The sequence below is a fragment of the Kitasatospora sp. NPDC086009 genome, assembly GCF_044540385.1.
GTDB lineage: Bacteria > Actinomycetota > Actinomycetes > Streptomycetales > Streptomycetaceae > Kitasatospora.
Map to the genome: position 1 here is coordinate 405,893 of NZ_JBITSA010000006.1, position 109,224 is coordinate 515,116.

The following is a 109,224-nucleotide window of genomic DNA, read 5'->3' on the forward strand; positions in this document are numbered from 1 at the left end:
CCGGGGGCGGACGTGGACCATCCGCCAGTTCGCCGGCTTCGGCAACGCCGAGCAGACCAACGAGCGCTACCGGATGATCCTGGACTCGGGCGGCGGCCTCTCGGTCGCCTTCGACATGCCCACCCTGATGGGGTACGACTCCGACGACCCCAAGTCGCTCGGCGAGGTCGGCCACTGCGGCGTGGCGATCGACTCGGCCGCCGACATGGAGGTCCTCTTCAAGGGGATCCCGCTCGGCGACGTCACCACCTCGATGACCATCAGCGGCCCGGCCGTCCCGGTCTTCTGCATGTACCTGGTCGCCGCCGAGCGCCAGGGTGTCGACCCGGCGGTGCTCAACGGCACCCTGCAGACGGACATCTTCAAGGAGTACATCGCGCAGAAGGAGTGGCTCTTCGCGCCCGAGCCGCACCTGCGCCTGATCGGCGACCTGATGGCCTACTGCGCCGAGGGCATCCCGGCGTACAAGCCGCTCTCGGTCTCCGGCTACCACATCCGCGAGGCCGGCTCGACGGCCGCGCAGGAGCTGGCGTACACGCTGGCGGACGGCTTCGCCTACGTCGAACTCGGCCTCTCCCGGGGCCTGGACGTGGACGTCTTCGCGCCCGGCCTCTCCTTCTTCTTCGACGCGCACCTCGACTTCTTCGAGGAGATCGCCAAGTTCCGCGCCGCGCGCCGGATCTGGGCCCGCTGGATGCGCGACCGCTTCGGCGCCCGGACGGACAAGGCGCAGTGGCTGCGCTTCCACACCCAGACCGCCGGGGTCTCGCTGACCGCCCAGCAGCCGTACAACAACGTGGTCCGCACCGCGGTCGAGGCCCTCTCGGCGGTGCTCGGCGGCACCAACTCGCTGCACACCAACGCGCTGGACGAGACCCTGGCGCTGCCCTCGGAGCAGGCCGCCGAGATCGCCCTGCGCACCCAGCAGGTGCTGATGGAGGAGACCGGCATCACCAACGTGGCCGATCCGCTGGGCGGTTCCTGGTACGTCGAGGCGCTCACCGACCGGATCGAGGAGCAGGCCGAGGCGATCTTCCAGCGGATCCTGGACAAGGGCCGCGAGGACCACGAGATCGGCCCGATCACCTCCGGCATCCTGCGCGGGATCGAGGACGGCTTCTTCACCGGCGAGATCGCCGAGGCGGCCTTCCAGTACCAGCAGGGCGTCGAGAAGGGCGAGAAGCGGGTCGTCGGCGTCAACTGCCACCCGCGCAGCGTCACCCCCGAGCTGGAGATCCTCCGGGTCAGCCACGAGGTCGAGCGCGAGCAGGTGCGCGTGCTGGCCGCGCGCAAGGCCGGCCGGGACGAGGCGGCGGTGCGGGCCGGGCTGGACGCGATGCTGGCGGCGGCCCGCTCGGGCGCGTCGATGATCCCGCCGATGCTGGACGCCGTCCGGGCCGAGGCGACCCTGGGCGAGATCTGCAACGCGCTGCGCGACGAGTGGGGCATCTACCGGGAGACCGCCTCCTTCTGACGAACGGGGCAGCCCCCTGGACGCCGAGAACCGCCCCGCGCAGTCGCGCGGGGCGGTTCTCGGCGTCCGCTCAGCCGGCGAGGAGCCGCGGGAACGGTCCGAGCAGCAGCTCGGTGAAGCGGCGGATCCACTCGGCGGTGATCGGCTCGCCGCTGACCAGCACCCGGTGCTCGACCGTCCCGGCGATGATGTCGAAGATGATGTCGATCTCCTCGGCGGCCGCCGCCGGGTCGCCGTCCGGGGCGAGTTCGCCGCGCGCCTGGGCGGCGGCCCGGCCCTGGCGGACCAGGCGCTTCTGCGGGTCCACGATCGCCTCCCGGATCCGCCGCCGCAGCTGCCGGTCCCGGGTGCCCTCGGCGAACAGCGCGAGCAGCGCGGCCTGCGTCTCCGGGCGGACCAGCAGACCGGCGAACTGGGCCACCACTGCCTCGATGTCGGCCCGGAGGCTGCCGAGGTCGTGCATCACCAGCTCGTCGAAGAGGCTCGCGACGGCGTCCACCACCAGCTCGTTCTTGGAGGGCCAGCGGCGGTACAGGGTGGTCTTGGCGACCTTGGCGCGGGTGGCCACGTGGCCCATGGTCAGCCCGCCCCAGCCGAGTTCGGCCAGTGCCTCGCGGGTGGCGTCGAGGATGGCGGTGTCGGCGGCCGCGCTGCGCGGGCGGCCCTTGGCCCGGGCGGTGGTGCTCTCGGCGCCGTCCGGGGCCTGTGGGGGGTCTTCACGGCCCGCCGGGCACGCCGGGGTCGCGGGGGGCTGGGGGGCCGGCACCGGGCCTCCTTGCGATGTACTGGTAAGTAACATGGGTGGGGCAGGTAACGGTAGCGACTGTTCCCCGTCGGGGTCAGCGGATGCGGGCGGGAAAGTGGGGCAGCTCACGTCCCGGGACGCCGGGATGGGGTTGCGGCGGGGGGCCTCGGTCCAGTTACGCTACGACTCGTAGCGAAAGCAGTGACGACCAGGCGCCGTGACCCCGTGGGACGGGGACGGCGCGGGCGCGGATGGGGATCCGCGCCGAACGGTTCAGGTTACCGGGGGACGGGCCGTCCACCTGGGGAATCGCCACCGCGCAGCCCGCGCGGTGCGACTTTCCGGAGGTTGGTGCCCGTCAGCGGCGCGGACGGGGGAGGATAGTGCCATGCAGCCACGGAATTCGCGTCTCAACAGCTCCGCCCTGCGCGGTGCGGTCGACCTCGCCGCAGTGAAGGCAGCCGGCGAGGCCGCCCAGAAGGCCGAGCAGGCCAGGGCCGAGCGGGCCCGCCAGGCGGCGGCCGCCGAGGCGGCCGGGGTCGCCCCGGCCCAGCCCGCGTACCCGCTCGTCATCGATGTCACCGAGGACACCTTCGAGACCGAGGTCGTCCAGCGCTCCACCGAAGTGCCGGTGGTCATCGACTTCTGGGCCGAGTGGTGCGGTCCGTGCAAGCAGCTCAGCCCGATGCTGGAGCGGCTGGCCGAGGAGTACGCCGGCCGGATCGTGCTCGCCAAGATCGACGTCGAGGCCAACCAGCTGCTCACCCAGCAGTTCGGCATCCAGGGCGTCCCGGCCGTGATGGCCGTGGTGGCCGGCCAGCTGGTGCCGCTGTTCCAGGGCGCCGAGAGCGAGGCCAACGTCCGCAAGGTGCTGGACCAGCTGATCCTGGTGGCCGAGCAGCGCTTCGGCGTGGTCGGCGGGGCCGGGGCACCGGCCGAGGCGTCGGGCGAGGCCGAGACGTACCTGCCGGAGGACCCGGCCCTGGCGGCCGCGCACGAGGCGCTGGACCGGGGGGACCTGGGCGGCGCCGTCCAGGCGTACCGGAACGTGCTGGTCAACGAGCCGGGCAACACCGAGGCCCGGCTCGGCCTGGCCCAGGCGGAGCTGCTGCGCCGGGTGGAGGGTCTGGACCTGGCGGGCGTCCGCGCGGCGGCCGCGGCCGACCCGAAGGACGTCGCGGCCCAGCTGGACGCGGCCGACCTGGACCTGGTGGGCGGTCACGTCGAGGACGCCTTCGGGCGCCTGGTGGCCACCGTCGGGCGGACCTTCGGCGAGGACCGGGACACCGTCCGGCTCCGGCTGCTGGAGCTGTTCGAGGTGATCGGCACCGACGACCCGAGAGTGACGGCGGCGCGCGGCGCGCTGGCCCGCGTGCTGTTCTGAGGACCGTCCAACGGCCGGTTCTGGCACGGCGGATGACCTGCGGTGTCGCTGACGATTTGGCGACAATCCGGTCATCGGTCCAGAGGTTTACCAAATCTTGACAACACCCGTGGGCGGTCACTTCAGGTGACCGCCCACGGGTGTTTCGCTGGTGTTTCCGGCGGATTTCGTCCTCACCGTTCCTTCAATTCATCACTCTGGGTGTGCGGGCGGCCATTTCCATGATCGCCGCCGTCCGATGTTGGATTACCCGTCAGTAATGAACCCCTTGTGCTTCGCCCGGGATTCAAGCAGCATCGGCGACGCCCGGTCCCAGCGTTCAGCCCCCCGACAGCCGGTCGGTGGGCGGAGCCAGGGATCCCCACCGGGTGAGCCGCCGGCCGAGGCCGGCGGTGGGAGGGCAGGGGGGTATCCGCGGTCCCACGGCGGTTCCTGTCCTTCGAACCGGCCGCGCGGCCCGCGCGGTCGCTGGTTGTCGCTCGGGGGTGATCGCCGATGTCGTCGGTCCTGCCCGCCGCCCCGCAAGGGCGGTCGGTGAAGGGACGGGAGTGCCGCTGTGTGCCGGCCGCTCCCGCGTCCGACGACGCCAACGGCGCTCTCCGCTACCGAGGACGTAGCTCTCTCCCATCCCAGGCCCCCACCGGTGCGCGACGCACCGCCGGGGAGCCGGAGATGTACGTCCTAGAAGGAGGACTCGCATGTCCCAGACCTACGGCAAGACCCGCTGGAAGCGCTTCGCCCTGGTGATGGTGCCCAGCCTCGCGGCCACCGCCGCGGTGGGCGTCGCACTGGCGAACAACGCGCTTGCGGCTTCGTTCAGCGTCTCCGGCCAGAGCTTCAAGGTCACCACGGCCGAGCTGCACGGCTCCAACTTCGCGCAGTTCGGCTCGATCGACGCGGAGACCAACGGCACGCCGCACCCGGTGGCCATCTCGGCGTTCGACTCGGCCACCATCAAGAGCCTCTGCCAGTCCGTGGTGACCGACCCCAACGTCATCCCCGGCCTGCCGTGGAAGCTGCCGAAGATCACCCTGCGCCTGGAGGCCGGCCAGAGTGACGACCCGGCGAAGCAGGTCACTGCCAAGAACCTGCTGATCGACCTGGAGCAGCTGAACGCGGACGCCGAGTTCACCAACATCAACATCGGCCAGGACGCGTCCACCCTGAAGGGCACCGCCACCCAGGGCTGGAAGTCCAAGCTCGGTACCGGCCTGCCCTCCGGCGCCACGGGCTTCGCCCAGGCCGCCGACAAGGCCGACCTGTCCAACGTGCAGCAGACCGCCTGGGCCACCTCGGCCGGCACCTTCAAGCTCCAGGGCCTGAAGCTCAACCTGCACACCGACGGCGGGCACGAGTGCTACTAGGCCGTTGAGCGGCGGCGGGCCCCGGCCCGCCGCCGACCGCGGTACCCGGGGGGTCGGGGGCGGTGCGTGCGCCGTCCCGGGCCCTCCCCCTCCCGTTTTTCGCCTCGTTCACACCATCGAGGAGCTGCATCGTGTCCAGCGCCCTTGCCGAGTTCCGGCCCGCCGAGCACGAGAACCCCGCCCAGTGGGTGCGTCGGGTGTTCCGTAACTTCCGCCGGTCCCGGCCGTTCTACGGCGGCTTGCTGGCCATGATCGCCGGCGTCCCGATCATGTACTTCCCGTACGCCAAGCTGGCGTTGAACGGCATGACCGTCACCATGGCGACCACGGCCGGTGCCGGGTCATTGATCATCGGGGTCCTGCTGATCGTGCTGGGCCTGACCGCCTGGTTCCAGCCGGCCGTCCGGTTCTTCGCCGGCATCGCCACCACGCTGCTGACCCTGATCTCGATCCCGGTCTCCAACCTCTCCGGTTTCGGCATGGCGCTGCTGCCCGGTCTGATCGGCGGCGGGCTGATGCTCTCCTGGGCGCCGAACCCGGCCGCGCCGACGACCGAGGCGGTCGCCACCGGCGCCGGCGGCGCCAAGACCCTGCCGTCGACGGCGTCCGAGGAGCCCGGCACCGCGGAGTTCGCCGCCGAGGAGCCCGCCACCGCGCCGCTGCCGGCCGTCCCCGCGCAGGCCGCCCCGGCCGACGGCGGTACCGCCGGGGCCGGCGTCCCGTCGCAGCACACCGGTGACCAGAAGGAGGCACGGTGAGCGGGTCCCAGGAGCCGCGGGCGGAGCAGCGCTCCGGGCGGCACGCGGCGCCCCGCACGCCCGTCCGGGTCCGGCTCAGAGGCCGCGCGCTGGCGATGGCCGCGGTGCCGACCGCGCTGCTGATGGCCGCCGCCTACACGCCGAACGCCGCGATCGCCGAGACCTCGGCGGGCAAGCCCTGCGCCACCGCGCCGGACACCGCGCCGCCGGTGGTGGCGGAGACCCCGGTGCCCAAGAGCGAGCTGCCCCCGCCGCTGCCCGGTCCGTCGGTGCCGCTCCCGGAGAGCCCGGCGACCACCCCGGCGGGCACGCCGACCGGTGCGCCGACCAGTGCGCCGACCGGTGCTCCGACGAGCACGCCCACCACGGTGCCCGGCACCCCGGCCCCCTCGTCCTCGCCGGCCTCGGCCCCGGTCCGGTCCGCGACCACCGGCGGGTCCGGCGGCGGCGTCGTCCAGGCCGGGCTGATCGACGACATCGTCGGTGGGATCACCAACCTGATCCACCCGAGCGCGTCGGCGAGCCCGTCCGCCTCCGCCACCACGGCCGCTCCGGCGCCGACCCAGGCCCCGGTGACCGCGCCCGCCGCGGGAAACCGCGCGGTGGCCCCGGCCGCCGCCACCCAGGCGCCCGCCGCGCCCGCGCCGTCCGCCGCCACGACGCCCCCGGTCGCCGGGTCGGGGACGCCGAGCCCGGCGGCCACCACGCCGGGCGCCAAGGCGAGCACGCCGGGTGCCAAGGCGAGCGGCAAGCCGTCCGCGGGTGCGAAGGCCACCGGGTCGGCCACGCCGTCGGGCCCGGCCACGCCGTCCGCCTCGGGCACGCCGAGCAAGGACCCGAACTGCCTGGTCCCGATGAAGGGCCTGGCCGCCGGGGAGAAGACGGACAACGCGATCCTCGTCCCGGACCAGAACTGGACCCTGCAGACCAGCCGGCTGACCCTCAACCACGCCGTCCTGATGGGCGTGGTCAAGGTCCAGACGCCGACCGGCACCAAGCGGGTGCTGAAGTTCGTGGTCGACAGCGTGGACATCGAGAACCTCGACATGTCGACCCTTGAGGGCAACGGCAAGACCTTCCACGTCAAGGGCGCCCCCGGCTCGGTCTCCACGATGCGCAAGGGCCCGGTCACCATGTACGTGGAGAAGCTCTCCGGCCACCTGTCCAAGGTGCTCGGCCTGCCGATCCCGATCGACCTGGGCGAGCTCACGCTGACCCCGGACGGGCCGCTGCCGCAGTGGCTTTACGACCTGATCGGCAAGCTCGAACTGCCGCTCTGGCTGGAGATGACCGGTGTCACCGCGGTCCAGTCCGGCCAGTTCGGCGGCACGCTGAAGATCCCCGGCATGCAGCTCTACAACGACGACAAGCCGTACGTCGGCAACCAGTAGCGGCGGCGAGAACGCCCGTGGGGCGGCCCCTCCGACGAGGAGGGGCCGCCCCACGGGCGTGTTCGCGGGCGGGTGCTACGCGCTCCGGGTGCCCAGGTGGTGCACCTGGACCATGTTGGTGTTGCCGGGGACGCCGGGGGGCGAGCCGGCGGTGACGATGACGGTGTCGCCCTCGTCCAGCTGGCCGATCTTGAGCATCTCGCGGTCGACCTGGGCCACCATCTCGTCGGTGGAGCCGACCTGCTCGGTGACGTGCGCCTCGACGCCCCAGCTCAGCGAGAGCTGGTTGCGGGTGGCGTTGTCCGGGGTGAACGCGATCACCGGGATCGGCGAGCGGTAGCGGGAGAGCCGGCGCGCGGTGTCACCGGACTTGGTGAACGCGACCAGCGCCTTGCCGTTGAGGAAGTCGCCCAGCTCGCACGCGGCGCGGGCGATCGAACCGCCCTGGGTGCGCGGCTTGCGGCCCGGGTTCAGCGGCTGGAGGCCCTGCGAGAGCAGCTCCTCCTCGGCCTTCTCGGCGATCCGGCTCATGGTGCGGACCGTCTCGACCGGGTACTTGCCGACGCTGGACTCGGCGGAGAGCATGACCGCGTCGGTGCCGTCCAGGATCGCGTTGGCGACGTCGGAGACCTCGGCGCGGGTCGGCCGCGAGGCGTGGATCATCGACTCCATCATCTGGGTCGCGACGATCACCGGCTTGGCGTTGCGGCGGGCCAGCGTGATGAGCCGCTTCTGGACCAGCGGCACCCGCTCCAGCGGGTACTCGACGGCCAGGTCGCCACGGGCGACCATGATGGCGTCGAAGGCGAGGACGATCTCCTCCATGGCCTCGACGGCCTGCGGCTTCTCGATCTTGGCGATGACCGGCACCCGGATGCCGACCGCGTCCATGACCTCGTGGACGTCCTTGATGTCGTCCGCGTTGCGGACGAAGGAGAGGGCGACCATGTCGACGCCCAGCTCCAGGGCGAAGCGCAGGTCGTCCTTGTCCTTCTCGGACAGCGCGGGCACGTTCACGGCCGTGCCGGGCAGGTTGATGCCCTTGTTGTTCGAGAGCACACCGCCCTCGACGACGACGGTCTTCACCTGCGGGCCGTCGACGCTGACGACCTCCAGGGCGATGACGCCGTCGTTGATCAGGATCGGGTCGCCGGGCTTCACGTCGCCCGGCAGGCCCTTGTAGGTGGTCCCGCAGATGTGCTGGTCACCGGGGACGTCCTCGGTGGTGATGATGAACTCGTCACCGTTGTCGACGGTCACCGGACCGTTGGCGAAGGTGGCCAGACGGATCTTGGGGCCCTGGAGGTCGGCAAGGACGCCGATGGCCTTGCCGGTGTCCTCCGAGACCTGGCGGACCTTGTGGTACCGCTCCTCGTGGTCCGCGTGGGTGCCGTGGCTCATGTTCAGTCGGGCGACGTTCATGCCCGCCTCGACGATGGCCTTCAGCTGTTCGTAGGAGTCCGTCGCCGGACCCAGGGTGCAGACAATTTTCGCTCGGCGCATATGGATCAGTCTATCCGTTCGTGTTATAGGTGCATTCGGCACGAAACGTGAGGAATCGTCGACGAAGGATCCCGAGGGGCGAGACGACGACGGCTCAGCCCCCGGACCGCCGGTGCACCAGGGCGAAGGCCTGACGCGCGATCTCCAGTTCCTCGTCGGTGGGGACCACGGCGACCGCGACCCGGCCGTACGCGGGCGAGATGATCCGGGCCTCGCCGGAGCGGACCGAGTTCAGCTCGGGGTCCACCGCGATGCCCAGCTCCTCCAGGCCGGCGGTGGCCGCGGCCCGCACCGGAGCCGCATTCTCGCCGACCCCGGCCGTGAACGCGATCGCGTCCACCCGGCCGAGCACCGCGTAGTAGCCGCCGATGTACTTGCGCAGCCGGTGGACGTAGGCCCGGAACGCCAGCTCGGCGTCGGCGTCCCCGCCCTCGGCCCGCCGCATGATCTCGCGCATGTCGTTGTCGCCGCACAGACCCAGCAGGCCGCTGCGGCGGTTCAGCAGGTCGTCGATCTCGTCGATCGAGAGACCGCCGACCCGGTGCAGGTGGAACACCACGCCCGCGTCGATATCACCCGAACGAGTGCCCATCACCAGGCCCTCCAGGGGGGTCAGCCCCATCGAGGTGTCCACGCAGCGGCCCCCGGAGACGGCCGAGGCGGAAGCGCCGTTGCCCAGGTGCAGGACGATCACGTTCACCTCGGCCGGGTCCTTGCCGAGCAGCCGGGCGGTGGCCCGGGAGACGTACTGGTGCGAGGTGCCGTGGAAGCCGTAGCGGCGCACCCGGTGCTCGTCCGCGACGGCCTTGTCCACCGCGTACCGGGCCGCGTACTCGGGCATCGAGGCGTGGAAGGCGGTGTCGAAGACGGCGACCTGCGGCAGGTCCGGGCGCAGCGCCCGGGCCACCTCGATGCCGGTGATGTTGGCCGGGTTGTGCAGCGGCGCGACCGGGATCAGCCGGCGGATCTCGGTCAGCACCTCCTCGGTGATCACCGTCGGTTCGGTGAACCGCAGCCCGCCGTGGACCACCCGGTGGCCGATCGCGGCGAGCTCGGGGGAGTCCAGCCCGGTGCCGTCGGCGGCCAGCTCCTCGGCGACGGCCTTCAGGGCGGCGGAGTGGTCGGGGAAGACCTGGAGCGCCTCGCGCCGCTCGCCGGAGCGCGGGGCGTGCACCAGCCGGCCGTTCGCCTCGCCGATCCGCTCGACCAGGCCGGAGGCCAGCCGGGCGCCGTCCAGCATGTCGATCAGCTGGTACTTGACCGACGAGGAGCCGGCGTTCAGGACCAGGACGCGGGTGCCTTCACTCATGCCCGGACTCCTTCGGTGCGGTCCTGCGAGGGGGTGGCCGGGCCCTGCGGCCCGCCGTGTTCCTGCGACTGGATGGCGGTGATCGCGACGGTGTTGACGATGTCCTCGACCAGCGCGCCGCGCGAGAGGTCGTTGACGGGCTTGCGCAGCCCCTGGAGGACCGGGCCGACCGCCACCGCGCCGGCCGAGCGCTGGACCGCCTTGTAGGTGTTGTTGCCGGTGTTGAGGTCCGGGAAGATCAGCACGGTGGCCCGGCCTGCCACCGGCGAGCCGGGCAGCTTGGTGGCCGCGACATGGGCGTCCACCGCCGCGTCGTACTGGATCGGGCCCTCGACCAGGATGTCCGGGCGCAGCGCGCGGACCAGCTCGGTCGCCTTGCGGACCTTGTCGACGTCGGCGCCGGAGCCGGAGGTGCCGGTGGAGTAGGAGAGCATCGCGACCCGGGGCTCCACGCCGAACTGGGCGGCGGTGGCGGCGGACTGGATGGCGATGTCGGCCAGCTGCTGGGCGTCCGGGTCGGGATTGACCGCGCAGTCGCCGTAGACCAGCACCTTGTCGGCGAGGCACATGAAGAAGACCGAGGAGACGATCGCGGCGCCCGGCGCGGTCTTGATCACCTCGAAGGCGGGCCGGATGGTGGCGGCGGTGGAGTGCACCGCGCCGGAGACCATGCCGTCGGCGATGCCCTCCTGGACCATCAGGGTGCCGAAGTAGCTGACGTCCGTGACGACGTCCAGCGCCAGCTCCACGGTCATGCCCTTGTGGGCGCGCAGCCGGGCGTACAGCTCGGCGAACTGGCGGCGCAGCGGGCTGGTCGCCGGGTCGACGATCCGGACCTGGGCGCGGTCGGCCGCCGGGTCCTCCTGCGGGAGGTCGATGCCGAGGGCGGCGGCCTTGCGGCGGACGGTGTCGGGGTCGCCGAGGAGGGTGAGGTCGCAGATGTTGCGGCGGAGCAGCACCTCGGCGGCGCGCAGCACCCGTTCCTCGGCGCCCTCCGGGAGGACCACGTGCCGGCGGGCGCCCCGGGCCCGCTCCAGCAGCGCGTGCTCGAACATCATCGGGGTGACCCGCTCGGACCGGCCGACCTCGATCCGGTTGGTCAACTCGGCCGTGTCCACGTGGAGTTCGAAGAGGCCCAGGGCGATCTCGGCCTTCCGCGGGCTGGCCGAGGTGAGCTTGCCCTCCAGATGGGTCAGGGCGGCGGCGGTGATCCAGCTGCCCTCGGGGACGACGGCGACCGGAGTGCCGGGGGCCAGCCGGGCGGCCAGCGCCATCACGTTCGGGCCGGGGTGCTGGCCGAGCGTCAGCAGCACGCCGGCGATCGGCGGGGCGCCGGCGGCGTGCGCGGCCAGCGAGCCGATCAGCAGGTCGGCGCGGTCCCCGGGGGTGACCACCAGGGCGCCCTCGGTCAGCGCGTCCAGGAAGGTCGGCAGCATGGCGCCGCCGAAGACGAAGCCGCGGACGTCCCGGGCCAGCCCGGCCGCGTCCCCGGTCAGGACCTCGGCGCCGGTGGCCTCGACCAGCTGGGCGACGGTCGGCGCGGCCAGCGCCGGCTCCTCGGGGATGACGTACGCGGGGATCGGCAGCTTCTCGCCGAGGGTGCGCTGGATCCGCTGCTTGGCGCCGGGCGCGACCCGGTTGGCGACCATCGCGAGGGTCTCGCAGCCGAGGTCGGTGTAGGCGCGGTGGGCGTTGCGGACCTCGGCGATCACCGCCGCCGGGTCCTCGGAGTGGCCGCCGACCACCGGTAGCACGGCGGCGCCGAACTCGTTGGCGAGGCGGGCGTTGAAGGCCAGCTCGTCGGGGATGTTGGTGTCCGCGAAGTCGGTGCCCAGCACCAGCACCGCCTGGCAGCGCCGCTCCAGCGCCCGGAACCGGTCGACGAGGGTGGAGACCAGCTCGTCCTGGCCCTGGGCGGCCTGCAGGGCGGCCGCCTCCTCGTAGGTGAGCCCGTACAGCTCGGCGGTGGGCAGGTCGACCCGGTAGCGGGTGCGCAGCAGCTCGACGACGTGGTCGGAGCCCCGCTCGCCGGGCGCGTGCGCGTGCACCAGCGGCCGGAACACCCCGACCCGGTCCACCTGGCGGGTGAGCAGTTCCATGACCCCGAGTTCGACGGCCTGCCGGCCGTCCCCTCGGTCGATCCCGGTCACGTACACGCTGCGCGCCACGTGGGTCTCTCCGTCCCGTCGTCTCAGAGGATGGTCATATCGACCATACCTTCGCACCGGGAACGGACGTCCGCGAGCAGAGGGCCCCGGCCGGGGCAAGGGACGAAGGTCACGTCGGGACGGGCCGGGGTCGGCCCGCGACGGGTTGGAGCCGCGGTAGCCCTCGGCCTCCGGCGGGGAGCCTGGGGGCCGGTCGGTGCCGGGCACGACGGCCCGGCACCGACCGGGCGTGCTCAGGCCGGGCGGAGCCAGACGGTGGCGAGGGGCGGCAGGACGAGTTCGGCGCTGCGGGGCTGGTCGTTCCAGGGGACGGACTCGGTCTTCACCGGGTGGGAGTTGCCGACGCCGGCGCCGCCGTAGGTCTCGGCGTCGGTGTTCAGCACCTCCTCCCAGAGCTGCTCGCGGCCGTCGAGGGCGGGCAGTCCGACCCGGTGGCCGTGCCGCACGACGGGGGAGAAGTTGCAGACCGCGACGAGCGGGGAGCCGTCGGCGGCGTACCGGACGAAGGAGAGCAGGTTGTCCTCGGCCGCGCCGCCGTCCAGCCAGCGGAAGCCGTCCGGCGTGGTGTCCTGCTCCCAGAGCGCCGGGGCGTCGAGGTAGCGGCGGTTGAGGTCGCGGACCAGCCGGCGCATCCCGAGGTGCTCCCCGGCGGCCGGCCAGGACTGCTCGTCGAGCACCCACCACTGCGGGCCCTGTTCGTGGTCCCACTCCGACCCCTGGGCGAACTCCTGCCCCATGAAGAGGAGTTGCTTGCCCGGGTGGGCCCACATGAAGCCCAGGTAGGCGCGCTGGTTGGCGCGCTGCTGCCACCAGTCGCCGGGCATCTTGGAGACCAGCGCCTGCTTGCCGTGCACCACCTCGTCGTGCGAGATCGGCAGCACGTAGTTCTCGGAGTAGGCGTACACCATCGAGAAGGTGATCTCGTTGTGGTGGTACTTGCGGTGCACCGGTTCCTTGGACATGTAGACCAGCGAGTCGTGCATCCAGCCCATGTTCCACTTCAGGCCGAAGCCCAGGCCGCCGCTGTCGGTGGGCCGGGTGACCCCCTCCCAGGCGGTCGACTCCTCGGCGATGGTGAGCACACCGGGGCAGCGCCGGTAGACGGTGGCGTTCATCTCCTGGAGGAAGGCGGCCGCGTCCAGGTTCTCCCGGCCGCCGTACTGGTTGGGCGTCCAGGCGCCGCCCTCGCGGGAGTAGTCGAGGTAGAGCATCGAGGCGACGGCGTCGACCCGCAGGCCGTCGATGTGGAACTCCTCGCACCAGTACACCGCGTTGGCGACCAGGAAGTTGCGCACCTCGGTGCGGCCGTAGTCGAACTCCAGGGTGCCCCAGTCGGGGTGCTCCGCGCGCAGCGGGTCGGCCGGCTCGTACAGCGGCTCGCCGTCGAAGCGGGCGAGGGCGAAGTCGTCCTTGGGAAAGTGCGCGGGCACCCAGTCGACGATCACGCCGATGCCGTGCCGGTGCAGGGTGTCGACCAGGTGGCGGAAGTCGTCGGGGCTGCCGAGCCGGGCGGTGGGGGCGTAGTAGCCGGAGACCTGGTAGCCCCAGGAGCCGCCGAAGGGGTGTTCCATCACCGGCATGAACTCCACGTGGGTGAAGTTCAACTCCTTGAGGTAGCCGGGCAGTTCCTCGGCGATCGCCCGGTAGCTGGTGAGGTCGGGCCGCCAGGACGGCAGGTGCAGCTCGTAGACCGACATCGGCGCCCGGTGGTGCGCGGCGCGGGCCCGGCGCTCCATCCACTCGTCGTCCTGCCAGCGGTAGGAGGAGGAGGTGACGACCGAGGCGGTGCCCGGCGGGCACTGCGCGGCCCGGGCCAGCGGGTCGGCCTTGTCGAGCACCCAGCCCTGCCGGGTGTGGATCTCGTACTTGTACTGGGTGCCCTCGGCCAGGCCCGGGACGAACAGCTCCCAGACGCCGGAGGAGCCGAGCGAGCGCATCGGGTGCGCGGTGCCGTCCCAGTGGTTGAAGTCCCCGATCAGCCGGACGCCCGCCGCGTTCGGCGCCCAGACCGCGAAGGCGGTGCCGGGCACCCCGTCGACGGTGCGCACGTGCGAGCCGAGCGCCCGCCAGAGCTGCTCGTGCCGGCCCTCGGAGATCAGGTGCAGGTCCAGCTCGCCGAGGGTGGGCGCGATGCGGTAGCCGTCGTGCTGGCTGAGCGGCTCGCTGCCGGGGTAGCTGACCAGCAGCCGGTAGTCGGGCACCTCGGTGCCGGCCAGCAGGCCGGTGAAGAGGCCGCTCTGCTGGTGGGTGAGCTCGGCGGGGCCGTGCGCGGTCTCCACGACCACCCGCTCGGCGAACGGGCGCAGCACCCGGATCGCGGTGCCGCCGTGCACCGGGTGGGCGCCGAGCAGGCCGTGCGGGTCGTGGTGCATGCCGCCGACCAGCCGGTCCACCTCGCTCGGCGGCAGCGGTGCCTCGGGCAGCCGCAGCGCCCCGGGCGGGGCGGCCGGTCCGTCGGGGAGGCCCTCCGGGGTGGCGACGGGGGCGGCGGGGGCGGCAGCGGCGGCGGGGGTTCCGTCGGGGGCGCTCCCCGCGGCGTCTGCGGCAGCGTCGCCGGCGGTGTTGCCGGCCGGGTCCGTGGCCGCGTTCGTGGCCGCGCGGGCGGCGGCGCCGTCCGGGCCGCCGTCGGGCGCCGGGCGGCGCGGTTCGGCCCGCCGGGCCGCCGAGGGCTCGCGCTGGGCGGAGTCCGGGCCCGCCAGGAAGGTGGCAGGCACGGTACGGGGGGTGCGGCCGGGCGGGTCGAGCGGCGTCACGGCGTGGTCCTCCTGCGGGATCGGGGTGGCCGGGGGCGTCGGTGGCGGGCGGGCGTTCTCGGGGGCGGGGGCGGGTGCGGGGGCGGGTGCGGAGCCGGTCTGGCGGGGCCCTCAGACGGTCAGGGCCAGCCGGTTGATCGCGGCCAGCGGGATCGGCAGCCAGCCGGGCCGGTGGCGGGCCTCGTAGACCACCTCGTACACCGCCTTGTCGATCTCCAGGGCGCGCATCAGCTCGGGCGAGGCGGCCGGGTCGGTGCCGCCGCCGGCGGTGTAGCCGGCGCAGAAGGCGGTGCGGTTGCGCTGGGCCCAGGCGGCGGCGAGGTGGGCCAGCTCCGGGTCGGGCGGTGCGCCGGCCAGCAGGTGGGCGGCCGCGTAGTCGAAGGAGCGGAGCATCGCGGCGACGTCGCGCAACGCGGTCTGCGGTTCGCGCCGCTCGGCGACGGACTTGGCCGGCTCGCCCTCGAAGTCCAGCAGCACCCAGCCGTGCGGGGTCCGCATGGCCTGTCCGAGGTGGAGGTCGCCGTGGATCCGCTGGACCGGCATGCCATCCGGGTGGGCGTCGGCGAGCTGCTGGAAGGCGGCGCGCAGGGCGGGCCGGTAGCGGAGCAGCCCGGGCACGGCGGCCACCGCGCTGTCCAGCCGGTCGGCCATCGCGGTCGCCAGCTGCCGGGTCTGGGTGCGGTCCAGCCGGGCGACCGGCATCGAGCGCGCCAGGACCCGGTGGACCTCGGCGGTGGCCCGGCCGAGCCGGTGCGCCTCGATCGCGAAGTTGCCGGGGGACGGGTCGCCCTTGAGCCGGCCGACCTGGTCCAGGGCCAGCTCCCAGCCGTCCTCGGCCTCCGGCAGGTAGCGCTGGAGCAGGCCGAGAGTGGCCGGTTCCGCGCGCTCCAGCCGGCTCTCGAACCAGGCCGCGACCCGGGGGATCCGGGTGGAGCCGGCCCGCGAGAGCGCCAGCGACAGCTCCAGGTCGGGGTTGGTGCCGGGGTGGATGCGGCGGAAGAGCTTGAGGATGTACGCGGTGCCGTAGATGACCGAGCTGTTGGACTGCTCCGCGGTGGAGGCGCGACCGGGCAGGTTGGTGGGCAGCCCGGAGCCGGGGGTGCGGCGGAACGACAGCGAGCCGAACCGGTCGCCGGTGGCCAGGTGCTCCAGCAGTCGCCCGGTCAGCTCGGGATCGTGCACCGCGTCGTAGAGCGCCGCGCCGTCGTACGGGCCCTGGCTGAGCCGGCCGAGGACGGCGCTCGGCTCGATGTCGGCCGTCCCCGCGGAGCGGATGCCGAGCAGCAGCTGGTAGATGTCCCCGTGCGGTGCGCCCGCGGTGGTGGCGTGCTCGACCCGCAGCAGCAGGTGCAGCAGGGCCGGGTCGCCGACCTGGAGCGGGGTGCCGACCACGGGGGTGAGGCCGGTGATGGGCCGTCCCTTGCCGGCGTACCAGCGCTGGGTGGGGAGCCACTCGGCGATCAGGGGCAGGGCCGCCTGGACGAGTTCGCTGACCCCCAGAGCGGTTCTCCGGGCCGCGGCGCCGCGGGAGCCCACCGGCGCGGGGCCGGTGGGGGTGTCGCGGTGCAGATCGGCTTGAGAACGGGAGGTTTCGGACATGACTCCCTTTCCCCGGAAGCGGGCGGACTGCCCGACGGGTCTGGCCGGGTCCGTCAGTCTTCCGGATTTCGGCGGCGCGGCGGCGACGGCACGCGAGCGGTGCTCAGGTGTCACGCCTTCGTGTAAGTGGCCGTTGGGCTGTTCTCCGTACGCGGTGGTGCAGAGACCTCCGGGGGCGCGGGGTGTTCAACTCTCGCGCCCCCGGAGGGTTTGGTGGAACGGGTGCTCCTGACGGATCGTTACTTCGATCGCCTGGCGCTGCTGAGGCGCGGGGGCTGCCGGAGCTGGAACCAGTAGAAGCCGTGCCCGGCGAGGGTGAGCAGGTACGGCCACTCACCGATCGAGGGGAAGCGCACCCCGCCGATCAGCTCGACCGGGTACCGCCCTCCGAACTGCCGCAGGTCGAGTTCGGTCGGCTGCGCGAACCGCGAGAAGTTGTTCACGCACATGACCAGGTCGCCCTCGTGCTCCCGCACGAAGGCCAGTACCGCGGGATTGCTGGAGGGCAGCTCGGTGTAGGTGCCGAGGCCGAACGCCGAGTTGAGCTTGCGGATCTCGATCATGCGACGCGTCCAGTGCAGCAGTGAACTCGAACTGCTCTGCTGCGCCTCGACGTTGGTCACCTGGTAGCCGTACACCGGATCCATGATGGGCGGCAGACTGAGCCTGCCCGGGTCGGCGGACGAGAAACCCGCGTTGCGGTCCGGGGTCCACTGCATCGGCGTGCGCACGCCGTCCCGGTCGCCCAGCCAGATGTTGTCGCCCATGCCGATCTCGTCCCCGTAGTAGAGCACCGGGGAGCCCGGCAGGGAGAGCAGCAGGGCGGTGAACAGTTCGATCTGGTTGCGGTCGTTCTCCAGCAGCGGGGCGAGCCGGCGGCGGATGCCCACGTTGGCGCGCATCCGGGGGTCCTTGGCGTACTCCGCGTACATGTAGTCGCGCTCCTCGTCGGTGACCATCTCCAGGGTCAGCTCGTCGTGGTTGCGCAGGAAGATGCCCCACTGGCAGCCGTGCGGGATGCGCGGGGTCTTGGCGAGGATCTCCGACACCGGGTAGCGGGACTCCCGGCGGACCGCCATGAAGATGCGCGGCATCACCGGGAAGTGGAACGCCATGTGGCACTCGTCGCCGCCGGAGGCGAAGTCGCCGAAGTAGTCGACGACGTCCTCCGGCCACTGGTTGGCCTCGGCGAGCAGCACGGTGTCGGGGTAGTCGGCGTCGATCTCCTTGCGGACCCGCTGGAGGAACTCGTGCGTCTCCGGCAGGTTCTCGCAGTTGGTGCCCTCGCGGGCGAACAGGTACGGCACGGCGTCCAGCCGGAAGCCGTCGATGCCGAGGTCGAGCCAGAACCGCAGCCCGGCGATCATCTCGTCCTGGACGCGGGGGTTGTCGTAGTTGAGGTCCGGCTGGTGGGAGAAGAACCGGTGCCAGAAGTACTGCTTGCGCACCGGGTCGTAGGTCCAGTTGGAGGTCTCGGTGTCGACGAAGATGATCCGGGCGTCCGGGTACTGCTTGTCGTCGTCGGCCCACATGTAGAAGTCGCCGTACGGGCCGTCCGGGTCCTCCCGGGAGGCCTGGAACCAGGGGTGCTGGTCGCTGGTGTGGTTCATCACGAAGTCGATGACCACGCGCATGCCGCGCAGGTGCGCGGCGTCGACGAACTCCATGAAGTCGGCGAGGTCGCCGAACTCCGGCAGGACCGACTTGTAGTCCGCGACGTCGTACCCGCCGTCGCGCAGCGGCGAGGCGAAGAACGGCGGCAGCCAGAGGCAGTCGACCCCGAGCCACTGGAGGTAGTCGAGCTTGGACGTGAGCCCCCTGAGGTCCCCGACCCCGTCGCCGTTGCTGTCCTGGAAGGACCGCACCAGCACCTCGTAGAAGACCGCACGTTTGAACCACTCGGGGTCCAGGTTCTTCTTCGAGGTCTCGGGGAAGGTGTCGGGGACGGGCTCGTTCACTGTCACGCTGGGTTCCTCCGAACCGTGAGGAGGTGAGCCGGCTCGGCTGAGGGATCGAGCCGGACGTAGTTGTGCCGGCCCCAGGTGTAGGCGGCGCCGGTGAGCTCGTCGTGCACCGCGAACGGGCCGTCCCCGTCGAGGGTGACGGTGGCCTCCTGGGCGTGGTGCGGGTCGAGGTTGACGACCGTGATGACGTGGTCGGTCAGGCCCTCGGTCGTGGTGGCGGTCTTGGAGAAGGCGAGTACCTGGTCGTTGTCGGTCGGGTGGAAGCGCAGGCCGCGCAGCTGCTGGAGCGAGGGGTGCCGGCGGCGCAGCCGGTTCAGCACGGTGAGCAGCGGGGCCAGGGAGTCGGTGCGGGTCCAGTCGCGGGGTCGCAGTTCGTACTTCTCGGAGTGCAGGTACTCCTCCGAGCCCGGGTGGGCCGGCTCGTTCTCGTACAGCTCGAAGCCGGCGTAGACGCCGTAGCTGGGGGAGAGGGTGGCGGCCAGTACGGCACGGATCGCGAACGCCGCCCGGCCGCCGGTCTGCAGGTACTCGTGCAGGATGTCCGGGGTGTTGGCGAAGAAGTTGGGCCGCATGTAGGAGGCGGCGTCGCCGGCGAGCTCGGAGAGGTATTCGGTGAGCTCCTGTTTGGTGGTGCGCCAGGTGAAGTACGTGTACGACTGGTGGAAGCCGATCTTCCCGAGGGTGTGCATCATCGCCGGCCGGGTGAAGGCCTCGGCCAGGAAGACCACGTCCGGATCGGTGCGGGCGATGTCGGCGAGCACCTTCTCCCAGAACAGCACCGGCTTGGTGTGCGGGTTGTCGACCCGGAAGATCCGCACGCCGTGGCTCATCCAGAACCGCAGGACCCGGAGGGTTTCCTTGACGATTCCGTCCATGTCCTGATCGAAGTTGATCGGATAAATGTCCTGGTACTTCTTCGGGGGGTTCTCGGCATAGGCGATGGTGCCGTCGGCGCGGTGGCTGAACCACTCCGGGTGCTTGTTGACCCAGGGGTGGTCCGGCGAGCACTGCAGCGCGAAGTCCAGGGCCACCTCCAGGTGCAGCGCCGCCGCCTCGGCGACGAAGTGGTCGAAGTCCTCGATGGTGCCGAGGTCCGGGTGGACGGCGTCGTGGCCGCCCTCCGGCGAGCCGATCGCCCAGGGTGAGCCGACGTCGTGCGGACCGGCCGTCAGGCTGTTGTCCGGCCCCTTGCGGAAGGCTCGCCCGATCGGGTGGACCGGCGGCAGGTAGACCACGTCGAAGCCCATCGCGGCGACGGCGGGCAGCCGTTCGGCGGCGGTGCGCAGGGTGCCCGAGCGCGGCGGCTCGACGCCGGAGGGGTCGACCACCGCGCCCTCCGAGCGGGGGAAGAACTCGTACCAGGAGCCGTACAGCGCGCGCTCGCGGTCCACCTGGAGCGGCAGCGGGCGGGAGGCGCTCACCAGTTCGCGCAGCGGGTAGCGGGCCAGCAGGTCGAGCACCTCGGGGGCGAGCGCCGCGGCCAGCCGGGACAGCGGCGGCAGACCGGCGTCGCGCAGGGCGTCCACCGCGGCCAGGATGTGCGCCCGGCCCTCCTTCTTCGGCACGCCGCCCGCGGCCCGCTCCAGCAGCAGCGCGCCCTCCTCCAGCACCAGCGCGGTGTCGATCCCGGCGGGCAGCTTCACCGCGGCCACCTTGCGCCAGGTGGCCAGCGGGTCGCTCCACGCCTCCACCAGGTAGGACCAGCGGCCGGGCGCGGTCGGAGTGACCTGCGCGCCCCAGCGGTCGGTGCCCTCGGCGAGTTCGCGCATCGGCGTCCACGGGCCGCTGCGGCCGCGCGGGTCGCGCAGGACGACGTTGGCGTTCACCGCGTCGTGGCCCTCGCGGAACACGGTGGCGGTGACCGCGAAGGTCTCGCCGACCACCGCCTTGGCCGGGCGACGGCCGGCGTCGACGAGGGGGCTGACGTCCAGGACGGGGATGCGGCCGATCACGGTGTCGCTCTCTGTCGTCTTGCGGGCGGCTGGCTTGCGGGCTGGGGTCTTGGCGGCGGTCTTGGCGACCGGCTTGGCGGCGGGTCCGGTCGCGGACCCGCCGGCGGCCGTGGTGCGGGCGGGTGCCCGCCGGGGCGCCGGGCCGGCCTTCGCGGCGGCGCCCGTTCCGGAGCCGGCGATCGTCCCGGTGCCGGCGGTGGTGACCTCGGTGCCGGTGGCGGCGGTGCGGCGCGTGGTGGTGCGCCTGCGGGGTGCCGCCGGCCGGCTCTCCTCGGTCCCGGGTTGTCGGGCCGGTTCGGACGGCTGCTCCGGACGGTCGGCCGCGGCGCCCCGGGGTCCCGGCATCGCCGCGTCTGTCCGAGTGTCAGAATCCATCCGTCCGGCGGATTCCGCGACCGCTGCGTCGTGGCTTTCGGCCACCGGTGTGGACTGGTCCCGCGTGTCGCCGTGCATGCCAAACTCCTGCCCGAGATCGGCGGCAGCTCCCGCGGGCCGGGCCGGCCGGGGGGAGTACCGGGAGGACTGCTGGGTGGGGAGGACGTGCGACCGGAAGCCTGCCCGCGCCGCCGTCCCCGGCAACCTGCCCCGCTCCCGCCGAGCCCCTGGCGGGGCGCCCGAGAGCCCGCGCGCGTCCCGGCGCACGCCTCTCGGGGCACGCCCCTGGGCGACCCAACCCACCCGTGAACGAGCAGGCCGAGTCCCAGGACACGCGGCGGCGCGCGGTGAGCGCCGAATGGGCTAAGGAGGTTGGGAATCGATCAACGCGAAAAGGATTCGGACGTGCTGCTTCAAGGAGGGCGCCACCCGTCGCCGCACTCCCCGCAGCATCCACGACCTTGGTTCATAGTCGCACCGGCGACCGGACTTTTGCAGCGGTACGACAGTAGTTTCGGGCTTTGTCCGGGGCGGCTCCGCCGGTGGAAATGGATCTGTTCCGCAATGTTCACGCATTGGTAGCGCGATCCGACGGAACGTGCGCCGCGCGCGCCCCCTCTGCAGCCCAATGCGCCGAATGCGATCTCATCAATAGCCCGAACGGAGGCTCAATAGCCCACTTGACGCACCCTCACGACAGCCGCCGGGGCTACGCTTCACGCCGTGAAGGCAATCCGCAGATTCACCGTCCGCACTGTCCTGCCCGAACAACTCCAGCCGTTGCACGAGCTGGCCCTCAACCTGCGCTGGTCCTGGCATCCCGAGACCAGGGACCTCTTCCGGTCCGTGGACCCGGAGGTCTGGGCGGCCACGGGGGAGGACCCGGTGCGCCTGCTGGGCGAGGTCCCGGCCGCGCGGCTCGCCGCGCTGGCCACCGACCGCCGGTTCCTGCGCAGACTCGGCGACCTCGCCGACGACCTGCGGGAGTACCTGGCCGGACCGCGCTGGTACCAGGCCGCCCAGCACGGCCTCGACCAACCCGTCGCCGATGCCGCGCAGCCCACCGCCATCGCCTACTTCTCGCCCGAGTACGGCATCGCCGCGGCGCTGCCCCAGTACTCCGGCGGCCTCGGCATCCTGGCCGGCGACCACCTCAAGGCGGCCAGCGACCTCGGCGTGCCGATCATCGGCGTCGGGCTGTTCTACCGGCACGGCTACTTCCGGCAGTCCCTCAACCGGGACGGCTGGCAGCAGGAGCGCTACCCGCTCCTCGACCCGGACGAACTCGCCGTCACGCTGCTCCGGGAGAGTGACGGCACCCCCTGCCGGATCGACCTCGCGCTGCCCGGCGGCCGCACCCTCGCCGCGCACGTCTGGCGGGCCCAGGTCGGGCGGGTGCCGCTGCTGCTGCTCGACTCCGACATCGAGGCCAACTCGGCCGCCGAGCGCGACGTCACCGACCGCCTGTACGGCGGTGGCAGCGAGCACCGGCTGCTCCAGGAGATGCTGCTCGGCATCGGCGGCGTCCGTGCGGTGCGCGCCTACTGCCGGCTCACCGGCCACCCCGCGCCCGAGGTCTTCCACACCAACGAGGGCCACGCCGGCTTCCTCGGGATCGAGCGGATCCGCGAGCTGATCACCGACGGTCCGGCCGAGCCCGGTCTGGACTTCGCCGCCGCCCTGGAGGCCGTCCGGGCCGGCACCCTGTTCACCACCCACACGCCCGTCCCGGCCGGCATCGACCGCTTCGACCGGGACCTGGTCGCCCGCCACTTCGGCGGCGACGCGGCACTGCCCGGCGTCCCGGCCGACCAGGTGCTCGCGCTCGGCGCCGAGACCTGGCGCGGCGGGGACCCGAAGCTGTTCAACATGGCGGCGATGGGCCTGCGGCTCGCCCAGCGCGCCAACGGCGTCTCGACCCTGCACGGCGAGGTCAGCCGGTCCATGTTCAACGGACTCTGGCCGGGATTCGACGCCGCGGACGTCCCGATCACCTCGGTGACCAACGGCGTCCACGCGGCGACCTGGATCGACCCGGCGGTCGTCCGGCTCGGCGCCGCCGAGATCGGCGCCGACCGCGCCGAGGACGCCATGACCACCGGGGACGCCAAGCGCTGGACGGGCCTGGAGCGGATCGGCAACAGCGAGATCTGGGAGCTGCGCCGCAGCCTGCGCGCCCAGCTCGTCGACGAGGCCCGCCACCGGCTGCGCGCCTCCTGGCGCCAGCGCGGCGCCGGCGAGGCCGAGCTCGGCTGGGTCTCCTCGGTGCTCGACCCGGACGTGCTCACCATCGGGTTCGCCCGCCGGGTGCCCTCCTACAAGCGGCTCACCCTGATGCTGCGCGACCAGGAGCGGCTGCGCGCCCTGCTGCTGAGCCCGACCAGGCCGGTGCAGATCGTGGTCGCCGGCAAGGCCCACCCGGCCGACGACGGCGGCAAGCGGCTGATCCAGCAGATGGTCGCCTTCGCCGACGACCCGGCCGTCCGGCACCGGATCGTCTTCCTGCCGGACTACGACATGGCGATGGCCCGCCACCTCTACCCGGGGTGCGACGTCTGGCTGAACAACCCGCTCCGCCCGCTGGAGGCCTGCGGCACCTCGGGGATGAAGGCCGCGCTGAACGGCTGCCTCAACCTGTCCGTCCTGGACGGCTGGTGGGACGAGTGGTACGACGGCCAGAACGGCTGGGCGATCCCCACCGCCGACGAGAGCGCCGGCGTCCTCGACCCGGAGAGCGGCGAGGCCGAGCGGCGGGACGACATCGAGGCCGCCGCACTGTACGACCTGATCGAGCACCAGGTGGCCGCCCGGTTCTACGACCGGGGCGCGGACGGGCTGCCGCACCGCTGGATCGCCATGGTCCGGCACACCCTGGTCACCCTCGGGCCCAAGGTGCTGGCGGGGCGGATGGTCCGCGAGTACGTCGAGCGGCTGTACACCCCGGCGGCGCTGGCCCAGCGGGAGCTGGCGGCGGCGGTGCCCGGCGGGCCGGTGACCGGCCCGTACGCGGGGGCCCGCGAGCTGGCCGGCTGGAAGGCCAAGGTCCGGGAGGCCTGGCCGGCCGTCCGGGTCGAGCACGTCGAGGCGGAGTGCCCGGACGAGGCGCAGGAGCTGGGCAGCTCGCTGGCGCTGCGGGTGCAGGTCGCGCTCGGCGCGCTGGAGCCCGGTGACGTGGAGGTGCAGGTGGTCTCCGGCCGGGTGGACGAGTCGGACGGCATCTCGGACGCCTGCCTGCTCGCCCTCAAGCCGGTCGGCGGGCCGGACCTCGACGGGCGCACCCGCTACGAGGGCTCGCTGGAGCTCTGCCGGACGGGCCCGTTCGGGTACACCGTCCGGGTGCTGCCGGCCCATCCGCGGCTGGCCTCGCCGGCCGAGCTGGGCCTGGTGGCGCTGCCGCCGGAATCCACCGGGATGGACGCGGGGCTGCTGCGCTGAACGGGTGGGGAGGGCCGGTCGGTCCGGCTCTCCCCACCCCGCCCGGCCGGGCGGGGCCTAGCGGACGGCGGCGACCAGGGAGTCGGTGACGGAGCGCCAGGCCACCCCGGCCTCGCGGAACCCGGTCTCGACGAGCCGGGCGGTGTGCCAGTCGGCGGGGTGCACGGCGCCCTGGGCGTGCGAGCCGTAGAGCGCGTTGCGGGCGGCGACCTCCTCGGCGAGCAGCGGGTCGGCCGCGGCCGCCGCCCACCAGCCGGCCCAGTCGAGCACGCCGTCGGCCCGCTCGCGTTCCTGGCGCCGCTGCTGGAAGGCCTCGTCGGCCGCGGTGAGCAGCGGGATCGTCGACTCGGGAGTGTGGTCGGCGTTGAGGAAGACGCCCCCGGGGCGGACCAGCTCGGCGAGGTCCCCGTACAGCCGGACGAGGTCGTCGGTGGGCAGCCAGTGCAGGGCGGTGGCGGTCACCACGGCGTCGAACGGGCCGGGCGGGAGCCGGGTGGCCCAGTCCGGGTCCTTGAGGTCGGCGGTCACCAGGGTGAACCGGGGCTCGTCGGCGAAGATGCCGCGGGCGATGGCCATCAGCGCCGGGTCCTGGTCGACGCCGACGCTGACCGCGCCGGGCAGCCGGGCGAGCAGTCGTTCGCTGATGCTGCCGGTGCCGCAGGCCAGGTCGAGGACGCGCGGCTCGGGGCCGGCGACCGCCTCGACGACGTCCAGCATGGCGCGGAACCGCTCCTCGCGGTCGGGCAGGTACCACTCCTGCTGGCGGTCCCAGCTGCGCTGCCAGTCCTGCCAGTGCGTCCGGTCGGTCACGTCCGCTCCCTAGGTCGTCGGCCTGCGGACCGGTGCGGCCCGGTGCGGCCCGGTCGGTCCCGGGGACGACTCTAGGCCCTTTCGGTAATGGATGAAAGGGCCTAGAGGCTATTACCCGCGCGGGCGCGGTCAGACCAGGCTGTCCCGCCAGGCCTGATGCAGCTCGGCGAAGCGGCCGGAGCCGTCGATCAGCTCCTGCGGGGTGCCGTCCTCGACGATCCGGCCCTGGTCCATCACCAGGACGCGGTCGGCGATCTCGACGGTGGAGAGCCGGTGGGCGATGATCACGGCCGTCCGCCCGGCCAGCACGGTGCGCATCGCCCGCTGGACGGCCTGCTCGCCGGGCACGTCCAGCGAGCTGGTCGCCTCGTCCAGGATCAGCACCGCCGGGTCGGCCAGCAGGGCCCGGGCGAAGGCGACCAGCTGGCGCTGGCCGGCCGAGATCCGGCCGCCGCGCTTGCGCACGTCGGTGTCGAAGCCCTCCGGCAGCGCGGCGACGAACTCGTACGCGCCGATGTCCCGGGCGGCCTGCTCGACCTCCGCGCGGGAGGCACCCGGACGGCCGATCGCGATGTTCTCGGCGACGGTGCCGGAGAACAGGAACGACTCCTGCGTCACCATGACCACCCCGCGCCGCAGTTCCGGCGTGGCGAGGTCGCGCAGGTCCACCCCGTCGAGGCTGATCCGGCCGTCGGTCGGGTCGTAGAAGCGGGCCAGCAGCTTGGCGACCGTCGACTTGCCCGCCCCGGTCGCCCCGACCACGGCCACGGTCTGGCCGGCCGGCAGCACCAGGTCGAACGCGGGCAGCACCTCCTTGCCGGAGCGGTAGCCGAAGGCGGTCTTCTCGAAGTGCACCTCGCGCCCCTTGGCCGCGGCGGTGGACCGCTGGGCCGGGAGCTCCTTCGGCTCGGCGGGCTCCGCGACGGTCGGCTCGTGGGCGAGCAGGCCGGCGATCTTCTCCAGGGCGGCGGCGGCCGACTGGTAGCTGTTCAGGAACATCGCGAGCTGGTCGATCGGGTCGAACAGGCGGCGCAGGTAGAGCACGAAACCGGTGAGCACACCGAGCTCCACCGCGCCGTCGGTGACCAGGAAGGCCCCGAGCAGCACCACACCGGCGCTCCAGACGTTCGCGGTGGCGCGGGAGAGGCCGACGTAGCGGGCGATCTCCAGGAGGCCGTCCGCCGTGGCGGCGGCCGACTGCCGGTTGACCACGGAGAACGCGGCGTCGTTGGCCCGCTCGCGGCGGAAGGCCTGGACGGGGCGGATGCCGTTCATGGTCTCGGTGAAGCGCACGATCAGCGAGGCGGCCGAGGTGCGCGAGCGGCGGTAGACCCGGCGGGAGCGGCTCCGGAACGAGCGGGCGATCAGGAACAGCGGGACGAACGACGCCAGCGAGACCAGGCCCAGCCGCCAGTCCATCACCAGCAGCAGCACCGAGATGTAGAAGACCGAGAGGAAGACGGTCAGCAGCTCCTGGAGGCCCTCGGAGAGCAGCTCGCGCAGCGCGTCCACGTCGGAGGTGGCGCGGGAGATGATCCGGCCCGAGGTGTACCGCTCGTGGAAGTCCAGGCTGAGCCGCTGGGCGTGCCGGAAGATCCGGCCGCGCAGCTCCAGCAGGATGTCCTGGTTGATCCGGGCGCTGATCTTGATGAACGCCCACTGCAGCACGGTGCTGATCAGCGCGCAGGAGAGGTAGGCGGTGATCACCGCGACCAGCGGGCCGGCGTCGTGGTCGCGCAGTGCCGGGATGCCCCGGTCCATGGCGATCGCCACCAGCAGCGGACCGGACTGCAGCGCCGCCTGCTGGAGCAGGATCACCACCATCGCGACGGTGATCCGGGCCCGGTGCGGGCCGAGCAGCGCGCGCAGCAGCGCCCGGGGCGCGCCCGGCGGGACGGGGATGTCCTCCTCGTCGGCCGGGGGCGCGGGCAGCTCCTCCTCCGGCGCGGCCTTCGCCGCCGCCGTGGACTTCGCCGACTTCTCGGCGGGTTCGAGCGTGGTGGTCATCGGGCGGCGCCCCTCTCCGGTACCAGGGCGGCGTCGCCCGACATCAGTTCGCGGTAGCGCGCCGAGCTGCGCAGCAGCTCCTGGTGGGTGCCGACGGCCTCGATCCGGCCGTCCGAGAGCACCGCGACGCGGTCGGCGAGCAGCACGGTGCTCGGCCGGTGGGCCACCACCAGCGCGGTGGTGGAGCCGAGCACCTGCCGCAGGGCCCGCTCGACGAGCGCCTCGGTGTGCACGTCCAGCGCGGAGAGCGGGTCGTCCAGGACGAGGAAGGCCGGGGCGCCGACCACCGCGCGGGCCAGCGCCAGCCGCTGGCGCTGGCCGCCGGAGAGGCTGAGGCCCTGCTCGCCGACCTCCGTCCCGGCGCCGTCGGGCAGCTTCTCGACGAAGCCGGCCTGGGCGGTGGCCAGCGCGGCGGCGAGCTGCTCGGGGCCGGCGCCGGGCGCGCCCATCAGCACGTTCTCCCGGACGGTGGCGGAGAACAGGGTCGGCTCCTCGAAGGCGACCGAGACCAGCTCGCGCAGCCGCTCGCGGGACAGCTCGCGGATCGGGCGGCCGTCCAGCGTGATGGTGCCGGCGGTGGCGTCGTACAGCCGGGGGAGCAGCGCGGTGAGCGTGGTCTTGCCGCTGCCGGTGGCACCGACCAGGGCCATCGTCTCGCCGCTGCGGATGTGCAGGTCGATGCCCCGGAGCAGGTCGGGGGTGTCGGGCGGGGCGTCCGGGTAGCGGAAACGGACGCCGGTGAGCCGGATGCCGTCGGGGGCGGCGCCCGGCGTCGTGGCCGTGGCCGTGGTGTCGGCGGCGTCGGCCGGGGCCGGCTCGGTGTCGTCGTCCGGCAGCGGCTCGTCCAGCACCTCGAAGAAGCGGTCGGCGGCGGTGGCGGCCTCGTTGGCGTAGGCGAGCAGCCAGCCCAGCGACTCGACCGGCCAGCGCAGCGCGAGCGCGGTGGAGAGGAAGGCGACCAGGGTGCCGGTGCTCAGCTCGTCGTGCGCCACCAGGTAGCAGCCGACCGCGAGGGCGCAGCCGAGGGCGAGCTCGGGCAGGCCGACGATGACCGCCCAGAGGTTGGCGAGCAGGCCGGCCTTGCGCAGCTCGGTCCGGCGCAGGTCGTGCGTCCGGGCCCGGAAGCGGTCGGCCATCGACCGGTGGCGGCCGAAGGCCTTGAGGATGCGGATGCCGAGGATGGACTCCTCGATGACGGTGGCGAGGTCGCCGTTCTGGTCCTGGGCGAGCCGGGCGGCGCCGGAGTAGCCGGCCTCGAACCTCCGGGTCAGCACCATCAGCGGGACGGCGGGCGCCAGCACGATCAGGGCCAGCCGCCAGTCCTGGGTGAACATCAGGGCGGTGCCCGCGAGGAAGGTCGCGGTGTTGACGATCAGGAAGACCAGCGGGAAGGCCAGGAACAGCCGCATGGTGTACATGTCGGAGGTCGCCCGGGAGAGCAACTGGCCGGAGCCCCAGCGGTCGTGGAAGGAGATCGGCAGCCGCTGCAGCCGGGCGAAGAGGTCGCCGCGCATCGCCGTCTCCACCCCGGCCAGGGGTTTGGCGAGGATGACCCGGCGGGCGTAGAACAGGGCCGCCTCGAAGAGCCCGAGCGCCAGGAGCAGGCCGATCAGCGGCCAGAGCGCGCCGACGTCGTGGTCGGTGATCGGTCCGTCGACGATTCGGCCGAGAACGATCGGGACGAGCAGCACGCTGAGCGCGGCGAACAGCGCGGCGGCGACCGAGGCGGTCAGCCGCCAGCGGATCGCGCGGGCGTAGGGCCACAGGCGCAGCAGCGAGCGGACCGTCGACCGGTGGGCGGACGTGGGGGCGGGGGCTTGGTTCTCGGCCATCGCCGTGAGCGTAGGTCGGGCCCGCGTCATTTCTCATCAGGTTTTTCGCACCTGTCGTCGAGAACCGGCCACCGGTGGCCGGGACGCGTGGGGTGCGGGGGTCAGCGAGGGGCGGGTGCGCGCAGCAGGCGCAGCGAGTGCCCGCCGAGCAGGGCGGTGTCCGGGGAGGGGAGCGGGCCGTTCTCCTCGCTCGCGGTGTCCAGCACCGTCTCGTACCGCGCGTCCGGCGCGGCCCAGGGTTCGCCGGGCAGCGTGAAGGCCACCGGGTCGGGGCCGGTGTTGAGCAGCAGCAGGAAGCTGTCGTCGCGCAACGGGCGTCCGTGCTGGTCGCGTTCGGACATCGCGGTGCCGGAGAGCAGCATCCCGAGGCAGGCCGTGGGGGCGAACCAGTCGGCCTCGGTCATCTCCTTGCCGCGCGGGGTGAACCAGGCCAGGTCCGGCTGGCCGCCGGGGGTGGCGGCCCGGCCGGAGAAGAACGCCCGCTGCCGCAGCACCGGGTGGGCGCGGCGCAGCCGGACGAGGCGGGCGGTGAGGTCGCGCAGCCCGGCCCAGTCGCGGTCCGCCAGCAGGGACCAGTCCAGCCAGCTGATCTCGTTGTCCTGGCAGTAGGCGTTGTTGTTGCCGCGCTGGGTGCGGCCGAACTCGTCCCCGGCGGTGATCATCGGGACGCCGGTGGAGAGCAGCAGGGTGGCCATCAGGTTGCGCAACTGGCGCAGGCGCAGGGCGTGGACGGCCGGATCGGCGGTCTCCCCCTCGGCGCCGTGGTTCCAGGACCGGTTGTCGTCGGTGCCGTCCCGGTTGGCCTCGCCGTTGGCCTCGTTGTGCTTGCGGTCGTAGGAGACCAGGTCGCGCAGGGTGAAGCCGTCGTGCGCGGTGACGAAGTTGACCGAGGCGTAGGGGCGCCGGCCGCCGCGCTGGTAGAGGTCGGAGGAGCCGGAGAGCCGGTAACCGAGCTCGCGGACGTCCGGGCGGGCGCCGCGCCAGAAGTCCCGGACGGTGTCGCGGTACTTGTCGTTCCATTCGGCCCACAGCGGGGGGAAGCCGCCGACCTGGTAGCCGCCCGCGCCGACGTCCCAGGGCTCGGCGATCAGCTTGACCCGGCTCAGCACCGGGTCCTGGGAGACGGCGGCGAGGAAGGGGTGGTCCATCTCGACGCCGTCGCTGCCGCGGGCGAGCGCGGCGGCGAGGTCGAAGCGGAAGCCGTCCACGCCCATCTCGGTCACCCAGTACCGCAGCGAGTCGGTGATCAGCCGGATCACCTGCGGCCGCCGGGTGTCCAGGGTGTTGCCGCAGCCGGTGTAGTCGGCGTAGCCGCGCGGGCGGTTCAGCGGCAGCCGGTAGTACCCGGCGTTGTCGATGCCCCGCAGCGAGAGGGCGGGGCCCAGCTCGGCGCCCTCGGCGGTGTGGTTGTAGACCACGTCGAGGACGACCTCGATGCCGGCGGCGTGCAGCGCGCGCACCATCCGCTTGAACTCGCCCACCTGGCCGCCGCGGCTGCCGGAGGAGGAGTAGCCGGCGTGCGGGGCGAAGAAGCCGACGGTGTTGTACCCCCAGTAGTTGCCCAGGCCGCGAGCCTGGAGGTGGTCCTCGCTGGCGTACTGGTGCACCGGCAGCAGCTCGACGGCGGTGACGCCGAGCCCGGTGAGGTGGGCGATCGCGGCGGGGTGGGCGAGGCCCGCGTAGGTGCCGCGCAGCTCCGGCGGCACCTCGGGGTGGCGCATGGTGAAGCCGCGCACGTGCAGCTCGTACAGCACGGTCTCGGCCCAGGGGGTCTTCGGGCGGTGGTCGTCGTACCAGTCGTCGTCGTCGTGGACCACGACGGACCTGGGCACGTAGCGGGCCGAGTCGCGGTTGTCCCGGACGGTGTCGGCGACGTCGGCCTCGGGCCAGTTGCGGACGGCGGAGCAGACCGCGTCGTGGGAGGTGTAACAGCCGTCGACGGCCCGGGCGTAGGGGTCAAGCAGCAGCTTGGCCGGGTTCCACCGGGCGCCGGTCCACGGGTCCCAGCGGCCGTGGACCCGGAAGCCGTACCGGGTGCCCGGGCGGACGCCGGGCAGGAAGCCGTGCCAGGTCTGGAAGTTCTGCTCGGTGAGGCGGTGTCTGCTCTCCTGGCCGTCCTCGTCGAAGAGGCAGAGGTCGACCGCCTCGGCGCCGGCCGCCCAGAGCGCGAAGTTGGTGCCCTGGCGGCCCTGGGCATCGGTGCGGAAGCGGGCGCCGAGCGGCTGCCAGCTGCCGGGCCACGGTGGCTCGGTGCCGGTACCGCCGCGCGGCCGCACTCCGGCTTCCAGCTCCTGCCCTGACGCCATGGCCCTACCCTCCCTGGGCGGGGTGTCCCGGACCCCGTTCACCTTCTCTTTCCCTGATCCTGCTGATCGGAAGCCGCTGAACGGTGGCTTACCGGCGGATGGCGGCCGGGGGCCGCGCGCCGCGGGGGCGGTTCGGGCACGCCGCCCGGGCCCGCGCCGGGGCCACCACCGGGCCGCCGGCCGCCCGGCGGTGGGCCGCCGGAGTGAGGTTCACCCGGCGGTCCGCGTGTCCTGCCGGGATTGCCCTCGTTGTCCGGGGTATCGGACGGAAACGGCGGGAGGCCCCGGAATGCGGCCCCGAGTACTGGTGTGGGCGCGCCGTGCGGCGGCGCTGGGGTGGAGCCTGGCGGTGCTGACGGGGTGCGCCGGCGGGGGCGGTCCGGCGGCCGGCCCGGCCCAGGACGCGGCGGCCCCGGGGCACACGGCCCCGCCGGCCCCCTCCCGGGCGGCGATCACCGCGCTCCCCGCCGACGGCGCCGAGGACGTCCCGCCGGACGGCGCGGTCCGGGTCTCGGTGGCCCAGGGCCGGCTGGTCTCCGTCCGGCTGGCCGACGCGAAGGGCACCGAGGTGGCCGGGACGCTCTCCCCGGACGGTGCGAGCTGGGCGCCGAACGGCCCGCTGCCGCTCGGCACCGCGTACACCCTGGACTCGGTGGCCGAGGACGACCAGGGCCAGAAGGCGAACCAGCACACGGACTTCTCGACGGTGGCCCGGGCGCACACCTTCGTCGCCTTCTTCACCCCGGAGGACGGCTCCACGGTCGGCGTCGGCATGCCCGTCTCGCTGCGCTTCAGCCGCCCGATCACCGACCGGGCGGCCGTCGAGCGGGCGGTGACGGTGACGGCCGACCCGCCGGTGGAGCTGGCCGCGCACTGGTTCGGCACCCAGCGGCTGGACGTCCGGCCGAAGGCCTACTGGGCGGCCGGCACCAAGGTCGCGGTGGCGCTGCGGCTCAAGGACGTGCAGGGGGCGCCGGGCGCGTTCGGCACCCAGACCAAGGACGTCCGGTTCACCGTCGGCCGGGCCCAGGTCTCCACGGTGGACCTGGACGCCCACACCCTGACCGTGCGGGCCGGGGCGGGCGGCAAGGTGGTGCGCACGCTCAAGGTGTCCGGCGGGGACCCGAAGCACACCACCTACCGGGGCGTGCTGGTGGTCTCCGAGAAGTACCGCACGACCAGGATGAACTCGCAGACCGTCGGGATGGGCGACGAGTACGACATCAAGGACGTCCCGCACGCGATGCGGCTGACCACCTCCGGCACCTTCATCCACGGCAACTACTGGGCCGACCCGGCGGTGTTCGGCGCGGCCAACACCAGCCACGGCTGCATCGGCCTGGCCGACGCCAAGGGCGGTACGAGCAAGGACACCCCGGCGGGCTGGCTGTTCGAGCACACCATCCCCGGGGACGTGATCGAGGTGAAGGCGGCCACCGGGGACGCCGTCCCGCCGAGCAACGGCTTCAACGGCTGGAACCTGCCCTGGGCCCAGTGGGTCGCGGGCAGCGCGATCGAGCGCTGAGCCACCGGCCCCTGGCCCCGGCCGCGGGGCGGTGACCCTCCCGCCGGTCTTCACCGCTGTTCCACCTGTGATTCACCGCACTCCCCCCGGGGTTCACTCATTCGGCCCAGCTATCCTGCTTGCCGCGCCGAAGACCGGCGCGGAAGATCGCCGGTCCGGTGCAACCCGTCCGGGCGAACACGCGTCCATCTGGATGGACACCGGGAGGGGAGAAACCGTGAAGCCGGTTTTGGCGGACGACGCCGCGATAGGGACCACCAGCCGTCGGATGCGCCGCGGCGCAGTGGCGCTCGCGATGGGCGGGGTGCTGCTGCTCACCGCGGCATGTGGGGACGACAAGGGCAGTGACGGGGGCAGCGGCGGGGGTGACGCGGCCGCCACGGCGGGTGCCAACGGTGGGGGCGCTCCGGCGCCCGGCCAGAGCTCGGCGGCGCCGAAGACCTCGGCCGCGGTGCTGACCGTCGAGCCGAAGGACGGTGCCCAGGACGTCTCGCCGACCAACGCGCTGGCCGTCTCGGTCGCGAGCGGCAAGCTCACCACCGTCGAGGTCACCGACAAGGAGGGCAAGCCGGTCGCCGGGGCGATCACGCCGGACGGCTCCGGCTGGAAGCCCAGCGCGCCCCTGGCCGTCGGCATGGTCTACAAGGTGAGCGCGCAGGCCCAGGACGCCGAGGGCCTGGTGACGGCGTCGACGACCTCGTTCACCACGCTGACCCCGGCGAAGACGATCTCCACGAACGACAACATCGCCGACAACGCCACCTACGGCGTCGGCATGATCGTCTCGGTGGTCTTCAACAAGGACGTGAAGAACAAGGAGGCCGTGGCGAAGGGGATCACCTTCGAGACCAGCGACGGCGCCGCCACCGAGGTGAAGGGCCACTGGTTCGGCACCAAGCGGCTGGACTTCCGCCCGGCCGAGTACTGGAAGCCGGGGACGAAGGTCACCATCCACTACCGGCTGAAGAACGTCGAGGTCGCCCCCGGCATCTACGGCGACGTGGACAAGGACGAGCCGTTCACCATCGGCCGCTCCCAGGTCTCGACGGCCGACTCGGCCGCCCACACGATGACGACCGTCCGGGACGGCAAGAGCACCACGGTGCCGGTCACCCTCGGCGCCGACGCGACCCCCTCCTGGGGCGGCACCATGGTGATCATGTCCAAGGAGAAGGTCACCCGGATGAACTCGCAGACCGTCGGTCTCGGCGGCGAGTACGACATCCAGGACGTCCCGCACGCGATGCGGCTCACCACCTCCGGCACCTTCGTGCACGGCAACTACTGGGCCAACCCCTTCGGCAAGTCCAACGCGAGCCACGGCTGCGTCTCGATGGCCGACGAGAAGGGCGGCAGCGACACCTCGGTGGCGGGCAAGTTCTTCAACGACTCGCTGGTCGGCGACGTGGTGAAGATCGTGAACACCAAGGAGAAGACCGTCGCGCCCGACAACGGCCTCGGCGGCTGGAACATCGGCTGGGCCAACTGGTAGGTCCGGCGACACACGCTCTACCCCGGCGGCAGCCCCGGTAGTCCCGGTTCGACGACGACCGGCCCGATCCTCACTCGTTGGGGTCGGGCCGGTCGTCGTTCGTGGCGTGATCGTCGCCCGGATGGCGCAACCTTTCCGGTGGATGGCGCGTGTATCTGTCGAGTCCCCTCGTGGTCGAGCGGGATCAACGGGAGGAGTCGACATGAGGTCGATACGGACAGTGGTGGCCGCCGGTCTGATGGGCGGCGCGCTGGTGCTGACCAGCGCGTGCGGCGGGGGCGACGGCGCGGCCGGCGGGAGCGCGGCCAAGGCGGACCTGGGGGGCGCGGCGGGCGTCGCGGCGACCGCCTCCGCGCCGGCGTCCGGAGCTGCACCGGCCTCCGGGGCGGCGCAGGCCGACGCCCCCGCGTCGACCCCGGCGGCGCCGAAGGTGTCGGCGGCGGTGCTGGACATCGAGCCGAAGAACGGCGCGGTGGACGTGGCCCCGAGCGGCGCGCTCAAGGTCGCGGTGGCGGGCGGCAAGCTCACCACGGTCAAGGTGAGCGACCGGACCGGCAAGGAGGTCGCCGGGACGATCGCCGCCGACGGCGGCAGCTGGACGCCGACGGCCGGCCTGGCGGTCGGCACCGCCTACCAGGTGAGCGCGATGGCGGCGGACGCCAACGGCGTGGTCGCCTCGGCGGACAGCGGCTTCACCACGCTGACGCCCGAGCGCGAGGCGAAGGCGAGCGACAACGTCGAGGACAACGCCACCTACGGGGTCGGCATGATCGTCTCGGTCGACTTCGACAAGGACGTGAAGAACAAGGAGGCGGTCGCCAAGGGCATCACCTTCGAGTCCGACAACGGCACCGTGGTGAAGGGCCACTGGTTCGGCAACCGCCGGCTGGACTTCCGCCCCGAGGCGTACTGGAAGCCGGGGACGAAGGTCACCGTCCACTACCGGCTGAAGAACGTGGAGCTCGCCCCCGGCGTCTACGGCGGCGTGGACCGGGACGAGCCCTTCACGATCGGGCGATCGCAGGTCTCGACGGTTGACGCGAAGACGCACAAGATGACGGTGGTCAACGACGGCAGGAGCTCCGTCGTCGACATCACCTCCGGCTCCTCGGAGCACCCCACCTGGAACGGCACCATGGTGGTGATGTCCAAGGAGGGCGTGGTGCGGATGCAGTCCAGCAGCATGCCCGGGATGACCGGGGACCCGTACGACCTCCAGGTGCCGCACTCGATGCGGCTGACCACGTCCGGCACGTACGTACACGGCAACTACTGGAGCAGCGCCTTCGGCAAGGACAACGTCAGCCACGGCTGCGTCGGCCTCAAGGACGTCAAGGGCGGCGGCGACGGCACCTCGGCGGGCAGCTTCTACGACGGCTCGCTGATCGGCGACATCGTGACGGTGCAGAATTCCGCGCGCGGCACGGTGGCTCCGGACAACGGCCTCAGCGGCTGGAACCTGGCCTGGAGTGCCTGGTAGGAGGCGGTTTGCGGCAACCCGGGCTTGACGCGCACCCGGCCCGGGTTGCACCCGGCATATGCCGAGCGGGTAGTGATCGTTTGCTCATTGTCCGTACGCGGCCGCTTGCGTTCCGCAATGATGGACCGCATGGCGGGTTGGGGCGAAACAGATCAGTCATCACTTCCTGGGTCGAGCTTGGTCGCTGAGGCATCGTGGATGTGCTTCCAGGACGCGCTGGCGGCCCTGGAGCGGCTCAGCTCCGAGGAGCTGGAGCGGATGTACTTCGGCAGGCTGTGCGACCAGTCGGCACCGGGCGAGATGCGGTTGCCGTCGAGGCCGGAGTCCGGGCCGCTGGCCCGCCGGCTGGTGCTCTCGGTGCTGGAGTCCTGGGAGCTGCACCAGCAGTTGGAGGTCGGCGAGCTGCTCACCAGCGAGCTGGTGGCCAACGCGGTGCGGCACGCGGCCGGGCGGACCATCGGCGTCCAGGTGTCGCGCAAGCCCGGCTGGCTGCGGGTCGAGGTGCGGGACTCCTCGCGGGCGCTGCCCTGTCTGATCATGGCCGAGCCGCTGCCGATCAACGAGTACGGGCGCGGGCTCAAGGTCGTCGACGACCTCGCCGACCGTTGGGGCGCCGATCTGCTGCCGCGCGGCAAGGGCGTCTGGTTCGAGCTCAAGGTGCGCGAGCGCCACTGAGGCGTCGCGGCGGCACCCGCCGTGGCCGTGCCGCAGCCGTGGCCGTGCCCGGAAAACGCGCAGGGCCCCCGATCCACCGTGTTCCGGTGCGTGGGGGCCCCTGCAAGTCATCGCGCGGCCAAGGGGGTGCGTGCCGACACGATGGGCGACGGCCGTGCCAGGTCGGGCGGGCCGTAGTCTCGGTGTCCTCGGCGGGTCGTCGTCGTCCGCCGCCGGACATCTCGACTATCGCATGGATCTCAGCATGTGGGCAAACCGGCTGGCTTTGATTTCAAGGTTTGTAACCTAGTTCACCTTTGGATTTTGCATAGGTTAACGCTGTCGCCTGAGATTATTCATGAGCGAGCCGTGTAGACCCTGTGACGAGGCTCTGTGACGGGGCTCTGTGACGAGGCCCTGTCGGGGTCGGCGGTCCGAGCGCTAGCGGACGCCCTGCCCCGGGCCGCGCAGCGAGAGCAGCGGGGTGTCGACGCCGAGCTTGGTGGCGCTGCCCTGGAGGGCCTCCCGCAGGTACGGGTAGAGCACCGTCACGCCGATCCGGTCGACGAACAGCTGCTGCAGTTCGGCGGGGAGCTCGAACGGCGCCCCCAGCGAGAAGGCCGCCGCCGCGTCCACCACGAAGTCGGCCTGGGCGCTCCCCAGTTCCAGCCGGCAGCGCACCTCCAGAGTGGTCCCGTCGTCGCCCTCGCGGAGCCAGACCGCGAGCGTGGTCCGGTTCTCCGCCTCGCTGCGCGGCTCCTGCTGGTCGAAGAGGCGCCGGCCGGACACCTCCAGGAAGGTGACGTCCTCCAGCTCGGTGGCGGCGGAGAGCTCGTCGAGGGTGGCGAAGCGCCGGACCCCCGGGCGGGCGGGCGAACCGGCCATCAGACGGTCACCGACCGCTGCGCGTCGTCGCCCCAGGCGGTCGGCCGGGACCGTGCTCCGCGCTCGCGGACGGCCACCCGGACCTGCACCTCGACGGGCGCGGGCTTCCAGGCGGGCGTCAGGTCCGCGGCGGTGTGGTCGACCAGGCTGTACAGCCGGGCGTCGACCGCGCGGGCGTACCGCTGGAGCGTGGAGTAGCGGGCGTCGCCGCCCACCCGCTCGAACTCGGAGATCGTCGACTGCGACGTCCCCATCAGGTCCGCCACCTCGCGCTGGGTCAGACCGCGCTTCTTGCGGGCCACCACCAGGGTCTCCACGAGTTCGGCGTAGGCCTGCGCGTCGGCCAGGCTCGCGGCGACGCGGGGATCGTCCGGGTCGAGGTCGAGTAGATCGTGCAGCGTGGGTGCCATGGCCGCCTCCCCTCAGAGTGCTTCAACATTATCGCCCGAAGCCGATATCGAGAACCGGGAACTCAGCCCGCCGACGGCCGGTTCCGCCACTCCCTGAGCCGCCGCTCCGCGGCGCCGCGCTCGTTCGGCGGGGTCTTCTGGGACTTCTTCTGGAAGAACGACAGGGCGAGCAGGACCAGGCCCTCGCCCTCCTCCGCGAAGAGCAGCCGGAAGGTGCGGTGATCGCCGGTGAGCCGCACCTCCAGGAGGTCGTTGCCGAGGTCCTTGACGTCCCCCGGCAGGGTCTGCCGCTCCTTGACCCGGTTCATCAGGACGAACAGCCGGGCCCGCTCGTGGGTGGCCAGCCGGGCCTTCTGCAGGTCCTTGACCAGGGGCGTCGAACCGTCCGCGCCCTCGTAGAAGGACCACTCCCGTGTGTTCAACGCCCACCCCCTCGGCCCGTGCGCCGGTCGGCAGTCTAGGGGGGAGGGGGTGAAGGGGGGATCAATGCGGATGCCGTGCGGACGGGTTGGGGCGGACCGAGGCGCGGACCCGGGCGGCGTGCCGGTGCACGGCCTGGGGCGAGAGCCGGGTGCGCGGTGGCGGGGCGTCGGAGGCGCCCGCCCGGCAGGCCCGGCAGAGGCCGCCGAGGAGGGCCTGCGGCCGGCTCGGGGTGCGGCAGTCGGTGCACTCCAGGACGCGGGTGACCGGTGCCGTCGGCTCCCCGGTGCGTTCGGGCGGCATCTTGTCGGCCAGGCGGCGGTGGACGAAGGCGGCCGGGCTGTGGACGGCCGGCGGGAGTCCGGCGGTCAGCGCGGTGGTGAGGTACGCCGTACCGGCCCCGCGCGCGAGCCACTGGGCGGCGAGCGGTTCGAGGGAGTCGCAGTCGCGCGCCGAGAGCGCGAGCCGGGGGTCGGCGAGCCCGAGGGCGGCGAGGGCCCGGTAGGCGGGTGACCTGTCCACGCGGGGGTGGGGTCGCTCGTCCGGGTGAACCTGCGCGGGGCCGGTGTCGGCACTGCCGTCCGTGTCGCCGACGGTCAGGAAGCGGGACCACCAGGCGTCGTCCCGGGGCGTCCGGGAGAAGTAGGTGCGGAACACCCACTGCGTGCGGTCGCCGTCGACCCGCTCGCGGACGCGGCGCAGGTGACCGGCGACGGAGAGCCGGTTGAGCGCGCTGCGGACGGCCTGCTGGCCGTAGTGGGGCTGCTCGCGGGCGAGGGTCTTGGTGTCCATCGCGGCGCCCTCGGGCAGCCGGTCGACCAGCCGCGCCAGGTAGGCCTCACGGGCGGGCAGCTGCGCGAAGTCGTCGGCGTGAGGGGGATTTTGGCCCGGCGCGGAACGCTTTCCGTAGCCGGGGGACGCCATCGGGGGCAGGGCAGGGCTAAAGTCGTGGGTAGCCACAGGATCGACTGCTTTCGATCGTGTCGGTCAGACCCCCGTTCGGTGTTGGTGCACCGGCGGGGGTTGATTCGTTGGTGCGCACGCTACACGGCGTGCGCAGCCCGTGGCGACCGGTGACGATTAGTCATACGGGCTGGCTAGGGCGGTGGTTGGGAGGGTGGGTGGGGGGTGTTCACCCACCCGTTCCGCTAGGAAGTCACTCGACCCCCGACACCTGAGCTTCGGCCGCGAAGGCGAGGAACGCGGCCCAGGCGGCGGGCGAGAAGGAGAGCTGCGGCCCGGCCTTGTCCTTGGAGTCCCGGACGTGGACGGTGAGGCTGGAGGAGGCGACCTCGACGCAGTTGCCGCCCTCGGTCCCGCTGTAACTGGACTTGGTCCAAGTCAGGTTGGCGCTCATAGTTCCTCCGACAGAGTTCTGATGAACCGAGCCGACTCCTCGGGGCTGAGGGCCTGCCGGAGGATCATTGCATAGCGCTGCCAGAGGAGATTCACCTTCTCTCGCTCTGCAAACAGAAGCCCCATGGACTGGCCTTCCTCGTAGGCCAAGCGCTCGTGATCGGCGGTCTCAAGAAGGACGAACGGGCCGTTGACCCCCGGGTGTACTCCATGGGCGGGCACCACCTGGATGGAGACGTGCCGAGGTGTGCCGGCGGCGAGGAGGTGTTCCAGTTGCTTGCGATGGACGTCCTCGGTGCCGACTCGGCGCCTGAGAGCGAACTCCTCGATGAGGAAGTTGAAGGATTTCGTCTGCTTCTGCAAGGTCGACTGGCGAGCGATCCTGGCTGCGACTCTCTCGGTCACGGTGTCGTCATCAAGTGGCGGCCAGTGGGCGTTGATCAAGGCCTGTGCGGTTGCTTCGGTCTGGAGCAACCCGGGGACGAGTTGATTCTCATAGGAGCTCAGAACGGTCGCCTCAGCCTCGTACCTCATGAAGTCCTGCGAGAATGACGGGAACTTCTCAGGTTTCAGGTAGTCGACAGCACCGAGCAACATTCCTCGGGCGTTGCATAGCTCGTCCGCGACTGTCAGCAGCTTGACCGAGGGCTTCCGTCGGCCCGCTTCCATGGATCGGACGCTCTCCGGGTCGTAGCTGGCCGCCTGGCTCAACTGCTCCCGCGTGACGCCCGATTGCTCTCGCCAGCGCTTGATCTGATCGCCACAGTACTTCCAAGCCATCGGCGGCTGTGCGGGCGCGCTCATCCCCGTACCCCTCCTCATGCGGTCGACCAGCGGGTCACTCCCTCGCTGAATCGCCAGTGTCACTACCGAGGCTAAGCCCGGAAGCCGATTCTCGGACCGTGAAATGGCTGATCTCCGCTCCCGTGGGTGACGCCAAAGGCTCTCCGCGTCAAGGACACTGATGATCACTCAGCCCGTCGACATCGAGTGGATGTTCCCCCGCCACCCCCGCAGCGTCGGTCATGCCCGCGTGCAACTCCTCCGGCAGGCCTACGCCTGGCGGGTGCCCGACGAGACCACCGAGACGGCCCTGCTCCTCCTCAGCGAACTGGTCACCAACGCGTGCCGTCACGCCCGTGGCCCGCGCGACCGCCTCATCGGCGTCCGGTTCGCCGTCACCGAATGCGGTGCGCTCCGGGTCGAGGTCGCCGACGCCAACCCGGACCTGCCCGAGCCCCGTCAGGCCGGCCCCGAGGACGAGGGCGGTCGCGGGCTCGAACTCGTCGAGGCCCTCGCCGCCTCCTGGGGCACCCGGCCCCGGGGCCCGGGTCACGTGGGCAAGATCGTCTGGTTCGAGCTCAAGCCGGAGTAGTGGGAAGTCGACCGGTCCGACTTCCTGCTCCGGCCCCTTCCGGGACTCCCGTCACTACCCTCACTTCGGCCACTTCAGCGCTGCGACCTGCCCTGGTTCGTGCCCTGATAGCCCTTCGCTCAGCGCACTTGTGTCTGTATATATGATTTTCGGTGCACGGCTTCGGGGGCGCCGTGGCCAACCGAACGGAGTGCGATGTCCGACATCACCACCGAGGAGTCGCGCCGTGACGGCGTCGATCCGATCGTCCTGGCGCTGGCCGCGGCAGCCGCGGTGCTGGCCGCGCTGACCGTCAGGATCCTCCTGCTGGACAGTGAGTCGTCGGACTACTACTACTTCCTCGGTCCGTGGTACCGCTACATCGCCGAGAACGGCGGCTTCAACGCTCTCAGCCATGCGGACTTCTCGGACTACAACGTCCCGTACCTCTACCTCATGGCCGCGCTCACCTACCTCCCGGTGACGGCGCTCGCCGGGATCAAGTGGGTCTCGATCCTCTTCGACCTCGCCCTGGCGTCCTACGTGTTCCGCATCGTGGAGCTGCGGTGGCCGCAGCGGCCGTGGCGCGCCCTCGGTGCCGCGGTGGTCGTGCTCTTCCTGCCCACGGTCGTCACCAACAGCGGCTGGTGGGGCCAGGCCGACGCGATCTTCACGACCTTCCTGGTGGGCGGCGTCTACCACCTGCTCCGGGACCGGCCCACCTGGGCGTGCGCGTTCTTCGGGATCGCGCTCGCGTTCAAGCTCCAGGCCGTCTTCCTGTTCCCCGCCCTGCTGGTGCTCGTCCTGGCGAACCGGATCCCCTGGCGGAGCCTGTTCGCCGCCGTGGCCGCGTACGTGGCCCTCGACATCCCCGCCTTCCTGCTCGGCGCGGACCCGTGGCAGCTGCTGACCGTCTACACCCGGCAGCCGGACACGTACAAGGACCTCACGCTCTACGCGCCGTCGGTGTACCAGTTCGTCTCCGTCCCGCAGGACGCCCAGGACACCGCGCGGGGCATCGGCGTCGTGGTCGCCGGCGTGGTGGTCCTGGCGCTGGTGGGGCTCGCGGTGCGGGCCCTGCGGCAGGCCGGCGCCGCCGCGGCCGGCCAGGCGGGGCGGCGGGTGCTCACGGACACCCGGATCCTGCTGCTGGCCACCGCCTCCGCGATCGCGGTGCCCTTCCTGCTGCCGTCGATGCACGAGCGCTACTTCTACATAGCCGACGTGCTCAGCGTGATCGTGGCCTTCCAACTGCCCCGGCAGCTCTGGTACCTGCCGGTGCTGGTGCAGCTGTCCTCGTTCGGCAGCTACCTCAAGTTCATCAACCGCGACGTGGACCCGTACCTGTCGATGCCGGCCCACGGCGTCCTGATGCTGTTCGCCCTGATCGCCGTCCTCCGGGTCACGGTCGCCGACCTCCGCCACCGGCCCACCGTCCCGCTGCCGCACCAGGCCGACGGGGGCGAGGCCCCGCCGACCCCGGCGCCGATCCCCCGGGCGACCCCGGCCACCTGACCACCCGCCCCGTAGTCGGTCGAGCTTCTCGGACGCCGCCAGGGCATTCCTGGCGGCTGAAGGCCCTCGGCCAGTGGCTCAGGTGACGGTCCGCCCAGCGGTCGTGCAGCACCTGCGGTCTGGTGACCGGGACGACGGTCAGTACCCCGTCGAGGCCCTTGAAGTCGTCGGGATTCGTCGTGAACAGAGGAAGGCCCTCGGCAATGGCGGCGATCATCAGATCCGCCACGCGTCGGCGAGGCTTGCGGCCGCTGCTGATGACGGCAGCGCAGACGCGGCCGTAGATGCGGGCCGCCTCCGTGTCGAACGGAATGGGGTCGAACTCGTTCTCCGCACGTTGGAGCACGTGGAGTCGTCGGGCACGTTCGGCGTGCTCGTCGTAGTCGTTCTGCTCCTCGTTCCTGCGGGCCTCATGCGGTCCCGAAGAGAGCTCGGCCAGCGTGATCGCCGTGATGGCCATCTCTGCGGGTAGCTCGTCCGGGTCCACTCACTTGCGCAGGATCATGATGTCGGTGTCCAGGATGCCTTGTGGGATGTCACCGGCCATAGGGGTCATCCGTCTGCTGGTCGGCCAAGGCGTCCTGGTCGGCGCGGAAGGAATCCAGGGAGATGTCCGGGGCGCTACGTGACATGGCGGTGAACTCGCTCCGTGGGACGAATCGTCGCCGCCTTCGTAGCGGGATCAGCTCGCCGATCCGGTGCCCGTCACGTGTCACCGTGAAGGAGTGGCCTGCCTGAACGGCGTCCATGATCTCCTTCGACCGACTTCGCAGCTCTCTTTGAGTGATCTCGGGGTGCACTGACATGAATTCAGCATATTTCCCGCTGTGCCACCCTGTGCTACCGCGTGGCACGGGACTCGGAACGCCCTTGGCGCAGGCGGCCCCGCCGCCGGTGGTTACCGGGGGCCGGGGAGGCGTAGGGCCAGGCCGTCGAGGATGACGTTCAGGCCGTAGGTGAACTTCTCGTTGCGCAGGGCCACCGGGTCGACGCCGATCGCCGCCGCGTACGCGGCGGAGAGGTGCTCGGTGTCGGCCGCCGCCTCCTGGGCGGCGGGGATCAGCCCCTCGATGAACTCGGCCTCGGTCTGGCCGGAGCGGGCCACCGTGGTCAGCCAGGCCGTCTCCGTCGTGCTCATCCCGATCACGTAGGTGATCACGGTCTCGATCGCGCGCTCCGGCTCGGGGAACCCGGCGGCGACGAACAGGGCGGCCACGCGCTCGGAGTAGGCCTTCAGGTTGGGGCCGAGGTAGGCGAGCCCCGCCTGGCCGAGGACCGAGGCGAGCCACGGGTGCCGCAGCGCGGTCGCGCGGAAGGACTCGGCGGCCTCGGCGACGGCCTCCCGCCAGTCGGGGCTGTCGGCGGGCGGGACGGTGCTCTCGCCGAAGACCTCGTCCACCGCGAGCTCCATCAGCTCGTCCTTGGTGGCCACGTGTCGGTAGAGGGACGTCGCGCCCGCGTTCAGACGGGCGCCGAGCTTGCGCATGCTGAGCGCGTCGATGCCGTCGGCGTCCAGCACGGCGATCGCCTCCCGGACGATGGCGGCCCGGTTGAGCGCCGGCTGCTCCGCCTCCCGCTGCTGCCGTGCCCAGACGGACGGGGCCGGGTTCGCCCTGGTGGCCATGAGGTTCTCCTCTTCACATCTTCCTGCGTACGCCGTGCGCATCCAGCGTACAGGTGCAGCGGGTTGCGCACACTGTTCCGGTCTGCGTACAGTGTGCGCAGCGAAGGAACAGTGTGCGCAACTCGGAGGGACAACCCATGGAAACCCGCAACCCACGTCGTTGGTGGATCCTCGTCGTGCTCTGCCTCAGCACGCTGGTCCTGGTGATCGACGGCATGGCGCTCACGGTGGCGGTGCCGTCGATGACGGAGTCCATCGGGGCGAGCGCCCAGGACACCCAGTGGATCCTCGACTCCTACATCCTGGTCTTCGCCGGGCTGCTGCTCACCTCGGGCAGCCTCGGGGACCGGTTCGGCCGCCGCAAGGTGATGATCATCGGCCTGCTGCTGTTCGGCGCCGCCTCACTGGCCGCGACCTACTGCACCAGCCCCGGTGAGGTCATCGCGGCCCGCGTCGCGATGGGTGTCGGCGGTGCGCTGATCATGCCGTCCACCCTCTCCATCCTGATCACCGTCTTCGACGAGGACGAGCGCAGCAAGGCGATGGCGGCCTGGGGCTCGGTGTCGATGCTCGGCCTGGTCGGCAGCCCGGTGCTCGGCGGCGTCCTGATCGACCACTTCTCCTGGCACTCGATCTTCTTCATCAACGTCCCGGTCGTCGTCCTCGCCGTCGTCGCCGCCCTGACCCTCATGCCGGAGTCGAAGGGCCCCTGGCAGAAGGCCGACCCGCTGGGCGCGGTGCTCTCCGCCGTCGGCATGACCGCCATGATCTGGTGGATCATCGAGATCCCGCAGCACGGCGCCTTCGACGGCCGCTCCGCCGTCACCCTGATCGTCGCCGTCGTCGCCCTCGGCGGGTTCGTGATCTGGGAGAACGTCACCTCCGAGCCGATGGTCCCGCTCGCCCTGTTCAAGCACCGCAACTTCAGCGGCGGCTCGCTCTCGCTGACCCTCGTCCAGATCGGCAACGGCGGTCTGCTGCTCGTCCTCACCCAGTACCTGCAGTTCGTGCTCGGGTACTCCCCGGTCAAGGCGGGCCTCGCCTTCGTGCCGCTGGCCGTGGCCGCGCTGATCGGCAACGGCGCCGGTGCCGGGCTCGCCGCGAAGATCGGCAACCGCCTGCTCGTCCTGGTCGGCATGCTGCTCATGGCCGCCGCCTTCGGCCTCCTGAGCACGGTCTCCGCCGACGCCGGGTTCACCCTCCCGGCCGTCGCCCTCGGCCTGCTCGGTCTCGGCGCCGGGCTGGCGATGCCGGCCGCCATCGGCGCCCTGATGGGCACCATCCCCGCCGAGAAGGCGGGCGTCGGCTCCGCCCTGAACGACACCATCCAGCAGGCCGGCAGCGCGCTCGGCATCGCCATCCTCGGCTCCCTGCTCTCCAGCCGGTTCGCCCGGGAGATGCCCGCCGACAGCTCCGCGCAGGCCAAGCGCTCGATCGGCGACGCCCTGGCCGCCGCCGGCGGGGACGCCGGACTGGTCCACTCCGCCCGGGAGGCCTTCACCTCCTCGATGTCGACCACCTTCACGATCAGCGCGGTCGGCGTCCTCGCCGCGGCCCTGCTCGCCACCCTGGTCATGCGGGACAGGAAGGCCGCGCCGGCCGACGCCCAGGCGGAGGAGGCCACGCTGGCCGCCTGACGCCCCGCCCGTCCGCCGGGAAGGCCGGCCACCCGCTCCGGGTGGCCGGCCTTGTCGACGCGTGGGCGCGGCCGGGGGTCAGTCCTCGGTCGAGGTGGGGGTCCAGCCCACGCGGTCGTCCTGGTAGAAGTAGCCCGGTGCGCCCTTCAGGCCCATGGTGCGGAAGGGCTTGTCGTTGGCGTCCTTGACGGTCTGGGTGCCGTGGCTGCTGCCGCTGCTCCACTCCAGCTCCAGGTACCAGCTGACGTCCTGCCCGGCGGTCCCGGCCTCGACGTTCAGCACCTGGGGGTCGGTGGCCGAGACCCGGTAGGGGAAGTCCGAGACGGTCTTGGCCTTCACCTCGCCCTCCTGGGCGGGGACGGCCACCGGCCGGGGGGCCGCCGCGTCGAGGTCGACCGAGAAGGCCGCCGGGGTGATGCTGCCGCCGCAGCCGGAGCCCATCATGTACGCGTTCCACTTCGGGGCCGGGCGGGTGCTGACCACGTGCACGTAGAGGGCGTGCAGGACGACCGGGACGGCGGAGTCGCCCTGCGCCGTCACCTGCAGCCGCAGGTGCCCGGCGGGGACGGCCTCCTGAGCGGCCGCCCAGCTGTCCGTCCGCTTGGGGCTCGGGGGCGCGGGCACCGAGCGCGGCGCCTTGGCGGTCAGGAACCACTGGCCGCAGGGGCTGCCCCAGTTGTCGGTCAGGACGTTGACCTGGAACGGGGCCGGGGTGGCCGCGCTCGTCGCGGCGGTGGTCGCGGCGGGGGTCACGGCGGTGGTCGCGTCGGACGCCGGAGCGGACGGCTGCCCGGCGACCGGGGCCGGGGCCGCCGGGGTGGAGGGGGCGTCGGCGGCGGTCGGGGACGGGGGAGCCGCCGACGGGGTGCCGCCGTGCCCGCTCGGGACGAGGAGCGGGATCGCGGCGGCGACGAGGGCCACGGCCGCCGCGCTCAGCAGGATCCGCGGGTACGGAAGCCTGCGGCGCCGGGTCTCGCCGTCGGCGGGGGCGCCCTGGGGGCTGCGCGCGGAGTGCAGGGCGTCGACGGGCGGCAGCGTCGCCTCCTGGGCGGTCGCCGGAAGCGGGGCGTCGGGGGCTTCAGGGGCCACGGTGACCACAGGGGTCGGCTGCGGCTCGGCGGGCTCCGGCCGGACCGGTTCGCGGGCGGGCTCACGGCGCCGGGCCGCGTCCGCCAGGATCCAGCGGCGGTGCAGTTCGACGAGCTCGTCCGCGCCCGCCCCGCAGACCCGGGCGAACCGCTCCACCGGCGCGTACTCGTTGGGGACGGCGGCGCCGTTGCAGTAGCGGTGCAGCGTGGACGTGCTGACGTGCAGCCGGGTGGCGAGCGTGCCGTAGCTGCGGCCCGAACGGTCCTTCAGCTCCCTCAGCATCGACGCGAACTCGTCGGTCTCCACGCTCATCCGGCGCCCCCCTCGTTCCGGTCCGGCGTTCCAGGCGGCACCGAATCCGCAGATCACGGTACCTGTCGCCGTTCCAGCGTCCCGAACTCCCCGGGGGGTCTGGCGGCCGGGACGCCTTCCGGGCCACTGTGCGGTGCAGCGGCGGTCCGCCCTTCGGCCGAGGGGGTCCGCCCGTACCGACCGAGTCCTCAGCGGAGAAGAGCAGCCACGTGTCCGTCCACCTCCACCGAATCCTGATCACCTGCGCGCTGCTCCTGCTCGGGGCGGGCGCCCTCCGGGCGCTGCTCCGGCGGCCGGGCCCGCGCCGGGCCGGTGCTGACGGGGGCCGCCCGGTGGCCGATCGGCCGGAGCCGGGCGGTGGCGCCCGGCGCTGCTCCGGTCGGGTGGCGCGGACCGGGGGCAACTGCCGCGGCCCGGTCCGTCCGGTGCCCCGCCGCTGCCGGCTCACCGGGCCGGGGGCCGTGCGGCACTGACGGGCCGCCCGTCGGCCGGGGCGTCAACGTGGTGGCTCCCTGCGCCACTTTCGGGTCCGGGCGCCGTGCCGGCCGCCCCCGTCAGGGCTTCTGCCCGCCCACCCGCCGCCGGTGCCCGGTCCGCCGGCCCGGGATCCGCGGTGGGACCCGATCGTGGGTACCGGAACCGCGAGCGCCGGTGCCCTTTCGACCCTCTGCCCCTTCGCCCCTCTGCCCCTTCGCCCCTCTGCCCCTTCGCCCCTCTGCCCCTTCGCCCCTTCGGCCCTTCGGCCTGACCACCTTCGTCCCGACGACCTCCGCCCTGAGCGATCCGCCCGAGAGAGATGCGAGCCCGCCCGATGCGCAAGCCGTACCGACGCCCGTTGACCGTCCTGCTGGCCTCCGCCGCCCTGGTGGCCGTCGCCGCCACCCCGGCCGCCGCCGTCCACGGGGGCACCGACACCACCACCGCCGCCAACCCGTTCGTCGTGGCCCTGGAGACGGCCGGCGGCGAACAGTGGTGCACGGGTGCCCTGATCGCCCCCACCAAGGTGCTCACCGCCGGCCACTGCGTGGCCGAGGCCGACGACCCGACCACGCTGCGGGTGATCGCCGGCCGGACCGACCTGACCGGCCACGGCGGGCAGGTGCGGCGGGTGCGGAGCGCCGCGGTCGACCCCCGGTACACCTCCGCCCTGGACCACGACTCGGCCGTCCTCACCCTGGACCGGCCGCTGAACGCGCGGACCGTCCGGGTCGCGACGAACCGGGACGAGGCGCTGTACCGGTACGGCCGCACGGCGACCGTCTACGGCTTCGGCCGGACGGGCGACGGCGGCCCGGGCACCCACCTGAAGAAGGCCGCGCTCACGCTCTCGCCGCTGTCCGGCTGCGAGCCCTACACCGGCCCCGGCGACTCCCCGCGGCTGAAGGTCTGCGGCAGCCCCCGGCCCGGGACGGCCGACAGCATCTGCAAGGGCGACTCCGGCGGGCCGCTCGTGGTCGACGGCGTGGTGATCGGCATCGTCTCGACGGGCAACAAGTACTGCGACACCCAGTACCCCGTCTCGGTCTTCACCCGCGCCACCGACGTACCGGCGCAGATCCTCCGCTAGCTCCGGCCGCTCCGGTCGCGCCCCCTTCGGCTGCACCCCCCTCAGGCTGCCCCGCGGGTCAGCCGGCCGGTCGGGTGGCCTGCTGCTCGGCCAGCCGGCGGTGGGCCTCGGGCCAGCCGACGGGGAGCTGCTCGACCGGGGCCTGCCAGTAGGTGAACACGGACTCCCGCATGGTCGAGCGCAGGCCGGTCATGATCGAGCGGTGCGGCTCGGCGCGGGCGAAGTCCTGGAGCGCCTGCTGGCTCTCCCAGGCCGACAGCGTGTAGAAGGTCCGCTTGGTCGGCCGGGCGATCAGCGAGGCGCCGAGCGCGCCGGGCGCGGACTGGATCTGGCGCCAGACGGCGTAGGACTTCAGGAGGAAGCGCGGGACGTCGCCGAGCGAGCGGACCTCGAACCGGGAGGCCATCACGACGGCCTGCGTGCCGGGAGTGGCCGGGTGCGGGGTGATCCAGGGAATCGTGGGCATGGCTGACGCGCCTCCGTTATTGGGTAGTGTCACTATCTATGTTAGACAGTAGAGGTATCCAATAGCTAGGGGAAAGCAGAGCACCGTGCGCATCTCGGAGTTGAGCCGTCGCAGCGAGGTCCCGATCGCGACGATCAAGTACTACCTGCGCGAGGGCCTGCTGCCGCCCGGCCGCTCCACCTCCGCGACCCAGGCCGAGTACGACGAGACCCATCTGCGCAGGCTGCGGCTGGTCCGGGCGCTGATCGGGGTGCGGGGGCTCAGTGTGAGCGCCACCAAGGAGGTGCTGGGCGCGATCGCCGCGCACGGCGGCGAGCAGCACCAGGTGCTCGGCCTGGCGGTCGGCGCCCGGCCGGCCGACGAGGACGCGGCCCGGCCGGCCACCGCCCCGGGCGCGGCGGAGGTCGACGCCCTGATCGCGGAGCTGGGCTGGGAGGTCTCGCCGTACGCGCCGGCCCGGGCAGTGCTGGGGGAGACCCTGGAGACCCTCCGCTCGCTCGGCGAACCCGTCGACCGGCACACCCTGCTCCCCTACGCGGAACTCGCCGCGCGCACCGCCGTCCTCGACCTCGACCAGCTCCGGACCAGCGACGACCCCCTCGAACAGGCCGAACGCGCCCTGCTCCTGACCGTCCTGCTGGAGCCCGCCCTGCTCGCCCTGCGCCGGCTGGCCCAGGAGAACGAGTCCGCCCGCCGAAACGCCTGAGCCGATCAGGTCGCGGGCGAGGCAGGGGGACGGGCGTTCGGGCGTAGGCGGAGGCCAGCTTGTCGCTGGTCATCACCGGCGGCCGCCGGATCCGCCGCATCGAGCTGCGCGAGGCCACCGCGGCGGGCTCGGACGCGGAGCACCGCGAGGAGGACTTCCGGTGAACTCCGCCACCGCGTGACCCTCGTCCACCGCGGTCCTCTCGGAAGGCCAGGTCAGTCCGGGGCCCCGGTGGCCCGGAGGCGGCGCAGGGCCAGGATCAGATTGCCGCTGCCGAACGTCGCGAGCGCGGCGACGCCCCACAGGGTCGCCGCGACACCGGCCCGGTCCAGCACGGCGCCCGCGGCCAGGAAGCCCAGCGGCCCGGCCAGGGCGCTGATCGTGACCACGGCCTGCAACACCTTGGGCCCGAAGCCGTCCGGCAGCCGGGCGGAGAGCAGTCCCATCAGCGGCGCGTTCGCCAGGGGCGCGGCGGCCGCTGACAGGCCGACGGCGACGACGAGCACGCCGGCCGACACGGGCACCAGGAGCGTCCACAGGGGCAGCGCGACGCAGACCAGGGCCGTACAGGCGAGTCGTACGGGGGCGACCCGTGCCGCCAGCACATAGGCGGCCACCGAGCCCACCAGGCCGCCGGCGCCATGGGCGGCGACCAGCAGGCCGCCGACCCTGGCGTCCCCCTCGAACCGGGCGAACGCCAGCACCGGCATGGTGATCATCAGGGTTCGCAGCATCAGCCCGAACACCACGGTGGACAGCATCGCCCGGCTCAGGAACCAGTCGCCGCACAGGTGCCGCACCCCCGCCCACAGGCCTTGGGGCCCGGCCGCGGACCCTCCGGCCCCGCCACCCCCTGCCGGGACGCGGCGCAGCAGCAGCAACCCGGAGAAGGCGAACGAGGCCGCGTCCAGCCACACCACCGATGTGGTCCCCACCAGCGGGATCAGCGCGCCCGCGAGCGCCGGTCCGGCGAACGCCGAGCCGTTCTGCACACCTGCCAGCGCGCTGTTCGCGCGGGCCAGGGAGCGGGCGTGCGGGCTCAGCAGTTCCATCGCCAGCACCCGCTGTGCCGCGTGGTACGGAACGGCCAGCGCCCCGAGCGCCGTGACGATCGCCACGATGACGGCCAGATTGAGCGCGCCCAGGGTCTGCAGCAGCGGGATCAGCGCCACCACCGGAGCGCGGGCGAGATCGGAGACGACCATGGTCCGGCGGGCGCCCAGGCGCTGGATGACCTCTCCGCCCGCGAAGCCGAGCAGCGCCATGGGCAGCACCTGGGCCGCGAAGACCAGGCCCGCCCTGGTGGCCGAGCCGGTGCTCTCCAGCACCAGCCAGGGCAGCGCGAGCATGGTCATCTGGGTGCCCAGCGCCGTCACCGCGCCCGCGACATAGACCGCCGTCAGCGCACGGCTCGGCCTGCCACCCGCTGTGCCGTTCGGCGCTCCGCCGGGTGGGACGGGGGCTGCGTCGGGCCGGGTCGCCGCGATCGTCATCGGGTCGCCCCTCTCTCCTCGGTGGGTCCGGGCCATGTGGTCGCCCAGCACCCTGTCGCCCGCCCACCGTCCGGTGCCAGGGAAGGACCGGCAGCAGCCCACTGTCGGCGCCGCTGCGCCTTCTTCCCTGCCACGCAGCCCGCCCGACCGGCAGTGTGATGGCCGTCGGAGCCCACCACAGCCAAGGCCACCGGCGGCGGAAGCGGACACCGACGAAGGGGGGGACGGCGATGAGCGGCGGTATCGGAACGGCGGTGCACGTCCCGTCCTTCGCCGCCCGCGACGGACGGCGAGCGGTCGAGACCCGGTATGTGGACGGTCTCCCGCAGATCGTGGCCTGGGACCTGACGACGGATCAGCGCCGCCAGGCGACCACCGCACCGCTGGGTGTGGAGACCGCCGCCATCGAGCCGGACGGCCACGGCCTGTGGTGGTTCGACGCCGCTCCCGGCGGTCAAGGCCGCTGGCTGCGCGGGCCGTTCGAGGGCGGGCACCCGCGCCCGGCGCTCGACGGCGTACCCGCCGGGCGGATGCACGGCCTGGCCTTCGACCCCCGCGGCGGCCTCGCCGCCGTCGGCGTCGGGGTCGCGGACCGCTCGCGGCACTACCTCGGCCGACCGGGCGAGCGCGCCCGCCTGGTGGCCGAGGAGCCCGGCTATGCGGCAGTGGTGGGCCTGGCCCCCGGCGGCGGACTGCTGGCCACCGCGGGGTGCCCGGCCGGACCGGCCGCGGTCCGGCTGTGGTCACCGGCCTCCGGCGTTCTCGTGGACGCCATCCCCGGCGCAGCGGGGGACGGCGACGGCGGCGCGGTGTGGGCGCTGGGCTTCCGCCCGGACCTCACCACCGCACGACCGGAACTGCTGCTCGTCCTCGAACGCGCGGGCCGCTACACCCTGGCCTTCTGGCGGCAGGGCGAGGGGATCCGTACGCACGGTCCCGGCTCCGCCCTCGACTTCGATACGGAGATCACCGCCTGCTGGTACGGGCCCGGCCGCACGGCGCTGGTCCAGCAGGACCGGGCGGGACGCAGCCGCCTGCTCCGCGCCGACCTCGACCGCGGTACGACGACGGTGCTTCCCACGCCCGAGGGCACGATCATCGACTTCTCCTGCGCACCCGACCGCACGGTCCACTGCCTGTGGAGCCGCGACGGCGAACCGCCCCGGCCACTGATCTGCCACCCGGAAAGCCCGGAAAGCCCGGAAAGCGCGGAGCACCCGGAACCCCCGGAACGTTCCGGCCGCTCCGGCCACGCCGGCCGCTCCACGACGGCGTCACGCGGCACGGCGCCCGGCGGACCGACCGGATCCAGGCGCCGCGAGCTCTGGACACGCCGGCCGTACGGGCAGATCCACAGCTTCGTGGCCACCCCGCCCGGCGGCAGGGCGGGCCGCCGCCCCTGGCCGACGGTCTTCCTCGTCCACGGCGGACCCCACACCCACGACCGGGACGCCTATGACGCCCGGACCGAGGCCCTGGTCCGGGCCGGATTCGCCGTGGTGCGCACCAACTACCGCGGCTCGACGGGCTACGGCCCCCGCTGGCGGGACGACTTCGGCCACCGGGTCGGCCTCGCCCAGCTCGAAGACCTCGCCGCGGTGCGCGGCCACCTCATCGACGCGGGAGTCTCGGAGCCGGGCCGTACCGGCCTGTGCGGCTACTCCTGGGGCGGCTATCTGACGCTGCTGGCGATGGGCGTCCAGCCCCGGCTGTGGGACGTCGGGCTGGCCGTCGCCCCGGTGGCCGACTACACGGCGGCGTACCGGGCGACGACGCCGGCGCTGCGGGAGGTCGACGACCGCCTCTTCGGCGGCACCCCCGAGCAGGTGCCGCACCGCTATCGCGCGGCCTGCCCGATGACCTATGTGGGCCGCGTACGCGGCCCGCTCTTCCTCGCCGCCTCGGCGGACGACGAGAAGTGCCCTCCGGAACAGATCGAGCGCTATCTCGCCGCGCTGCGGCGCCGCGACGTCCCGCATCGCGTCCGGTGGCTCGGCGGCGGACACGACGTGGGCCGTGACCCAGCCGGACACGCCGCCGCCTGGGCCGCCATGGTGCGCTACGCCGACGACACGCTGCGCGCCTCCCCCAGAACCGCCGACCGCCGCGACATCGGGCGGACCGGCTCGCACCACCCCGTCCACCACACCGAAGAAAGGTCAACCCCATGAAGCGTCACGGACTGCGCGTCGACCCCATCAGCGCCACCGAGCGGGAGCGCGGGATCATCATTCCGCCGGACCACCAGCTCACCCTGGACAAGGCGGTCCCGGTCCGGCCGAACGGCCAGGCGCGGACCTGCACCACCACCCGCACGGAGAAGAACGCGGAGAAGTAGTCGCCTCTGCAGCGAGCCCCAGCAGCGCCGCAGCGGGGTGCCATGCCCGGCACCCCGCCGCGGCGCCGGCCGTGCCGGTGAGGACAGGAGAACATCATGACCACAGCTACGGCAGCGACGGCAGCACCCCGGACGAACGGTCCCCGGCCGGAGAAGCACCGGCCGGACAAGCACCAGCCGGACAAGCCCGAGACGACGGAACCGCGCCAGAACCCGCCGACGTTCCTCAGCGACCCGTACCCGACCCTGGCCAGGATGCGGCAATCGGCCCCGGTCTCCGTGCTGCACAGCGACGGCGGCCTGCGACTGTGGATCATCCCGCGCTACGACGATGTCCGGGCCGCGCTCTTCGACCCCCGCTTCGCGCAGGACGTGCGGCGCGCCCAGGCCCTGGCCGACAGCCGGATCGAGGGCGTCAACCTGGGCTCCGAGATCACCCATATGCTCAGCAGCGATCCGCCCGACCACACCCGCCTCCGCCGCGTGGTCCAGGCGGCGTTCAGCCGCAAGCGCGTCGAGGCGATGCGGCCGATGGTCGAGCGCATCACCCTCGAACTCCTCGACGGGCTGGACGCGGCAGCCGCGCGCCACACGACCCGCACCACCACCGCCACGGTGGACCTGGTACGTGACTTCGCCTTCCCGCTGCCGATCCTCGTCGTCTGCGAACTGCTCGGCTTCCCGCCCGAGGACCGCGACCTCTACCGGAAGTGGTCGACCGCCATCGTCACCCAGGAGGGCGACCACGCCGCGTTCCAACAAGCCGTCCAGGAGATGGGCTCGTACGTCCTGGCCATCGCCGACCGGCGTATCCGCCGCAATGACCGTCCCGCCGATCTGCTCACCGAGCTGCTGGAAGCCCGCGAGCGCGGAGAGCTGACGGACGACGAGATCGTGGGCATGGTCGCCCTGCTGCTGATCGGCGGGCATGAGACCACCGTGAACCTGCTGGGCACCTCCTGCCTCGCGCTGCTGCGCGATCCCGGCCAGGCCGCCTGGCTGCGCGCCGATCTCACCCGGATGCCCAGGGCCGTCGAGGAGTTCCTGCGCTACGACTCCCCCATCTGCATGGCCACCACCCGCTTCACCACCGAGCCGGTGGACGTCGGCGGGGTGGAGATCCCGCAGGACGAGTTCGTGCTGCTGTCCCTCGGCGCGGCCAACCGCGACCCGGCGCGCTTCCAGGACCCCGACCGCCTCATCCTCGACCGCCGGGACGCCGGCCATCTCGCCTTCGGCGGTGGCATCCACCGCTGCCTCGGGGCCCTGCTCGGCAAGCTGGAGACCGAGATCGCGCTCACCGCGCTCCTCGCCCGCTTCCCCGGAACGACCCTGGCCTGCCAGGAGCGCGACCTGCGCTGGCGCGACACGATGATGCTGCGCGGCTTGGAGGCGCTGCCCCTCACCCTGCGCCGCTGACCCCCCCGACCCGGTGCGCGGGAGGAGGCCTACCGGGGCAAGCGGGAGGCCGCGGTACGCCAGGCGCCGACTCCGTCCGCCGCGAGACCGGAAATCCCTGGTCGGCATGGTGCGGACCAGGGATTTGCCAGGGAGTCCTCAGGGAGGTCAGAGCTCTCCGAGGGGCCTTTCAGGCACTTCGGGCCGTGTGCGCAGAGAGGGGCCTGGCAGCTCTGACGGAGAAATCATGCAGGTCAGCACACTTGCCTAGCACTCGATGACGTTGACGGCGAGGCCGCCGCGCGAGGTCTCCTTGTACTTGATCTTCATGTCGGCGCCGGTCTCCTTCATGGTCTTGATCGCCTTGTCGAGGGAGACGTGGTGGCGGCCGTCGCCGCGCAGGGCCATCCGGGCGGCGGTGACGGCCTTGACCGAGGCCATGCCGTTGCGCTCGATGCAGGGGATCTGGACCAGGCCGCCGACCGGGTCGCAGGTGAGGCCCAGGTTGTGCTCGATGCCGATCTCGGCGGCGTTCTCGACCTGCTCGGGGGAACCGCCGAGGACCTCGGCGAGGCCGCCGGCCGCCATCGAGCAGGCGGAGCCGACCTCGCCCTGGCAGCCGACCTCGGCGCCGGAGATCGAGGCGTTCTCCTTGAAGAGCATGCCGATCGCACCGGCGGCGAGCAGGAAGCGGACGATGCCGTCCTCGTCCGCGCCCGGGATGAAGTTCAGGTAGTAGTGCAGCACGGCGGGGATGATCCCGGCCGCGCCGTTGGTGGGCGCGGTGACGACCCGGCGGCCGGAGGCGTTCTCCTCGTTGACGGCCATCGCGTAGAGGGTCACCCACTCCATGGCGTTGGCCGGGCCGATGCCCTCGGCGCGCAGCGCGCGGGCGCCCGAGGCGGCGCGGCGGCGCACCTTGAGGCCGCCGGGGAGGATGCCCTCGCGGGACATCCCGGCCCGCACGCACTCCTGCATGACGCGCCAGATCTCCAGCAGCCCGGCCCGGATCTCCTCCTCGCTGCGCCAGGCCTTCTCGTTCTCCAGCATCAGGCCGGAGATGGACAGGCCGGTCTCGCGGCTGAGGCGGAGCAGCTCGTCGCCGGTGCGGAAGGGGTACTTCAGCACGGTGTCGTCCGGCTTCACGCGGTCCGCGCCCAGCGCGTCCTCGTCGACGACGAAGCCGCCGCCGACCGAGTAGTAGGTCTTCTCCAGCAGCAGGCCGCCGTCGGCGTCGAAGGCCCAGAGGGTCATCCCGTTGGCGTGGTACGGCAGCGAGCGGCGCCGGTGCAGGATCAGCTGGGTGCCCGGGTCGAAGTCGATCGGGTGGGCGCCGAGCAGGTCGAGCCGCTTCTCGGCGGTGATCCGCTCGACGTCCCGGTCGGCCTGGTCGACGTCGACCGTGCGGGGGGAGTTGCCCTCCAGGCCCAGCAGGACGGCCTTCGGGGTGCCGTGGCCGTGGCCGGTGGCGCCCAGCGAGCCGAAGAGCTCGGCGCGGACGCTCGCCACCCCGGTCAGCAGGTCCTCGGACTTCAGGCGGCGGGCGAACATCCGGGCGGCGCGCATCGGGCCGACGGTGTGGGAACTCGACGGGCCGATGCCGATGGAGAAGAGGTCGAAGACGCTGATGGCCACGGAGGACGTCCTTGTCTGGTCTCGTGGAAGGACTTGCAGGCGGGGTGCTGACACGGAACGGGGCACCGCGCGCACTGTCCAGTGTGCGCGGTGCCCCGGAATCCCAGGTGACCAGGCGAGGTGAGCCCGGTCACCCGTGTCCGAACTACAGGTTCGGGTAGAGCGGGTACTTCTCGGCGAGGGCGGTGACCCGGGCCTTCAGCGCGGTGGCGACGGTCTCGTCGAAGGCGGGCTTCAGCGCCTCGGCGATGATGTCGGCGACCTCGCGGAAGTCCTCGGCCTGGAAGCCGCGGGTGGCCAGGGCCGGGGTGCCGATCCGCAGGCCGGAGGTGACCATCGGCGGGCGCGGGTCGTTCGGGATGGCGTTGCGGTTGACCGTGATGCCGACCTCGTGCAGCCGGTCCTCGGCCTGCTGGCCGTCGAGCTGGCTGTTGCGCAGGTCGACCAGGACCAGGTGGACGTCGGTGCCGCCGGACAGCACCGAGGCGCCGGCCTCGGCGACGTCGGCCTGCAGCAGGCGCTCGGCCAGGATCCGGGCGCCGTCCAGGGTGCGCTGCTGGCGCTCCTTGAACTCCTCGGAGGCGGCGACCTTGAAGGCGACGGCCTTGCCGGCGATCACGTGCTCCAGCGGGCCGCCCTGCTGGCCGGGGAAGACCGCGGAGTTGATCTTCTTGGCCCACTCGGCCTTGGAGAGGATGACGCCGCCGCGCGGGCCGCCCAGGGTCTTGTGCGTGGTGGTGGTGACCACGTCCGCGTACGGCACCGGGTTGGGGTGCAGGCCCGCGGCGACCAGACCGGCGAAGTGCGCCATGTCGACCATCAGCAGGGCGCCGACCTCGTCGGCGATCCGGCGGAACGCGGCGAAGTCCAGCTGACGGGGGTAGGCGGACCAGCCGGCGATGATCAGCTTCGGCTGGTGCTCCTTGGCGAGGCGCTCGACCTCGGCCATGTCGACCTGGCCGGTCTTGTCGTCCACGTGGTACGCGGCGACGTTGTAGAGCTTGCCGGAGAAGTTGATCTTCATGCCGTGGGTCAGGTGACCGCCGTGGGCCAGGCTCAGACCCAGGATGGTGTCGCCCGGCTGGATCAGCGCGAACATCGCGGCGGCGTTGGCCTGCGCGCCGGAGTGCGGCTGGACGTTGGCGTGCTCGGCGCCGAACAGGGCCTTGATCCGGTCGATCGCGATCTGCTCGACCACGTCGACGTGCTCGCAGCCACCGTAGTAGCGGCGGCCCGGGTAGCCCTCGGCGTACTTGTTGGTCAGCACCGAGCCCTGGGCCTCCATGACCGCCACCGGGGCGAAGTTCTCGGAGGCGATCATTTCCAGGGTGGTCTGCTGGCGGTGCAGCTCGGCGTCGACCGCGGCGGCGATCTCCGGGTCGAGCGAGTGCAGGGACTGGTTGAGAACCGTCATGGTGTGGTCTTCCCAGGGAGGAGAGAAGGAGGTGCCGCGCCTGGCACGCCCCACGGAAGGGTGGCGGCGGGCGACCGGAGGGCGGAGGAGGCCCGGTGGCCGGGGCGGCCGCCGCACTGCGGCCACCCCGAACGGCCGGCTCAGGCCGGGTTGGTCAGGGCGTTGTACTCGTCGGCGCTGAGCAGCTCGTCGGTCGACTCGACGCGCACCTTGAACAGCCAGCCACCCTCGAACGGGGCGCTGTTGACCAGGGAGTTGTCGTCCAGGACGTCCTGGTTGACCTCGGTGATCTCGCCGGTGACCGGCGAGTACAGGTCGCTGACCGACTTGGTGGACTCCAGCTCGCCGCAGGTCTCACCGGCGGTCACGGTCTCGCCGACCTCGGGCAGCTGCACGTAGACGATGTCACCGAGCGCGTCGGCGGCGTGGGCGGTGATGCCGACCGTGGAGACACCGTCCTCGACGGCGGTCAGCCACTCGTGCTCCTTGGTGTACTGCAGGTGCTGGGGGTTGCTCATGGCGTCATTCTCCAGGATGGGAAGCGGGTACGACGAAGCGGGCCGCCGGACGGACGGCTTCGACGTGGATCTTCGGGGTGGTCAGGCCCGGGCGGGCGCGCTCGTGAGGCCTCGGCGGGCGCGCCCGAGGGGCGTCAGCGGGCGCGCTTGTAGAACGGCAGCGCCACGACCTGCACCGGCTCGTGCTTGCCGCGCACGTCCACCGCGACGGTGGTGCCCGGGGCGGCGTGCGCCGCGTCCACGTAGGCGATCGCGATCGGCTTGCCCAGCGTGGGGGAGGGCGCGCCCGAGGTGATCCGGCCGATCGGCTCGCCGTCGGCGGTCACCACGGTGTACTCGGCGCGCGGCACGCGCTTGCCCTCGGAGACCAGGCCGACCAGCACCCGCGGCGGGTTGGCCTCGGCCGCGGCGGCGGCCTGCTCCAGGGCCTTGCGGCCGACGAACGCGCCCTCGTTGGTGGTCTTGTCGAAGCGGACCACCCGGCCGAGGCCGGCGTCGAAGGGGGTCAGGTCGGTGGAGAGCTCGTGCCCGTAGAGCGGCATGCCGGCCTCCAGGCGCAGCGTGTCGCGGCAGGAGAGGCCGCAGGGGACGAGGCCGCGGCCGGTGCCGGCCTCGGTCAGCGCCGTCCAGATGTGCGCGGCGTCGCCCGGGTTGCAGAAGATCTCGAAGCCGTCCTCGCCGGTGTAACCGGTGCGGGCGAGCAGCACGTCGCGGCCGGCCACCTGGGCCGGGAGGATCGCGTAGTACTTCAGGCCGGGCAGGTCGGCCTCGGTGGTGTCGGCCAGGATCGCGGTGGACTCCGGGCCCTGGACGGCGATCAGCGAGTAGGTGTCGCGGTCGTCGGTGACGACGGCGTCGTAGCCCTTGGCGCGGGCGATCAGCTCGTCCAGCACCAGCTGGGCGTTGGAGGCGTTGGCGACGACCAGGAAGGCGTCCTCGCGCAGGCGGTAGACGATCAGGTCGTCCAGGATGCCGCCGTCCTCGGCGCAGATCATGGTGTAGCGGGCCCGCAGCTCGCCGAGCGCGGAGACGAAGCCGACCAGCGCGTGGTCCAGCATCGCGCCGGCCTGCGGGCCGGTCACGGTGATCTCGCCCATGTGGGAGAGGTCGAACAGACCGGCCTTGGTGCGGACGGCGAGGTGCTCCTCGCGCTCGCTGCCGTAACGCAGCGGCATGTCCCAGCCGGCGAAGTCGGTCATGGTCGCGCCGAGGGCGCGGTGCAGCGCGTCGAGCGCGGTGAGGCGGAGGGACGACATGGCCTGGAACTCCTCGGTCTGGGCACTCAGGTGTGCGCACGCCGGACCGGACCCGCTCGGGGACCGAGCCTGCGCGCGGGCATGCGGCGGCTGGGTCTCCCCATCTGTCGTCGAACCTGAGAGCTTCACCGCACGCGGGCCCGCAGCGCTTCACAGCTAACAGGACAGCATGGCGGCTTGCACCGTGGGTGGGCGCGCGACAGGGCCGTGCGCCGCTTTCCAGATGTGCCTAACCCGTGCGGTAGGGGGGCCTGAGAGATTCCGGGGAGGACTTGCTCCTTCGGCGCCGGCTGTACCGCCTCTCGGGGGTACTCCGGACTCTCCCGCGCGGGTTCGAGCGGCCGGTATGGAGTTGAGGTTCTCGGCGGGGAACACCCGCAGACGCGGACATCATGGCACGTCCCGGCGGAAGACGGGAGAGGGGCCCCGGGCCCGGCCCCGCCCGGCGGGCCCGGCCCGCACCCGCCACCGCTAGCCCACCGGTACCGCCCCGGCCCCGTACCGACCGGTACCGGCGCGCACCGCGGCCCCGGCCGCGGGCCCGCTAGGCTGCTCGGCGTCGGCGGACAGAGGACGGTACAGCGGCGGATGGGGTACCCGGTGGAGCAGCAGCAGGGGTGGGGCGGCCCGGAGGCGGCGCCGCCCGGCGGTGGATGGCCCGCGAACGAGCTGGAGCAGGTGCTCACGGCCGCGCTCGGCGATCCCGGCGCGACCCCCCGGGTGTTCGAGGTGCTCGCCCGCAGCCAGGTGTGGATCCCGCTGCCGGCCGGCGGCGACCCGCAGGGCCAGGCCCTGGACCTGCCGACCATCGAGCTGGCCGGCGACCCCTACGTCCCGGTCTTCTCCTCGCAGGAGGTGCTCCTCCAGCAGGCGCCCGGGATGGCCTTCGCGATCGCGCCGGTCTGGGAGTTCGCCCGCGGGCTGCCGCTGGGCGTGGGCATCGCGGTGAACCCGGAGGCGCCGGTGGGCATCCCGGTGCCGCCGCAGGGCGTCGCCGAGCTGCGGCGCGGGCCGCGCGAGGACCGCTGGGACGCCCCGGAGGCACCGACCGGCGGCCGGGTGGCGCTGCGCGAACCGGTGCCGGGCGAGGACCCGGAGGCCTTCCTGGCCGCCTGCCGGTACGAGCTCTCGGGCCTGCCCGGCGTCCTGACCGCCAGGCGGGCGCTGGCCAGCGTGGAGGGCGAGCCGACGGTGATGTTCGTCGGCGTCCAGCTCGATCCGGCGGCCCCGGCCGAACCGGCCGCCGTGAACGAGGCCCTGGGCCGTGCGCTGGGAACCGCGCCGCTGCCCGGCGGCGTCCACCTCGTACTGCTCGACCTCGCGGAGGACCCCGTGGTCGAGTGGCTGCTCAACCGGGTCCAGCCGTTCTACGCACGGATGTGACGCGTTCCTCCTCGCCCGGCACCGGGCCGGAGGCCACCGCCGGGCACGTCGGCGTGGCGGTGGCGGGTGGCGCCCCATAGGGTGCCTGCAGATGACCGCCGGGCCGGCGGCAGGTGAGAGAAGAAGAGGCGCAGCGAGGTGGGCGCATGAGTGCGGGAGCGGTAGCGGGCGGTGCACCGGGGCCCTGGGGCCAGGTACCCGCCGGGCGCCCCGGCGCGGATCCGAGAGCGCTGGAGCACGCCCTGCGCGAGGTCGCGCCGGAACGCTGGGAGGCGTACGAGGCACTGCTGCACGCGCTGGCCGCGGGGCAGGTCTGGATGCTGCTCTGGCACGGTACGCCGGGCAGTCCGGACGCCCAGTACGGGAACATGGAGATCAGCGGTCACGGCTACGCGCCGGCCGTCACCTCGCCCGAGCAGCTGGCGGCGTCCGGCTGGGCGCGGGCGCACGAGGTGATCTCGGGGCGCGAGATCGCCGCCTCGCTCTATCGCACCCGCTGGGGCCTCTGGCTGAACCCGCACGCCCCCGGCGGCGGCGTCGGGGTGCCCTGGGCGGACCTGCGCCGGATCGCGGCCGGCCTGGACCGGCTGCCGGCCGGGCCGCTGAAGCTGAGCGAACCACAGGTGCAGGCCCAGCAGTTCTTCGCGCTGCTGGAGCGGCAGGCGGTCGAGGTGCGGGCGGTCAAGGCGTTGCGCCGGGCCTGGGTGCAGCCCTCCGTGGGCGAACCGTACCTGGCCATCGGACTTGAGCTGTACGAGAGTTCGCCGCCCACGGTGGAGGCCGTCCGGGCGCTGATGCAGCGCGCGATCGCGGTCGCGCCGGAGGGGCTCGCGGTCTCCACCGTCGCCATGGGGGACGAGTACGACCCGGTGGCGCTCTGGATGCGGGCCAACGCGCGGCCGTTCTACGACCGCGAGGCGGGCGGCCACGGCCGCTCGCAGGCCGCGCCGTACCCGCCGGTGCCGCCGCCGCCCTACGCCTCGCAGGCGGGCCCGGCGTACGGCTACGGCGCCCAGGCGCCCGGCCCGGTGTGGCCGGGGCAGCAGCCGCCGCCGCAGCAGCCCTGGCCCGGCTACCCGGGGCGCTGACGCCCGCACGGTCGACGCGGCGGGCGCCGCGGTGCCCGCGCCGCACGCCGGGCGTTCCGCCGCCCGTGTCGGGGCTCCGGGCATTCGGGCGCCGGTACCGCACGCCGGGCATTCCGGCGCCCGCACCGCAACTCCGGGCAGACCTGGTGTTCGTGTCCCAACTACGGGCACTTCGGACACCTGTCGCAAGCACGGATGTTCGGGTGTTCTCGGCGCGGTAACGGGTAGTCCGGGTGTATGCACCCAAAGCCCTCCACCAGGACCGACATGACGATCCGTCATGTCGGTCCCGGCATTTCCGGTCGGATTTCCGGCTGGTTCGGTGCAGCCCCTTGACATGCATGTAACAGCTGTGTGAAGAGGGATATGCCGAAGATCCAGAGGTGCATGCCGACAGATCACAGTTGGGCATCTCTCGGTTGTCAGGGCTGGCGCAAGCCAGTTCGGATGGCAGAGAGTTCTGCGCAACGCACCGCGCGTACTGGGTGCCCCACGAGGGTGAACGCGCTGGCGGACCGCTTGAGCCTCGCGACGCCCATCCCGCGCGGCCGCAGTACCCGAGCACGTCGCACCGCTGAACACCCGCACCTGAACCTCCGCACGTCCGCACCAGCCGTACCGCCGAACCGGCGACCGGCACCCGTGGGCCGGCCACCGTCGGCGAGGGGACCGAACTGACCATGACCGCACCCATCAAGACCGCCGGGAACACGCCGGAGGCAGCCGCCGCCGCGAGCCCGGCCACGAAGATCGAGGGCCGCTCGCTCGGCCGGATCGCCTGGACCCGTTTCAAACGGGACAAGGCCGCCGTCGCCGGCGCCGTCGTGGTGATCCTGCTCGTCCTGCTGGCCGTGCTGGCCAAGCCGATCGAGTCGATGTTCGGCCTGGACCCCGACGCCCTCAACCAGGACCTCCTGGACGCCAACCTCGGTGGTCTGCCGTTCGGCGACTGGGGCGGCATGAGCCTCGACCACCCGCTCGGCGTGGACCCGCTGCAGGGCCGTGACCTGCTCTCCCGGGTCATCGAGGGCTCCTGGGTCTCGCTGCTCGTCGCCTTCGGGGCGACGCTGCTCTCCAACACCCTCGGCACCGTGCTCGGCGTGATGGCCGGCTACTACGGCGGCTGGGTGGACGCCCTGATCAGCCGGGTGATGGACGTCTTCCTGGCGTTCCCGCTGCTGCTCTTCGCCATCGCGATCTCCGCCTCGCTCCAGGGCGGCGCGTTCGGCCTGCACGGCCTCCCGCTGCACATCGGCGTGCTGATCTTCGTGATCGGCTTCTTCAACTGGCCCTACATGGGCCGGATCGTGCGCGGCCAGACCCTCTCACTGCGTGAGCGCGAGTTCGTCTACGCGGCCCGCAGCCTGGGCGCCCGGGGGCCGTTCATCCTGTTCAAGGAGCTGCTGCCCAACCTGGTCGGTCCGATCCTGGTCTACTCGACCCTGCTGATCCCGACCAACATCCTCTTCGAGGCGGGCCTCAGCTTCCTCGGCGTCGGCATCCAGGCCCCGCAGGCCTCCTGGGGCGGGATGCTCAACGACGCGATCAAGTACTACCAGGTGGACCCCCAGTACATGGTGGTCCCCGGTATGGCGATCTTCCTCACGGTGCTCGCCTTCAACCTGCTCGGCGACGGGCTGCGTGACGCCCTCGATCCCAAGAGCAACTGACATCCCGTCAGGACCCTCCGATCCGCCACCACTTCCTCAAGGGGTTGATCTCACCATGCGTAGGTCCCGTACCGTCGGACTGACCGCAGTGGCCGCCGCCGCTGTCCTGGTCGTCACCGGGTGTACCTCCGGTTCATCCAAGAGCGGGGGCGACTCGTCGTCCTCCGCCGCGTCCGGCGGCGGCGCCGACGCGGCCACCAAGGGCATCGTCAACGCCTCGGACAAGAAGGGCGGGACGGTCACCTACGAGATGAAGGGCACGCCGGACTCGCTCGACCCCGGCAACACGTACTACGCCTACATCTACAACTTCTCGCGCCTGTACGGGCGTCCGCTGACCACCTTCGCGCCGGGCCCCGGCGACGAGGGCAACAAGCTCGTCCCGGACCTCGCCGAGTCCATGGGCCAGCCCAGCGCGGACGGCCTGACCTGGACGTACAAGCTGCGCGCCGGCCTGAAGTACGAGGACGGCAGCGCGATCACGTCCAAGGACGTGAAGTACGCGGTGGAGCGCTCCAACTTCGCGCCGGACGTGTTCTCCAACGGTCCGACGTACTTCAAGGACCTCCTGGTCGACAACCCGACCCCGTACGCGGGCCCGTACAAGGACGCGGCCGGCGACCTCAAGTCCATCGAGACGCCGGACGACCTGACCGTCGTCTTCCACCTGAAGCACGCCTTCGCGGACTTCGACTACCTGGTCTCGGCCCCGCAGACCGTCCCGGTCCCCAAGGACAAGGACAAGGGCGCCGACTACGTCAAGCACCCGATGGCCTCGGGCTCCTACAAGTTCGAGTCCTACGAGGACGGCAAGCAGCTCACCCTGGTGCCGAACACCAGCTGGGACGCGAGCACCGACACGATCCGCAAGCAGCTCGCGGACAAGATCGTGCTCAAGATGAACATCGAGCAGTCCACCATCGACAAGGACCTGCTGGCCGGCAACGCCCAGGTGGACCTCGTCGGCGGCGGCGTCGACCCGCAGACCCAGGCGCAGATCCTGCAGAACCCGAAGCTGAAGGCCAAGACGGACAACGCCTACGGCGGCCGCCTGGTCTACACCGCGATCGACAGCCAGGTCGCGCCGTTCGACAACGTCGAGTGCCGCAAGGCCGTGCAGTACGCGATCGACAAGGTCTCGGTGCAGACCGCGGTCGGCGGCCCGATCCGCGGCCAGATCGCCAACTCCGTCCTGCCGGCGGACATCCCCGGTCACCAGGACATCAACCTGTACGAGACCAAGGACAACAAGGGCGACGAGGCCAAGGCCAAGGAAGCCCTCAAGGCCTGCGGCAAGGAGGGCGGCTTCAACACCGTCCTGAGCGCCCGGACCGAGCGCGCCACCGAGATCGCCGCCGCGACCTCGATCCAGGCCGCGCTGAAGAAGGTCGGCATCAACGCCGAGATCCAGCAGTACCCGCAGGGCAAGTACCTCTCCGACAACGTCGGCGTGCCGGCGAAGAACAAGGAGAAGAACATCGGCCTGATGATGATGCAGTGGGGCGCCGACTGGCCGACCGGCTACGGCTTCCTGCAGCAGATCGTCGACGGCCGCGCCATCAAGGAGGCCGGTAACAGCAACCTGGCCTCGCTGAACGACCCGGCGATCAACAAGCTGCTCGACGACGCCGCCGTCAACACCGACAAGGCGGCCCGCGAGAAGATCTACGCGGAGATCGACAAGAAGGTCATGGAGCAGGCGGTCTACGTCCCGCTGACCTACTTCAAGGTGTTCCTGTACCGCTCGGACACCGCCACCAACGTCGTCTCCACCTCGGCCTTCTCGGGTGAGTACGACTACCTGAACATCGGTACGACCAAGTAAGAGCCTGGCTCCGTATCCCTGAAGGCAGGTGAAGGCAGCGGCGCCCGCCGCCGTCCGGAAGATCCCGGACGGCGGCGGGCCGCCGGAGCCGACCAACTGTGTTTGCCTACATCCTCCGCAGGACGCTCGCGGCCGTGGTGCTGCTGCTGGTGGTCAGCGCGGTCACCTTCGCGATCTTCTTCCTGCTGCCGCGCCTGGCCGGCGAGACGACCGACCAGCTGGCCACGCAGTACATCGGGAAGAACCCGTCCCCCGAGGCGGTCGCGGCGGTCAAGAAGAACCTCGGCTTCGACCAGCCGATCTACGTCCAGTACGGGCGCTTCCTGAAGGCGCTCGTCACCGGGGCCGAGTACAAGTTCGGCCCGGACGCCGCCACCTGCCACGTGCCCTGCTTCGGCTACTCCTTCAAGAACCACCTGGAGGTCTGGCCCGAGCTGACCAAGCGCATCCCGATCACGCTGTCGCTGGCCATCGGCGCCGCCGTGCTCTGGCTGGTCTCCGGCGTCACCACCGGGGTCATCTCCGCGCTCAAGCCGAAGTCGATCTTCGACCGGCTCTCCATGGGCGTCGCGCTGGCCGGTGTCTCGCTGCCGGTCTTCTTCACCGGTGCGCTGCTGCTCACGCTCTTCAGCTACGAGTGGCCGATCCTCGACAACCTCCAGTACGTCAACTTCACCGACGACCCGCTGATGTGGGCCCGCAACCTGATCCTCCCGTGGATCTCGCTGGCCTTCCTCTACTCCGCGCTCTACGCCCGGCTCACCCGCGCCGGCATGCTGGAGACGATGAGCGAGGACTACATCCGCACCGCCCGGGCCAAGGGCCTGGCCGAGCGCAAGGTGGTCGTGAAGCACGGGCTGCGCTCCGCGCTCACCCCGGTCGTCACCATCTTCGGCATGGACCTCGGTCTGCTGCTCGGCGGTGCGCTGATCACCGAACAGGTCTTCTCGCTCCAGGGCGTCGGCGCCTTCGCCGTCTCGGCGATCTCCGACAACGACCTGCCGAAGATCCTCGGCGTCACGCTGCTCGCCGCCTTCTTCATCGTCCTCTGCAACCTCGTGGTTGACCTCCTGTACGCCGCTGTCGACCCCCGGGTGAGGCTGTCGTGACCGAGCTCCAGAAGACCCCGGCGCCGGTGGCCGCCGCGACCGGGGACCCGTTCCTCTCGGTCCGGGACCTGCGGATCCACTTCGACACCGACGACGGCCTGGTCCGCTCGGTGGACGGGGTCAGCTTCGACCTGCACAAGGGGAAGACCCTCGGGATCGTCGGCGAGTCCGGCTCCGGCAAGTCGGTCACCTCGCTCGGCATCATGGGCCTGCACCGCTCCAAGCGGGCCCGGATCAGCGGCGAGATCCACCTGGACGGCGAGGAGCTGGTCGCGGCCGGCCCCGAGCGGGTCCGCCAGCTGCGCGGCCGCGAGATGGCGATGATCTTCCAGGACCCGCTGACCGCGATGCACCCCTACTACACCGTCGGGGCGCAGATCATCGAGGCCTACCGGGTGCACCACCCGCAGGCGACCAAGAAGCAGGCCCGGGCCCGCGCGGTCGAGATGCTCGACCGGGTCGGCATCCCGCAGCCCGACCGCCGGGTGGACGACTACCCGCACCAGTTCTCCGGCGGCATGCGCCAGCGCGCCATGATCGCGATGGCCCTGGTCAACGACCCGTCGCTGCTGATCGCCGACGAGCCCACCACCGCGCTGGACGTCACCGTCCAGGCGCAGATCCTGGACCTCATCCGGGACCTCCAGGAGGAGTTCGGCTCGGCCGTCATCGTCATCACCCACGACCTCGGGGTGGTCGCCGAACTCGCCGACGACATCCTGGTCATGTACGGCGGCAAGTGCGTCGAGCGCGGCCCCGCCGAGACCCTCTTCGACGCGCCCCAGCACCCCTACACCTGGGGCCTGCTGGGCTCGATGCCGCGTCTCGACCGTGAGCTCCAGGAGCGGCTCGTCCCGGTGAAGGGCACCCCGCCCAGCCTGATCAACGTGCCGTCCGGCTGCGCCTTCCACCCGCGCTGCCCGTACGCCGGGCTGACCGGCGGGCGCTCGGCCGACGAGGTCCCCGTCCTGACCGAGGCAGCGCCCGGGCACCACGCGGCCTGCCACCTCGCCGCCGCCGACCGGCGCCGCATCTTCACCGAAGAGATCGCGCCCCGGCTGTGAGCCCGGTTTCGTACCACCATTCTGGAGAGAACCGATGACGGACACTCAGGCGGCGGCCCCCGAGCCCATGAAGAAGGTGCCCGCGCCCGCGCCCGCCCCCGACCGCGAGCCGCTGCTCCGGGTGACCGGCCTGACCCGGCACTTCCCGATCAAGGGCGGCCTGCTGCGCCGCGATGCCGGGGCGGTCCGGGCCGTCGACGGCATCGACTTCACCGTCAACGCGGGGGAGACCCTGGGTGTCGTCGGCGAGTCCGGCTGCGGCAAGTCGACGATGGGCCGGCTGGTCACCCGTCTCGACGAGCCCACCGGCGGGAAGATCGAGTTCGAGGGCACCGACATCACCCACCTGGGCACGGGCGCGATGCGGCCGCTCCGGCGCGACATCCAGATGATCTTCCAGGACCCGTACTCCTCGCTGAACCCCCGGCACACCGTCGGCACCATCGTCGGCGCGCCGTTCCGGCTGCAGAAGGTGCAGACCGAGGGCGGCGTCAAGAAGGCCGTCCAGGAGCTGCTGGAGCTGTGCGGGCTCAGCCCCGAGCACTACAACCGCTACCCGCACGAGTTCTCCGGCGGCCAGCGCCAGCGCATCGGCATCGCCCGGGCGCTCGCCCTGCGGCCCAAGATGGTCATCGCGGACGAGCCCGTCTCCGCCCTCGACGTCTCCATCCAGGCGCAGGTGGTCAACCTGCTGGACGACCTCCAGCGCGAGCTGGGCCTGACCTACCTGATCATCGCGCACGACCTCTCGGTGGTCCGGCACGTCTCCGACCGGGTCGCGGTGATGTACCTCGGCAAGATCGTCGAGATCGCCGACCGGGACTCGCTCTACGCGTCCCCGATGCACCCGTACACCACCGCGCTGATGTCCGCGGTGCCGGTGCCGGACCCGCGCCGCCGACAGCGCCGCGAGCGGATCCTGCTCAAGGGCGACGTGCCCTCGCCGATCAACCCGCCGTCCGGCTGCCGGTTCCGCACCCGCTGCTGGAAGGCGCAGGAGGTCTGCGCGGTCCAGGAGCCGCCGCTGGCGGCGCTGAAGACCGGGCACCAGGTGGCGTGTCACTTCCCCGAGCGGAGCGAGGGGAACGACTAGCGGGGTCCGGAGAACAGTCCGGCCGGCGGCGAGAAGGTGCTCGCCACCGCGTGACGGTCCGCGCCCCTCTGCGCCCCTCTGCACGCCATCGGCCGTCACGTGCTGTGACGGCCGATGGCGCGGCCGTGACGGTCGGCCGAGCGCGGTGCCCGGGGGGTCCATAGTTGTCCGGTGACATCGCAGATCTTCCCCTCCGACGTGCAGCAGAGCCTGGACCTGGTCGGCATCTTCGTCTTCGCCCTCTCCGGAGGGCTGCTGGCCGTGCGCAAGAACATGGACATCTTCGGGATCTGTGTGCTGGCGGAGGTGACCGCGCTGGGTGGCGGGGTCATGCGCGACCTCGTCATCGGGGCCACCCCGGTGGCGGCCTTCTCCAACCTCGGCTACTTCAGCACGCCGCTGGCGGCCGGCCTGGTGGTCTTCTTCCTGCACCCGGAGGTCGAGCGGATCAACCGCGCGGTGCAGACCCTGGACGCGCTCGGCCTCGGGCTGTTCTGCGTCACCGGTACGGCCAAGGCGCACGACTACGGCCTCGGCGCGGTGGCCGCGATGGCGCTCGGCATGGTGACGGCGGCCGGCGGCGGCGTGATGCGCGACATGCTCGCCGGGGAGATCCCCTCGCTGCTGCGCTGGGACCGCGAGATCTACGCCGTCCCGGCCCTGGTCGGCTCGGCCCTCGTGGTGATCCTGATCGGCCTCGACCGGCTCACCGCGCTCACCGGGACGGCGGCCGCGCTGACCGCCTTCGGTCTGCGGATGCTCGCCCTCAAGTACGGCTGGCGCGCACCGCGGGCCTGGCACCGCAACGGTTCTCGCACCAGCGAGGAGTAGGCGAGCCCCCGTACGCCAGCGAGATCGCCTCGGCGGTGCAGAGCAGCTCGGGCAGCAGCCGGACCAGTTCGGCCGGCGGGACCCGGTCGGTCGGGGCGCTGACCGCGCAGGCGGCGACCGGCCGCCCGGCGCTGCCGGCCACCGGGGCCGCCACGCAGGCCACCGCCTCCCGGTGCTCGGCCGACTCGGCCGCCCAGCCCTGGCGGCGGACGGCGGCCAGCTCGGGAGGCAGCTCGTCCTCGCCGGCCCCGTCGTCGGGCAGACCGGCCAGCAGGACCCGGCCGATCGCGGTGCCGGCCGCCGGGGCGCGCCGCCCGATCCGGGTCGGCCGGGCGGTGTCGCTCCCCGTCCAGCGGCCGGCCAGCTCGTCCAGGTAGAGGACCTCGCCGTCCTGGAGCACGGCCAGCTGGACGGTCAGTCCGCAGCGCCGGTGGAGGGCGGCCAGGTAGGGCGCGGCGATCTGGCGGACGTCGATCTCCTCCAGCGCCCGGTGGGCGAGCGAGAGGACGCGGCCGCCGAGCCGGTAGCGCCGGTCGGACTGGCGGTGGACGAAGCCGTGCTCCTCCAGCGTGCGCAGCAGCCGCAGGGCCGTGGACTTGTGCACCCCGATGCTGGTGGCGGCCTGGTCGAGGGTGACCGGCCCGTCGCCGAGGGACCCGAGGAGGGTGAGGGCGCGGTCGACCGACTGCGACATGGCGCCCCCCAGTCCTGATCCGGTCCGGCCGATTTGCGGTGCCCGACAGGCTAACCGTTCGGCCCGGCGGGAGACCAACGAGCCCCCGGCCGTCCCGGCTTGGCCGCCGGGGGCCGGGCCGGTGCCCGGCGCCGCGGGTGGCGGGGGAGCGGCGGCCGGATGGCGGCCGGGTGGCGGACGGTTGGCCGGATCGGGGCGTTTGCGCGCGCTGCGCGGCGGCCGGATCCGCCGGGTGGCCCGAGCGTCGCGCGGTGGCCCTCTACAATCGGATGGTTATGCCATACCTGGACCATGCGGCGACCACGCCGATGCTGCCCGAGGCGATCGCCGCGATGACCGCGCACCTGGGGGTCGTCGGCAACGCCTCCTCCCTGCACGCGTCCGGCCGCCGGGCCCGCCGCGTGGTCGAGGAGTCCCGCGAGTCGCTGGCGGAGTCGCTCGGCGCCCGCCCCAGCGAGATCGTCCTCACCGGCGGTGGCACCGAGTCCGACAACCTGGCCGTCAAGGGCCTGTACTGGGCCCGGCGGGGGGCCGACCCGGCCCGGACCCGGGTGCTGTGCAGCCCGGTCGAGCACCACGCGGTGCTCGACGCGGTGCACTGGCTCTCCGAGCACGAGGGCGCCCGGGTCGACTACCTCCCGGTGGACGGCTACGGCCGGGTCCACCCGGCGGCGTTGCGCGAGGCGATCGAGCGGGACCCGGCCTCCGTCGCGCTGGTCACCGTGATGTGGGCCAACAACGAGGTCGGCACCATCCAACCGGTCACCGAACTCGCCGCGGTGGCGGCCGAGTTCGGCGTTCCGATGCACGCCGACGCGGTCCAGGCGCTCGGTCAGGTGCCGGTCTCCTTCGCGGAGTCCGGGCTGACCGCACTCACCGTCACCGGCCACAAGGTCGGCGGTCCGTACGGCGTCGGCGCCCTGCTGCTGTCGCGCGGGGCCACGCCCGTCCCGCTGCTGCACGGCGGCGGCCAGGAGCGGGACGTCCGCTCCGGCACGCTGGACGCGCCGGCCACCGCGGGCTTCGCGGCCGCCGCCGCGCTCGCCGTCGAGCGGCGGGACGAGCACGCGGCGGTGCTCGGCGCGCTGCGCGACGAACTGGTCGCCTCGGTCCTGGCCGGCGTCCCGGACGCGGTCCTCAACGGCGACCCGACGACGCAGGGGCGGCTGCCCGCCAACGCGCACTTCTCCTTCCCCGGCTGCGAGGGCGACGCGCTGCTGATGCTGCTCGACGCCCAGGGCATCGAGTGCTCGACCGGCTCGGCCTGCTCGGCAGGGGTGCCGCAGCCCAGCCACGTCCTGCTGGCGATGGGCGTGGACCCGCTGCTGGCCCGCGCCTCACTGCGGTTCTCGCTCGGCCACACCTCCACCCGGGAGGACGTCACCGCGCTCGCCGGAGCCATCGCCCCGGTCGTCCAGCGGGCCCGCAACGCGGGGCTGGCGGCGGCCGCGCGCGCCCGGTAAACCCGGCCGGGCCTCCGCCGCGACCACGTACTCTTGTGGGCATCATGACTGACTTCCCCGGTGCCCCGACCGCCCCGTCCACTGGCCGCCTGCGTGTGCTCGCGGCGATGTCCGGCGGGGTGGACTCCGCCGTCGCCGCCGCCCGCGCGGCCGAAGCGGGGCACGAGGTGACCGGCGTGCACCTGGCGCTCTCCGCCAACCCGCAGTCCTTCCGCACCGGCGCCCGCGGCTGCTGCACCATCGAGGACTCCCGCGACGCCCGACGGGCGGCCGACGTGATCGGCATCCCGTTCTACGTCTGGGACCTCGCCGAGCGGTTCCGCGAGGACGTCATCGACGACTTCGTCGCCGAGTACGCGGCCGGCCGCACCCCCAACCCCTGCCTGCGCTGCAACGAGAAGATCAAGTTCGCCGCGCTGCTGGACAAGGCGATCGCGCTCGGCTTCGACGCCGTCTGCACCGGCCACTACGCCCGGATCGTCGACCTCCCGGACGGCCGCCGCGAGCTGCACCGCGCCGTCGACGCCGCCAAGGACCAGTCCTACGTGCTGGGCGTGCTCGACGCCGACCAGCTCGCCCACTCGCTCTTCCCGCTGGGCGACACCACCAAGGACGTCATCCGCGAGGAGGCCGAGCGCCGCGGCCTGGCCGTCGCGAAGAAGCCGGACAGCCACGACATCTGCTTCATCGCGGACGGCGACACCCAGGGCTTCCTGGCCAAGCACCTCGGCCGGGCCCCCGGCGACATCGTCGACGCGGACGGCACCAAGCTCGGCGAGCACGACGGCGCCTACGGCTTCACCATCGGCCAGCGCAAGGGCCTGCGGATCGGCCGCCCGGCCGCCGACGGCAAGCCCCGCTACGTGCTCGACATCTCCCCGGTGAACAACACCGTCACCGTCGGCCCCGTCGAGGGCCTGGACGTGACGGCCCTGACCGCGATCCGCCCGCGCTGGTGCGGGGCCGAGGCCGCGGCCGACGGCCGCTACACCGCCCAGCTCCGCGCCCACGGCGAGGAGGTCCCGGTCACGGCCGCCATGGTCGACGGCGAACTCCACGTCACCCTGGACACCCCCGCCCGCGGCATCGCCCCCGGCCAGGCCGTCGTCCTCTACGACACCACCCGCGTCGTCGGATCCGCCACCATCGCCACCACCCACCGCCGCCCGGTCACGGCCTGACACGGGTCCTCCCGGCCGGAGCGTGCCGTGTGTGCCGCTGTGTCAGCGGCACACACGGAAGACCGGTACGAGCGCGGCTGTGACGAGGTGCACCAGGGCGCTCGCGGACACGGCGTAGGCGGTCCAGCGACGTAGTGACTCCGGCGCGGTGGCTCGGAGGCCGTCGCGGGGCCACGCCTCGGGAGGTGGGCTCACTGCGAGACGTCGGCGTGGACGACCTTGTCGAACGGTTCGATCGTGACGCCCCACCGGCCACCGGTGAGTCGGTGGTGGCTCTCGTCGTCGGCGGATGCCCGGATCAGCACCGGCAGGGACCGCGAGCCGTCGCGCACCGAGATTCGTACGGTTGCGGCGGTGATTCGCCGGACGGTGACCGTCATGTCCAGTCGGCAACCGCTCTTCGCCGCGTTGGTCAACATTCGTCGCGCGGACAACGGCACCTGGGAGCCCCCGGGCGGAGTGCTGGAGCCGACCGAACCGGATACGACCAGCCCGGCGCCTTCCCGTTCCCGTGGGAGCGTCGGCCGCGGGTCCCCGGGTGCGTCATAGTGGACGGAGCCGCACGGGTGGTGCGGCCCGCCGGTGATTCGACGACCCGGGCTCCGGGGAGCGGCCGGCGATGCCCGTGGCGCCTTGCGGAGAGGACGGCATGACCTTCTACGAGCAGCACCGCGACTTCGTCGAGGAGCTGGAGCGGATCGCTCCCGAGGGCGTTCGGATCGAATGGTCCGGGGACACGCTGATCATGCAGGCGTCACCCTCGAACATCCACCAGCTCAACGTCGCGCAGGTGCGCAGGCAGTTCGAGCGGCACGCCCCCGACGGCTACCTCCCCAGTGAGCGGAGCGAGATCGTCAGCCCGGACGTCTCCAAGGGGCGCGAGCCGGACCTGACCTACCTGCCCGAGGAGGTTCTCTCCCAGCCGGGCAACAAGGCCCCCGCCGGGGAGGCCCTGATCGCCGTGGAGATCGTCTCGCCCTCCAACCCGGGCAACGACTGGATGGACAAGCTGCACGACTACGCCGTGATGCGCATCCCGCTGTACCTGATCGTGGACCCGCGGCAGCAGACGGTGACGCTGTTCTCCGAGCCGGACCACGACCGGTACCACACGCGCAGTGACCGGAAGTTCGGTGACGAGATCGGCATCCCGGAGCCCTTCGGCTTCACGCTGGGCCTGTCCGAGCTCGTCCCGTACAAGGACTGACCGTGCGCGTCGGCGGGGCGTGATAGACCAGTCAGCATTATGAACATCACTGTCTTCTGCTCCGCGTACTCGCTCGACGAGCGGTACTCCGCACCTGCCGCCGAATTCGCCCGTCTGCTCGGGGAGGGCGGGCACACCCTGGTGTGGGGCGGCTCCAACGCCGGGTTGATGGGGCTGCTGGCCGACGGGGTGAAGGCGGCCGGCGGCAAGCTGGTCGGGGTGCTGGTCGAACTGCTCCGGCACAAGGGCTACGAGGGCGCCGACGAGCTGGTGATGACCCTGGACCTCGCCGAGCGCAAGGCGCAGCTGCTGATGCGCGCGGACGCCGTCGTCGTGCTGGTCGGCGGCCTCGGCACGCTGGACGAGGTGACCGAGGTGCTGGAGCTCAAGAAGCACGCGCTGCACGACAAGCCGGTGATCGTCCTGGACACCGAGGGCTTCTACGCGGGCCTGCGCACCCAGCTGGAGCGGATGGACACGGAGGGCTTCCTGCCGCGGCCGCTCGGCGAGCTGATCACCTTCGCCGACACCCCCGCCCAGGTCTTCGAGCAGCTCAAGGCCTGAGAGGATCGGGACCATGGCTGCACATCTGATCACGGGCGCGGGCTCCGGCATCGGCGCCGTCCTCGCCGAGCGCCTCGCCGAACGCGGGGACGACCTCTGGCTGCTGGCCCGCGACGCCCGCCGGGCCGCGCAGCTGCGCGAGCGCTTCCCCGGGGCGCAGACCCTGGTCGGCGACCTCGGTACGCCGGCCAAGCTCTCCTGGGCCTTCGGCCACCAGGCGCTGCCGGCGGAACTCGACTCGCTGCTGCACGTGGCGGGCGTCGTCGAGCTGGGCCAGGTCGGTGAACTGCCGGTCAAGGCCTGGCAGGACACCCTGAACGTGAACCTGGTCGCGCCCGCCGAGCTGACCCGACTGATGCTGCCCTCGCTGCGGCTGGTCAAGGGCCACGTGGTGTTCGTGAACTCCGGCGCGGGGCTCACCGCGCACGCCGACTGGTCGGCGTACGCGGCGAGCAAGCACGGCCTGAAGGCGCTCGCGGACTCGCTGCGCCACGAGGAGCACGCCGCCGGCGTCCGGGTCACCTCGGTCTACCCGGGCCGCACCGCGACCGCGATGCAGGTCAAGGTGCACCAGCAGGAGGGCCGGGAGTACGACGCCGACCGCTTCATCGCGCCCGAGTCGGTTGCGACGGCGGTCCTGGCCGCGCTCGACGCCTCCCGCGACGCGGAGATCACCGAGATCACCGTCCGCCCCGGGAAGTGAGCCCCGGGAAGTGAGCCCCGGGAAGTGAGGCCGGGAAGTGAGCCCCGGGGACGTGGGTTCGCCGGCCCGAGCCCTGGCGTGGGAGGTCGGCCGGTCCGACTTCCCACGCCGGGCGCACTAGGCTCGGGCGGGTGAGCAACGGACACTCTTTCCCCGACCTGCGCGGCGCCGCCACCGGCGTCGGATCGCTGCCCGGCACCGACGCGCGGGAGGCCGCCAAGACGGCCACCGGGGCGCTGGAGCAACTGCCGTTCCTGCCCGAGCTGCCCGCCCGCGGGCCGGGCGCCGACATGATCGGGCGCAGCGCCGGCCTGCTGGTCGAGCTGTTCGCGCAGACCGAACCCAGCGGCTGGCGCTTCACCGACCGCCCTGGCCGCGACACCCGGCGGGCCCGTGCCTGGCTGGGCGAGGACCTGGACGCCCTGGAGGAGTTCACCCAGGGCTACCAGGGCGCGCTCAAGGTGCAGGCCGTCGGCCCGTGGACGCTGGCCGCCTCGATCGAGCTGAAGCACGGCGAGAAGGCGCTCGCCGACCCCGGTGCCCGCCGGGACATCGCCGGCTCGCTCACCGAGGGGCTGCGCCGCCACCTCGACGAGGTCCGCCGCCGGATCCCCGGCGCGGCGGTGGTGCTCCAGCTCGACGAGCCCTCGCTGCCCGCGGTGCTGACCGGCGGGGTGAGGACCGCCAGCGGCTTCCAGCGGCTGCGCTCGGTGGACCGCCAGGTCGCCGAGGAGGCGCTGCGCGAGGTGATCCGCGGCGTCGACGTACCGGTGGTGGTGCACTGCTGCGCCCCGGACGTCCCGATCCCGCTGCTGCGCCGGGCCGGTGTGGCCGGCGTCTCCCTGGACTTCTCGCTGTTGACGGAACGTGAGGACGAGCAGCTCGGCGAGGCGATCGAGGCGGGCACCGTGATCCTCGCCGGCGTGGTGCCGCCCACCGACGGAGCTCCCGCTCAATCAACGGCACTGTCCGACCCGGCCGGTAGTGTCCAGGGTGTCAGGACGTTGTGGCGCAGGCTCGGGTTCGCCCCGGAGCTGCTGGGCCGCCGTGTGCTGGTGACCCCCACCTGCGGGCTGGCCGGGGCCTCTCCGGCCCACGCGCGCAAGGCGCTGTCACTCAGTGTGAGGGCGGCCCAGAGCCTGGTGGACAACCCGGAATGAGAACGTAGGAGGGCTTGCGGTGGTGGCTGTCGAGGGCTGGGAGGAGATCCCGGCGGAGGTCCGCGGGCGGCACGCCGAGCTGGCGGCCGAGATCGAGGACCACCGCGCCCGCTACTACGAGCAGGACGCGCCGGTCGTCACCGATGCCGAGTTCGACGCGCTGATGCGCGAGCTGGAGGCGCTGGAGGCCGGGCACCCGGCCCTGCGCACCCCCGACTCGCCGACCCAGAAGGTCGGCGGCGCCGTCACCGAGCAGTTCGCGGCCGTCGAGCACCGCGAGCGGCTGCTCAGCCTGGACAACGCGATGGACGACGACGAGCTGGCCGCCTGGGCCGAGCGGGTCGCCACCGAGCTGGCCGGCATCGAGTACCACTACCTCTGCGAGCTCAAGGTGGACGGCCTGGCCGTCAACCTCACCTACGAGAACGGCCAGTTGGTGCAGGCCGCGACCCGCGGCGACGGCCGGGTCGGCGAGGACATCACCGCCAACGTCCGCACCATCAAGGAGATCCCGCACCGGCTCAAGGGCGACGACGTCCCCGCGCTGGTGGAGATCCGCGGCGAGGTCTACTTCCCCACCGACGCCTTCGAGGCGCTCAACGCCTCCTTCGCCGAGGAGAACGAGCGCCGCCGGCAGGAGAACGAGGAGCGCGCCAAGGAGGGCAAGCGGCCCCGGGCGATGATCCGGCTGTTCATGAACCCGCGCAACGCGGCCGCCGGTTCGCTGCGCCAGAAGGACCCGCACATCACCGCGTCCCGCCCGCTGCACATGGTGGTGCACGGCATCGGCGCCCGGGTCGGCTTCGACATCGACAACCAGTCGCACGCCTACCGGCTGCTGCACGACTGGGGCCTGCCCACGGCCCGGCACAACAAGGTGGTCGGCACGCTGGCCGAGGTCCGCGCCTTCATCGAGCACTTCGGCGCGCAGCGGCACTCGGTCGAGCACGAGATCGACGGCGTCGTGGTCAAGGTGGACGAGATCGCCCTCCAGGGCCGGCTCGGCGCGACCTCGAAGTCCCCGCGCTGGGCGATCGCCTGGAAGTACCCGCCGGAGGAGGTCACCGGCAAGCTCGCCGCGATCAAGGTCGGCATCGGCCGCACCGGCCGGGCCACCCCGTACGCGGTGCTGGCGGAGCCGGTGAAGGTGGCCGGCTCGATGGTGCAGTACGCGACGCTGCACAACCAGCAGATCGTCAAGGCCAAGGACGTCATGCTGGGCGACACCGTGGTGCTCCGCAAGGCCGGTGACGTCATCCCCGAGATCCTCGGCCCGGTGTACGACCTGCGGGACGGCACCGAGCAGGAGTTCGTGATGCCCTCGCACTGCCACGAGTGCGGCGCCGAGCTGCGCCCGATGGCGGAGGGCGACATCGACCTGCGGTGCCCCAACGCGCAGTTCTGCCCGGCCCAGATCCGCGAGCGGATCGCCTTCCTGGGCGGCCGGTCCGCGCTGGACATCGAGGGGCTGGGCTACGTCGCGGCGACGGCGCTGACCCAGCCGCTGGAGCCGGCCGAGGCGCCGGTCCGGGACGAGGGCGACATCTTCCGCCTCACCGCCGAGCAGCTGCTGCCGATCAGGGTGCTGGTCCGCGACCCGAAGACCGGCCTGCCGAAGCTCGACGACGAGACCGGCGAGGAGAAGGAGGTCTTCTTCTTCGCGACCACCACGGGCGCGGCCAAGAAGAACACCGGCCTGATGCTCGACAACATCGACCTGGCCAGGGAGCGCCCCCTCTGGCGCTTCCTCAACGGCCTGTCGATCCGGCACGTCGGCCCGGTCGCCGCGCAGGCGCTGGCCAGGGAGTTCCGTGACCTCGACCGGATCTTCGCGGCCAGCCAGGAGGAGCTGGCCGCCACCGAGGGGGTCGGTCCCGGTACGGCGCGCTCGATCGCCGAGTGGTACCAGGAGGAGTGGCACCGGGAGATCCTGGAGAAGTGGCGCGCGGCCGGGGTCCGCTTCACCGAGGAGGCCGGCGAGGAGCAGGGCGAGCGTCCGCTGGAGGGGCTGACGGTGGTGGTCACCGGCACGTTGGCCGGGCACACCCGGGACGGCGCCAAGGAGGCGCTGACCTCGCGCGGAGCGAAGGTGACCGGATCGGTGTCGAAGAAGACCGATTTCGTGGTCGCCGGTGACAATCCCGGTTCCAAGTTCGACAAGGCCGTTCAGCTCGGGCTGCCGGTCCTGGACGACGAGGGCTTCACGGTGCTGCTGGAGCAGGGGCCGGACGCGGCTCGCAGGCACCTGGGCCTGCCCGAACCGGAGGCCGTCGCCGGGGCCGCCGAGGAGCCCCCCGCCGAGGGGTGACCCGAACTCGGAGCCACCGAGTCCGTCTTGTTATCGTCCTGATGCGCCGTCACCGGGTGCCGCGCGGTGAAAGCGGGCATTGTGTCACTGTGCGGCACCGGAACGCGGTGGCGCGCTCCCGGTTGTCCGAAAGTCTGCCCGCCGGGTGGACCCCGGAATACCCTGGAGCGCAACAGAGTGTCAGCAGGGGTGGGGGCACCGGCTGAGCCGGTCTCCGCGGGGTCGCTCATGCCCGGCAGCTGCCGGCACCGGTACGGTGCCTCACCGTAAGGCGGCCTGACGGGGCGGGCCCGACGGAGGACAGGGCTTATGGATCGTACGACCGGCGGTGCGCCCACACGCCCGCCGCAGGGAGTGGCGGGTGCGGTCCTGCTGCTCGGAGTCCTGCTGGCCGGCGCCGCACCGCTCATCCCGCTGGCCGTCCTGGTCTACCGCTACGAGCCCGAGCTGCTGCCGCTGTTCGCGGTGCCGCTGGCCGTGCTGGTCGCGGCCTGGCGGATCGCCCGGGACCGCGCCCGTGACCAGCTCACCGACCCGCTGACGGACCTGCCCAACCGCCAGGCCCTCTTACTGGCCGCCCAGGAGGCCATCGCCGAGCACGAGCAGGGCTACAGCGTCGGGCTGATCCTGCTCGACCTCGACCGGTTCAGGTCGCTCAACGACACGCTCGGCCACACCGCCGGCGACCGGCTGCTGGTGCACATCGCCCGCCGGCTGCACCGCGCCCTGCGCTCCGGCGCGTCCGGCGGAGCGGGACGGGAGACGATCGACGACGTCTTCGCCGGGATGCCCCGGGACTACCGGCGCGGCCGCCCGATGGTGGCCCGGATGGGCGGCGACGAGTTCGCCGTGCTGCTGCCCGGCGTCGGCTGCCCCAACACCCTGGAGCGGGTCGCCAAGGCGCTGATCGCCGAGCTGGCCGCACCGATCCGGCTGGACGGGCTGCTGCTCGTCCTGGAGGCCAGCGCCGGCGTCTGCGTCTACCCGCAGCACGCCCAGGACGCCGAGTCGCTGCTGCGCCGCGCCGACGTGGCGATGGGCCACGCCCAGCGCGGCTGCACCTCCGTCGAGCAGTACGACGAGGCCCAGGACGCCGACACGCCGTACCGGATCGGGCTGCTCGGCGATCTGCGGCGGGCGCTGGAGACCGGCGAGGTGCAGCTGCACTACCAGCCCAAGGTGGCCTTCGACGGCCGGGTGGTCGGGCTGGAGGCGCTGCTGCGCTGGGACCGGCCCGGCCAGGGCAAGGTCTCGCCGGACGAGTTCGTCGGGCTCGCGGAGTCCAGCGGCCTGATGCCCCGGCTGACCGACTACGTCCTGGAGGCGGCCGTCGGCCAGCTCGCCTCCTGGCGCGAGCAGGGCCTCCAGGTACAGGTCGCGGTGAACGTCTCGCCGCGCGACGTGCTGAACCCGGGCTTCGCCCAGCGGGTCGCCGGGCACCTCGTCCGCCACCAGGTGCCGGCCCACGCGCTCCAGCTGGAGATCACCGAGCGGCTGCTGCTGGACGACTCCCGGCGGGCCGCCGACACCCTGGCCGAGCTGCGCGGCTACGGCGTCGGGATGTCCCTGGACGACTTCGGGACGGGCCACTCCTCGCTGGTGCGGCTGCGCAGCCTGCCGGTCGGCGAGTTGAAGATCGACCGCTCCTTCGTCTCCCGGATGGTCGCCGACGACCACGACGCGGCCGTGGTCCGCTGCTCGGTGGAGCTGGCCCACTCGCTGGGCCTGACCGTGGTGGCCGAGGGCGTGGAGGACGACGAGACCTGGGAGCGGCTGCACCGGATGGGCGTGGACGCCGTCCAGGGCTGGCTGGTCTCGGCGGCGCTGCCGGCCGAGCAGGCCACCGCCTGGCTCCGGGTGCACCGCACCGGCGCCCCGCCGGTCGAGCGGTTCGGCCCGGCGGGTCAACTGCCGCGGGTGATCCAGCCGGTGGTCAAGCCGGGGATCCAGCCGGTGCTGCCGCCGGTCATCCCGCCGGTGCTGCCGCCGGTGGTCCAGGCGGTGTCGGCGGCCCAGTTGGAGGTCCAGGCGCAGGGCACGCCGAGGTGGGTCCCGACGAGCCCGCAGTAGGGCGTCCGCGGCGGTCGCCGGCCCGGTCCCGGAGCGGGGCCGCGGCAGGGTGACCGCCCCGCGGGGTTACTCGTTGGCCGGTGGCCGGGCCGGGCCCCATAGGATGGGGTCCACAGACCAAGAGGACGGGAGCGCCGAGCCGGCTGCTCCTGCCCGGGCCCGGCACCGCCTGAGCGCGGCGCCGGGCCTCACCAGAACTCACACCCCTGAGGATCGCCGCATGCCTGGCATCACGCGCGAGGAGGTCGCCCACCTCGCTCGGCTGTCGCGTCTTGAGTTGCAGGCCGAAGAGCTGGACCACTTCGCCGAGCAGCTCGACGTGATCATCGGCGCGGTCGCGCGCGTTTCCGAGGTCGCCGGACAGGACGTCCCGCCGACCTCCCACCCCCTCCCGCTGACCAACGTCATGCGGGCGGACGTGGTGCGACCGTCGCTCACCCCGGAGCAGGCGCTGTCCGGCGCCCCCGCCGCCGAGGAGCAGCGTTTCCGTGTGCCGCAGATCCTCGGGGAGGACTGACCGATGACCGACCTGATCCGTTACACCGCGGCCGAGACCGCGAGCGCCATCGCCAAGGGCGAGGTCTCCGCCGTCGAGGTCGCCCAGGCGCACCTGGACCGCATCGGCGCCGTCGACAAGAAGGTCAACGCCTTCCTGCACGTCGACACCGAGGGCGCGCTGGACGCCGCCAGGGCCGTCGACGAGAAGCGCGCCAAGGGCGAGGAGCTGGGCCCGCTGGCCGGCGTCCCGCTCGCGCTGAAGGACGTCTTCACCACCAAGGGCGTGCCGACCACCTGCGGGTCCAAGATCCTCGAAGGCTGGATCCCGCCGTACGACGCCACCCTGACCTCGCGGCTCAAGGACGCGGGCGTGGTGATCCTCGGCAAGACCAACATGGACGAGTTCGCGATGGGCTCCTCCACCGAGAACTCCGCCTACGGCCCCACCGGCAACCCGTGGGACCTCAGCCGGATCCCCGGCGGCTCCGGCGGTGGCTCGGCCGCCGCGCTGGCCGCCTTCGAGGCCCCGCTGGCGATCGGCACCGACACCGGCGGCTCGATCCGCCAGCCCGGCGCCGTCACCGGCACCGTCGGCGTGAAGCCCACCTACGGGTCGGTCTCCCGCTACGGCCTGGTCGCGTTCTCCTCCTCGCTGGACCAGGGCGGTCCGTGCGCCCGCACCGTGCTCGACGCGGCGCTGCTGCACGAGGCGATCGCCGGCCACGACCCGCTGGACTCCACCTCGATCGACGCGCCCGTCCCGGCCGTGGTCGAGGCCGCCAAGCTGCGCGACGTGCGCGGCATGCGGATCGGCGTGGTCAAGGAGTTCGCCGGCGAGGGTTACCAGGCCGGCGTCATGCAGCGGTTCAACGAGTCCGTCGAGCTGCTGCGCGAGCTGGGCGCGGAGGTCGTCGAGGTCTCCTGCCCGTCGTTCACCCTGGCGCTGCCCGCGTACTACCTGATCGCGCCCAGCGAGGCCTCGTCCAACCTGGCCCGCTTCGACGCGATGCGCTACGGCCTGCGGGTCGGCGACGACGGCACCCGCTCGGCCGAGGACGTCACCGCCCTCACCCGCGAGGCCGGCTTCGGCCCCGAGGTGAAGCGCCGGATCATCCTCGGCACCTACGCCCTCTCCTCGGGCTACTACGACGCCTACTACGGCTCGGCCCAGAAGGTGCGCACGCTCATCTCGCGCGACTTCGACACCGCCTTCGCCGGCGTGGACGTGCTGGTCTCGCCGACCACGCCGACCACCGCCTTCCCGATCGGCGAGCGCGCCGACGACCCGATGGCGATGTACCTGGCCGACCTCTGCACGATTCCGTCGAACCTCGCGGGCAACGCGGCCATGTCGCTGCCCTGCGGGCTGGCGCCGGAGGACAATCTCCCGGTCGGCCTGCAGATCATCGCACCCGCGATGGCGGACGACCGCCTGTACCGCGTGGGCGGCGCCGTCGAGGCCGCACTCAACGACAAGTGGGGGCACACCCTGCTGGAGGAGGCACCGGCACTGTGAGCAAGCTCGAAAAGGCGAAGGGCTTCAAGCACTCCAAGCCCGGCCTGTGGCTGTCCATCGGCACCAGCACGTTCGGCGCGGTCTCGATCGTCAAGGACATCCGGAAGGCGCGCGGCGAGAGCGACACGCTCAAGCTGATCAACGCCCTGGTCGGTGCGGCGGCGCTGGTCACCGGCACCGCCCTGCTGGTGCGCGAGTTGCGCCGGCTCGGCGACGACGACGTGCTGCTGGGCTGAGAACGCCCTCGGCCCGGCCGCGCACCCGACCGTGCGCGGCCGGGCCCGTACCTCCACAGACTTTTAGCGAAGGGGACGCTGTGAGCGTCATGAACCTGGTCTCCTACGAGGACGCTCTCGCGTCGTACGACCCGGTGATGGGCCTTGAGGTCCACGTCGAGCTGGGTACCAAGACCAAGATGTTCTGCGGGTGCTCGACCGAACTGGGTGCCGAGCCGAACAGCCAGGTCTGCCCGACCTGTCTGGGCCTGCCCGGCTCGCTGCCGGTGGTCAACGCCATCGGCGTCGAGTCGGCGATCAAGATCGGCCTGGCGCTGAACTGCGAGATCGCCGAGTGGTGCCGGTTCGCCCGGAAGAACTACTTCTACCCGGACATGCCGAAGAACTTCCAGACCTCGCAGTACGACGAGCCGATCGCCTTCAACGGCTACCTCGACGTGCAGCTGGAGGACGGCTCGACCTTCCGGGTGGAGATCGAGCGCGCCCACATGGAGGAGGACACCGGCAAGTCCAGCCACGTCGGCGGCGCGACCGGCCGGATCCACGGCGCCACGCACTCGCTGCTCGACTACAACCGGGCCGGCATCCCGCTGATCGAGATCGTCACCAAGCCGATCGAGGGCGCCGGCGAGCGGGCCCCCGAGGTCGCCAAGGCGTACGTCGCCGAGCTGCGTGAGCTGATCAAGGCGCTGGGCGTCTCCGAGGCCCGGATGGACAAGGGCCAGATGCGCTGCGACGTCAACCTGTCGCTGCGCCCCAACGGCACCGAGAAGTTCGGCACCCGCTCCGAGACCAAGAACGTCAACTCGCTGCGCAGCGTCGAGCGGGCCGCCCGGTTCGAGATCCAGCGGCACGCCACGGTGCTGGGCGACGGCGGCACGATCGTCCAGGAGACCCGGCACTTCCACGAGGAGGACGGCAGCACCACCGCCGGCCGGATCAAGGACAACGCCGAGGACTACCGCTACTTCCCCGAGCCGGACCTGGTGCCGATCGCGCCGTCCCGCGCCTGGGTGGAGGAGCTGCGCGCCGGTCTGCCCGAGCTGCCGCGGGTGCGCCGGGCCCGGCTGCAGGCCGAGTGGGGCCTGACCGACAAGGACATGCAGTCGGTGCTGAACGCCGGCGCGGTCGAGCCGATCCTGGAGACCATCGCCGCGGGCGCCCCGGCCGACCAGGCCCGCAAGTGGTGGATGGGCGAGCTGGCCCGGCGGGCCAACGAGACCGGCACCGAGCTGAGCGAGCAGCCGATCACCCCGGCGCAGGTCGCCCGGGTGACCGCGCTGGTCGCCGAGGGCAAGCTGAACGACAAGCTGGCCCGCCAGGTCATCGAGGCCGTGCTGGCCGGTGAGGGCGAGCCGGACGAGGTCGTCGAGAAGCGCGGCCTGGCCGTCGTCTCGGACGACTCCGCGCTCGGCGCGGCCGTCGACGAGGCCATCGCCGGCAACGAGGCGATCGCCGCCAAGATCCGCGACGGCAAGGTCGCCGCGGTGGGCGCGCTCGTCGGCGCGGTCATGAAGGCCACCCGCGGGCAGGCCGACGCGGCCCGGGTGAAGGACCTCATCCTGGCGAAGCTCGGCGTGGAAGGGCAGTAGGCACCACCTGAAGAAGCTCGGTGCCGACCGGATCCAACCACGGTTTCTAAGGCATCTAAGGCTCTCTAAGGTGCCTTAGTGCGCTCAGGGCCCGGATCCACCCCCTAAGTGGGGTGGATCCGGGCCTTTGCCGTTCCCGGCCGCCCGACCTAAGGCGCAGGCCGCCCGGAACATCGGGCAAGGTGCCGATGTGGCGCACCCCCCTGGGGGAGGAGGCTTTACCTCAGAACGAGAGAGACCACCACGAGGGGAAACACCGTGTTCGAGTACGAGCTCATCCAGCACCAGGTGCGGGAACTCCACGCCCAGGCCGACCACCAGCGCCTGGTCCGCGAGGCCAAGGGCGACCGCCGCGGCCTGCGCCGACTGCCCGCCGTCCGCTCCGAGCGGCGCGCCGCGCGTCTGCGCGAGTGCTGACGGGTCGACACCCGGCCGAGGCCGGGACGGAGATGGAAGGGGAGGTGCGATCCAGCGCCTCCCCTTCCGGGCGTCCGAGGGCCGGGATAACCGATCGGCCCGGCCCGGACGGTTATGGCATGCTCGCCTCCATGCAGCAGATATCGGTGAGTCCCGTCTTCGTCGGCCGCGGCACCGAGATCACCGAACTGGGCGAGGCGCTGCGGCGGGCCGGGGAGGGGAAGCCGCAGACCGTCCTGATCGGCGGCGAGGCGGGCGTCGGCAAGACCAGGCTGCTGGAGGAGTTCCTCGACCGGTGCTGCGCGGACGAGGGCGTGGTCACCACCGTCGGCGGCTGTCTGGAGGTCGGCGCCGAGGGGCTGCCGTACGCGCCGCTGGCCACCGCGCTGCGCCGGCTGCACCGGGGGCTGGGCGCCGAGCTGGAGGCCGCCGCGGCCGGCAGCGAGGGCCACCTCGCCCGGCTGCTGCCCGACTTCGGCGAGGCCGACGGCGAACCCAACGACGAGTACGGCCGGGCCCGGCTGTTCGAGCACACCGCGAGGCTGTTCGAGCGGCTCGGCACGGACCGTACCCTCGTGCTCGCGGTCGAGGACCTGCACTGGTCCGACCGTTCGACCCGGGAGCTCTTCACCTACCTGGTCCGCACCCTGCACCGGGCCCGCGTGCTGCTGGTGGCCACCTACCGCACCGACGACCTGCACCGCCGCCACCCGCTGCGGCCCTTCCTCGCCGAGCTGGAGCGGCTGCGCACCGTCCAGCGGATGGAGCTGGAGCGGTTCGGCCCGGGCGAGGTGGCCGAGCAGCTGGCCGGCATCCTCGGCACCGCCGACCCCGACCGGCAGCTGGTCGACCGGATCCACCGCCGCTCCGAGGGCAACCCGTTCTTCGTCGAGGAGCTCGCCACCTCCTTCCAGTCCGGCTGCTCGGCCGGGCTCACCGACTCGCTGCGGGACATCCTGCTGGTCCGGGTCGAGGCGCTGGACGAGGAGACCCAGCGGGTGCTGCGGATCGCCGCCGAGGGCGGCTCCTACGTCGAGCACGCGCTGCTGGCCGCGGTGCTGGACGACGAGGAGGAGCTGATCGAGTCGCTGCGCGCGGCCGTCGGCGCCAACATCCTGCGCCCGGACACCGACGGGGACGGCTACCGGTTCCGGCACGCCCTCGTCCGCGAGGCGGTCTCGGACGACCTGCTGCCCGGCGAGCGGCACCGGATCAACCGCCGCTTCGCCACCGCCCTGGAGCAGCAGCCGCACCTGGTCGGCTGCGACGTCCGGCCGGCCCGGTTGGCCAACTACTGGTACCACGCGCACGATCCGGTCCGGGCCCTGCCGAGCGCCCTGGACGCCGCCCGGGCGGCCCGCCGGCGCAACGCCTTCGCCGAGCAGCTGCGGATGCTGGAGCGCGCCCTGGAGCTGTGGGACGAGGTCTCCGAGGACGTCCTGGCGCACACCCTGCGCCCCTACGACTGGGCCGAGACCTACCCGCCCTGCTCCTGCGACGTGGACACCCACGACGGCGACTGCGAGCGGCTGCAACTGGTCGACGTCCTCGCCGAGGCGGTGGTCGCGGCCCGGCGCAGCGGGGACCGCGAGCGCGGGCTGAGCCTCTCCCGGCGGGCGCTGAAGCTGGTCGACGAGAACCGCGACCCGGCCCGGGCCGCCTGGTTCCGGATGAACCGGGCCCGGATGTTCGGCCACCTCAACCGCTCCAAGGACCAGGACGAGGCGGCCTACGCCCGGCGGCTGGTCGAGCACCTGCCGCCGTCCGCGGTGCAGGCCGAGGTGTTCGCGCTGAGCGCCGGCATCGCCATGCTCAACAACCCGACCGGCGAGAGCGTCGAACTCGCCGAGCGGGCCGCGGCGATCGCCCGCCAGGTCGGCGCGCACGCCGTCGAGCAGCACGCCCGGATGACGCTCGGCACGCTCCGCCACGACCTGGGCAACGACCCCGAGGCCGCCGTCACCGAGCTGACCGAGGCGCTCGCCGCCACCCGTGGGCTCGGCGTCCCCGACCTGATGCTCCGCGGCCTCAACAACCTGGCCAGCCTGCTGCAGTCGCTCGGCCGCGCGGAGGAGGCGGTGGCGCTCGCCCGCGAGGGGCTGGAGACGGCGGACGGCACCGGCCTGCTGCGCAACATCGGCACCCTGCTGCTCGGCAACCTCGCCGAGGCGCTGCTCGACCTGGGCCGGACCGGGGAGGCGGCCGAGCTGCTGGCCGGCGCCGAGCGGACCCAGTACCCGGGCAGCCACGCCGAGTTCCTCGACCGGCTGCGGGGCGAGCTGGCCCTGCTGCGCGGGGACCTCCCGGCGGCGGCCGGCATGCTGGCCCAGGCCCGGGCCTCGGACCGGGTCTGCCAGGTCCAGCACTCGGTGCCGATCTCCCGGCTCGCGGTGCTGATCGCCGCCCGCGGCGGGCGGCCGCTGGAGGCGCGGGCCGAACTGCTCGCGGTGATCGGGGGCCCCGTTCCGGCCGGGAACGAGGCCGCGCTCTACCCGCTGCTGATCGACGGGGCCGCGGCCGAGGCCGACGGCCGGGGCCTGCCGGAGGCCGATCCGGGCCGGCCCGCGGTGCTGGCCAGGATCGCCGAGGTGGCCGCCGGGCTGACTCCCAAGGCGCCGCTGCACCACGGCTGGGCGCGCCTGCTGGAGGCCGAACTGGCCCGGGCCGAGGGCCTGGACACCCCGGTGCAGTGGGCCGTCGCCGTCGAGGCGCTGCGGCCGGCCGGGCTGCCCGGCCCGCTGGCGGCGGCCCTGCTGCGGGCCGGCGAGGCCGGGGTGCTGGCCGGCGACCGGGAGGGCGGGGCGGCCCTGCTCCGCGAGGCCCGGACGCTGGCCCGGGCCCGGTCGGACAGCGCGCTGCTGGCCGAGATCAACGGCCTGGCCGAGCGGGCCGGTCTGGCGCTGACCGCCCGTGCGGCGAGGGCCGCCGCGGTGCCCGCGGTCGGCGACTCCTTCGGGCTCACCCCCCGTGAGCGGGACGTGCTCCGGTTGCTCGCCCGGGGCCGTACCAACCGGCAGATCGCGGAGGAGCTGTACATCTCGCCGAAGACCGCGAGCGTGCACGTCTCCAACATCCTCGGCAAGCTCGCGGTGGCCGGCCGGGGCGAGGCCGCCGCACTGGCGCACCGCCTGCGGCTCTTCCCGGACGAGTCGGCGCTGGCCGGCCGCTGACCCGCACGCTCGCCGGCGACCACCGGCCGGACCTGCCCGGACCGGCCGGTGGTCGCCGGACCCCGCCGCGTGCTCCCGTGCGCGCCGCGTGAGCCCCCGCCCGCACGCCCCCGCCAACCGGCCTGATCCGGCGGAATCGGGTGCATTTCACCACCCCTTCACCATTACTCTAAGTTGAGTGTGCGTGTCATTGAGTGACCGAAGTGGTGTAGGGTCCCGAGTGGGAACATCGGTGCGGTGCGTCGGCCGGCAGGCCGCCCACCCCCTGGGCCATCGCCCTGACGGGGCGCCTGGTCACCGCGTACGGCCATCAGGTGCGCGGCCGGTGGCCCGTGGCCGGGGCGCCAGGCTCCGGGCCGGAGGGGGAGAGGCCGAGTGAGCTCCACCGATGCGGTGCTGCCCGGAGCCGGACGGTCGGGCGTACCGGACGCCGACCTGTCCGCAGCCGTCCGGCGCGGCCCGGTCCGCCGGCTGCTGTACAGCCGATCCCTGCCCGGCACCGTGCTCGGCGCCCTCTGCCTGGCGTACGCCCTGGGCGCGTCCCTCGGCTGGGGGTCACGCCAACTCTCCGTCTTCATGGGGGACTTCGGTCTGGCGGCGGCCGCGCTCGCGGCCGCGCTGTCCTGTCTGACGTACGCCTGTACGGTCGGCGGCCCGGCCCGCTCGGCCTGGCTGCTGTTCGGCCTCTCCTCGCTCATGGTCGCGTTCGGCAACGCCACCTGGGGCTGGTACGAGCTGGTCGAACCCGGCAAGCAGCCGCAGGACTCGCTCGCCGAGTTCGCCTTCCTGCTGTTCGCCCCGCTCGCCATCACCGGCGTGCTGGTGCTCTCCCAGCGCCCGCGCAGCGCCGCCGGCTGGCTCTGCCTGCTGCTGGACGGCTGGCTGGTGGCCGGCTCGCTGTTCACCCTGAGCTGGAGCCTGGCACTCGGCCGGATCGCCGCCGGCGCGGATGGCTCCGTGGTGGCGCTGGCGACCAACCTGGCCTACCCGGTGCTGGACATCCTGCTGGTCAGTCTGGTGGTCGGGCTGCGCTTCGGCGGCCGCGACGGCAACCGGGCCGCGGTGCACACCGCGATGATCGCGCTCGCCGTGACAGTGCTCTGCGACGCCCTCTTCACCTCGCCGGAGCTGAAGAGCAACTACCACTCGGGGGAGCTGCTGGACGCCGGCTGGTTCGCCGGCAGCCTGCTGCTGGCCTGGGCCCCGTGGTCGCCGCGCTGGCGCCGTCCGCTGCGCGAGCACCCCTCGGTCGGCGGCCTGCCGCGCCGCCGGGTGGCCACCACCTTCAGCGCGCTCACCCCGTACGCGGCGGCCGCCGTCTGCACCGCCGGGATCCTCTACAACGCCCTCGGCGGGCGGCCCCTGGACCGGGTGGTGGCCGCGGCCGCCTGCACCGTCGGCCTGGCGCTGATCCTGCGCCAGGGCGTGATGCTGCTGGACAACCTCTCACTGGCGCAGGAGCTTGCCCACAAGGAGGCGCACTTCCGGTCCCTGGTGCAGGGCTCCAGCGACGTCATCATGATCGCCGGTGCCAACGGCGTGCTCTCCTACGTGTCCCCGGCCGCGCTCGGCGTCTACGGGCGGGATCCGGAGGAGCTGGTCGGCGGCAACCTGCTGGACCTCGTCCACCCCGAGGACGTGGACCGGGTGCTCGCGGAGGTCCGCCGCTTCCTGGCCCGGGGCCGGCTCGCCGCGCTCCGCTCGCCCGCCGCCGCCGAGCCGTCCGCGGCCCGGGTGGAGTGCCGGATCAGCTCCGGCGCCGGCGAGTGGCTGCACGTCGAGTCCACCGTCAACCGGTACCGCGACGGCCTGATCCTGAACAGCCGGGACGTCACCGAACGCGTCATACTGCAGGCCCAGTTGCAGCACAACGCCTTCCACGACCCGCTCACCGACCTGCCCAACCGGGCGCTGTTCGCCCAACGGCTGCGCGCCGCCCTCGCCACCCGCGGCCAGCAGGGCGGCGCGGGCGCCGGGATCGCCGTGCTCTTCCTCGACCTGGACGGCTTCAAGGCGGTCAACGACAGCGCCGGCCACCAGGTCGGCGACGAACTGCTGGTGCAGGCCGCCCGCCGGCTGCAGGGCGCGGTGCGCGGCGGCGACACCGTCGCCCGGTTCGGCGGGGACGAGTTCGCGGCGCTGGTCTGCGGCCCGCTCGGCCGGCTGCAGGTCCAGGAACTCGCCGAGCGGCTGCGGATCGCCCTCTCCGAGCCGTACTGGATCGGCGGCGCCGAACTCAGCGTCGCGGCCAGCATCGGCATCTCCTTCGGCACCCCCGAGCGTGGCCCGGCCGCCGATCCCCGGGCCGCCACCGACGAGCTGATGCGCAACGCCGACCTCGCGATGTACCGGGCCAAGTCCGAGGGCAAGGGCCGGGTGGTGCTCTACACCCCGGCGATGCGGGCCGACCTGGAGCGCCGCACCGAGCTGGAGGAGCGGCTGCGGGTGGCCGTCCGCGAGGGCGGCTTCACACTGCTCCACCAGCCGGTGGTGGACCTCGGGACCGGCGCCGTCACCGGCGTCGAGGCCCAGGCCCGCTGGCGCTCCGCGCAGGGCCTGCTGCTCACCCCCGCCGAGTTCCTGCGCTCCGCCGAGCACGGCGACGCGGCCACCCGGTTCTCCCGCTGGCTGATCCACGAGGCGGTGACGGCCGCCGCGCTGCGCCGCGGGCTGCCGGCGAGAACCCGCTCGGCGCCGGCCCCGGTGCCGGTGTCGGTCCGGCTCTCGGCGCAGCGCCTCTGCTCGCCCGGCATGTACGAGGCGGTGGTCGCGGCGCTGCGCGACACCGGGCTGCCGGCCAGCCACCTGGTGGTCGAGGTGGCCCGGATGGGCCCGGACGCGCTGGCCGACGAACTCGGCCGCCGGCTGGCCGCGCTGCGCCGGCTCGGCGTCTCGACCGCGCTGGCCGGCTTCGGGGCGGGCAACGGCTCGCTGGGGGCGCTCGCCCGGCTGCCCTTCGACAGCCTCAAACTGGACCGCACGCTGGTCCAGGACCTCGGTGACTCGCCGCTCGGCCGGACGCTGGCCGGGCACGCGCTGCGGCTCGGCCGGGACCTCGGCCTGGTGACCGCGGCCGAGGGGGTGGACCTGCCGCGCCAGGTGGCCGTCCTCCAGGAACTGGGCTGCCGGCAGGGCCAGGGGTCGGCCTTCGCCCCGCCGCTGGACGAGACCCGGCTGCGGCGGGCGCTGGTGCGCCGTTCCTACCCGCTGCCGCGCCCGCTCGGCTCGCTCTCGGCGCGGCGCGCGTACCTGGCCGCGGACACCCGGACGGGTGGCCGCGGCGAGCCCGGCGCGGGCCGGTCCGGGCCCCCTCACAGCCCCTCCGACCTGCCCGAACACCGGGCCGCCGCGGGCCCGGGGCACGGTCCGCATGGCGAGACTGTCGTCCCACCTGCTTGACAGTCGACCCCGCACGGGAGGAAGGTCGTTGCCATGCGCACCCGAATTCTCGTACTTGGCGGGCGCGTCGGCTGAGCGGGCGATGCCCCGCTCGTGACAGACCGACGCGCCACCCCTCGCATGCCCTTGGCACGAGGGGTTTTTTGTTGCACTGACACTGTTCCACTCCGCAAGACCACTGGCCCCGGCCGCCCGATTCCCCCCGATTCCGGAGGGAGAGGAGGGACGATTGGGGCAGAGCCGGCGATCGGCCCGACACGCGGGACCCCACCCTCAGCCACTTGGGGCCCGCAACCACCCGGGCCGGCGAAACCCGAGAAGAGACAGGCAGATGACTGAGCACGCCGCATCCCCCCGCCGCGGGGACACCCCGGCCGCCCACGCTCCCGCTCCCCAGCACGTCGTCGAGACCATGACCGGAGCCCAGTCGCTCATCCGCTCGCTGGAGGCCGTGGGCGCGGACACCGTCTTCGGCATCCCGGGCGGGGCCATCCTTCCCGCGTACGACCCGCTGATGGACTCGACCAAGGTGCGTCACATCCTGGTCCGCCACGAGCAGGGCGCCGGCCACGCCGCCACCGGTTACGCCCAGGCCACCGGCAAGGTCGGGGTCTGCATGGCCACCTCGGGGCCGGGCGCGACCAACCTGGTGACCCCGATCGCCGACGCGTACATGGATTCGGTCCCGATGGTGGCGATCACCGGGCAGGTCGCCTCCAAGGCGATCGGCACCGACGCCTTCCAGGAGGCGGACATCTGCGGCATCACGATGCCGATCACCAAGCACAACTTCCTGGTGACCGACCCCGCCGAGATCCCCCGGGTGATCTCCGAGGCGTTCCACATCGCCGCCACCGGCCGTCCCGGCCCGGTGCTGGTCGACATCGCCAAGGACGCGCTGCAGGCCACCACCACCTTCCGCTGGCCGGCCGAGACCTCGCTGCCCGGCTACCGCCCGGTCACCAAGCCGCACGCCAAGCAGATCCGCGAGGCCGCGAAGATGCTGGTGAGCGCCCGGCGCCCGGTGCTGTACGTCGGCGGCGGGGTGCTCAAGGCGCACGCCACGGCCGAACTGCGGATCCTCGCCGAGCTGACCGGCGCCCCCGTGGTCACCACGCTGATGGCGCTCGGCGCCTTCCCCGACAGCCACCCGCAGCACCTGGGCATGCCCGGCATGCACGGCACCGTCCCGGCCGTCACCGCGCTGCAGAAGTCGGACCTGCTCTTCACCCTGGGCGCCCGCTTCGACGACCGCGTCACCGGCAAGCTGGACAGCTTCGCGCCCTACGCCAAGGTCGTCCACGCCGACATCGACCCGGCCGAGATCGGCAAGAACCGCCCGGCCGACGTGCCGATCGTCGGCGACGCCCGCGAGGTGCTGGCCGACCTGATCGTCGCCGTCCAGGCCGAGTTCGACGCCGGCCACCGCAGCGACTACGCGGACTGGTGGGTCAAGCTCAACGAGTGGAAGAAGACCTACCCGCTGGGCTACGAGCCGGCCCCGGCCGGTCAGCTCTCCCCGCAGCAGGTCATCGAGCGGATCGGCCGGCTGGTCGGCCCGGAGGCGATCTACGCCGCGGGCGTCGGCCAGCACCAGATGTGGAGCTCGCAGTTCATCCAGTTCGAGAAGCCGGCCACCTGGCTGAACTCGGGCGGCGCGGGCACCATGGGCTACGCGGTGCCGGCCGCGATGGGGGCCAAGGCGGGCCGCCCCGAGACGGCGGTCTGGGCGATCGACGGCGACGGCTGCTTCCAGATGACCAATCAGGAACTCGTCACCTGCGCCCTGAACGACATCCCGATCAAGGTCGCGGTCATCAACAACGGTTCGCTGGGCATGGTCCGCCAGTGGCAGACCCTCTTCTACAACCAGCGCTACTCCAACACCGTGCTGCACGCCGGCCCGGACCACGACGGCATCGAGCCGCCGGCCCAGGGCACCCGGATCCCCGACTTCGTGCTGCTCTCCGAGGCGATGGGCTGCGTCGGCCTGCGCTGCGAGCGCCCGGAGGACCTGGACGCGGTGATCAAGCAGGCGATGGAGATCAACGACCGCCCGGTCGTCATCGACTTCATCGTCCACCAGGACGCCATGGTCTGGCCGATGGTCGCGGCCGGCACCAGCAACGACGAGATCCAGTTCGCCAAGGGCGTCCGGCCCGACTTCGGCGACGACCTCGACTGACGCCCGCTCCGGAACGCCAAGGGAACAGAGACCCCATGTCCAAGCACACCCTCTCCGTCCTGGTCGAGAACAAGCCCGGCGTGCTCGCCCGCATCGCCTCGCTGTTCTCCCGTCGGGGCTTCAACATCGACTCCCTCGCCGTCGGCCCGACGGAGCACCCGGACATCTCCCGGATGACGATCGTGGTCAACGTCGAGGACCTCCCGCTGGAACAGGTCACCAAGCAGCTCAACAAGCTCGTGAACGTGATAAAGATCGTCGAACTCGACCAGTCCGCTGCGATCCAGCGGGAACTGGTCCTGGTGAAGGTCCGCGCCGACAACGAGACGCGGTCGCAGATCGTCGAGATCGTCCAGCTCTTCCGCGCCAAGACGGTCGACGTGTCCCCCGACGCGGTGACCATCGAGGCCACCGGTAGTTCGGACAAGCTGGAGGCCATGCTCCGGATGCTGGAGCCGTACGGCGTCAAGGAGCTCGTCCAGTCCGGCCTGGTGGCCATCGGCCGCGGCGCCCGGTCGATCACCGACCGCTCGCTGCGCGCCCTCGACCGCAGCGCGTAGCGCGGTCGTCTCACCCCCTGAAGCACCGTCCCACACCCTGCCGGGTCCACGTACCGTGGGAACGTACCCGGCAAGACCATCACGCAAGGAGATGTGCCCCCGTGGCCGAGCTGTTCTACGAAGACGACGCCGACCTGTCCATCATCCAGGGCCGCAAGGTCGCGGTCATCGGCTACGGCAGCCAGGGCCACGCCCACGCGCTGTCCCTGCGCGACTCGGGTGCCGACGTCCGGGTCGGCCTGAAGGCCGACTCGAAGTCCCGCGCCAAGGCGGAGGAGGCCGGCCTGCGCGTCGTCACCCCGGCCGAGGCCGCCGCCGAGGCCGACGTCATCATGATCCTGGTGCCGGACCCGATCCAGTCCGACGTCTACGAGGAGTCCATCGCGCCGCACCTGAAGGCGGGCGACGCCCTGTTCTTCGGCCACGGCCTGAACATCCGCTTCGGCTTCATCAAGCCGCCGGCCGACGTCGACGTCTGCATGGTCGCCCCGAAGGGCCCGGGCCACCTGGTCCGCCGCCAGTACGAGGAGGGTCGCGGCGTCCCCGCGATCGTCGCCGTCGAGCAGGACGCCTCCGGCAAGGCCCTGGAGCTGGCGCTGTCCTACGCCAAGGGCATCGGCGCCACCAAGGCCGGCGTCATCAAGACGACCTTCACCGAGGAGACCGAGACCGACCTGTTCGGCGAGCAGGCCGTCCTCTGCGGTGGCACCGCCGCCCTGGTGAAGGCCGGGTTCGAGACCCTGGTCGAGGCCGGCTACCAGCCGGAGATCGCCTACTTCGAGTGCCTGCACGAGCTGAAGCTCATCGTCGACCTGATGTACGAGGGCGGCCTGGAGAAGATGCGCTGGTCGGTCTCCGAGACCGCCGAGTGGGGCGACTACGTCACCGGCCCCCGCATCATCACCGACGCCACCAAGGCCGAGATGAAGAAGGTCCTCGCCGAGATCCAGGACGGCACCTTCGCCAACACCTGGATCGCCGAGTACAAGGCCGGTCTGCCCAAGTACAACGAGTACAAGAAGGCCGACGAGGACCACCTGCTGGAGACCACCGGCAAGAAGCTCCGCAAGCTGATGAGCTGGGTCAAGGAAGAGGCCTGAGCCCTAAGGCTCCGCCCCCTTCGGGACCTGTCCGATTCCATAGGGTCCTTGTACAACTAGGCTGCTCCCGTCCGGGTGATTTCGCCGGACGGGAGCAGCCTGGTACCCAGCCCGTCGATACACTTCCGAGTGCGCGTCAGGCCCACAGCGTCGTGCGTCTACCTACGCGGCATGCCACCTTCCCCCCGCCTTCCACGCCACCTACGTGCCGGGGAGAACCGGACAGTTAAGGACCACTGTCGTGAGCACTGTGACCAAGACCGCCGTTGTACTGATCGCCGAAGAGCTGTCCCCCGCCACCGTCGACGCCCTCGGGCCGGACTTCGAGATCCGCCACTGCAACGGTGCGGACCGCACCGAGCTGCTGACCGCGATCGCGGACGTGGACGCCATCCTGATCCGCTCCGCCACCAAGGTGGACGCCGAGGCGCTGGCCGCCGCCCGCAAGCTCAAGGTGGTCGCCCGCGCCGGCGTCGGCCTGGACAACGTGGACGTCGCCGCGGCCACCAAGGCCGGCGTGATGGTCGTCAACGCGCCGACCTCCAACATCGTCACCGCCGCCGAACTCGCCTGCGGCCTGCTGATCTCGGTCGCCCGCAACATCGCGCCGGCCAACGCCGCCCTGAAGCAGGGCGAGTGGAAGCGCAACAAGTACACCGGCGTCGAGCTGAGCGAGAAGGTCCTCGGCGTCGTCGGCCTCGGCCGGATCGGCGTGCTGGTCGCGCAGCGGATGTCCGCGTTCGGCATGCAGATCGTCGCGTACGACCCCTACATCCAGGCCGCCCGCGCCGCGCAGATGGGCGTCAAGCTGGTCTCGCTGGAAGAGCTGCTGGAGATCTCGGACTTCATCACCGTCCACCTCCCGAAGACGCCGGAGACCATCGGTCTGATCGGCGACGAGGCGCTGCACAAGGTCAAGCCCAGCGTGCGCATCGTCAACGCCGCCCGCGGCGGCATCGTGGACGAGGCCGCGCTGGCGAGCGCCCTGCGCGACGGCCGGGTGGCCGGCGCCGGCCTGGACGTCTACGCCAAGGAGCCGTGCACCGACTCCCCGCTGTTCGGCTTCGACAACGTGGTGGCCACCCCGCACCTGGGCGCCTCCACCGACGAGGCCCAGGAGAAGGCCGGCATCGCGGTCGCCAAGTCCGTCCGCCTGGCGCTGGCCGGCGAGCTCGTCCCGGACGCCGTCAACGTCCAGGGCGGCGTGATCGCCGAGGACGTCCGCCCGGGCCTGCCGCTGGCCGAGCGGCTCGGCCGGATCTTCACCGCGCTGGCCGGCGAGGTGGCCGTCCGCCTGGACGTCGAGGTCCGCGGCGAGATCACCCAGCACGATGTGAAGGTGCTCGAACTGTCCGCCCTCAAGGGTGTGTTCGAGGACGTCGTGGCGGAGACGGTGTCCTACGTCAACGCCCCGCTGTTCGCCCAGGAGCGCGGTGTCGAGGTGCGCCTGACCACCTCCAGCGAGAGCCCCGAGCACCGCAACGTGATCACCGTCCGCGGCACCCTGGCGGACGGCGGCGAGATCGCCATCTCCGGCACCCTGGCCGGTCCGAAGCAGACCCAGAAGATCGTCGGCGTGGACGCCTTCGACGTGGACGTGGCGCTCACCGACCACATGGCGTTCTTCAAGTACGAGGACCGCCCGGGCGTGGTCGGCGTGCTCGGCCGCCACCTCGGCGACGCCGGCATCAACATCGCCGGCATGCAGGTGGCCCGCGACGGCAGCGGCGCGCTCGCCTCGATCACCGTGGACTCCCAGATCCCGCAGGAGGTGCTGTCGGCGATCGCGGCCGAGATCGGCGCCCGCTTCGCCCGCTCGGTCGACCTGGGCGCCTGAGCCCCGGCAGAGCCGTTCCGACAGGGCCCGGACCACCGCGCGGCGGTGGTCCGGGCCCTGTCGCGTCCGGGGCCGGACCGGCGCTCCGGGTGAGTCCCGTCTCAGATACTAGGAAATCCAAGTATTCGTGCAGACAGGCCAGGGCCCGGGTCGTACCGTGGAAGAGCCATACGGTGCGCCGCCCCTGTAGCCAGGGTGTGCGGCCCGTGTGCGCCCGTACGCCGTGGGCAGGCGATCCCCGCCCGGCGTGCTCCCGCTCCGCCGTGAGCCCCCCTGGCGACGCGCTTCGCCGGCACCTCCCTCTCCCCACCCTCTGCGCCACTGCCCGGCGCATTCGATCCAAGGAGCCCGGTATGCCTCCCACCGCAGACCGCCACGCCACCCCCGCCCCCGCCACCACCGCCCGTGCGCCGCGCCGCCGCCGCGCGACCGAGCGGCCCCCGTTCGCCGCCGCCGCGCTGCAGCGCGCGCTGGACCGCCGTGACAACGGTGGCGTGACGGGCCACCTCTGAGCGGGCCGCCTCCCGGCGTCCTGGGTCCAGGGCCGCTCGCCGCTGCGCCGGGCGGGTCTCACCCTCCGGAACCGGCGTTCATCTGCCGAATAGCCCGCACGGCCTGACGGTGAGTCACTCCCGAGAGTGCACGTGGCACCCGTTGGAGGGATGTTGCTCGCGCTGTCCGGCGCGATCATCCTAATTTGGGGCCCCGGAAGGGTGATCGGCGTCCGCGCGGGCGGGCGTCAGCGGCACGGCGTGCGGATCAGTTCCCCTTGCCGGGGGAGAGGGCCCAGTGCGTCAGCCACCCGTCCGTCGTCCGATCGCCCGGATCGGCCTCACCCTGGCCCTGCTGGCGGGGCCGTTCCTGCTCACCGCCGCCCCGGCGGCCGGCAGTCCACCGACGGCCGCGCCCCCCGGCGCCGGCCGCCCGGCCTCCGTCCTGCTGGAGCTCGGCACCGAGGCCGCAGGTCCGGCCTGGCGGCAGGCGGCCACCGAGGCCCGGCGGGCCCGGCGCTCCCCGGAGGCCGTCCGACAGGAGGCCGCGCGGGCCGGAGCCGAGCAGGTGACCCGGGCGTCCGAAGCGCTCGACCGGCTGGCCCGGGCCGTCCGCGGTACGGCTCCCACCGTCCGCGAGCTGTACCGCACCCGAACCCTGCTCACCGGACTCGCCGTCACCGTGCCGGCCTCCCGGCTGCCCGCCCTGCGCGCGCTGCCGGGCGTCCGGGCCGTCCACCCCATCGTGCGCAAGCAGCGGGACAACGCGCACTCCGTGCCGCTGACCGGTGCGCCGTGGGTCTGGGACGCCGGATCCGGTGACGCCGGGGCCGGCAACACCGGTCAGGGGGTGCGGATCGGCATCATCGACAGCGGCATCGACTACACCCACGCGGACTTCGGCGGCCCCGGCACCGAGGACGCGTTCAAGGCCGTGGACGGCGCCAAGCCCGCACCCGCCGGCCTCTTCCCGAACGCCAAGGTGGTCGGCGGCCGCGACCTGGTCGGCGACGACTACAACCCGGACCCGGCCTCCCCGCACCACCAGCCCGACCCGCACCCGGACGACAACCCGATCGACTGCGCGCTCAACGGCCACGGCACACACGTCGCCGGCACCGCCGCCGGCCTCGGCGTCACCACCGACGGCCGCCCCTACCCCGGCCCCTACCGGCCCGGCCTCGACCCGGCCGGCTTCGCGGTCGGCCCGGGCGCCGCGCCCGGCGCGCAGCTGTACGCGATCCGGGTGTTCGGCTGCGACGGCGCCACCGACCAGCTCGCCCAGGCCCTCGACGTGGCCGCCGACCCGAACGGCGACGGCGACCTCAGCGACCGGCTCGACGTCGTCAACCTCTCCCTCGGCAGCCGCTTCGGCGCCACCGACGACGCCGACGCGATCGCCGTCGACCACCTCTCCGAACTCGGCACCGTGGTGGTCGCGGCGGCCGGGAACGAGGGCGACGTCTACGGCATCGGCGGCAGCCCCGGCACCGCCGCCCGGGCCGTCGCCGTCGCCGCCTCGGTCGACCCGCACAGCGACGCCGACGGCCTGACGGTACTGGCCCCCGAGCCGCTCGCCGGGGTCGTCCCGGGCCACTGGAGCGCCCGCTACCAGGGCTGGTCGAGCGCCGACGTCAGCGGTGAACTCGCCCTGCCCGTCGACCAGTCCGACGGCTGCACGGCGTTCGGCGAGGCCGACCGGCAGCGGCTCGCCGGGCGGATCGCCGTCCTCGCCTGGAGCACCCGGGCGTCCGAGCGGGCCTGCGGCTCCGGGCCGCGCGCGGACCACGCCGCCGACGCGGGCGCGATCGGCGCCCTGCTCGCCGCCGACGACGACCACCTCGCCGAGGTCTCCGGCAACGACCGGATCCCGCTCGCGCTGCTCGCCCGGGCCGACGGCGAACGGCTGCGCCAGGGTGTGGCGAGCGGCCCGGTCACCGTCCGGCTGGCCGCCCCCGGCAACCCGCTGCACGGTGTCGTCTCCCAGGACCAGCCGCAACGCGCCGACACCCTCACCGACTTCACCTCGCGCGGGATCGGCGTGCCCGGCGTGGTCAAGCCCGACCTCGCCGCCCCCGGCGAGACCATCTGGTCCGCCAAGGCCGGCAGCGGCGTCGGCGGCCAGCGCGAGGACGGCACCTCGATGGCCACCCCGCACGTCGCCGGGCTGGCCGCGCTGGTCCGCGCGGCCCACCCGGAGTGGACGGTCGAGCAGCTCAAAGCCGCGCTGATGAACACCGCCGGGGACACCTGGCCCGGCGACGGGCACACCGGCCCGGTCTACGGCCCCGAGCGCACCGGCGCCGGCCGGGCCCAGGTGGACCGCGCCGTCCGGACCCCGGTGGTCGCCTACGCGGCGGGCGAGGGCGCGGCGCCGGGCAGCGTCGGCGTCTCCTTCGGCCCGGTGGCCGTCGGCGGCCCGCTCGGGCTCGTCCGCGAGGTCGAGGTCCGCAACCTGTCCGGCACGGCGGCGCTGTACCGCACCGGCTACGCGGCCGCCACCGAACTGCCCGGCGCCCGCTTCGAGATCGCGCCCGACCGGGTCGAGGTGCCGGCCGGCGGCACCGCCCGGGTCAGGGTCACGCTGACCGTCCCGGGACAGCTGGGCCGCGCGCCCGACCCGACCATCGACACCAGCCAGGGCGGCCGGGCCCGCAGCTACCGGGGCGAGCTCTCCGGGCGGCTGCTGCTCACGCCCGTCTCGGACGGCGCGCTGCCCGAGCTGCGGGTCCCGCTGCTCGCCGCTCCCCGCCCGGCCTCGGACCTGAGCGCGGCGGCGCCGGCGCACGGCACCAGGACCGGCGCCCTGGTCGTGCTCGGCGGCGCCCGGGCGCCGGCCGAGCAGCCCGGACTGCTCAGCGCCTTCGCGCTGGGCGGCGAGGGCGCCCGCTGGCCCGACTGCCCGCCCGACAGCGGCGCCGCGGTCGGACCGGGGGCCGGCATCGTGCCGGAGGAGAGCACCGAACCGCAGGCCCCGCAGGACGTCTGCGTCGAGCGCCCCGGCGACCGGGCGGCCAACCTGCGCGCGGTCGGCGCGGCCTCCGACGCGCCCGCCGTCGGCGACGAGCAGGGCATGCTCTACCTCGCCGCGCAGTTCTGGGCGCCCGCCGCCACCCCGGTCGGCGTCTTCGCCGTCCGGGCCTCGCTGGACACCGACGGGGACGGCGCCACCGACGTCTTCGTCAAGGCGGACCGGCAGCCCGGCAGCGACGTCCTGGTCGCCCGGTCGGTGGACGCCCGCAGCGGCGCCGAGCTGGACGTCCAGCCGCTGAACGCCCGCTGGGGGGACACCGACACCGCGCTGCTGGACAGCGACGTCCTGGTGCTGCCGGTGCGCCTCGCCGCCCTGCCGGGGGTGCGCGCCGGGCACAGCACCGTCCGCTACGGGCTCTGGACCGGTGTCGCCACCTCGGGAAAGCCCGACCCGGCCGAGGCGTTCTCCGCCGTCGGCCTGCGCGGCACCAGGCCCACCCTCGCGGTCGACGTGCTGCACCCGGCCGTGGACGTCCGCACCGGTCCCGGCGGCCCCGCCGCGGTGGCCGCCGCCCTCCCGCCGGGCACCGTCCTCGACGTCCGGCGCGCCGACGGGGACACCTCCCGGCTGCTCCTGCTCCACCACTTCAACCGGGACGGCCACCGGGGACAGGTCCTCGCCCTCCCCTGACCGCTCCGTCCCGACCCGCCCCGCCGGAGGCCGTCACCGCACGCGGTGACGGCCTCCGGCATCGCTACCCGTCGGCGCGACCCCGGTGGGCGGCCCGGCGGATCCGGCGCGGTGTGCGGGTGGGCCGGTGGCGGAGCCGGCCGAAGACCCCGGTCAGGGTGGTGACGGCGGCCGCGGCCAGCGCGAGGAGCAACCCCTCGGTCAGACCGGGCGGGCGGAACGAGCAGCTGATCCGGTCCGCGCCGGCGCCGAGCGGGACACCGATCACGCCGAGGACGGAGGTGGGCGCGGTGGGCCGGCCGCCGCCGGTCGCGCAGGTCCAGCCCGCGGTGGCCGGGACGGAGAGCAGCGCCGTCCCGGTGCTGCCGGGCGGGAGGGCGGCGGCCAGGGTGTGCCCGCCGGCCGTGACCGAGCGGGCGCCGGTCGCGGTGAGCCGCGCGACGGCCGCGTCCAGCGCGCCGGGCCGCAGACAGCCGACCGGCCGGGCCGGGACCTGGGTGACGGCGTCCGCGCGCAGCACCACCCGCACCACGCCGTCGGCGGGCACCGTCCCCAGCTCGTGGATCGGCACGGCGGTGGTCGGCTGCTCGCCGTCGCTGCGGTAGGTCGTGGCGAGGCCGCTCACCGTGCCGTCGAACCAGACCCCGTGGAAGTACGCGGTGGCGCCCGGGGTGCAGGCCGCGGTGAACGCGGTGCCGTCCGAACCGGCGGGGGTGGCGGGGACGGACCAGCCGCTGCTGCCGTGCTCCGCCGGCTCCGGACCGCCGGCCGGGACCAGCCCGGGGACGTCGTAGACCGGGCCGCCGAGCAGCGACTCCTGGCGCGACCAGACCGAGGAGGTGTCCGGGGCGGAGCCCGCCGGGAGGACGGTGACCAGCGGGGGAGCGGCGGACCGGGTGACCGTGAAGCCGTTCGGCGCCGGCCCGTCGGCGAGCTGGGTCCGGACGGCGAACAGCGCCCGTCCGACCGGGTCCGTGACGCTCCGGGTGACCCGCCCGCCGGCCGACCAGCCGGCGCCCAGGTCGTGCAGCAGCAGAGCGGTGACGGTGGGCAGGGACCCGCTGGAGTAGCCGCCGCCCTGGCCGTCGAGCAGCAGCGGGTCGTTCGGGGTGAAGGCGTGCGGTCCCGGGTCGCTCCGGGCCCGCGGCCAGTCGGCGGCCTGCCGCAGCGCCGCGTGCGCGGCCCGGACGGCGGCGCCCGAGGGCGTCCCGGCGGCCGGCGTGCCCAGCGCGGCGTAGGCCGACCAGACCGCTCCGCCGAGCACCGCGGCGCCCAGGACGGCGGTCGCGGCGGCGCCCGCCCGGCGGTCGGTGTGCCGGTGCTCCAGGGTCCACAGCGCGGCGAGCAGCACCGCGCCGCCCAGCGCGAGGAGGGCCCAGGTCGACCCGTGCACCGAGCGGTGCGCCGCCGCGATCCCGGCCACCAGGGCGGTCACGGCGGCGCCGCCGAGCAGCGTCGGGGTGTCGGGCCGGTGCACCAGCGAGACCCAGCCGGCCAGCACCAGCAGCCCGCTGAGCACGAAGGCCGCCCGGTAGGGGCCGCCGGCCGGGATGGCCAGGCCGTGCCAGACCAGCACGGTCGGCGTCCAGACGAAGCTCAGCACCACCAGGGCCAGCAGGGCGCACCAGACGATCCGCTCCCGGGGCCGCACCCGCCGGTTGAACGGCAGCCCGGCCACCAGCAGCAGGCCGAGCAGGCCGATCGAGACGTCCGGCAGCGGCCGCCCGCTCTGGGTGCCGGGCAGCAACTGGGCGAGGTGCCCGCCGAGCCCGGAGGGGCCGAGCGGCTGGACGGGGGACTCGGGCTGCGCCTCCTGGGCGGCCCGGACGCCGACGAACAGCACCGGCGCGGCGAGCAGCACCCCGAGGCCGGCCGTGGTGACCGCCCGACCGGTCACCCGGACCACGGCCTTGAACGGCCGCCGGACGGCCGCCAGCCGCACCGCGAGCACCAGGCCGGCCGTGATGGTGGCCATCGCGGCGGTGTAGAGGTTGCCCGCCCAGGCGAGGGCGACGCACAGGGTGCCGGCCACCCAGCGGCGCTCGTGCAGGCACCAGTCGCCGGCCAGGACGAGCAGCGGCAGCGAGACCAGGCCCCAGAGCCACATCGGGGCCGTCCCGCCCACGGTCGGCACCCAGGCGCAGAGCCCGTAGCCGAGGGCGGCGACCGCCCGCAGCCAGTGCGGGCCGGCGTGCAGGCGGCCCAGCGCGTGGGTCATCAGGCCGGTACCCAGGCCGATGCTGCCCAGCGCCACCAGGAAGACCGCGAGCTGGGCCTGGTCGCGCGGCAGCAGCGCGGCCGGCCAGGAGAACGGGTTCATCAGGTAGGCGAAGAAGTCGGCCAGGAACGGCGCGCCGTACCCGCTGTTCCAGGTGAACAGCAGGTCCCCGGTGGTCTCGCCGTGGACGAGGTCCCACAGCTGGGCGTGGAACGGCACCGCCGTCTCCGCGGCCCCGGGCGGCCAGGCCCCGCGCAGGGCGGCGGCGAGCGCGTACCCGGCCATGCCCAGGCCCGCCGCGACCCCGCAGGCCAACGCCTCCCGCCGTCGCTCGGCCATGGTGATTCGCCCCGTTCCACGAGGAATGCCGGACCAGTTCGTCGCGAGCATAGACGCGCCCCGGGCGCGGGTTCCGCCTCCCGCGCTCCCTCGTGGGAGTGACGTCCGGCGGGATCCCGCCGAGTAGCCGGAGAGCGTCCGTCAGGATGCCCGTACGGGAGGAATCATGAGCATGGAGCCGTACCCCGACTGGCTCCGCCCCCCGGTCGGCGGGTACACCGCCGAGGACCTCGACCGGCTGCCGGATCTCCCGCCGCACACCGAGTTGCTCGACGGGAGCCTGATCTTCGCGAGTCCGCAGACGCTGTTCCATAGGGCGACCCTCAAGCGGTTGGAGCGCGCGCTCGACGACTGCGTGCCGGATCGAGCGTCCGGATAGTGGACGCGAAGTGTCAGCCCCTGGGACGGCGGAGTAGGGTCCGAGCATGTCTCGCACCATTCGTCTCGCAGTAGTTCCCGGTGACGGCATCGGCCAGGAAGTGGTGGCCGAAGGCCTCAAGGTCCTTGGCGCGGCGCTGCCCGCCGACGTGAAGCTGGAGACCACCGAGTACGACCTCGGCGCCCGGCGCTACCACCGCACCGGCGAGACGCTGCCGGACAGCGTGCTGGCGGAGCTGAAGACCCACGACGCGATCCTGCTCGGCGCCATCGGCGACCCGAGCGTCCCGTCCGGCGTGCTGGAGCGCGGGCTGCTGCTGAAGCTGCGGTTCGCCTTCGACCACCACATCAACCTGCGGCCGGGCCGGCTCTTCCCGGGCGTGGCGTCGCCGCTGGCCGGTGACCCCGCGATCGACTTCGTGGTCGTCCGCGAGGGCACCGAGGGCCCGTACGTCGGCAACGGCGGCTCGCTGCGCACCGGCACCGAGCACGAGGTGGCCACCGAGGTCAGCCTGAACACCGCCTACGGCATCGAGCGGGTCGTCCGCGACGCCTACCGCCGGGCCCAGGCGCGGCCGCGCAAGAAGCTGACCCTCGTCCACAAGAACAACGTGCTGGTGCACGCCGGTCACCTGTGGACGCGGATCTTCGAGCGGGTCGGCCGGGAGTTCCCCGAGGTCACCACCGACTACCTGCACGTCGACGCGGCGACCATCTTCTTCGTCACCCAGCCCGAGCGGTTCGACGTGATCGTCACCGACAACCTGTTCGGCGACATCCTGACCGACCTGGCCGCCGCCGTCACCGGCGGGATCGGCCTGGCCGCCAGCGGCAACATCAACCCGAGCGGCGACTTCCCGTCGATGTTCGAGCCCGTGCACGGCTCCGCCCCGGACATCGCGGGCCAGGGCAAGGCCGACCCGACCGCCACCGTGCTCTCGGTCGCCATGCTGCTGGAGCACCTCGGCTTCGCCGCCGAGGCCGCCGCGGTCGAGGCCGCGGTCGCCGCGGACCTGACCGAGCGCACCGGCACCCGCAGCACCTCCCAGGTCGGCGACGCGCTCGCCGCCCGAGTATCCGGCTGACAGGCCGGATCCGACACGCGGGATCAGGCCGGGAGGCCGGATCCGACAAGCGGTGTTCCGGCCGAAGGGGCCGGGGCGCACAAGCGCACAACCGCGGCCGCCGACTCCTCCTGGGGTCGACAGCTGTTCGGCACGGCCCTCTGGATGCGAGTATCGACAGTGGGCCGTGCCGTCGTGCGTTCGTTCGCCGAAACGTTCACCCGACGGAGGCGGCCCGGACCAACCCCACGGTGAAGGACACACAGCCATGAGCACGCCCACCCAGGCGCCCATCACGTTCGACCTCAAGCCCTCCGCGCACCCGCTGTCCGACGCGGAGCGCGAGGCCCGGCTGGCCAACCCCGGCTTCGGGAGGATCTTCACCGACCACATGGTCACCATCCGGTGGACCGAGGGCCTGGGCTGGCACGACGCCCAGCTGGCGCCGTACGCGCCGCTGGAGATCGACCCGGCGAACATGACGCTGCACTACGGTCAGTCGATCTTCGAGGGCCTGAAGGCCTACCGCCAGGCCGACGGCTCGATCGCGACCTTCCGCCCGGAGGCCAACGCCGCCCGCTTCCAGGCCTCCGCCCGCCGGCTGGCCATGCCGGAGCTGCCGATCGAGACCTTCGTCGAGGCCGTCGAGCACCTGGTCCAGCAGGAGCAGAACTGGGTGCCGAACGAGCAGGAGCAGAGCCTCTACCTGCGGCCCTTCATGTTCGCCACCGAGGTGGGCCTGGGTGTGCGCCCGGCCAACTCCTACCTCTTCATGATCATCGCCTCGCCGGCCGGCGCCTACTTCTCCGGTGGCGTCAAGCCGGTCTCGGTCTGGCTCTCCGAGGACTACGTCCGCGCCGCGCCGGGCGGCACCGGTGCCGCCAAGTGCGCCGGCAACTACGCCGCCTCGCTGGTCGCCCAGGCCGAGGCCGCCGCCAAGGGCTGCGACCAGGTGGTCTGGCTCGACGCCGCCGAGCACCGGTGGATCGAGGAGATGGGCGGGATGAACCTGTACTTCGTCTTCGGCGAGGGCAAGGACGCGACGATCGTCACCCCCGAGCTCTCCGGCGCGCTGCTCCCCGGCATCACCCGCGACTCGCTGCTCCAGCTCGCCGCCGACCTCGGCTACGCCGTCGAGGAGCGGAAGATCTCCACCGAGGAGTGGAAGCGGGGCAACGCCGACGGCACCCTCACCGAGGTCTTCGCGTGCGGCACCGCGGCCGTCATCACCCCGGTCGGCTCGGTCAAGTCCCGCGGCGGGGACTGGACCGTCGGCGCCGGCGAGCCTGGCCCGACCACCATGGAGCTGCGCCGGGCGCTGCTGGCCATCCAGGGCGGCCAGCGCCCCGACACCCACGGCTGGCTGCACAAGATCGTCTGATCCGGAGCCGCCCCGGCCCGTGCCGTTTCGGATCGCGAGACGGCCGGGCCGGACTCCGGAGGGTGTGCCACACTGCGAGCGTGTCCTCGCTTTCGCTGATCATTAGCAGCAGGCGCGCCGGTCCGCAGTGACCGCTCCGCAGTACCCGATGCGGAGCGACCACCAGCGTCCAGACCCGCGCGCAGACCTCTCGCACCCGCGAGGGGTCTTTTGCTTTTCGGGCCCGGCCCGAACGGCACACCCCCGGACCGGCCGGAGCCCCCACAAGGGGCCGAGCGACACCGGGCGCGCGCGGGATGCTGGACAGTGGAGCCGGATCAGAACCGGCAGAGCAGTACCAACCTCCCGGAACGGAGACCCAGGGCCATGACCCAGGCCAGCAACCGCACCGACGACAGCTTCCACGTCTTCGACACCACCCTGCGCGACGGCGCGCAGCGCGAGGGCATCAACCTCACGGTGGCCGACAAGCTGACCATTGCCCGGTATCTGGACGAGTTCGGGGTCGGGTTCATCGAGGGCGGCTGGCCCGGCGCCAATCCGCGGGACACCGAGTTCTTCGCCCGGGCCGCCGCCGAACTGGACCTCCGGCACGCCCAGCTGGTCGCCTTCGGCGCCACCCGGCGGGCCGGCGGCAAGGCGGCCGAGGACCCGCAGCTGGCCGCCCTGGTGACCTCCGGCGCCCCGGTGATCACCCTGGTCGCCAAGGCCCACGACCGGCACGTCGAACTGGCGCTGCGCACCACGCTGGACGAGAACCTGGAGATGATCCGGGACAGCGTGGCCTACCTGCGCTCCCAGGACCGCCGGGTGTTCATCGACTGCGAGCACTTCTTCGACGGCTACAAGGCCAACCGCGCCTACGCCCTGGCGGTGGTCCGCGCCGCGCACGAGGCCGGTGCCGACGTGGTGGTGCTCTGCGACACCAACGGCGGGATGCTGCCGGCCGGCGTCCGCGACATCGTCGCCGACGTCCTCGCCGACTCCGCGACCTACAAGCCCGGTGCCCGGATCGGCATCCACGCCCAGGACGACACCGGCTGCGCCGTCGCCAACACGCTGGCCGCGGTCGACTCGGGCGCCACCCACGTCCAGTGCACCGCCAACGGCTACGGCGAGCGGGTCGGCAACGCCAACCTGTTCCCGGTGGTCGGCGCGCTGGAGATCAAGTACGACCGCCGGGTGCTGCCGCCCGGCAGCCTGGCCGAGATGACCCGGATCTCGCACGCGGTCGCCGAGGTGGTCAACCTGACGCCCTCCACCCACCAGCCGTACGTCGGCCACTCCGCCTTCGCGCACAAGGCCGGTCTGCACGCCTCCGCGATCAAGGTCGACCCGGACCTCTACCAGCACATCGACCCGGAGACGGTCGGCAACACCATGCGGATGCTGGTCTCCGACATGGCCGGCCGCGCCTCGGTCGAGCTCAAGGGCAAGGAGCTCGGCTACGACCTGTCCAGCGACCGGGACCTGGCCGGCCGGGTGGTCGTCAGGGTCAAGGAGCAGGAGAACCTCGGCTACACCTACGAGTCCGCCGACGCCTCCTTCGAGCTGCTGCTCCGTGACGAGGTGCGCGGCAGCCGCGAGCGCTTCTACACCCTGGAGTCCTGGCGGACCATCAGCGAGCAGGGGCCGCAGGGCTTCGCGGGCAACGAGGCGACGGTCAAGGTCTGGGCCAAGGGCGAGCGCCGGATCGCCACCGGCGAGGGCAACGGCCCGGTCGACGCGCTGGACAAGGCGCTGCGCACCGCGCTGGAGCGGATCTACCCGCAGCTGGCCAAGCTGGAGCTGGTCGACTACAAGGTCCGCATCCTGGAGGGCCAGCACGGCACCGGTTCCAAGACCCGGGTACTGATCGAGTCCACCGACGGCACCACCAGCTGGTCCACCGTCGGGGTGGCCGACAACGTGATCGCCGCGTCCTGGCTGGCCCTGGACGACGCCTACACCTACGGTCTGCTGCGGGCCGGCCTGGAGCCGTCCGCCGGGTGAGCCCCCGGGCGGGGGGGGCCCCCGCCCCCCCGGGGGGGGGGGCCCCCCCCCCCCCGGGGCCCCCCCCGCCCCCCCCGCCGGGGGGGGGGGGGGGGTGGGGG

The 109,224-nt window shown here is 72.9% G+C and carries 80 protein-coding genes, 2 pseudogenes and 1 riboswitch; of the genes and pseudogenes, 51 read left to right on the top strand and 31 right to left on the bottom strand.

Going from position 1 to position 109,224, the window contains the following annotated elements; all coding sequences use genetic code 11:
* Positions 1–1,474 (top strand): methylmalonyl-CoA mutase (locus ACIF6L_RS18330; protein ID WP_396492541.1); only part of this gene is annotated, 1,474 nt, incomplete at its 5' end.
* A 70-nt stretch (positions 1,475–1,544) separates the two neighbouring features.
* Here the strand turns inward: ACIF6L_RS18330 and ACIF6L_RS18335 are convergent.
* Positions 1,545–2,240, bottom strand: a complete 696-nt coding sequence (locus ACIF6L_RS18335) for a TetR/AcrR family transcriptional regulator (protein ID WP_359803109.1) — start codon at positions 2,238–2,240, stop codon at positions 1,545–1,547.
* Positions 2,241–2,607: 367 nt separating this feature from the next.
* On the opposite strand from ACIF6L_RS18335, the gene ACIF6L_RS18340 reads away from it, so the two are divergent.
* The 4 genes from ACIF6L_RS18340 (at position 2,608) to ACIF6L_RS18355 (ending at position 7,116) form a co-directional block, all read left to right on the top strand.
* The gene (locus ACIF6L_RS18340; protein ID WP_396488488.1) at positions 2,608–3,603 is read left to right on the top strand and encodes a tetratricopeptide repeat protein; all 996 of its coding nucleotides are present in this window, start codon (positions 2,608–2,610) and stop codon (positions 3,601–3,603) included.
* A gap of 698 nt (positions 3,604–4,301) precedes the next feature.
* Positions 4,302–4,967, top strand: a complete 666-nt coding sequence (locus ACIF6L_RS18345) for a DUF6230 family protein (RefSeq protein ID WP_329489651.1) — start codon at positions 4,302–4,304, stop codon at positions 4,965–4,967.
* Between the two features lie 131 nt (positions 4,968–5,098).
* Entirely contained in the window at positions 5,099–5,725 is a 627-nt protein-coding gene (locus ACIF6L_RS18350) for a DUF6114 domain-containing protein (RefSeq protein WP_396488489.1), read from the top strand.
* Positions 5,722–7,116, top strand: coding sequence for a hypothetical protein (locus ACIF6L_RS18355; protein ID WP_396488490.1), 1,395 nt, complete (start codon positions 5,722–5,724; stop codon positions 7,114–7,116). Before ACIF6L_RS18350 ends, ACIF6L_RS18355 begins: the two co-directional genes overlap by 4 nt.
* A gap of 75 nt (positions 7,117–7,191) precedes the next feature.
* Here ACIF6L_RS18355 and pyk read toward each other — a convergent pair whose 3' ends face one another.
* The 7 genes from pyk to ACIF6L_RS18390 all read right to left on the bottom strand — a co-directional run bounded on the left by pyk (position 7,192) and on the right by ACIF6L_RS18390 (position 20,364).
* Entirely contained in the window at positions 7,192–8,619 is a 1,428-nt protein-coding gene (gene pyk, locus ACIF6L_RS18360) for a pyruvate kinase (protein ID WP_329489654.1), read from the bottom strand.
* A 94-nt stretch (positions 8,620–8,713) separates the two neighbouring features.
* The gene (locus ACIF6L_RS18365; RefSeq protein ID WP_329489655.1) at positions 8,714–9,928 is read right to left on the bottom strand and encodes an acetate kinase; all 1,215 of its coding nucleotides are present in this window, start codon (positions 9,926–9,928) and stop codon (positions 8,714–8,716) included.
* The gene (gene pta, locus ACIF6L_RS18370) at positions 9,925–12,096 is read right to left on the bottom strand and encodes a phosphate acetyltransferase (protein WP_359803098.1); all 2,172 of its coding nucleotides are present in this window, start codon (positions 12,094–12,096) and stop codon (positions 9,925–9,927) included. The genes ACIF6L_RS18365 and pta overlap by 4 nt, the downstream gene beginning before the upstream one ends.
* A gap of 233 nt (positions 12,097–12,329) precedes the next feature.
* Positions 12,330–14,849, bottom strand: coding sequence for a 1,4-alpha-glucan branching protein GlgB (gene glgB, locus ACIF6L_RS18375; RefSeq protein ID WP_396488491.1), 2,520 nt, complete (start codon positions 14,847–14,849; stop codon positions 12,330–12,332).
* Positions 14,850–14,960: 111 nt separating this feature from the next.
* A complete protein-coding gene (locus tag ACIF6L_RS18380; RefSeq protein ID WP_359803094.1) occupies positions 14,961–16,448 on the bottom strand; it encodes a phosphotransferase in 1,488 nt (495 codons plus the stop codon).
* Between the two features lie 239 nt (positions 16,449–16,687).
* Positions 16,688–18,412 (bottom strand): maltose alpha-D-glucosyltransferase, encoded by a 1,725-nt coding sequence (treS, locus tag ACIF6L_RS18385; protein ID WP_359803092.1) that lies wholly within the window; start codon positions 18,410–18,412, stop codon positions 16,688–16,690.
* Positions 18,409–20,364, bottom strand: coding sequence for an alpha-1,4-glucan--maltose-1-phosphate maltosyltransferase (locus tag ACIF6L_RS18390; protein WP_359803312.1), 1,956 nt, complete (start codon positions 20,362–20,364; stop codon positions 18,409–18,411). The genes treS and ACIF6L_RS18390 overlap by 4 nt, the downstream gene beginning before the upstream one ends.
* Before the next feature lie 1,098 nt (positions 20,365–21,462).
* On the opposite strand from ACIF6L_RS18390, the gene glgP reads away from it, so the two are divergent.
* The gene (glgP, locus tag ACIF6L_RS18395) at positions 21,463–24,174 is read left to right on the top strand and encodes an alpha-glucan family phosphorylase (RefSeq protein WP_359803090.1); all 2,712 of its coding nucleotides are present in this window, start codon (positions 21,463–21,465) and stop codon (positions 24,172–24,174) included.
* Positions 24,175–24,231: 57 nt separating this feature from the next.
* On the opposite strand, the gene ACIF6L_RS18400 is transcribed toward glgP, so the two are convergent.
* The 4 genes from ACIF6L_RS18400 to glgX all read right to left on the bottom strand — a co-directional run bounded on the left by ACIF6L_RS18400 (position 24,232) and on the right by glgX (position 31,129).
* Positions 24,232–24,984 (bottom strand): class I SAM-dependent methyltransferase, encoded by a 753-nt coding sequence (locus ACIF6L_RS18400; protein WP_329489661.1) that lies wholly within the window; start codon positions 24,982–24,984, stop codon positions 24,232–24,234.
* A gap of 129 nt (positions 24,985–25,113) precedes the next feature.
* A complete protein-coding gene (locus ACIF6L_RS18405) occupies positions 25,114–26,991 on the bottom strand; it encodes an ABC transporter ATP-binding protein (protein WP_359803086.1) in 1,878 nt (625 codons plus the stop codon).
* The gene (locus ACIF6L_RS18410; protein ID WP_359803084.1) at positions 26,988–28,823 is read right to left on the bottom strand and encodes an ABC transporter ATP-binding protein; all 1,836 of its coding nucleotides are present in this window, start codon (positions 28,821–28,823) and stop codon (positions 26,988–26,990) included. The genes ACIF6L_RS18405 and ACIF6L_RS18410 overlap by 4 nt, the downstream gene beginning before the upstream one ends.
* Before the next feature lie 101 nt (positions 28,824–28,924).
* Entirely contained in the window at positions 28,925–31,129 is a 2,205-nt protein-coding gene (glgX, locus tag ACIF6L_RS18415; protein WP_352289456.1) for a glycogen debranching protein GlgX, read from the bottom strand.
* A gap of 289 nt (positions 31,130–31,418) precedes the next feature.
* Between glgX and ACIF6L_RS18420 the strand changes: the two genes are divergently transcribed.
* The 4 genes from ACIF6L_RS18420 to ACIF6L_RS18435 all read left to right on the top strand — a co-directional run bounded on the left by ACIF6L_RS18420 (position 31,419) and on the right by ACIF6L_RS18435 (position 36,301).
* A complete protein-coding gene (locus ACIF6L_RS18420; RefSeq protein WP_396488493.1) occupies positions 31,419–32,654 on the top strand; it encodes an Ig-like domain-containing protein in 1,236 nt (411 codons plus the stop codon).
* A 217-nt stretch (positions 32,655–32,871) separates the two neighbouring features.
* Entirely contained in the window at positions 32,872–34,146 is a 1,275-nt protein-coding gene (locus ACIF6L_RS18425) for an Ig-like domain-containing protein (RefSeq protein WP_329489666.1), read from the top strand.
* Between the two features lie 202 nt (positions 34,147–34,348).
* Positions 34,349–35,626 (top strand): Ig-like domain-containing protein, encoded by a 1,278-nt coding sequence (locus ACIF6L_RS18430; RefSeq protein WP_396488494.1) that lies wholly within the window; start codon positions 34,349–34,351, stop codon positions 35,624–35,626.
* A 198-nt stretch (positions 35,627–35,824) separates the two neighbouring features.
* A complete protein-coding gene (locus tag ACIF6L_RS18435; RefSeq protein ID WP_329489668.1) occupies positions 35,825–36,301 on the top strand; it encodes an ATP-binding protein in 477 nt (158 codons plus the stop codon).
* A gap of 420 nt (positions 36,302–36,721) precedes the next feature.
* Here the strand turns inward: ACIF6L_RS18435 and ACIF6L_RS18440 are convergent, their stop codons facing one another.
* The 6 genes from ACIF6L_RS18440 to ACIF6L_RS18465 form a co-directional block, all read right to left on the bottom strand.
* The gene (locus tag ACIF6L_RS18440) at positions 36,722–37,165 is read right to left on the bottom strand and encodes a hypothetical protein (protein ID WP_396488496.1); all 444 of its coding nucleotides are present in this window, start codon (positions 37,163–37,165) and stop codon (positions 36,722–36,724) included.
* Positions 37,165–37,575 carry a helix-turn-helix transcriptional regulator gene (locus ACIF6L_RS18445; RefSeq protein ID WP_359803075.1) on the bottom strand — a complete coding sequence of 137 codons (411 nt, stop codon included), beginning with the start codon at positions 37,573–37,575 and terminating at the stop codon, positions 37,165–37,167. Before ACIF6L_RS18445 ends, ACIF6L_RS18440 begins: the two co-directional genes overlap by 1 nt.
* A 62-nt stretch (positions 37,576–37,637) precedes the next feature.
* Positions 37,638–37,997, bottom strand: coding sequence for a type II toxin-antitoxin system RelE/ParE family toxin (locus ACIF6L_RS18450; protein WP_359803073.1), 360 nt, complete (start codon positions 37,995–37,997; stop codon positions 37,638–37,640).
* A 61-nt stretch (positions 37,998–38,058) separates the two neighbouring features.
* Positions 38,059–38,919, bottom strand: coding sequence for a hypothetical protein (locus ACIF6L_RS18455; protein ID WP_396488498.1), 861 nt, complete (start codon positions 38,917–38,919; stop codon positions 38,059–38,061).
* 232 nt (positions 38,920–39,151) lie between these two features.
* Positions 39,152–39,352: a DUF397 domain-containing protein gene (locus ACIF6L_RS18460; protein ID WP_396488500.1), complete on the bottom strand. Its 201-nt coding sequence runs from the start codon at positions 39,350–39,352 to the stop codon at positions 39,152–39,154.
* Positions 39,349–40,155: a helix-turn-helix transcriptional regulator gene (locus ACIF6L_RS18465; protein ID WP_396488502.1), complete on the bottom strand. Its 807-nt coding sequence runs from the start codon at positions 40,153–40,155 to the stop codon at positions 39,349–39,351. Before ACIF6L_RS18465 ends, ACIF6L_RS18460 begins: the two co-directional genes overlap by 4 nt.
* 160 nt (positions 40,156–40,315) lie before the next feature.
* On the opposite strand from ACIF6L_RS18465, the gene ACIF6L_RS18470 reads away from it, so the two are divergent.
* Both ACIF6L_RS18470 and ACIF6L_RS18475 read left to right on the top strand, forming a co-directional pair.
* Positions 40,316–40,726, top strand: a complete 411-nt coding sequence (locus ACIF6L_RS18470; RefSeq protein ID WP_396488504.1) for an ATP-binding protein — start codon at positions 40,316–40,318, stop codon at positions 40,724–40,726.
* 195 nt (positions 40,727–40,921) lie between these two features.
* Positions 40,922–42,220, top strand: coding sequence for a glycosyltransferase 87 family protein (locus tag ACIF6L_RS18475; protein ID WP_396488505.1), 1,299 nt, complete (start codon positions 40,922–40,924; stop codon positions 42,218–42,220).
* Positions 42,221–42,317: 97 nt separating this feature from the next.
* Here ACIF6L_RS18475 and ACIF6L_RS18480 read toward each other — a convergent pair.
* From ACIF6L_RS18480 to ACIF6L_RS18490, 3 genes and pseudogenes are all read right to left on the bottom strand, one after another.
* Positions 42,318–42,707 (bottom strand): annotated as a pseudogene (locus ACIF6L_RS18480) (type II toxin-antitoxin system VapC family toxin); the annotation flags it as partial.
* 49 nt (positions 42,708–42,756) lie between these two features.
* Positions 42,757–43,026 (bottom strand): type II toxin-antitoxin system Phd/YefM family antitoxin, encoded by a 270-nt coding sequence (locus ACIF6L_RS18485; RefSeq protein ID WP_396488507.1) that lies wholly within the window; start codon positions 43,024–43,026, stop codon positions 42,757–42,759.
* 92 nt (positions 43,027–43,118) lie between these two features.
* The gene (locus ACIF6L_RS18490; protein WP_396488508.1) at positions 43,119–43,844 is read right to left on the bottom strand and encodes a TetR/AcrR family transcriptional regulator C-terminal domain-containing protein; all 726 of its coding nucleotides are present in this window, start codon (positions 43,842–43,844) and stop codon (positions 43,119–43,121) included.
* 137 nt (positions 43,845–43,981) lie between these two features.
* On the opposite strand from ACIF6L_RS18490, the gene ACIF6L_RS18495 reads away from it, so the two are divergent.
* Positions 43,982–45,481, top strand: a complete 1,500-nt coding sequence (locus ACIF6L_RS18495; protein ID WP_359835748.1) for an MFS transporter — start codon at positions 43,982–43,984, stop codon at positions 45,479–45,481.
* 78 nt (positions 45,482–45,559) lie between these two features.
* On the opposite strand, the gene ACIF6L_RS18500 is transcribed toward ACIF6L_RS18495, so the two are convergent.
* Positions 45,560–46,882, bottom strand: coding sequence for a helix-turn-helix domain-containing protein (locus tag ACIF6L_RS18500; RefSeq protein ID WP_396488509.1), 1,323 nt, complete (start codon positions 46,880–46,882; stop codon positions 45,560–45,562).
* 835 nt (positions 46,883–47,717) lie between these two features.
* On the opposite strand from ACIF6L_RS18500, the gene ACIF6L_RS18505 reads away from it, so the two are divergent.
* Positions 47,718–48,449, top strand: a complete 732-nt coding sequence (locus ACIF6L_RS18505; RefSeq protein ID WP_352289509.1) for a trypsin-like serine protease — start codon at positions 47,718–47,720, stop codon at positions 48,447–48,449.
* A gap of 58 nt (positions 48,450–48,507) precedes the next feature.
* Here ACIF6L_RS18505 and ACIF6L_RS18510 read toward each other — a convergent pair whose 3' ends face one another.
* Positions 48,508–48,915, bottom strand: coding sequence for a DUF3291 domain-containing protein (locus ACIF6L_RS18510; RefSeq protein ID WP_359835754.1), 408 nt, complete (start codon positions 48,913–48,915; stop codon positions 48,508–48,510).
* Between the two features lie 85 nt (positions 48,916–49,000).
* On the opposite strand from ACIF6L_RS18510, the gene ACIF6L_RS18515 reads away from it, so the two are divergent.
* A complete protein-coding gene (locus ACIF6L_RS18515) occupies positions 49,001–49,621 on the top strand; it encodes a MerR family transcriptional regulator (protein ID WP_359835756.1) in 621 nt (206 codons plus the stop codon).
* 215 nt (positions 49,622–49,836) lie between these two features.
* Here the strand turns inward: ACIF6L_RS18515 and ACIF6L_RS18520 are convergent, their stop codons facing one another.
* Positions 49,837–51,114, bottom strand: coding sequence for an MFS transporter (locus ACIF6L_RS18520; RefSeq protein WP_396488511.1), 1,278 nt, complete (start codon positions 51,112–51,114; stop codon positions 49,837–49,839).
* A gap of 230 nt (positions 51,115–51,344) precedes the next feature.
* Between ACIF6L_RS18520 and ACIF6L_RS18525 the strand changes: the two genes are divergently transcribed.
* The 3 genes from ACIF6L_RS18525 to ACIF6L_RS18535 all read left to right on the top strand — a co-directional run bounded on the left by ACIF6L_RS18525 (position 51,345) and on the right by ACIF6L_RS18535 (position 54,871).
* Positions 51,345–53,285, top strand: a complete 1,941-nt coding sequence (locus ACIF6L_RS18525; protein ID WP_396488513.1) for an alpha/beta hydrolase family protein — start codon at positions 51,345–51,347, stop codon at positions 53,283–53,285.
* A complete protein-coding gene (locus tag ACIF6L_RS18530) occupies positions 53,282–53,452 on the top strand; it encodes a hypothetical protein (protein ID WP_329489686.1) in 171 nt (56 codons plus the stop codon). The genes ACIF6L_RS18525 and ACIF6L_RS18530 overlap by 4 nt, the downstream gene beginning before the upstream one ends.
* A 96-nt stretch (positions 53,453–53,548) precedes the next feature.
* Positions 53,549–54,871: a cytochrome P450 gene (locus ACIF6L_RS18535; protein WP_396488515.1), complete on the top strand. Its 1,323-nt coding sequence runs from the start codon at positions 53,549–53,551 to the stop codon at positions 54,869–54,871.
* A gap of 246 nt (positions 54,872–55,117) precedes the next feature.
* On the opposite strand, the gene ACIF6L_RS18540 is transcribed toward ACIF6L_RS18535, so the two are convergent.
* From ACIF6L_RS18540 to gcvT, 4 genes are all read right to left on the bottom strand, one after another.
* Positions 55,118–56,485 (bottom strand): L-serine ammonia-lyase, encoded by a 1,368-nt coding sequence (locus ACIF6L_RS18540; protein ID WP_329489688.1) that lies wholly within the window; start codon positions 56,483–56,485, stop codon positions 55,118–55,120.
* A gap of 145 nt (positions 56,486–56,630) precedes the next feature.
* A complete protein-coding gene (gene glyA / locus ACIF6L_RS18545; protein ID WP_329489689.1) occupies positions 56,631–57,899 on the bottom strand; it encodes a serine hydroxymethyltransferase in 1,269 nt (422 codons plus the stop codon).
* A 140-nt stretch (positions 57,900–58,039) separates the two neighbouring features.
* Positions 58,040–58,417: a glycine cleavage system protein GcvH gene (gene gcvH / locus ACIF6L_RS18550; protein WP_329489690.1), complete on the bottom strand. Its 378-nt coding sequence runs from the start codon at positions 58,415–58,417 to the stop codon at positions 58,040–58,042.
* A 134-nt stretch (positions 58,418–58,551) separates the two neighbouring features.
* Entirely contained in the window at positions 58,552–59,673 is a 1,122-nt protein-coding gene (gene gcvT / locus ACIF6L_RS18555; protein ID WP_329489691.1) for a glycine cleavage system aminomethyltransferase GcvT, read from the bottom strand.
* 229 nt (positions 59,674–59,902) lie between these two features.
* Positions 59,903–60,009: riboswitch (glycine riboswitch) on the bottom strand.
* Positions 60,010–60,261: 252 nt separating this feature from the next.
* Here gcvT and ACIF6L_RS18560 point away from each other — a divergent pair.
* The 8 genes from ACIF6L_RS18560 (at position 60,262) to ACIF6L_RS18595 (ending at position 69,736) form a co-directional block, all read left to right on the top strand.
* Positions 60,262–61,056 carry an enhanced serine sensitivity protein SseB C-terminal domain-containing protein gene (locus ACIF6L_RS18560; RefSeq protein ID WP_329489692.1) on the top strand — a complete coding sequence of 265 codons (795 nt, stop codon included), beginning with the start codon at positions 60,262–60,264 and terminating at the stop codon, positions 61,054–61,056.
* Between the two features lie 146 nt (positions 61,057–61,202).
* Positions 61,203–62,144: an enhanced serine sensitivity protein SseB C-terminal domain-containing protein gene (locus tag ACIF6L_RS18565; protein WP_396488518.1), complete on the top strand. Its 942-nt coding sequence runs from the start codon at positions 61,203–61,205 to the stop codon at positions 62,142–62,144.
* A gap of 680 nt (positions 62,145–62,824) precedes the next feature.
* The gene (locus tag ACIF6L_RS18570) at positions 62,825–63,814 is read left to right on the top strand and encodes an ABC transporter permease (protein ID WP_352289530.1); all 990 of its coding nucleotides are present in this window, start codon (positions 62,825–62,827) and stop codon (positions 63,812–63,814) included.
* 55 nt (positions 63,815–63,869) lie between these two features.
* Positions 63,870–65,639: an ABC transporter substrate-binding protein gene (locus tag ACIF6L_RS18575; RefSeq protein WP_329489695.1), complete on the top strand. Its 1,770-nt coding sequence runs from the start codon at positions 63,870–63,872 to the stop codon at positions 65,637–65,639.
* A 98-nt stretch (positions 65,640–65,737) separates the two neighbouring features.
* Positions 65,738–66,748 (top strand): ABC transporter permease, encoded by a 1,011-nt coding sequence (locus ACIF6L_RS18580; protein WP_329489696.1) that lies wholly within the window; start codon positions 65,738–65,740, stop codon positions 66,746–66,748.
* Positions 66,745–67,812 carry an ABC transporter ATP-binding protein gene (locus tag ACIF6L_RS18585; protein WP_352295271.1) on the top strand — a complete coding sequence of 356 codons (1,068 nt, stop codon included), beginning with the start codon at positions 66,745–66,747 and terminating at the stop codon, positions 67,810–67,812. The genes ACIF6L_RS18580 and ACIF6L_RS18585 overlap by 4 nt, the downstream gene beginning before the upstream one ends.
* Positions 67,813–67,846: 34 nt before the next feature.
* Positions 67,847–68,905, top strand: a complete 1,059-nt coding sequence (locus ACIF6L_RS18590; RefSeq protein WP_396488520.1) for an ABC transporter ATP-binding protein — start codon at positions 67,847–67,849, stop codon at positions 68,903–68,905.
* 171 nt (positions 68,906–69,076) lie between these two features.
* Positions 69,077–69,736, top strand: coding sequence for a trimeric intracellular cation channel family protein (locus ACIF6L_RS18595; RefSeq protein WP_329489698.1), 660 nt, complete (start codon positions 69,077–69,079; stop codon positions 69,734–69,736).
* Here the strand turns inward: ACIF6L_RS18595 and ACIF6L_RS18600 are convergent.
* The gene (locus tag ACIF6L_RS18600; RefSeq protein ID WP_396488522.1) at positions 69,672–70,430 is read right to left on the bottom strand and encodes an IclR family transcriptional regulator; all 759 of its coding nucleotides are present in this window, start codon (positions 70,428–70,430) and stop codon (positions 69,672–69,674) included. The two genes, ACIF6L_RS18595 and ACIF6L_RS18600, sit on opposite strands and share 65 nt — an antisense overlap.
* 275 nt (positions 70,431–70,705) lie before the next feature.
* Between ACIF6L_RS18600 and ACIF6L_RS18605 the strand changes: the two genes are divergently transcribed.
* Together ACIF6L_RS18605 and mnmA are read left to right on the top strand one after the other, a co-directional pair.
* Positions 70,706–71,893, top strand: coding sequence for a cysteine desulfurase family protein (locus ACIF6L_RS18605; RefSeq protein ID WP_396488524.1), 1,188 nt, complete (start codon positions 70,706–70,708; stop codon positions 71,891–71,893).
* Positions 71,894–71,937: 44 nt separating this feature from the next.
* Positions 71,938–73,074, top strand: coding sequence for a tRNA 2-thiouridine(34) synthase MnmA (gene mnmA, locus ACIF6L_RS18610; RefSeq protein WP_329489701.1), 1,137 nt, complete (start codon positions 71,938–71,940; stop codon positions 73,072–73,074).
* Between the two features lie 191 nt (positions 73,075–73,265).
* Here the strand turns inward: mnmA and ACIF6L_RS18615 are convergent, their stop codons facing one another.
* Positions 73,266–73,493 carry a hypothetical protein gene (locus ACIF6L_RS18615; protein ID WP_396488526.1) on the bottom strand — a complete coding sequence of 76 codons (228 nt, stop codon included), beginning with the start codon at positions 73,491–73,493 and terminating at the stop codon, positions 73,266–73,268.
* 230 nt (positions 73,494–73,723) lie between these two features.
* Between ACIF6L_RS18615 and ACIF6L_RS18620 the strand changes: the two genes are divergently transcribed.
* From ACIF6L_RS18620 to ACIF6L_RS18710, 19 genes and pseudogenes are all read left to right on the top strand, one after another.
* A complete protein-coding gene (locus ACIF6L_RS18620) occupies positions 73,724–74,281 on the top strand; it encodes a Uma2 family endonuclease (protein ID WP_396488528.1) in 558 nt (185 codons plus the stop codon).
* Between the two features lie 39 nt (positions 74,282–74,320).
* Complete coding sequence (locus ACIF6L_RS18625; protein ID WP_352295281.1) at positions 74,321–74,845, top strand: TIGR00730 family Rossman fold protein; 525 nt, start codon at positions 74,321–74,323, stop codon at positions 74,843–74,845.
* 13 nt (positions 74,846–74,858) lie between these two features.
* On the top strand, positions 74,859–75,548 hold the full coding sequence (locus ACIF6L_RS18630) for an SDR family oxidoreductase (RefSeq protein WP_396488529.1): 690 nt from the start codon (positions 74,859–74,861) through the stop codon (positions 75,546–75,548).
* A 131-nt stretch (positions 75,549–75,679) separates the two neighbouring features.
* Positions 75,680–76,708 carry a methionine synthase gene (locus tag ACIF6L_RS18635; protein WP_396488531.1) on the top strand — a complete coding sequence of 343 codons (1,029 nt, stop codon included), beginning with the start codon at positions 75,680–75,682 and terminating at the stop codon, positions 76,706–76,708.
* A gap of 22 nt (positions 76,709–76,730) precedes the next feature.
* Positions 76,731–79,016 carry an NAD-dependent DNA ligase LigA gene (gene ligA, locus ACIF6L_RS18640; protein WP_396488564.1) on the top strand — a complete coding sequence of 762 codons (2,286 nt, stop codon included), beginning with the start codon at positions 76,731–76,733 and terminating at the stop codon, positions 79,014–79,016.
* 372 nt (positions 79,017–79,388) lie between these two features.
* Positions 79,389–80,942 (top strand): annotated as a pseudogene (locus ACIF6L_RS18645) (putative bifunctional diguanylate cyclase/phosphodiesterase); the annotation flags it as partial.
* Positions 80,943–81,306: 364 nt separating this feature from the next.
* Positions 81,307–81,603 carry an Asp-tRNA(Asn)/Glu-tRNA(Gln) amidotransferase subunit GatC gene (gene gatC, locus ACIF6L_RS18650; RefSeq protein WP_280719380.1) on the top strand — a complete coding sequence of 99 codons (297 nt, stop codon included), beginning with the start codon at positions 81,307–81,309 and terminating at the stop codon, positions 81,601–81,603.
* A 3-nt stretch (positions 81,604–81,606) separates the two neighbouring features.
* Entirely contained in the window at positions 81,607–83,100 is a 1,494-nt protein-coding gene (gene gatA / locus ACIF6L_RS18655; protein WP_329489708.1) for an Asp-tRNA(Asn)/Glu-tRNA(Gln) amidotransferase subunit GatA, read from the top strand.
* Positions 83,097–83,336, top strand: a complete 240-nt coding sequence (locus tag ACIF6L_RS18660; RefSeq protein ID WP_329489709.1) for a hypothetical protein — start codon at positions 83,097–83,099, stop codon at positions 83,334–83,336. Before gatA ends, ACIF6L_RS18660 begins: the two co-directional genes overlap by 4 nt.
* A gap of 80 nt (positions 83,337–83,416) precedes the next feature.
* On the top strand, positions 83,417–84,928 hold the full coding sequence (gene gatB / locus ACIF6L_RS18665) for an Asp-tRNA(Asn)/Glu-tRNA(Gln) amidotransferase subunit GatB (RefSeq protein ID WP_329489710.1): 1,512 nt from the start codon (positions 83,417–83,419) through the stop codon (positions 84,926–84,928).
* Between the two features lie 258 nt (positions 84,929–85,186).
* Positions 85,187–85,345, top strand: a complete 159-nt coding sequence (locus ACIF6L_RS18670) for a hypothetical protein (protein WP_329489711.1) — start codon at positions 85,187–85,189, stop codon at positions 85,343–85,345.
* A gap of 119 nt (positions 85,346–85,464) precedes the next feature.
* Positions 85,465–88,515, top strand: coding sequence for an AAA family ATPase (locus ACIF6L_RS18675; RefSeq protein WP_396488534.1), 3,051 nt, complete (start codon positions 85,465–85,467; stop codon positions 88,513–88,515).
* 471 nt (positions 88,516–88,986) lie between these two features.
* Positions 88,987–91,914 (top strand): putative bifunctional diguanylate cyclase/phosphodiesterase, encoded by a 2,928-nt coding sequence (locus ACIF6L_RS18680; protein WP_396488565.1) that lies wholly within the window; start codon positions 88,987–88,989, stop codon positions 91,912–91,914.
* A gap of 331 nt (positions 91,915–92,245) precedes the next feature.
* Positions 92,246–94,099, top strand: coding sequence for an acetolactate synthase large subunit (locus ACIF6L_RS18685; protein WP_329489713.1), 1,854 nt, complete (start codon positions 92,246–92,248; stop codon positions 94,097–94,099).
* A gap of 35 nt (positions 94,100–94,134) precedes the next feature.
* Positions 94,135–94,659, top strand: a complete 525-nt coding sequence (gene ilvN / locus ACIF6L_RS18690; protein ID WP_329489714.1) for an acetolactate synthase small subunit — start codon at positions 94,135–94,137, stop codon at positions 94,657–94,659.
* Positions 94,660–94,760: 101 nt separating this feature from the next.
* Positions 94,761–95,759: a ketol-acid reductoisomerase gene (ilvC, locus tag ACIF6L_RS18695; RefSeq protein WP_329489715.1), complete on the top strand. Its 999-nt coding sequence runs from the start codon at positions 94,761–94,763 to the stop codon at positions 95,757–95,759.
* A gap of 250 nt (positions 95,760–96,009) precedes the next feature.
* Positions 96,010–97,596, top strand: coding sequence for a phosphoglycerate dehydrogenase (serA, locus tag ACIF6L_RS18700; RefSeq protein ID WP_329492255.1), 1,587 nt, complete (start codon positions 96,010–96,012; stop codon positions 97,594–97,596).
* A 353-nt stretch (positions 97,597–97,949) separates the two neighbouring features.
* The gene (locus ACIF6L_RS18705; RefSeq protein ID WP_329489716.1) at positions 97,950–98,108 is read left to right on the top strand and encodes a hypothetical protein; all 159 of its coding nucleotides are present in this window, start codon (positions 97,950–97,952) and stop codon (positions 98,106–98,108) included.
* A gap of 277 nt (positions 98,109–98,385) precedes the next feature.
* Positions 98,386–101,751: a S8 family serine peptidase gene (locus ACIF6L_RS18710; RefSeq protein WP_396488536.1), complete on the top strand. Its 3,366-nt coding sequence runs from the start codon at positions 98,386–98,388 to the stop codon at positions 101,749–101,751.
* Between the two features lie 64 nt (positions 101,752–101,815).
* Here the strand turns inward: ACIF6L_RS18710 and ACIF6L_RS18715 are convergent, their stop codons facing one another.
* Complete coding sequence (locus ACIF6L_RS18715; protein ID WP_396488538.1) at positions 101,816–104,308, bottom strand: YfhO family protein; 2,493 nt, start codon at positions 104,306–104,308, stop codon at positions 101,816–101,818.
* Between the two features lie 166 nt (positions 104,309–104,474).
* Between ACIF6L_RS18715 and ACIF6L_RS18720 the strand changes: the two genes are divergently transcribed.
* The 4 genes from ACIF6L_RS18720 to cimA all read left to right on the top strand — a co-directional run bounded on the left by ACIF6L_RS18720 (position 104,475) and on the right by cimA (position 109,123).
* Positions 104,475–104,687 (top strand): hypothetical protein, encoded by a 213-nt coding sequence (locus ACIF6L_RS18720; RefSeq protein ID WP_396488539.1) that lies wholly within the window; start codon positions 104,475–104,477, stop codon positions 104,685–104,687.
* A 46-nt stretch (positions 104,688–104,733) separates the two neighbouring features.
* A complete protein-coding gene (locus ACIF6L_RS18725; RefSeq protein ID WP_396488540.1) occupies positions 104,734–105,771 on the top strand; it encodes a 3-isopropylmalate dehydrogenase in 1,038 nt (345 codons plus the stop codon).
* Positions 105,772–106,018: 247 nt separating this feature from the next.
* Positions 106,019–107,131, top strand: a complete 1,113-nt coding sequence (locus tag ACIF6L_RS18730) for a branched-chain amino acid aminotransferase (protein ID WP_329489720.1) — start codon at positions 106,019–106,021, stop codon at positions 107,129–107,131.
* Positions 107,132–107,497: 366 nt separating this feature from the next.
* Complete coding sequence (gene cimA, locus ACIF6L_RS18735) at positions 107,498–109,123, top strand: citramalate synthase (protein WP_352295297.1); 1,626 nt, start codon at positions 107,498–107,500, stop codon at positions 109,121–109,123.
* Positions 109,124–109,224: the final 101 nt, after the last annotated feature.

Coding starts and splice junctions, on each gene's coding strand:
- gcvH (WP_329489690.1), bottom strand. CDS start 58,417: ATGAGCAACCCCCAGCACCTGCAGTACACCAAGGAGCACGAGTGGCTG.
- ACIF6L_RS18445 (WP_359803075.1), bottom strand. CDS start 37,575: ATGGCACCCACGCTGCACGATCTACTCGACCTCGACCCGGACGATCCC.
- ACIF6L_RS18410 (WP_359803084.1), bottom strand. CDS start 28,823: ATGGCCGAGAACCAAGCCCCCGCCCCCACGTCCGCCCACCGGTCGACG.
- gcvT (WP_329489691.1), bottom strand. CDS start 59,673: ATGTCGTCCCTCCGCCTCACCGCGCTCGACGCGCTGCACCGCGCCCTC.
- ACIF6L_RS18705 (WP_329489716.1), top strand. CDS start 97,950: ATGCCTCCCACCGCAGACCGCCACGCCACCCCCGCCCCCGCCACCACC.
- ACIF6L_RS18575 (WP_329489695.1), top strand. CDS start 63,870: ATGCGTAGGTCCCGTACCGTCGGACTGACCGCAGTGGCCGCCGCCGCT.
- ACIF6L_RS18600 (WP_396488522.1), bottom strand. CDS start 70,430: ATGTCGCAGTCGGTCGACCGCGCCCTCACCCTCCTCGGGTCCCTCGGC.
- ACIF6L_RS18405 (WP_359803086.1), bottom strand. CDS start 26,991: ATGACCACCACGCTCGAACCCGCCGAGAAGTCGGCGAAGTCCACGGCG.
- ilvN (WP_329489714.1), top strand. CDS start 94,135: ATGTCCAAGCACACCCTCTCCGTCCTGGTCGAGAACAAGCCCGGCGTG.
- ACIF6L_RS18630 (WP_396488529.1), top strand. CDS start 74,859: ATGGCTGCACATCTGATCACGGGCGCGGGCTCCGGCATCGGCGCCGTC.
- ACIF6L_RS18605 (WP_396488524.1), top strand. CDS start 70,706: ATGCCATACCTGGACCATGCGGCGACCACGCCGATGCTGCCCGAGGCG.
- ACIF6L_RS18365 (WP_329489655.1), bottom strand. CDS start 9,928: ATGAGTGAAGGCACCCGCGTCCTGGTCCTGAACGCCGGCTCCTCGTCG.
- ACIF6L_RS18725 (WP_396488540.1), top strand. CDS start 104,734: ATGTCTCGCACCATTCGTCTCGCAGTAGTTCCCGGTGACGGCATCGGC.
- ACIF6L_RS18420 (WP_396488493.1), top strand. CDS start 31,419: ATGCGGCCCCGAGTACTGGTGTGGGCGCGCCGTGCGGCGGCGCTGGGG.
- ACIF6L_RS18440 (WP_396488496.1), bottom strand. CDS start 37,165: ATGGCCGGTTCGCCCGCCCGCCCGGGGGTCCGGCGCTTCGCCACCCTC.
- cimA (WP_352295297.1), top strand. CDS start 107,498: ATGACCCAGGCCAGCAACCGCACCGACGACAGCTTCCACGTCTTCGAC.
- ACIF6L_RS18495 (WP_359835748.1), top strand. CDS start 43,982: ATGGAAACCCGCAACCCACGTCGTTGGTGGATCCTCGTCGTGCTCTGC.
- ACIF6L_RS18525 (WP_396488513.1), top strand. CDS start 51,345: ATGAGCGGCGGTATCGGAACGGCGGTGCACGTCCCGTCCTTCGCCGCC.
- ACIF6L_RS18380 (WP_359803094.1), bottom strand. CDS start 16,448: ATGTCCGAAACCTCCCGTTCTCAAGCCGATCTGCACCGCGACACCCCC.
- ACIF6L_RS18720 (WP_396488539.1), top strand. CDS start 104,475: ATGAGCATGGAGCCGTACCCCGACTGGCTCCGCCCCCCGGTCGGCGGG.
- ACIF6L_RS18535 (WP_396488515.1), top strand. CDS start 53,549: ATGACCACAGCTACGGCAGCGACGGCAGCACCCCGGACGAACGGTCCC.
- glgX (WP_352289456.1), bottom strand. CDS start 31,129: ATGGCGTCAGGGCAGGAGCTGGAAGCCGGAGTGCGGCCGCGCGGCGGT.
- ACIF6L_RS18500 (WP_396488509.1), bottom strand. CDS start 46,882: ATGAGCGTGGAGACCGACGAGTTCGCGTCGATGCTGAGGGAGCTGAAG.
- ACIF6L_RS18675 (WP_396488534.1), top strand. CDS start 85,465: ATGCTCGCCTCCATGCAGCAGATATCGGTGAGTCCCGTCTTCGTCGGC.
- ACIF6L_RS18430 (WP_396488494.1), top strand. CDS start 34,349: ATGAGGTCGATACGGACAGTGGTGGCCGCCGGTCTGATGGGCGGCGCG.
- ACIF6L_RS18615 (WP_396488526.1), bottom strand. CDS start 73,493: ATGTTGACCAACGCGGCGAAGAGCGGTTGCCGACTGGACATGACGGTC.
- ACIF6L_RS18465 (WP_396488502.1), bottom strand. CDS start 40,155: ATGAGCGCGCCCGCACAGCCGCCGATGGCTTGGAAGTACTGTGGCGAT.
- ACIF6L_RS18345 (WP_329489651.1), top strand. CDS start 4,302: ATGTCCCAGACCTACGGCAAGACCCGCTGGAAGCGCTTCGCCCTGGTG.
- ACIF6L_RS18485 (WP_396488507.1), bottom strand. CDS start 43,026: ATGTCAGTGCACCCCGAGATCACTCAAAGAGAGCTGCGAAGTCGGTCG.
- ACIF6L_RS18340 (WP_396488488.1), top strand. CDS start 2,608: ATGCAGCCACGGAATTCGCGTCTCAACAGCTCCGCCCTGCGCGGTGCG.
- ACIF6L_RS18620 (WP_396488528.1), top strand. CDS start 73,724: ATGACCTTCTACGAGCAGCACCGCGACTTCGTCGAGGAGCTGGAGCGG.
- gatA (WP_329489708.1), top strand. CDS start 81,607: ATGACCGACCTGATCCGTTACACCGCGGCCGAGACCGCGAGCGCCATC.
- ACIF6L_RS18520 (WP_396488511.1), bottom strand. CDS start 51,114: ATGACGATCGCGGCGACCCGGCCCGACGCAGCCCCCGTCCCACCCGGC.
- pyk (WP_329489654.1), bottom strand. CDS start 8,619: ATGCGCCGAGCGAAAATTGTCTGCACCCTGGGTCCGGCGACGGACTCC.
- ACIF6L_RS18455 (WP_396488498.1), bottom strand. CDS start 38,919: ATGGCGTCCCCCGGCTACGGAAAGCGTTCCGCGCCGGGCCAAAATCCC.
- ACIF6L_RS18625 (WP_352295281.1), top strand. CDS start 74,321: ATGAACATCACTGTCTTCTGCTCCGCGTACTCGCTCGACGAGCGGTAC.
- ACIF6L_RS18470 (WP_396488504.1), top strand. CDS start 40,316: ATGATCACTCAGCCCGTCGACATCGAGTGGATGTTCCCCCGCCACCCC.
- ACIF6L_RS18490 (WP_396488508.1), bottom strand. CDS start 43,844: ATGGCCACCAGGGCGAACCCGGCCCCGTCCGTCTGGGCACGGCAGCAG.
- mnmA (WP_329489701.1), top strand. CDS start 71,938: ATGACTGACTTCCCCGGTGCCCCGACCGCCCCGTCCACTGGCCGCCTG.
- ACIF6L_RS18460 (WP_396488500.1), bottom strand. CDS start 39,352: ATGAGCGCCAACCTGACTTGGACCAAGTCCAGTTACAGCGGGACCGAG.
- ACIF6L_RS18570 (WP_352289530.1), top strand. CDS start 62,825: ATGACCGCACCCATCAAGACCGCCGGGAACACGCCGGAGGCAGCCGCC.
- ACIF6L_RS18715 (WP_396488538.1), bottom strand. CDS start 104,308: ATGGCCGAGCGACGGCGGGAGGCGTTGGCCTGCGGGGTCGCGGCGGGC.
- ACIF6L_RS18475 (WP_396488505.1), top strand. CDS start 40,922: ATGTCCGACATCACCACCGAGGAGTCGCGCCGTGACGGCGTCGATCCG.
- ACIF6L_RS18435 (WP_329489668.1), top strand. CDS start 35,825: ATGTGCTTCCAGGACGCGCTGGCGGCCCTGGAGCGGCTCAGCTCCGAG.
- ACIF6L_RS18560 (WP_329489692.1), top strand. CDS start 60,262: ATGGGGTACCCGGTGGAGCAGCAGCAGGGGTGGGGCGGCCCGGAGGCG.
- ACIF6L_RS18510 (WP_359835754.1), bottom strand. CDS start 48,915: ATGCCCACGATTCCCTGGATCACCCCGCACCCGGCCACTCCCGGCACG.
- ACIF6L_RS18685 (WP_329489713.1), top strand. CDS start 92,246: ATGACTGAGCACGCCGCATCCCCCCGCCGCGGGGACACCCCGGCCGCC.
- glyA (WP_329489689.1), bottom strand. CDS start 57,899: ATGACGGTTCTCAACCAGTCCCTGCACTCGCTCGACCCGGAGATCGCC.
- ACIF6L_RS18590 (WP_396488520.1), top strand. CDS start 67,847: ATGACGGACACTCAGGCGGCGGCCCCCGAGCCCATGAAGAAGGTGCCC.
- gatC (WP_280719380.1), top strand. CDS start 81,307: ATGCCTGGCATCACGCGCGAGGAGGTCGCCCACCTCGCTCGGCTGTCG.
- ACIF6L_RS18530 (WP_329489686.1), top strand. CDS start 53,282: ATGAAGCGTCACGGACTGCGCGTCGACCCCATCAGCGCCACCGAGCGG.
- ACIF6L_RS18565 (WP_396488518.1), top strand. CDS start 61,203: ATGAGTGCGGGAGCGGTAGCGGGCGGTGCACCGGGGCCCTGGGGCCAG.
- ACIF6L_RS18730 (WP_329489720.1), top strand. CDS start 106,019: ATGAGCACGCCCACCCAGGCGCCCATCACGTTCGACCTCAAGCCCTCC.